This window comes from Nonomuraea sp. NPDC003709, assembly GCF_040610775.1.
GTDB classification, from domain to species: domain Bacteria; phylum Actinomycetota; class Actinomycetes; order Streptosporangiales; family Streptosporangiaceae; genus Nonomuraea; species Nonomuraea angiospora_A.
On sequence record NZ_JBEXMW010000011.1, the window covers coordinates 225,856 to 341,198 of the forward strand.

Annotated in this window: 88 protein-coding genes and 1 riboswitch (2 of these 89 only partly in view); of the genes, 43 read left to right on the plus strand and 45 right to left on the minus strand. The window is 71.7% G+C overall.

Going from position 1 to position 115,343, the window contains the following annotated elements; all coding sequences use genetic code 11:
* On the minus strand, nt 1-385 hold the 5' end (the start) of the coding sequence (gene modA, locus ABZX61_RS31770) for a molybdate ABC transporter substrate-binding protein (protein WP_355199813.1). The gene continues 425 nt to the left of window position 1, outside the view; the window shows 385 of its 810 coding nt (coding positions 1-385); it begins with the start codon at nt 383-385; the stop codon falls past the left edge of the window.
* A gap of 10 nt (nt 386-395) precedes the next feature.
* Nucleotides 396-809 (minus strand): helix-turn-helix transcriptional regulator, encoded by a 414-nt coding sequence (locus ABZX61_RS31775; protein WP_350735488.1) that lies wholly within the window; start codon nt 807-809, stop codon nt 396-398.
* An 81-nt stretch (nt 810-890) separates the two neighbouring features.
* Here ABZX61_RS31775 and ABZX61_RS31780 point away from each other — a divergent pair, with 81 nt between their 5' ends.
* Together ABZX61_RS31780 and ABZX61_RS31785 are read left to right on the plus strand one after the other, a co-directional pair.
* Entirely contained in the window at nt 891-1,205 is a 315-nt protein-coding gene (locus ABZX61_RS31780; RefSeq protein ID WP_355199814.1) for a hypothetical protein, read from the plus strand.
* Nucleotides 1,206-1,239: 34 nt separating this feature from the next.
* Nucleotides 1,240-1,380, plus strand: coding sequence for a hypothetical protein (locus tag ABZX61_RS31785; protein WP_355199815.1), 141 nt, complete (start codon nt 1,240-1,242; stop codon nt 1,378-1,380).
* Nucleotides 1,381-1,395: 15 nt separating this feature from the next.
* Here the strand turns inward: ABZX61_RS31785 and ABZX61_RS31790 are convergent, their stop codons facing one another.
* Nucleotides 1,396-2,100 (minus strand): FCD domain-containing protein, encoded by a 705-nt coding sequence (locus tag ABZX61_RS31790; protein ID WP_355199816.1) that lies wholly within the window; start codon nt 2,098-2,100, stop codon nt 1,396-1,398.
* A gap of 194 nt (nt 2,101-2,294) precedes the next feature.
* Between ABZX61_RS31790 and ABZX61_RS31795 the strand changes: the two genes are divergently transcribed.
* Genes ABZX61_RS31795 through ABZX61_RS31820 form a run of 6 tightly spaced genes read left to right on the plus strand, consistent with a single transcriptional unit; the run spans nt 2,295 to nt 8,334 of the window.
* Nucleotides 2,295-3,581 carry a sugar ABC transporter substrate-binding protein gene (locus ABZX61_RS31795; RefSeq protein WP_355199817.1) on the plus strand — a complete coding sequence of 429 codons (1,287 nt, stop codon included), beginning with the start codon at nt 2,295-2,297 and terminating at the stop codon, nt 3,579-3,581.
* 28 nt (nt 3,582-3,609) lie between these two features.
* The gene (locus ABZX61_RS31800) at nt 3,610-4,560 is read left to right on the plus strand and encodes a sugar ABC transporter permease (protein WP_355199818.1); all 951 of its coding nucleotides are present in this window, start codon (nt 3,610-3,612) and stop codon (nt 4,558-4,560) included.
* Nucleotides 4,557-5,372 (plus strand): carbohydrate ABC transporter permease, encoded by an 816-nt coding sequence (locus ABZX61_RS31805; protein WP_350735505.1) that lies wholly within the window; start codon nt 4,557-4,559, stop codon nt 5,370-5,372. Before ABZX61_RS31800 ends, ABZX61_RS31805 begins: the two co-directional genes overlap by 4 nt.
* Before the next feature lie 5 nt (nt 5,373-5,377).
* The gene (gene dgoD / locus ABZX61_RS31810) at nt 5,378-6,526 is read left to right on the plus strand and encodes a galactonate dehydratase (protein WP_355199819.1); all 1,149 of its coding nucleotides are present in this window, start codon (nt 5,378-5,380) and stop codon (nt 6,524-6,526) included.
* A gap of 43 nt (nt 6,527-6,569) precedes the next feature.
* The gene (manD, locus tag ABZX61_RS31815; protein ID WP_355199820.1) at nt 6,570-7,799 is read left to right on the plus strand and encodes a D-mannonate dehydratase ManD; all 1,230 of its coding nucleotides are present in this window, start codon (nt 6,570-6,572) and stop codon (nt 7,797-7,799) included.
* Nucleotides 7,789-8,334, plus strand: coding sequence for a gluconokinase (locus tag ABZX61_RS31820; protein ID WP_355199821.1), 546 nt, complete (start codon nt 7,789-7,791; stop codon nt 8,332-8,334). Before manD ends, ABZX61_RS31820 begins: the two co-directional genes overlap by 11 nt.
* Before the next feature lie 399 nt (nt 8,335-8,733).
* Here ABZX61_RS31820 and ABZX61_RS31825 read toward each other — a convergent pair whose 3' ends face one another.
* The 6 genes from ABZX61_RS31825 to ABZX61_RS31850 all read right to left on the minus strand — a co-directional run bounded on the left by ABZX61_RS31825 (nt 8,734) and on the right by ABZX61_RS31850 (nt 15,852).
* Complete coding sequence (locus ABZX61_RS31825; RefSeq protein WP_355199822.1) at nt 8,734-10,038, minus strand: phosphatase PAP2 family protein; 1,305 nt, start codon at nt 10,036-10,038, stop codon at nt 8,734-8,736.
* 679 nt (nt 10,039-10,717) lie between these two features.
* Entirely contained in the window at nt 10,718-10,957 is a 240-nt protein-coding gene (locus ABZX61_RS31830; RefSeq protein WP_355199823.1) for a hypothetical protein, read from the minus strand.
* On the minus strand, nt 10,954-11,238 hold the full coding sequence (locus ABZX61_RS31835; protein ID WP_355199824.1) for a YrhB domain-containing protein: 285 nt from the start codon (nt 11,236-11,238) through the stop codon (nt 10,954-10,956). The genes ABZX61_RS31830 and ABZX61_RS31835 overlap by 4 nt, the downstream gene beginning before the upstream one ends.
* 19 nt (nt 11,239-11,257) lie before the next feature.
* A complete protein-coding gene (locus tag ABZX61_RS31840) occupies nt 11,258-15,184 on the minus strand; it encodes a toxin glutamine deamidase domain-containing protein (RefSeq protein ID WP_355199825.1) in 3,927 nt (1,308 codons plus the stop codon).
* Entirely contained in the window at nt 15,181-15,480 is a 300-nt protein-coding gene (locus ABZX61_RS31845) for a hypothetical protein (RefSeq protein ID WP_355199826.1), read from the minus strand. The genes ABZX61_RS31840 and ABZX61_RS31845 overlap by 4 nt, the downstream gene beginning before the upstream one ends.
* A gap of 21 nt (nt 15,481-15,501) precedes the next feature.
* Nucleotides 15,502-15,852, minus strand: a complete 351-nt coding sequence (locus tag ABZX61_RS31850; protein WP_355199827.1) for a YbaB/EbfC family nucleoid-associated protein — start codon at nt 15,850-15,852, stop codon at nt 15,502-15,504.
* A gap of 248 nt (nt 15,853-16,100) precedes the next feature.
* Between ABZX61_RS31850 and ABZX61_RS31855 the strand changes: the two genes are divergently transcribed.
* Together ABZX61_RS31855 and ABZX61_RS31860 are read left to right on the plus strand one after the other, a co-directional pair.
* Entirely contained in the window at nt 16,101-19,187 is a 3,087-nt protein-coding gene (locus tag ABZX61_RS31855) for a BTAD domain-containing putative transcriptional regulator (RefSeq protein WP_355199828.1), read from the plus strand.
* Between the two features lie 51 nt (nt 19,188-19,238).
* Complete coding sequence (locus tag ABZX61_RS31860) at nt 19,239-20,447, plus strand: FAD-dependent monooxygenase (RefSeq protein ID WP_355199829.1); 1,209 nt, start codon at nt 19,239-19,241, stop codon at nt 20,445-20,447.
* A gap of 17 nt (nt 20,448-20,464) precedes the next feature.
* Here the strand turns inward: ABZX61_RS31860 and ABZX61_RS31865 are convergent, their stop codons facing one another.
* Nucleotides 20,465-21,757, minus strand: a complete 1,293-nt coding sequence (locus ABZX61_RS31865; protein WP_355199830.1) for a condensation domain-containing protein — start codon at nt 21,755-21,757, stop codon at nt 20,465-20,467.
* Nucleotides 21,758-21,767: 10 nt separating this feature from the next.
* Nucleotides 21,768-23,183, minus strand: a complete 1,416-nt coding sequence (locus tag ABZX61_RS31870; RefSeq protein WP_355199831.1) for a condensation domain-containing protein — start codon at nt 23,181-23,183, stop codon at nt 21,768-21,770.
* Between the two features lie 259 nt (nt 23,184-23,442).
* On the opposite strand from ABZX61_RS31870, the gene ABZX61_RS31875 reads away from it, so the two are divergent.
* The 3 genes from ABZX61_RS31875 to ABZX61_RS31885 are packed head-to-tail and all read left to right on the plus strand — an operon-like array spanning nt 23,443 to nt 26,445.
* Nucleotides 23,443-24,354 carry a thiamine pyrophosphate-dependent dehydrogenase E1 component subunit alpha gene (locus ABZX61_RS31875; RefSeq protein ID WP_355199832.1) on the plus strand — a complete coding sequence of 304 codons (912 nt, stop codon included), beginning with the start codon at nt 23,443-23,445 and terminating at the stop codon, nt 24,352-24,354.
* 4 nt (nt 24,355-24,358) lie between these two features.
* Complete coding sequence (locus ABZX61_RS31880) at nt 24,359-25,360, plus strand: transketolase C-terminal domain-containing protein (protein WP_355199833.1); 1,002 nt, start codon at nt 24,359-24,361, stop codon at nt 25,358-25,360.
* The gene (locus ABZX61_RS31885) at nt 25,357-26,445 is read left to right on the plus strand and encodes a 2-oxo acid dehydrogenase subunit E2 (RefSeq protein ID WP_355199834.1); all 1,089 of its coding nucleotides are present in this window, start codon (nt 25,357-25,359) and stop codon (nt 26,443-26,445) included. The genes ABZX61_RS31880 and ABZX61_RS31885 overlap by 4 nt, the downstream gene beginning before the upstream one ends.
* Here the strand turns inward: ABZX61_RS31885 and ABZX61_RS31890 are convergent.
* The 8 genes from ABZX61_RS31890 to ABZX61_RS31925 all read right to left on the minus strand — a co-directional run bounded on the left by ABZX61_RS31890 (nt 26,435) and on the right by ABZX61_RS31925 (nt 41,521).
* Nucleotides 26,435-29,482 (minus strand): amino acid adenylation domain-containing protein, encoded by a 3,048-nt coding sequence (locus ABZX61_RS31890; protein ID WP_355199835.1) that lies wholly within the window; start codon nt 29,480-29,482, stop codon nt 26,435-26,437. The two genes, ABZX61_RS31885 and ABZX61_RS31890, sit on opposite strands and share 11 nt — an antisense overlap.
* On the minus strand, nt 29,479-31,350 hold the full coding sequence (locus tag ABZX61_RS31895; RefSeq protein ID WP_355199836.1) for a non-ribosomal peptide synthetase: 1,872 nt from the start codon (nt 31,348-31,350) through the stop codon (nt 29,479-29,481). Before ABZX61_RS31895 ends, ABZX61_RS31890 begins: the two co-directional genes overlap by 4 nt.
* A gap of 15 nt (nt 31,351-31,365) precedes the next feature.
* On the minus strand, nt 31,366-31,530 hold the full coding sequence (locus ABZX61_RS31900) for an MbtH family NRPS accessory protein (protein ID WP_350735841.1): 165 nt from the start codon (nt 31,528-31,530) through the stop codon (nt 31,366-31,368).
* 8 nt (nt 31,531-31,538) lie between these two features.
* A complete protein-coding gene (locus tag ABZX61_RS31905; RefSeq protein ID WP_355199837.1) occupies nt 31,539-32,822 on the minus strand; it encodes a condensation domain-containing protein in 1,284 nt (427 codons plus the stop codon).
* Nucleotides 32,823-32,842: 20 nt separating this feature from the next.
* Entirely contained in the window at nt 32,843-33,082 is a 240-nt protein-coding gene (locus ABZX61_RS31910) for a phosphopantetheine-binding protein (RefSeq protein WP_350735567.1), read from the minus strand.
* Entirely contained in the window at nt 33,076-34,575 is a 1,500-nt protein-coding gene (locus ABZX61_RS31915) for a condensation domain-containing protein (RefSeq protein WP_355199838.1), read from the minus strand. The genes ABZX61_RS31910 and ABZX61_RS31915 overlap by 7 nt, the downstream gene beginning before the upstream one ends.
* Entirely contained in the window at nt 34,572-36,092 is a 1,521-nt protein-coding gene (locus ABZX61_RS31920; RefSeq protein WP_355199839.1) for an AMP-binding protein, read from the minus strand. The genes ABZX61_RS31915 and ABZX61_RS31920 overlap by 4 nt, the downstream gene beginning before the upstream one ends.
* Nucleotides 36,093-36,211: 119 nt before the next feature.
* Nucleotides 36,212-41,521, minus strand: a complete 5,310-nt coding sequence (locus ABZX61_RS31925; protein WP_355199840.1) for an amino acid adenylation domain-containing protein — start codon at nt 41,519-41,521, stop codon at nt 36,212-36,214.
* 434 nt (nt 41,522-41,955) lie between these two features.
* Between ABZX61_RS31925 and ABZX61_RS31930 the strand changes: the two genes are divergently transcribed.
* Nucleotides 41,956-43,188 carry an alkyl sulfatase dimerization domain-containing protein gene (locus ABZX61_RS31930; protein WP_355199841.1) on the plus strand — a complete coding sequence of 411 codons (1,233 nt, stop codon included), beginning with the start codon at nt 41,956-41,958 and terminating at the stop codon, nt 43,186-43,188.
* Nucleotides 43,189-43,522: 334 nt separating this feature from the next.
* Here the strand turns inward: ABZX61_RS31930 and ABZX61_RS31935 are convergent, their stop codons facing one another.
* The 3 genes from ABZX61_RS31935 to ABZX61_RS31945 form a co-directional block, all read right to left on the minus strand.
* Entirely contained in the window at nt 43,523-44,209 is a 687-nt protein-coding gene (locus ABZX61_RS31935) for a TIGR00266 family protein (RefSeq protein ID WP_350735582.1), read from the minus strand.
* Nucleotides 44,210-44,608: 399 nt separating this feature from the next.
* On the minus strand, nt 44,609-46,054 hold the full coding sequence (locus ABZX61_RS31940; RefSeq protein ID WP_355199842.1) for a multicopper oxidase family protein: 1,446 nt from the start codon (nt 46,052-46,054) through the stop codon (nt 44,609-44,611).
* Nucleotides 46,055-46,209: 155 nt separating this feature from the next.
* Nucleotides 46,210-47,670, minus strand: a complete 1,461-nt coding sequence (locus tag ABZX61_RS31945; RefSeq protein WP_355199843.1) for a carboxylesterase family protein — start codon at nt 47,668-47,670, stop codon at nt 46,210-46,212.
* Between the two features lie 567 nt (nt 47,671-48,237).
* Between ABZX61_RS31945 and ABZX61_RS31950 the strand changes: the two genes are divergently transcribed.
* The 4 genes from ABZX61_RS31950 to ABZX61_RS31965 all read left to right on the plus strand — a co-directional run bounded on the left by ABZX61_RS31950 (nt 48,238) and on the right by ABZX61_RS31965 (nt 52,347).
* Complete coding sequence (locus tag ABZX61_RS31950) at nt 48,238-48,507, plus strand: metal-sensitive transcriptional regulator (protein WP_350735590.1); 270 nt, start codon at nt 48,238-48,240, stop codon at nt 48,505-48,507.
* Nucleotides 48,508-48,589: 82 nt separating this feature from the next.
* Nucleotides 48,590-50,005: an MBL fold metallo-hydrolase gene (locus ABZX61_RS31955; protein WP_355199844.1), complete on the plus strand. Its 1,416-nt coding sequence runs from the start codon at nt 48,590-48,592 to the stop codon at nt 50,003-50,005.
* 466 nt (nt 50,006-50,471) lie between these two features.
* Nucleotides 50,472-50,616, plus strand: a riboswitch (cyclic di-AMP (ydaO/yuaA leader).
* Between the two features lie 11 nt (nt 50,617-50,627).
* Complete coding sequence (locus ABZX61_RS31960) at nt 50,628-51,395, plus strand: GH25 family lysozyme (protein ID WP_355199845.1); 768 nt, start codon at nt 50,628-50,630, stop codon at nt 51,393-51,395.
* A 274-nt stretch (nt 51,396-51,669) separates the two neighbouring features.
* On the plus strand, nt 51,670-52,347 hold the full coding sequence (locus ABZX61_RS31965) for a DUF4142 domain-containing protein (protein WP_355199846.1): 678 nt from the start codon (nt 51,670-51,672) through the stop codon (nt 52,345-52,347).
* Between the two features lie 82 nt (nt 52,348-52,429).
* Here ABZX61_RS31965 and ABZX61_RS31970 read toward each other — a convergent pair whose 3' ends face one another.
* Entirely contained in the window at nt 52,430-52,930 is a 501-nt protein-coding gene (locus ABZX61_RS31970; RefSeq protein ID WP_355199847.1) for a MarR family transcriptional regulator, read from the minus strand.
* Between the two features lie 424 nt (nt 52,931-53,354).
* On the minus strand, nt 53,355-54,026 hold the full coding sequence (locus tag ABZX61_RS31975; protein ID WP_355199848.1) for a DUF6766 family protein: 672 nt from the start codon (nt 54,024-54,026) through the stop codon (nt 53,355-53,357).
* A gap of 128 nt (nt 54,027-54,154) precedes the next feature.
* On the opposite strand from ABZX61_RS31975, the gene ABZX61_RS31980 reads away from it, so the two are divergent.
* Nucleotides 54,155-55,111 carry a YihY/virulence factor BrkB family protein gene (locus ABZX61_RS31980; protein ID WP_355199849.1) on the plus strand — a complete coding sequence of 319 codons (957 nt, stop codon included), beginning with the start codon at nt 54,155-54,157 and terminating at the stop codon, nt 55,109-55,111.
* A 25-nt stretch (nt 55,112-55,136) separates the two neighbouring features.
* On the opposite strand, the gene ABZX61_RS31985 is transcribed toward ABZX61_RS31980, so the two are convergent.
* Together ABZX61_RS31985 and ABZX61_RS31990 are read right to left on the minus strand one after the other, a co-directional pair.
* Nucleotides 55,137-56,162, minus strand: coding sequence for a patatin-like phospholipase family protein (locus tag ABZX61_RS31985; protein WP_355199850.1), 1,026 nt, complete (start codon nt 56,160-56,162; stop codon nt 55,137-55,139).
* Between the two features lie 23 nt (nt 56,163-56,185).
* Nucleotides 56,186-56,572, minus strand: coding sequence for a hypothetical protein (locus tag ABZX61_RS31990; protein WP_355199851.1), 387 nt, complete (start codon nt 56,570-56,572; stop codon nt 56,186-56,188).
* 114 nt (nt 56,573-56,686) lie between these two features.
* Between ABZX61_RS31990 and ABZX61_RS31995 the strand changes: the two genes are divergently transcribed.
* Nucleotides 56,687-57,283 carry a TetR/AcrR family transcriptional regulator gene (locus tag ABZX61_RS31995; protein WP_355199852.1) on the plus strand — a complete coding sequence of 199 codons (597 nt, stop codon included), beginning with the start codon at nt 56,687-56,689 and terminating at the stop codon, nt 57,281-57,283.
* Between the two features lie 25 nt (nt 57,284-57,308).
* Here the strand turns inward: ABZX61_RS31995 and ABZX61_RS32000 are convergent, their stop codons facing one another.
* Complete coding sequence (locus ABZX61_RS32000; protein WP_355199853.1) at nt 57,309-58,253, minus strand: LysR family transcriptional regulator; 945 nt, start codon at nt 58,251-58,253, stop codon at nt 57,309-57,311.
* A gap of 109 nt (nt 58,254-58,362) precedes the next feature.
* Between ABZX61_RS32000 and ABZX61_RS32005 the strand changes: the two genes are divergently transcribed.
* Nucleotides 58,363-59,061, plus strand: coding sequence for an MBL fold metallo-hydrolase (locus ABZX61_RS32005; protein WP_355199854.1), 699 nt, complete (start codon nt 58,363-58,365; stop codon nt 59,059-59,061).
* Here ABZX61_RS32005 and dgoD (ABZX61_RS32010) read toward each other — a convergent pair whose 3' ends face one another.
* The 7 genes from dgoD (ABZX61_RS32010) to ABZX61_RS32040 form a co-directional block, all read right to left on the minus strand.
* Nucleotides 59,062-60,207 carry a galactonate dehydratase gene (gene dgoD, locus ABZX61_RS32010; protein WP_355199855.1) on the minus strand — a complete coding sequence of 382 codons (1,146 nt, stop codon included), beginning with the start codon at nt 60,205-60,207 and terminating at the stop codon, nt 59,062-59,064.
* Between the two features lie 11 nt (nt 60,208-60,218).
* Entirely contained in the window at nt 60,219-60,962 is a 744-nt protein-coding gene (locus ABZX61_RS32015; RefSeq protein WP_355199856.1) for an SDR family oxidoreductase, read from the minus strand.
* Nucleotides 60,959-62,200, minus strand: a complete 1,242-nt coding sequence (locus ABZX61_RS32020; protein WP_355199857.1) for a cellulase-like family protein — start codon at nt 62,198-62,200, stop codon at nt 60,959-60,961. Before ABZX61_RS32020 ends, ABZX61_RS32015 begins: the two co-directional genes overlap by 4 nt.
* Before the next feature lie 9 nt (nt 62,201-62,209).
* Complete coding sequence (locus ABZX61_RS32025) at nt 62,210-63,040, minus strand: carbohydrate ABC transporter permease (protein WP_355199858.1); 831 nt, start codon at nt 63,038-63,040, stop codon at nt 62,210-62,212.
* Complete coding sequence (locus ABZX61_RS32030) at nt 63,037-63,954, minus strand: sugar ABC transporter permease (protein ID WP_355199859.1); 918 nt, start codon at nt 63,952-63,954, stop codon at nt 63,037-63,039. Before ABZX61_RS32030 ends, ABZX61_RS32025 begins: the two co-directional genes overlap by 4 nt.
* Nucleotides 63,951-65,282 (minus strand): ABC transporter substrate-binding protein, encoded by a 1,332-nt coding sequence (locus ABZX61_RS32035; RefSeq protein ID WP_355199860.1) that lies wholly within the window; start codon nt 65,280-65,282, stop codon nt 63,951-63,953. Before ABZX61_RS32035 ends, ABZX61_RS32030 begins: the two co-directional genes overlap by 4 nt.
* Before the next feature lie 116 nt (nt 65,283-65,398).
* Complete coding sequence (locus ABZX61_RS32040) at nt 65,399-67,744, minus strand: beta-galactosidase (protein WP_355199861.1); 2,346 nt, start codon at nt 67,742-67,744, stop codon at nt 65,399-65,401.
* Nucleotides 67,745-67,821: 77 nt separating this feature from the next.
* Between ABZX61_RS32040 and ABZX61_RS32045 the strand changes: the two genes are divergently transcribed.
* Together ABZX61_RS32045 and ABZX61_RS32050 are read left to right on the plus strand one after the other, a co-directional pair.
* Nucleotides 67,822-68,694, plus strand: a complete 873-nt coding sequence (locus ABZX61_RS32045; RefSeq protein WP_355199862.1) for a helix-turn-helix domain-containing protein — start codon at nt 67,822-67,824, stop codon at nt 68,692-68,694.
* A gap of 143 nt (nt 68,695-68,837) precedes the next feature.
* Nucleotides 68,838-70,475: a glycosyl hydrolase 53 family protein gene (locus tag ABZX61_RS32050; RefSeq protein ID WP_355199863.1), complete on the plus strand. Its 1,638-nt coding sequence runs from the start codon at nt 68,838-68,840 to the stop codon at nt 70,473-70,475.
* A gap of 161 nt (nt 70,476-70,636) precedes the next feature.
* On the opposite strand, the gene ABZX61_RS32055 is transcribed toward ABZX61_RS32050, so the two are convergent.
* Complete coding sequence (locus tag ABZX61_RS32055) at nt 70,637-71,569, minus strand: U32 family peptidase (RefSeq protein WP_355199864.1); 933 nt, start codon at nt 71,567-71,569, stop codon at nt 70,637-70,639.
* Between the two features lie 137 nt (nt 71,570-71,706).
* Here ABZX61_RS32055 and ABZX61_RS32060 point away from each other — a divergent pair, with 137 nt between their 5' ends.
* Together ABZX61_RS32060 and ABZX61_RS32065 are read left to right on the plus strand one after the other, a co-directional pair.
* The gene (locus ABZX61_RS32060; protein ID WP_355199865.1) at nt 71,707-72,495 is read left to right on the plus strand and encodes an IclR family transcriptional regulator; all 789 of its coding nucleotides are present in this window, start codon (nt 71,707-71,709) and stop codon (nt 72,493-72,495) included.
* A 118-nt stretch (nt 72,496-72,613) separates the two neighbouring features.
* Entirely contained in the window at nt 72,614-73,252 is a 639-nt protein-coding gene (locus tag ABZX61_RS32065) for a DUF6461 domain-containing protein (protein ID WP_355199866.1), read from the plus strand.
* 198 nt (nt 73,253-73,450) lie between these two features.
* On the opposite strand, the gene ABZX61_RS32070 is transcribed toward ABZX61_RS32065, so the two are convergent.
* The 4 genes from ABZX61_RS32070 to ABZX61_RS32085 form a co-directional block, all read right to left on the minus strand.
* The gene (locus ABZX61_RS32070) at nt 73,451-74,167 is read right to left on the minus strand and encodes a transglutaminase domain-containing protein (RefSeq protein WP_355199867.1); all 717 of its coding nucleotides are present in this window, start codon (nt 74,165-74,167) and stop codon (nt 73,451-73,453) included.
* Nucleotides 74,168-74,383: 216 nt separating this feature from the next.
* Complete coding sequence (locus ABZX61_RS32075; RefSeq protein ID WP_355199868.1) at nt 74,384-75,841, minus strand: MDR family MFS transporter; 1,458 nt, start codon at nt 75,839-75,841, stop codon at nt 74,384-74,386.
* 400 nt (nt 75,842-76,241) lie between these two features.
* Nucleotides 76,242-77,300, minus strand: a complete 1,059-nt coding sequence (locus ABZX61_RS32080; RefSeq protein WP_355199869.1) for an ADP-ribosylglycohydrolase family protein — start codon at nt 77,298-77,300, stop codon at nt 76,242-76,244.
* Entirely contained in the window at nt 77,290-78,300 is a 1,011-nt protein-coding gene (locus ABZX61_RS32085) for an ADP-ribosylglycohydrolase family protein (RefSeq protein ID WP_355199870.1), read from the minus strand. The genes ABZX61_RS32080 and ABZX61_RS32085 overlap by 11 nt, the downstream gene beginning before the upstream one ends.
* A gap of 182 nt (nt 78,301-78,482) precedes the next feature.
* On the opposite strand from ABZX61_RS32085, the gene ABZX61_RS32090 reads away from it, so the two are divergent.
* From ABZX61_RS32090 to ABZX61_RS32105, 4 genes are read left to right on the plus strand one after another with little or no spacing between them, the layout of a single operon-like run.
* The gene (locus ABZX61_RS32090) at nt 78,483-79,493 is read left to right on the plus strand and encodes a LacI family DNA-binding transcriptional regulator (protein WP_350735648.1); all 1,011 of its coding nucleotides are present in this window, start codon (nt 78,483-78,485) and stop codon (nt 79,491-79,493) included.
* 21 nt (nt 79,494-79,514) lie between these two features.
* Nucleotides 79,515-80,867, plus strand: coding sequence for an extracellular solute-binding protein (locus tag ABZX61_RS32095; protein ID WP_355199871.1), 1,353 nt, complete (start codon nt 79,515-79,517; stop codon nt 80,865-80,867).
* On the plus strand, nt 80,864-81,748 hold the full coding sequence (locus ABZX61_RS32100; RefSeq protein ID WP_355199872.1) for a sugar ABC transporter permease: 885 nt from the start codon (nt 80,864-80,866) through the stop codon (nt 81,746-81,748). Before ABZX61_RS32095 ends, ABZX61_RS32100 begins: the two co-directional genes overlap by 4 nt.
* The gene (locus tag ABZX61_RS32105; protein ID WP_355199873.1) at nt 81,745-82,560 is read left to right on the plus strand and encodes a carbohydrate ABC transporter permease; all 816 of its coding nucleotides are present in this window, start codon (nt 81,745-81,747) and stop codon (nt 82,558-82,560) included. The genes ABZX61_RS32100 and ABZX61_RS32105 overlap by 4 nt, the downstream gene beginning before the upstream one ends.
* Here ABZX61_RS32105 and ABZX61_RS32110 read toward each other — a convergent pair.
* Entirely contained in the window at nt 82,533-83,150 is a 618-nt protein-coding gene (locus ABZX61_RS32110; RefSeq protein ID WP_355199874.1) for a TetR/AcrR family transcriptional regulator, read from the minus strand. The genes ABZX61_RS32105 and ABZX61_RS32110 overlap by 28 nt on opposite strands.
* A gap of 73 nt (nt 83,151-83,223) precedes the next feature.
* Between ABZX61_RS32110 and ABZX61_RS32115 the strand changes: the two genes are divergently transcribed.
* From ABZX61_RS32115 to ABZX61_RS32125, 3 genes are all read left to right on the plus strand, one after another.
* Nucleotides 83,224-83,640 (plus strand): VOC family protein, encoded by a 417-nt coding sequence (locus tag ABZX61_RS32115; protein ID WP_355199875.1) that lies wholly within the window; start codon nt 83,224-83,226, stop codon nt 83,638-83,640.
* A gap of 383 nt (nt 83,641-84,023) precedes the next feature.
* Nucleotides 84,024-85,067 carry a cellulose binding domain-containing protein gene (locus ABZX61_RS32120; protein WP_355199876.1) on the plus strand — a complete coding sequence of 348 codons (1,044 nt, stop codon included), beginning with the start codon at nt 84,024-84,026 and terminating at the stop codon, nt 85,065-85,067.
* 110 nt (nt 85,068-85,177) lie between these two features.
* On the plus strand, nt 85,178-85,912 hold the full coding sequence (locus tag ABZX61_RS32125) for an ABC transporter ATP-binding protein (RefSeq protein ID WP_355199877.1): 735 nt from the start codon (nt 85,178-85,180) through the stop codon (nt 85,910-85,912).
* Between the two features lie 4 nt (nt 85,913-85,916).
* Here the strand turns inward: ABZX61_RS32125 and ABZX61_RS32130 are convergent, their stop codons facing one another.
* Nucleotides 85,917-86,861 carry a methionyl-tRNA formyltransferase gene (locus tag ABZX61_RS32130; RefSeq protein ID WP_355199878.1) on the minus strand — a complete coding sequence of 315 codons (945 nt, stop codon included), beginning with the start codon at nt 86,859-86,861 and terminating at the stop codon, nt 85,917-85,919.
* Nucleotides 86,862-86,988: 127 nt separating this feature from the next.
* On the opposite strand from ABZX61_RS32130, the gene ABZX61_RS32135 reads away from it, so the two are divergent.
* On the plus strand, nt 86,989-88,287 hold the full coding sequence (locus ABZX61_RS32135) for a lysine N(6)-hydroxylase/L-ornithine N(5)-oxygenase family protein (protein WP_355199879.1): 1,299 nt from the start codon (nt 86,989-86,991) through the stop codon (nt 88,285-88,287).
* Between the two features lie 26 nt (nt 88,288-88,313).
* Here ABZX61_RS32135 and ABZX61_RS32140 read toward each other — a convergent pair whose 3' ends face one another.
* Nucleotides 88,314-89,390 carry an alpha/beta hydrolase-fold protein gene (locus ABZX61_RS32140; RefSeq protein ID WP_355199880.1) on the minus strand — a complete coding sequence of 359 codons (1,077 nt, stop codon included), beginning with the start codon at nt 89,388-89,390 and terminating at the stop codon, nt 88,314-88,316.
* A 94-nt stretch (nt 89,391-89,484) separates the two neighbouring features.
* Between ABZX61_RS32140 and ABZX61_RS32145 the strand changes: the two genes are divergently transcribed.
* From ABZX61_RS32145 to ABZX61_RS32175, 7 genes are all read left to right on the plus strand, one after another.
* Nucleotides 89,485-90,540, plus strand: a complete 1,056-nt coding sequence (locus ABZX61_RS32145) for an iron ABC transporter permease (RefSeq protein ID WP_355199881.1) — start codon at nt 89,485-89,487, stop codon at nt 90,538-90,540.
* Nucleotides 90,537-91,601: an iron chelate uptake ABC transporter family permease subunit gene (locus ABZX61_RS32150; protein ID WP_355199882.1), complete on the plus strand. Its 1,065-nt coding sequence runs from the start codon at nt 90,537-90,539 to the stop codon at nt 91,599-91,601. Before ABZX61_RS32145 ends, ABZX61_RS32150 begins: the two co-directional genes overlap by 4 nt.
* 87 nt (nt 91,602-91,688) lie before the next feature.
* Nucleotides 91,689-92,711 (plus strand): iron-siderophore ABC transporter substrate-binding protein, encoded by a 1,023-nt coding sequence (locus ABZX61_RS32155; RefSeq protein ID WP_355199883.1) that lies wholly within the window; start codon nt 91,689-91,691, stop codon nt 92,709-92,711.
* A gap of 46 nt (nt 92,712-92,757) precedes the next feature.
* Entirely contained in the window at nt 92,758-94,572 is a 1,815-nt protein-coding gene (locus tag ABZX61_RS32160; RefSeq protein WP_355199884.1) for an ABC transporter ATP-binding protein, read from the plus strand.
* A 7-nt stretch (nt 94,573-94,579) separates the two neighbouring features.
* The gene (locus tag ABZX61_RS32165) at nt 94,580-105,469 is read left to right on the plus strand and encodes an amino acid adenylation domain-containing protein (protein WP_355199885.1); all 10,890 of its coding nucleotides are present in this window, start codon (nt 94,580-94,582) and stop codon (nt 105,467-105,469) included.
* Entirely contained in the window at nt 105,456-107,144 is a 1,689-nt protein-coding gene (locus tag ABZX61_RS32170; RefSeq protein WP_355199886.1) for an ABC transporter ATP-binding protein, read from the plus strand. Before ABZX61_RS32165 ends, ABZX61_RS32170 begins: the two co-directional genes overlap by 14 nt.
* An 18-nt stretch (nt 107,145-107,162) precedes the next feature.
* Nucleotides 107,163-107,372: an MbtH family protein gene (locus ABZX61_RS32175; protein ID WP_355199887.1), complete on the plus strand. Its 210-nt coding sequence runs from the start codon at nt 107,163-107,165 to the stop codon at nt 107,370-107,372.
* Here ABZX61_RS32175 and ABZX61_RS32180 read toward each other — a convergent pair.
* Together ABZX61_RS32180 and ABZX61_RS32185 are read right to left on the minus strand one after the other, a co-directional pair.
* Nucleotides 107,365-108,459: a cellulose binding domain-containing protein gene (locus tag ABZX61_RS32180; RefSeq protein WP_355199888.1), complete on the minus strand. Its 1,095-nt coding sequence runs from the start codon at nt 108,457-108,459 to the stop codon at nt 107,365-107,367. The genes ABZX61_RS32175 and ABZX61_RS32180 overlap by 8 nt on opposite strands.
* Before the next feature lie 58 nt (nt 108,460-108,517).
* The gene (locus tag ABZX61_RS32185) at nt 108,518-110,302 is read right to left on the minus strand and encodes a cellulase family glycosylhydrolase (RefSeq protein ID WP_355199889.1); all 1,785 of its coding nucleotides are present in this window, start codon (nt 110,300-110,302) and stop codon (nt 108,518-108,520) included.
* A gap of 171 nt (nt 110,303-110,473) precedes the next feature.
* Here ABZX61_RS32185 and ABZX61_RS32190 point away from each other — a divergent pair, with 171 nt between their 5' ends.
* Entirely contained in the window at nt 110,474-112,138 is a 1,665-nt protein-coding gene (locus ABZX61_RS32190) for a hypothetical protein (RefSeq protein WP_355199890.1), read from the plus strand.
* A gap of 2 nt (nt 112,139-112,140) precedes the next feature.
* Here ABZX61_RS32190 and ABZX61_RS32195 read toward each other — a convergent pair whose 3' ends face one another.
* Nucleotides 112,141-114,258, minus strand: coding sequence for a tetratricopeptide repeat protein (locus tag ABZX61_RS32195; protein ID WP_355199891.1), 2,118 nt, complete (start codon nt 114,256-114,258; stop codon nt 112,141-112,143).
* A gap of 166 nt (nt 114,259-114,424) precedes the next feature.
* On the opposite strand from ABZX61_RS32195, the gene ABZX61_RS32200 reads away from it, so the two are divergent.
* Nucleotides 114,425-114,820 (plus strand): hypothetical protein, encoded by a 396-nt coding sequence (locus ABZX61_RS32200; RefSeq protein ID WP_350735705.1) that lies wholly within the window; start codon nt 114,425-114,427, stop codon nt 114,818-114,820.
* Nucleotides 114,821-115,033: 213 nt separating this feature from the next.
* Nucleotides 115,034-115,343 carry the 5' end (the start) of a family 16 glycosylhydrolase gene (locus tag ABZX61_RS32205; RefSeq protein WP_355199892.1) on the plus strand. 533 nt of this gene lie beyond the right edge of the window, so the window shows 310 of its 843 coding nt (coding positions 1-310); it begins with the start codon at nt 115,034-115,036; its stop codon lies off the right edge, out of view.

The window sequence follows — 115,343 nt, forward strand, 5'->3', positions numbered from 1 at the left end:
GCTTGTTGCGCACGAACGTGGTCGGCGAACTCGCCAGCGACGCGTCGGTCACCGTCTTCATCGTGGCCGGGCTCGCCGCGGCGAACACGTCCGCCGGAGCCCCTTGGGTGATCTGCTGGGCCAGCGTCGCGCTGGAGCCGAAGTTGAACTTCACCGTCGTACCCGGGTGCGCGGCCTCGAAGGTCTTGCCGAGCTCGGTGAACGTCCCGGTCAGCGACGCCGCCGCGAACACCGTCACCTCCTTGGCCCCGCCACCGGCGGCCGGGGCCGACGAGGCCCCGGCCGTGGACGTGGCCGGTCCGCCGGAGCCGCAGCCGGCCAGGCCCGCCAGCGCGAATGCGACGGGCAGGGCGATCGCCCATCGGGAAAGACGCCTGAACTCCACAGGGGGCTCCTCACAAGTAACTGGCCACGCGCTCGTGACCGGGAATCTCCACGACGACGTTGGTGGACTTGATCACGGCGACCGCCACCACCCCCACCTCCAGGCCCAGCTCGTCCGCGGCCTGGCGGCTCATCAGCGACACCACCCGGAACGGCCCGGCGGCGATCTCCACCTGCGCCATCACCGCATCGCGGATCACCTCGGTCACGATCCCGCGAAAGCGGTTACGCGCCGAGGAGCGGCTGCCGTCGCCGCTCTCCTCGATCTGCGAGCGGGCGAAGGCGGCCAGGTCGGCGCCGTTCACCTGCCGATGACCGTGCTCGTCCCGCTCGGCCCCCAGCCGACCCGCGTCCACCCACCGGCGGACCGTGTCGGAGCTGACCCCGAGCAGCGCCGCGGCCTCGCTGATCCGAAACGTCGTCACAAGCTCTCACGATACCTTCCGCACATTCGAGCCTGAATACCCGGCTTCCGCCGCATCAGCGGCATGATCTACGGTTCTGCCATGGCATCCACGAGATCGGAGAGCACCCTCGTGAGTATCGGTTCACCCCGCCGCCGGGCCGTCGCGTCCGGCAGGCCGCCGCCGGGACGGTCAAGGTGCGCGGCCAGGTCAACCGTCCGCGCTCGTTCACCATGGCGCGGCTGCGCGGCCTGCCGCAGCACACCGTCCACGTGGCTCGCCGTCGCCCAGGACGGCGCGAAACTGGACGAGGAAGGCCTGCGCCTGGTCGTGCCCGGCGACGTCAAGGGCGGCCGCTACGTCAGCGGCGTCGTACGCCTCCACGTCGGCGACACCGACGCCCTCGACCCCGCCTGACCGGCCCCTCGCCCGACCGGAGGGCGGAACACCCATGTCGCGGCGGCTGCTGCTGGCCGCCGGCTCCGCTATCGCCATGACCGGGTACCTGCTCACCGTGGACCGGGCCGACCCGCGCGTCAGCGCGCTTGGCGCCCTGCTGGGCCTGGCCGGACTCGCGCTCGCCGCGCGCTGACGCGAAGGCCGCCGGTCAGGCGCCGCCCGGCTCGGCGGTCCGCTCCCACAGCGACTTCATCTCGGCGAACCCCTGCTCCATGATCCCCACCATGGCCTTCCGGGCCCGCTCGCCGTCGCGCCGCTGGATCGCCTGGGCCACGTCGGTGTGCAGCTGCAGCGCCTCCTCGTCCGGGTAGTGAGGCATCAGGTGGTAGTGGTGCCGGCCGGCCAGCACCTCGGCCACGATCAGCTGCAGCTTCGCGAACATCTCGTTGCCGGAGGCGGCCAGCACCCGCCGGTGGAAGTCGATATCCAGGTCGAGGAAGCGGGCCTCGTCGCCGGCCTTCCCGGCGGCCCACATCTTGGCCGCGAGCCCGACCAGCTCGCTCGCCTCGTCGTGGTCGACCCGCCCGGCGGCCAGCCAGGCGGCGTACGGCTCGATCGCGGTCCGCAGCTCGGTGATCGAGCGCAGCTGCGCCATCCGCCCCTCCGAGGCGAGCCGCCAGCGGATCACCTGCGGATCGAAGACGCTCCACACCCCGGGAGGCTGGATCATGATCCCGACCCGGCGCCGGGTCTCGATGAGCCCCATGGACGCGAGCACCCGCAGCACCTCGCGGATCACCGAGCGGGAGACCTGGTAGCGGTCGACCAGGTCTTCGATGCTCAGGACCGAGCCGGCAGCCACGTCGCCGCTGCAGATGGCGGTGCCGAGGTGGTCGAGGACCCGTGCGTGCAACCCAGCCTCCGCAAGGGCGGGCCGAGTGGGGGCGGCCCCCGGGGAGGACTGATTCACGGCATAGAACATATCAGTTGAAGGCTGACTCTTGAATAAGTCAGCTTTTTTGTCCTAGCATCCCGGCATTAAGCAGATGTTACGAGCATGTGGCGCTCTTCCGGGGGCGGCGACCATGACAGGAAGGCGGGATTGACGTGCGACGTCGCGCGATATTCGGTACATCTCTGGCCGTGGTGGCCGCCATGGGGCTGTCCGCCTGCGGCGGTGGGGGTGACGGCGGCGGGTCCAAGACGGTCCGGATCACCCTGGCCAACCACGTGTGGACCGACAACATCAAGAAGGCCCTGCCCGAGTTCGAGAAGCAGACCGGGCTCAAGGCCGAGATCACCCAGCTCGGCGAGGACCAGCTCTCCGACCAGTACAACGTCAAGCTGAACGCGGGCTCGTCCGACATCGACGTGATGATGTACCGCCCCCTGCAGGAGGGCAGGCTCTTCGCCAAGAACAAGTACCTGGCCGACCTGTCGGAGCAGGTGAAGGCCAACAAGGACTGGGACTTCAGCGACTTCCAGGCCGGCCCGGTGGAGGCCACCACGTACGAGGGCAAGCCGGTCGGCGTCCCCATCATCACCGAGCAGGAGGTCCTCTACTACCGCAAGGACCTGCTGTCCAAGGCCGGCCTGAGCGCCCCGCCGAAGACCCTCGACGAGCTCAAGGCCGCCGCCGCCAAGATCAAGGCATCCGAGCCGGACATGGCCGGGTTCGTCGCCCGTACCGGCAAGTCGCCGGCGGTCACCCAGTTCTCCAGCTTCCTGTACAGCTTCGGCGGCGACTTCGTCGACGGCAGCGGCAAGGCCGCGGTCGGCAGCGAGGCGGCCAAGCTGGCGTACGCCTACTACGGCGGGCTGATCAAGGACTCCGGCCCGGCGAACGTCAGCACCGACATGGGCTGGCCCGAGGCGATGGCCATCTTCACCCAGGGCAAGGCCGCCTTCTACACCGAGGCCAACTCGCTCTACAAGAACGCCACCGACCCGGCCAAGTCCAAGGTCTCGGACAACGTCGGCTTCGCGCCGTTCCCGGCCGGCCCTGGCGGTTCGAAGCCGTACAACATCCCGTCGTGGGCGCTGGGCGTCAACTCCAGCTCGGAGAACACCGCCAACGCCTGGAAGTTCATCGAGTGGGCCACCGGCAAGGCACAGACGCTCGCCCAGCAGAAGTCCGGCGTGCCCGGCGCCCGCACCTCCGTGTGGGCCAACCCGGAGGGCACCTCGACCTTCCCGAAGGACCTGGTGGAGGCCATCGCGGCCAGCACCAAGGACGGGGTGGGTCATGACCGGCCGCTGGTCGTGAAGGTCGCCGAGTCCCGCGAGATCGTGGGCCAGCCGATCGTCGACGCGATCACCGGCAAGGACACCGCGGCGGCCGCCGACACGGCCAACGCCGCGTTCCAGAAGTTCCTGGACGACGAGGCCAAGTAAGCGGCACCCGCCGACCCCTGGAGTCCCCATGGCAACGATCACCACACCGACCACCAAGGCGCCGCGCGGCGCCCCCGCCGCCCCCGGCACGCCCGGCTGGCTGCGCTGGGTGGACGCCCACCGCAAATGGCTCTTCGCCGCGCCCGCGATGGTCTTCGTCGCCGCGCTGCTCGTGTTCCCCCTGGCCTGGACCGGCTACCTCAGCCTGACCGACGCCGAGGGATCCGTCCGCGCGGAGAGCGAGTTCGTGGGCCTGCGGAACTACCTCGACGTCCTGTCGGATACCGAGCGGTTCTGGCCCGCGGTCGGGCGGACCGCCACGTTCACCGTCGTCGCGCTGCTGTTCGAGGTGGTCCTCGGGATGGCGATCGCGCTGCTGCTCTGGCGGCCGTTCAAGGGGCAGCGGTGGGTCCGGCTCGCCATCCTCATGCCGCTCGTGGCCACTCCGGTCGCGGTCGGCATGATGTGGCGGCTCATCTTCGACCCGAACATCGGCATGGCCAACCAGCTCCTCGGCTGGTTCGGTATCGGGCCGCAGCCGTGGCTGGCCGGCCAGCACACGGCCCTGGCCACCACGATCTTCATCGACGTGTGGCAGTGGACGCCGATGGTGGTGCTGATCCTGCTCGCCGGGCTCACCTCGCTGTCGGACGAGCCGCAGGAGGCGGCGCACATCGACGGCGCCAGCACCTGGCAGCGGTTCCGGCACGTCACCCTGCCGCTGCTGATGCCCACGCTGACGGTGGCGGTCCTGCTGCGCGGCATCGACGCGCTCAAGACCTTCGACGTCCTCTACGCCACGAAGGGCCGCGGCGGCGGTTCGTTCCATGAGGTCGAGACGCTGAACGTGTACGCCTACGGCCTCAGCTTCGACTACAACGAGTACGGCGTCTCCTCCACCGTCCTCATCCTCTTCTTCCTGATCATCATCGGGGCCATGTGGGCCCTGACCGCCCGGCGCAAGGAGGCGCAGCGATGAAGGCCCGGCCCGCGTACCAGGTGTTCCGGGTGGTGGCGCTCACCATCGTGGTGCTCTCCCTGGTCGCGCCGCTGCTCTGGATGGTCTCCGCGTCGTTCAAGACCAACGTCGACATCTACGACCCGGGCAAGGCGCTGGCCTTCTCGCCCACGATGGACAACTACGCCAAGGTGCTCCAGCAGGCGAACTACGTCGAGTTCATCGTCAACAGCCTCTGGGTGGCCTTCGCCGCCACGGTGGCCTCGCTGATCCTCGGCGTGCCGGCCGCGTACTCGATGAGCCGGTTCAACATGAAGAAGTCCGCGCTGGTGGTTTTGATGGCCCGGGTCATCCCCGGCGTCTCGCTGCTGGTGCCCTGGTACTACGTCTTCTCCAACCTGAAGATGGTCGGCGGCTTCGGGGTGCTGATCATCAGCCACATGTTCGTCGCGCTGCCGCTGGTGGTCTACATCATGATGGGCTACTTCGACAGCCTGCCCGAGGAGCTGGAGGAGGCGGCGCTGGTGGACGGGCTGACCCACGTCGGCGCGTTCCGGCGCATCACCCTGCCGCTGGCGGTGCCGGGCATCGCCACCGCCGGGATCCTGTCCTTCATCTTCTCCTGGAACAACTTCATGTTCGCGCTCGTGCTCTCCGACGCCGACACCAAGACCCTGCCCGTGGCGATCTTCGACTTCGTCGGGTACGCCAGCATCGACTGGGGCGGCCTGATGGCCGCGGCCACCGTGGTCACCGTGCCGATCATGGTGATCGCTCTGTTCGTGCAGAAGTACGTGGTCTCCGGCCTCACCGCCGGCGCGACGAAGGGCTGACCGGCATGACGACCATCGCGCGCGTGGAGACCTTCCTCGTCGCCCCCCGCTGGCTCTTCGTCCGGGTGGAGACCGACTCCGGGATCGTCGGCTGGGGCGAGGCCACCTGCGAGGGGCGCTCCGAGACCGTCCGCACCGCCGTCGACCAGCTCGCGGAGCTGCTGATCGGCCGGGACGCGCTACGCATCGAGGACCACTGGCAGGTGCTGACCAAGGGCTCGTTCTACCGGGGCGGCCCGATCCTGGCCAGCGCCGTGGCGGGCCTCGACCAGGCCCTCTGGGACATCGCCGGCAAGCACTTCGGCGCTCCCGTGCACCAGCTGCTCGGCGGTCCGGTCCGGGACCGGATCCGGGTGTACGGCTGGGTCGGCGGCGACGAGCCCAGCGAGGTCCGCGATCACATCACCGCCCAGCTCGAGGCCGGGCTCACCGCGGTGAAGATGAACGCCTCCGGCGCGATGAGCCCGGTCGCCTCGGTCGCCGAGCTGGACGGCGTGGTCGCCCGGGTGGCGGCCGCCCGCGAGGTGCTCGGCGACCACCGCGACGTGGCCGTCGACTTCCACGGGCGCTTCACCCTGGCCAACGCCCGCCGGGTGGCGCCGTTGCTGGAGCCGTACCGGCCGCTGTTCCTGGAGGAGCCGGTCGTACCGGAGAACTCGCACCTCATCGGCGAGTTCGTCCGCTCGACGACCACCCCGGTCTCGACCGGGGAGCGGCTCTACAGCCGGCAGGAGTTCCTGCCGGTCTTCCAGGCCGGCATCGCGGTCGCCCAGCCGGACCTCTCGCACGCCGGCGGCATCACCGAGGTCCGCAAGATCGCCACCCTCGCCGAGGTGTACGACGTGCAGCTCGCCCCGCACTGCCCGCTCGGCCCGATCGCCCTCGCGGCCTGCCTCCAGGTCGGCTTCGCCACCCCGAACTACCTGATCCAGGAGCAGAGCATCGGCATCCACTACAACCGTGGTGCCGAGGTGCTCGACTACTGCCTCGACAAGACCCCGCTGACCTTCGTGAACGGATACGTCGAGCGGCTCACCGCACCCGGCCTGGGCATCGAGATCGACGATCAGGCGGTCCGCGCCGCCGACAAGAAGGGACACGCCTGGCGCAGCCCTGTCTGGCGGCACCGGGACGGTTCGTACGCGGAATGGTGACCATGACCCCCGACCGCACCGCCGACGTGAGAAAGGCACCCGCGTGAAGATCATCGCAGCGGACGTCATCGTGACCAGTCCCGACCGCAACTTCGTCACCCTCAAGATCACGACGGACGAGGGGATCACCGGGCTGGGCGACGGCACCCTCAACGGGCGTGAGCTGGCGGTCGCGTCGTACCTGGCCGACCACATCGTCCCGTTGCTGATCGGGCGGGACCCGCATCGCATCGAGGACACCTGGCAGTTCCTCTACCGCTCGGCGTACTGGCGGCGCGGGCCCGTCACCATGGCCGCCATCGCGGCCGTGGACGTGGCGCTGTGGGACATCAAGGCCAAGGCCGCCGGGATGCCGCTCTACCAGCTGCTCGGCGGCGCCTCCCGGACCGGGATCATGGCGTACGGGCACGCGTCGGGCCGGGACCTGCCGGAGCTGTTCGACTCGATCCGGCGGCACCTGGAGATGGGGTACCGGTCGCTGCGGGTGCAGACGTCCGTACCGGGCATCAACGCCGTGTACGGAGTGGCCGCCCAGCCGAGCGTCGAGGGCACGCGCTACGACTACGAGCCGGCCCAGCGCACCGCGCTGCCCGCGGAAGAGGACTGGGACACCCGCGCCTACCTGCGTCACCTGCCCGGCGTCTTCGAGGCGGTGCGCAACGAGTTCGGCCCCGAGCTGCCGCTGCTGCACGACGGGCACCACCGGATGACCCCCATCCAGGCCGCCAAGCTCGGCAAGGCCCTCGAGCCGTACGACCTGTTCTGGCTGGAGGACTGCACCCCGGCGGAGAACCAGGAGGCGCTGCGCCTGGTCCGTCAGCACACGACCACCCCGCTGGCCATCGGGGAGGTCTTCAACACCGTGTGGGACTACCAGACCCTGATCCGCGAGCAGCTCATCGACTACGTCCGCTCCGCCGTCACCCACACCGGCGGGATCACGGCCATGCGCAAGCTGCTCGACTACGCCGCCCAGTACCAGATCAAGTCCGGCATCCACGGCCCGACCGACATCTCGCCGGTCGGCATGGCCGCCGCCCTGCACCTGGACCTGGCGATCCACAACTTCGGCATCCAGGAGTACATGCAGCACGGCCAGGCGACCAACGAGGTGTTCCGGCAGTCGTTCAGCTTCAGCGACGGCTACCTGCACCCCGGCGAGCTGCCGGGGCTCGGCGTGGATCTCGACGAGGAGGCCGCGGCGCGCTTCCCGTACCAACCGGCGTACCTGCCGTTCAACCGGCTCAAGGACGGCACCGTCCATGACTGGTGAGCAGCGGCGCACCCGGCACATCGTGGTCATGGGCGTGTCGGGCGCGGGCAAGACGACCGTGGCCCGCAGGATCAGCGAGCTGACCGGGTTGCGGTTCGCCGAGGCGGACGAGTTCCACCCGGAGGCCAACGTGGCGCGGATGCGCTCCGGCATCCCGCTGGACGACGCGGACCGCTGGCCGTGGCTGCGGGACCTGGCCGCCTGGATGGCCGCCCGGCACGCCGAGGGCGTCTCCACGGTGCTGGCGTGCTCGGCGCTCAAGCGCTCCTACCGGGACGTGCTGCGGCAGGGCCCGCCGGAGGTGGAGTTCGTCCTCCTGGACGGGCCCGCGACGCTGATCCGGGACCGGTTGACCCGCCGTACCGACCACTACATGTCGCCCGGCCTGTTCGACTCGCAGCGGGCGATCCTGGAGCACCTCGGCCCTGAGGAGTCCGGGATGGTGCTGGAGGTGGCGCTGTCGCCGGACGAGCTGGCGGCGGCGGTGGCGACCCGGCTCGGCCTGCCGACGGCCACCCACCCGACGGTCCCCTGATCGGCCCCTGATCGGCCCCTGATCAGGCCTCTGATCAGGCCTCTGATCAGGCGGGCCCCAGTCGCAGCAGGCCGGGCTGCCGGAAGGTCGCCGACGAGACCGGCGTGCCCGGCCGGATCCGGGAGGTCCCCTGACCAGGCCTGCCGGCCTCACCCACGCGATGCGGTTCGGCGAAGACGCACACGCGCATGCCCACTGTCCCCTCTCCCGGACCACCGCCGACGGCACGCCGAGCCCGGGAGGTCAGGATCCGAATACAGGGCAGCTCCAGTCGATCGCTTTCACGGCCGGCGGGAGGATCCCTCACCACCGCCGAATGGAAGGCCTGCATCCCAGCCCTGCCCTACCGCAAGAGCTGCCCCTGAAGCCCGCCACTTCAGGGTGAAGAGCAGCAGGTCATTACTCCTTCGGTTTGAAGTAGTGCGCGACCATGTAAGCGGTGACCTTCTTGCCGATTTTCGCGCCTTCGACATCGGCCGTTCGCGTATGGATTCCGCCCCAGATGCGTGCTTCGATGACCTCGGCGAGCGCCTGCGAGAAACTGCGGAAATACCTGGTGGTACCCGAGGCGGCGCTGTATCCGCTGAAGGGGATGTCGTTGCGGCCGAAGAAATACGCCAACGCCGACATGCTGGCCGCTGTGAAGCAGGTATGTCCGGATGTGTAGTCGGGGTGCGGTGGTGTAACGAGCAATGGCGTCCAGTCGGGATCGGCCGCCGTTCCCGGATTTCCGTCGGTGTCGGCCAGGCGGATCGCGGTGACCGGCCGCCAGAAATTCCACGCTGCCTTCTCGTTGTAGCAGGCGATCGTGGCGTCGGCTTCGGCCAGGTCGACCATCGCGAACATCCGCGCCGTCTGCAACGTGTTCAGTTGCCGCTTCGTCGCCAGCTGGCGCTTGATCTCCCATTCGGCCAGGTGCCGGTCGTGCCACCAGATCGCGGCTTGCGTCTGGTCGGACGTCCTGACCGTGCTGGTCGCCGAGCCGATGGTCTTCACCTCGTTGAAGTCCCGGGCGTACCGGTGACTGGTGAGCGATGTCGGGCCGGACGTGCGGAACATGGAGGCGCTGCGGATGAGGAACGGTTTGAGGTCACCGACCCAGGCTCCGTCGGAGGCGAACGTGGGTGGCGCCGGCCGCCATTGACCGGGCTGGGTGCCCACAGCCCAGGTCTGGTTTCCGAACGCTCCGTCGTTCTCCCGTGCGGCGTTCATCGCAGCGGCCGCCTGAGTGCCCACGGTGATTCCGCGCTGCTTGGCGGTACCGTCGGGGATCACGGCCAGCGCCTCGTCGTACTGCGTCTTCAGCCTCGCTTGCTGTTCTGGGAACAGCGCGTTCAGCACAAGGAAGCCCGCGGTCGCGACGGCCGCGTCCGTCGACTCCGTCCCGTCGGCAGGCGGCGCGATCAGATACGGCTGATAGGGAGTGCCGGCGATCGCGTTCACGGCGTCGTAAACGGCTCCGTGCACCATTGCGAAGCTGCGCGCCTGGACCTGTGGTTGCTGGCCGGCGATGTCCCATATCGCCGTCTGGGCGTTTCTGTCCCAGGTGATGACGGCATTGGGAGGCGCGTTCGAAGTCGACGCGTTCGCGAACGACGAGCCGAGTCCGATCGGCGACCCGACAGCGATGACTCCGGCGACGGATAAGCTGACGGCCTTGCGCGGGAGGGCGCCTGCCCATCCGGCGGAACGTAATTTGACCATGATGGGAAATTACTCCGACCGCCACCGATCGAGCCAGCGCGCAACAACTGCCACGTCGGCAACCAGGCCGACGACGCTGAGGCCCGTTCGGCGAAAGCGGCAGCGCGAGGTACAACAACGGATACAAGCCAGCCGCTGCCATTTCCTCATAAGCGGCGCGTTTCTCGGCGCCCGACCAGATGCTCCCGCTGGGCGGCGTCGCGGGTCAGGAGATCGCATTGTCGTAGGCGGCGGCTTCTCGAACCCGTCCCCACCTGCCAGTCCTTCCCGTGGGCGGTGCACGTCTCGCCCACGTTCCTGACCGTGATGCACGCGGCCCAAGGGCACCCCAGTCGCCGACGGTTGGAGTGTCCTCGTTCCCACCGGTCATTGCTCGGCGTGTTGCACGGATCCGACGCCATGCCCTTCGACCACGCCGGCGCGCGGCACGTGGCCGCCCGTCCCGCCCAGGCTCGGCGCGAGGCCGGACAGGGAGCCGGTGAGCCGCTCGGCGAACAGCGCGCCGACCGCTGCTGTGGCGACGGTCGCGCCGATCTCACGGAAGAAGTCGCCGGCGGAGGCGCAGCAGGGCGACCCCCATCCCGGTGCGGAGCACTTCTCTTCGACTCGGCCTCACAGAAGACCCTCCCGTGGACGCAGCTGATGTGTAGACAGCCTCGGGCCGCACAGCCCTCGCCTTTCAGGTGCGGCGTAGCTCGAACGCCCGCACCGCCCCCTCGGCCGTCGGCCGCAGCGCGAACCGGACACCGCCGTCGCCGGGGTATTCGTGCCGGTGGTCGAAGCCGCCCTCATAGATCTCCACCGGGACGCCTGCGGGGAAGGCCTCGCAGTAGGGGACGTACCGGCCGGCCGCCTGCGAATCAACCCGTTGCCGGAGCCTGGCGCACGCGTCGCAGATCGCGGGCCGCCGCCGCGTCACAGCGCCGCCTCGTAGTCCTCGGCCGCCGACTCGCCGGTGTACATGGAGTCGTACTCGACGAGCCCGCCGTCGGCCCGCCGCACCAGGACCGGTCCCAGCCCGGCGTACGTGGTGCCGGGGTCGCCCGTCTCGACGAACTCCACCGTGGTGATCGTGAAGAACCACCCGTACGGCCGCTCCACCGTCACCGCGTCGTGCACGACCAGCCCCTCCCCCACCGCGCTCAGTTCCTCCGCGATGTACGCGCGCACGATCTGCTCGGCCTCCTCCTTGCCGATCATGATGGTGATCCGTCCTTTCTCAGCGGGTCTGGAAGAAGTCGTACTCGCGGTACTTGCCCTCCATGGGGTGCCGGTCCATGTACACCCGCTGGTGCTGGCCGTCCGCGTAGTAGATGTGGCCGTTGACGTTGAGGACGTTGCACACGTGCCCGATGCCGGAGCCGCTGTAGCCGATCACCACGCCGCGTGATCCCGGCCCCTCGTTCTGCAGGATCTTCGCTACCTTCTTGAGATTGCTGAGCCGCAGGTGCTTCTCGATCGCCCGCCTGCCCATCGTGGTGCGGATGACCGGGACCGGCGCGGCGTTCAGTGGCCCGGCCACGGCCGGCTTGCCGCGCAGGATGTCATCGATGGCCAGGCTGGTCTCCGGGCAGTTCCTGTTGTGCCCGGTCGGGTTGACCTTGTTGATGATCGCGAGCAGGTCACCGAACCTGATCTCCCTGGAGCCGAGGTCGTCGATGAACTTCCGCAACTCCCCGTACGCCTTCCGCATGACCTCCTTGTGCTCCTCGCTGAGCGGCTGGGAGGCTTTGTCGTAGTCCTCCACCCGTTGCGGGCGCAGTCCGGCGAGGGGCACCTTGGTCCGGCGCTCGACATTGACCTTGCCGAAGTCGTCGTGGTCGGAGATCGGCGGCTCGTACCCCTTCGTCCCACTCTGACCGGCGGCACCGGTGCCCTTGAGGTCGTCCGGCTCCAGGTCGAAGTCATAGAGCAGGATCTCGCTGATGAAGCCGATGCCGGTGCTGGTGTCCTCCCTCTCGCGGAAGGCCATCCAGTTGTCCATCTCCGCCGCGCCCTTGAACTTGTACCAAGGCGTCCGGCTGGCGTCGGCCAGGCCGTGACGGCGGACGAACGCCTGGGCGTTGTCGATGGCGTCCTGGAACGCGTCCGCGTCCTGGTTGCGGTCGGCGGCCGTGTACTGGTGGGCGAGATGGTCGGCCTCCCGCATGACGTCTTTCCAGTGGCTCCGGTCGGCCTGGGAGTCGTACAGGTTCTCGGCCTGGTAGGCCGCCTCCTGCTGCTGGCCGCTCTGGCCCAGGGGCCGAGACGTCTGTGCCATTGACTGCTGCTCGCCACTCGGGCCGGCCAGGCCGTTCTGGCGGGCGGCCCAGAGGATGCCGTCGCGTACGTACGGGGAACGCGCCTGGAACGTATCCAGCAGCCACTGGGTCCCGTCGCGGCCCCAGGTGTTCGCCATGCGCTGGAGGATCTTGCCTGCCTGGCGTTCGGCGTCCTCGTCCCGATAGCGGGATTCGCTCATCCGCCCGTCCATGGCCCGCAGCGCCCACAGGTCCGGATCCGCTTCCGGGTCGTCGGAGGGACCGCGCCTGCGGGCATAGACCTCTTCGCGGGAGCGCGTCGTCGGCGCGGTGTCCTGTGTCCGGTGTGCCTGCGTGGTGTGCAGCCGATCGATCAGCTCACCGACCGCCCTGGCCAGGGGACGCGGGGTCGCCGAGGCCCTGTACTCGGTGAACGCCTCCGCGATCAGGTCGCGTGGGGTGGTGGCGCCGTACGTGGACAGGCGGGACTCGACGGCGGTTACGGTCTCTTGGTCGTGCACGCCTGTGACGTCGTACGGGCGGCCCAGCGCGGCCGAGACGGTGGCGTTCAGGGCGGTGCGCGCATCGGGGTCGCTGATGATGCGGTCGGCGATGTGCTCGCCCACCTCGTGGTAGAGCACACCGCGCACCGACCCACCGCCCGGCACCGTCCACCCGGTCGCCTCCTCCACCCGCCCGGCCTCCACCTGGTCGGCCATGGCGACAGGGTTCAGGTGGATGCCCCGCTCACCGCCGTCCATGACCGCGTAGGCCACCAGGTCCGGCTGGGTGACGAAGTTCCCGTGCGGGTCCGTGGTGCTGACGGCGCCGAGGGCGCGCGTCAGGTCGGGGTAGTCACGGGCCAGCTCACGTAACGCCTGATCAATGTCACTCGCCGCCTCCGGCCCGATCCCCTCGAGCCTCGCTACGGACGGGGTGCCCGCCCCACTGAGCGCCAGAGCCAACGCCTCTTTGGACGGCACCAACCCCCCGCCCTCGACATCCACCCCAGGCCCTGTCGGGTTCGGGGCGCCAGAGGCCGTCGGCACAGAGGCGGCAGCGGCCGGGGCGGTCGGCCCGGCCCCCGCCGTGGCCGGGGTGGTGGGCCCACCCGTCCCGGCGACCGGGGTGCCGGCAGCCGCGCCGATCGGGCTGGTCTGTGCCGATGAGCCACCTGGCGCACCAACGGCCGCCGACTGGCCGCTCGATCCCGCCCCTTGCGACGCCGCACCCGCCTGCCCCGTCCCGCCGGACGAGGTGCCCGGTGCCGATCCTTGCGGTGCCGTACCCGCCTGCGCCGTCCCCCCGGGCGCGGTGCCCGATGGCGCGCCCTGCGACGCCGCGCCGGCCTGCGCGGTCCCGCCGGACGCGGTGCTCTGTGCTGATCCTTGTGGTGTCGCGCCTGCCTGGGTGGCGCCGCTGGAGGTGGTGCTCGGTGGCGCTCCGGTAGGCGCGCTTCCGGTCTGGGCCGACGCGGTGGGGGCCCACGCGGTGGGGGCGCCGGCCGGCGTTGGGGTGAGGCTGCTGCGCTGGGGGGTGCCTGTCGAACCGGTCCCGTGTGCGTCGCCGGCCGGGGTGGGCGGGGTGGTGGTCATCGGGGTGACCCCGCCGGCCCCGCGGGTGGCGGTGTTCTGGGTGCTCCCGACCTGGCCGGAACCGGCGGTGGGTGCCGAGGGCGAGGGGGCGGGGTCTTGGGCGTGGACGGTGGATTCCGCGCGGGCGAGGGCCGTTGACGGGTTGGCGAGGGCGGAGAGGACGTCGGTGCTGAGAGGGCTGACGGTGCCCACTCGGCCGGCGCCGGCCGCCATACTGCCCACCAGCCCCTCCATCGTGGGGAGTTGCCAGGTGCCGTACACGACGCCGTTGGAGATCATCCCGGCCGGGGCCGAGACGAGCGCGTTGGTGGCGGCCGCGCTGGCGGCCTTGGTGGGGTACCGCATGAGGACGTTCGCCAGCCCACCGGCGTCCCCGGCCGCGGTGTCGAGGTGGCGCAGGCCGGGGAGGCCGGAGACGTACTTGGAGACCGCGGGCGCGACCCGGGACGCCAGCAAGGCGCCGGTCGCGTCGCCGAGGACGTTCGCGGCCGTCATGCGGGTGTCCCAGCTCGTACGCGTCCCGAGGTCCATCTGCCGGCGCTGGGCGAGCCCGTCCATGAGCAGGCCCTCGCCCACCTCCTCCGGCAGTTCGCGCAGCATGTGGCTGGTGACCGCCCTGGCCAGCAGCCCCTGGCCGAGTTTTCGCCCGCCGAACTGGGCCGTCTGGACGGCGGCGAGCTTCGGCGCGACGGTCGTGAGCCCGCGCCCGGCCCCCGCCGCCCGTTCCAGCGAGCCGAACACCTGGTTGAGGAAGGTACGCAGCCGCTGCGCGTACGCGGCGAGCAGCGGTGTGGTCGCGCCCGCGGTGAGGAAACTCGCCGTGACCCCGACGGCGGCCGCGCTGACCGTGATCCAGTAGCCGACGTTGATGGACAGCTTGCCGTACTGCGTGGCGCGCGCGAAGGAGTCCTGCTGCAGCGCGTACGCCCGAGCGGCCTGCGCCATCCCCGCCAGTCCCGTCTCCCCCGACGCGAGCTCGTCGGTGTGCTCGCGGAAGGCGTCGGCCGACGCGCCCGACCACCCGTCCAGCATCGTGGCCCGCGAACTCACGTCCTGCCCGGCCAGCGCCGCCCGCGACAGGTCGTCGAAGGCCACCGCCAGCTCCGCCAGGCCTTTCTCGCTGCCCTCCGGCCACATCTGCCCGGCCGCCACCAGCGAGATCAGGACGTCCACCCACTCGGGCGCGCCCTCTCCCCAGGCCGGCGTGACGTCGGTCGCGTAGCCGCCGCTGCCGATCGTGTCGTCGCCACCGCCCGGCGGGCTGGTGACCGGTGTGCTGCGGTTGTGCTCCGCCCCCGCGTGGACGCTCACACCCGATCGCCCCTCGGCGTGGAGGCGGCCTCGCTCGTGGTCTCCACGGTCTGCCGTACACCCTCGCCGGTGGCCTCGTGGTCTCTCATGAGCTGCCCGGCCCAGGCGATGAGCGTGTCGGGCCCTCCTTCGGCCGAGTAAGCCCGGTAGAACTCCTGCCCGGCCGAGTCGCCACCCCAGGGGGCGGCGGCGTTCAGCCGTTCGATGCGGGCGGTGGCGTCGCGCAGAGCGTCACCGAGTCCGGCGGCGTGGCCCTGCCAGCCCTTGAGTCCGGCCTCGACCTGAGACCGCTCCATGCGTACGTGCTCGGCCATCCGCTACCCGATCTCGCGCAGCCGGTCGTCCAGGTGCCCCAGCACGCTGTCGAGGTCGCCATCCAGGTGGGCCCGCATCTGCTCCGGCGGGACGAGGGGCGTGAACATCCGCACGATCTCCTCCTGGGCCATCGCCGCGGCCTGCTGCACGGTGGCGGTGATGAGGCCGGCCAGCCTGCCGCTGTCGCGCAGGCGGGAGACCCGGGGGTCGAGCTCGAGCCGGATCAGGTCACCGCGGGCGCCCACGGTGGCGGTGACGAGGCCGTCGGGCGAGCTGTGGGTGACCTGCAGAGCTCGGGCGCGTTGGTGCAGTTCCAGGGATTGATCCTGCAGTCGCAAGAAATTGTCACGCAATTGGTTCGCGTATTCATGCAACTGGTCAGCGTTCATTTCTCGCACCGTAATGGGGGAAAGTCGGCTCTTAGCCCCATTTCAGGATTCGTCGAAGTGACCCGGCCCGCGCGGTCAGAGAACTTCGGCCACGGTCTCCGTCCTGCTGTGCGCTGCCCCGGGTACGGGAGACCACCTCGGAGCGCTGAGCGGCCCGCGGCTGGGATAATTGCCGGCATGTGCGAAGCCGGGGGCTTTTGATGCGGTTCGGCGTGTTGGGTCCGGTTGAGGCGCGCCTGCCCGACGGGGGCCCGGTGGCGGTGGGCGGCCCGCAGGTGCGGTCGCTGCTGGCGATGCTGGTGCTGGAGGCCGGTCGCCCGGTGAGCGTCGGGCGGCTGGCCGCCGGCCTGTACGGCGAGGACGCGCCCGCCGACGCGGCGCACGCGCTGCAGTCGCAGGTCTCCCGGCTCCGGCGAGGACTGCGTGACGGGGCGGCCGTGGAGTTCGGACCGGCGGGCTACCGGCTCGCGGTCGACCTCGACGCGGTGGACGCGCACCGGTTCGCCCGGCTCGCCGGGCAGGGCAGGCAGGCGCTGGCCGGCGGGGACCCGGCGGGCGCCGCGATGGTGCTGGGTCAGGCGCTGGACCTGTGGCGCGGGCCGGCGCTCGCCGACGTGCTGGACGCGCCGTTCGCCGAGGCGGCGGCCGCCCGGCTGCTGGAGGAGCGGCTGGCGGCGGTGGAGGACCGGGCCGAGGCCGCGCTCGCGCTGGGCGAGCACCACGCGGTGGCCGCGGAGCTGACGGAGCTGGTGGAGGCGCACCCGTTGCGGGAGCGGGCGCGGGCGCTGCTGATGCGGGCCCTGTACGCCGGTGGCCGGCAGGCGGAGGCGCTCGCCGCGTACGAGCAGGCCCGCCGGTTCCTGGGCGACGAGCTGGGGGTGGACCCGTCCGCCGAGCTGGCCGAGGCGCACCTGGCCATCCTGCGCGCCGAACCCGCGGCAGCCCCCGCGCTCCGGCGGCTGCCGGCCCAGCTCACCAGCTTCGTCGGAAGGGCGGAGGAGCTGCGCGAGCTCGCGGCGCTGCCGGCCGGATCACGGCTGGTCACGCTGACCGGTCCGGGTGGCACCGGCAAGACGCGGCTGGCGGTGGAGGCGAGCGGCCGGGTGTCCGGGGAGGTGTGCTTCGTCGATCTGTCCGCGTTGAGCGACGGGGCGCAGGTGGCGCCGGCCGTGGCCGCCGCGCTGGGCCTGCGCGAGTCGGGACCGCCGGAGGATCGGCTCGTCGCGGCGCTGGCCGACCGGCCGGTGCTGGTGATTCTGGACAACTGCGAGCAGGTCGTCGCGAGCGCGGCCGGGCTCGCGCACCGGCTCCTGGCCGCCTGCCCCGCGCTGCGGATCCTGGCCACCAGCCGGGAGGCGCTCGGCATCACCGGTGAGGTCCTGTTCCCGGTCGGGCAGCTGGCCGTGCCCGCACCCGATGCCGCGCTCGCCGAGGCGCTGGCCTGCCCGGCGGTGCGGCTGTTCGCCGACCGGGCCGCCGCCGTACGGCACGGGTTCGTCGTGGATGCCGCCACGATCGGCGCGGTGCGGCGGATCTGCGCCGCCCTGGACGGGCTGCCGCTGGCCATCGAACTGGCGGCGGCCCGGCTGCGCTCGTTCACCCTGGACGAGGTGGACGCGCGGCTGGCCGACCGGTTCCGGCTGCTGTCGCGCGGCGAGCGCACCGCGGCGCCGCGGCATCAGACGCTGCGCGCGGTGGTCGACTGGAGCTGGGGGCTGCTCGACCCGGATGAGCAGGCGCTCGCGCGCCGGCTCACCGTGTTCGCGGGCGGCGTCACCCTGGCGGACGCGGAGCGGGTCTGCGGCCTGGACGGGCCGGCCGGGTCCGACGATGTGGCGGCCGTGCTGGCCGGCCTGGTGGACAAGTCGCTCGTCGAGGCACACGACGGCCGCTACCGGATGCTGGAGACGGTGCGCGAGTACTGCGCGGAGCGGCTCGCCGAGACCGGGGAGCGGGAGGAATGCCTGCGGGCGCACGCGGAGTGCTTCACCGCGCTGGCCGAAGCCGCCGACCACCACCTGCGGGGGCCCGGCCAGCTGGATCGGCTCGCGCGGCTGGACGCCGAGCACGGCAACCTGCTGGCCGCACTGGGCTGGGCCGTCGCCGCCGACCCGCCGCTGGCCGCGCGGCTGATCGCGGCCCTGTCCTGGTTCTGGTGGCTGCGCGGCCTGCGCGGCGAGGCCGCCCCGCTCGCCGCCCGGCTGCTGGGCGAACATGCTCCGGGTGCGGAGAAGGCCGAGGAGTACGCGTGCTGCGTCGTGACCGCCGCCGCGACCGGCACCTCCATCGATGCCGGCCTGCGCGACCACCTGGACCGCGCCGCCGCCGGCCTCGCCGCGCACGACCGGCCACTGCGCCGACCCCACGTCGTGTTCCTGCTCTCAATGGCCGGACGCCTGCTCGACGTCGACCCCGCGCTTCAGCACCGGCTGTTCGACACCGACCCCTGGTCGCAGGCGTTCCTGCGCATGGGCGACGGACTGCGGCTGCTGCTCGGCGGTCGGACCTCCGCCGCCGAGGACGCGCTCACCGCCGCGCTGGCCGGTTTCCGCACGTCGGGCGACCGCTGGGCGATCGCGAACTCGCTGGACAAGCTCGCCGGGATCGCGGCCTGGCGCGGTGAACGGGCCCGAGCGGTGGCCTGGATGGACGAGGCCATCACGCTCATCGAGGAGCTGGGCCGTACGGAGGACGCCGCGGACCTCCTCACCCGCCGCGCCGACCTGCTGGCCCAGGACGGTGACCTCGCCGCCGCCGGGACCGGCTACGAGCGCGCCGCCGAGGTCGCCCGCGCCGTCGGCGCGCCGGACCTGCTCGCCGACGCCCGCCGTGGCCTCGCCGACCTCGCCCGCCGATCCGGCGAACCCGACCAGGCCCGGCAGCTGTACGAGGCGGCGCTGGCCGGCTGCGGAGACGCCTCGATCACCGGGAGCCGGATCCGTGCCCGCATCCTCACCGGACTCGGCTGGACCGCCGCCATGGACGGGGACGCCGCGCAGGCCCGCGCCCACCACCGCGCCGCGCTCGAGACGGCCGTGCGCAGCGGCAACCTGCCCGCCGCCGCGGACGCGGTGGACGGCCTCGCCGGGGCCGCGCTGCTGACTGGTGACGCGGAGCGGGCCGCGACGCTCATCGGCGCAGCGGCGTCCCTGCGCGGGGCGGAGCTGGTCGCCGACCGCGACGTGGACGAGACGGCCGCCGAGGCCGAACGCGCGCTCGGCCCCGGCCGGTACGCCGAAGCACGTCACCGGGGCCGCAGGCTGAGCGCCGAGGAGGTGCTCGACCTGGCCGGTGAGTGACGGTGAGCGCTTGGTGAGCGCCTGGCGAGCGGGACCGGCGACGCTGTCGCCATGACACAGCACCTCGTGAACAAGACGGTCCTGATCTCCGGCGCCAGCGTGGCCGGCCCCGCCCTCGCGTACTGGTTGCAGCGGTACGGGTTCACCCCGACCGTCGTGGAGCTGGCCCCGGCGCTGCGGGAAGGCGGCTACAAGGTCGACCTGCGCGGCGTGGCGATGGACGTCGTCGACCGGATGGGCCTCACCCCGGCCGTCAAGCGGTACAGCACTCAGATGCGCGGGGGCGCCTGGGTGAACGCGGCCGGCAAGCCGCTCGCCACCCTGGGCCCCGACCTCATCGGCCTGCGGGCCCCCGGCGACGACGAGGTGCTGCGCGGCGACCTGGCCCGCATCATGTACGACGCGACCAAGCAGGGCGTGGAGTACCTGTTCGGCGACAGCATCACCGGCCTCACCCAGGGCCACGACGGCGTCATGGTGACCTTCGCGCGCTCCGCGCCGCGCATGTTCGACCTCGTGATCGGCGCCGACGGGCTGCACTCGAACCTGCGGGCCCAGGTCTTCGGCGAAGAGGCGACGTTCGTGCGCCCGCTCGGCATGCACGCGTGCGTGTTCACCGTGCCCAACCACCTCGGCCTCGACCGCTGGGAGCTGATCTACCCGACGCCGGGCAAGGTCGTGAACCTCTACAGCACCCGGCAGTCCGCCGCCAAGGCCCAGTTCATCTTCCCCACCCCCGCCGTGCTGCCCGACCGCCGCGACGTCGCGGCACAGCAGCGCCTGGTCGCCGAGACCTTCGCCGGCGCCGGTTGGGAGAGCGCCACGCTGCTGGCCGCCATGCCGCACTCCCCCGACTTCTACTTCGACTCCGCCAGCCAGGTCCGGCTGGACCGCTGGTCGGCCGGGCGGATCGCGCTGGTCGGCGACGCCGCGCACAGCCCGTCGCCGCTGTCGGGGCAGGGCACCAGCCTCGCCCTCGTGGGGGCGTACGTGCTGGCCGGCGAGCTGAAGGCCGCCGGGGGCGACCACCGGGTGGCGTTCGCCCGCTACCAGGAGGAGATGAGCGGGTACGTCGACGTGAACCTCAGCCTCGGCGAGAGCAACGCCAAGCAGATGGTGGCCGGCAGCGCCCGCCAGATCCGCATGCAGACCACCATGATGCGGATGGTCAGCCACCTGCCCTGGAAGGACCTGGCCCTGCGTCCGATCCTGAAGCCGCTCAACGCCGCCGCGAACGCCATCACCCTCAAGGACTACTGAGCGGGACTCGGCCCCCGTCAGGAGTGAGCCGCGCCGATCACGAAGCACTCCAGCCGGTGCAGAAGGGCGGCCATCTCTCCCTCGGGCAGGCGGGTCGTGTCGGCGCTCAGTTCCACACCGAGCGTGCCCTTCCAGCGCATCAGGGCCACGCAGAAGTCGCAGCTGCGCCGGTCCATGCCGGGCAGCCATTCCAGCTCGGACTCCCTGTCCGCGCGGTCGGCGCCACCCGAATCCTCGCCGGGGCGCAGGTCGTTGAAGCAACACAACGGGAACATGGGGACGCCTCGGTCAGCGCTCATCCGGTCGACCATCGCGTGCAGGGCCAGCGAGTCGAAGCGGGCGCGCCGGTAAGACGCGAGAACCGCCGAATACGCGCTCACGAGGGTCTCGGCCAGGCTTCCGCACGGGCCCAGGGTGAACAGTCCCAGCTGATTCAGGCTGGTGACCAGGCCCCGGGTCCGGCTGTTGAAGCGGTTGTGCACGATCGGGGTGATCGCGGACACCTCGTGCCCGGTCAGCTCGCGCAGCAGCATGGAGACCGCCACCAGCAGGACTGTGGCGGTGCTGACGCCGGTGCGGCGGGCGAGCACCTGTGCGGCGTGGTCGAGCCGGGGCGACGACAGCACGGCCCGCGCGAACCTCGGCGTCGCACCGCTGCTGACCACGGTGGGGAACATGGCGGACGGTACAGTCCGCAGCAGCGCCTCCCACTGGGCGATCGACCGGTCCGAACGGGCCGAGGCCGCCTCCTCCTCCCGTACCAGGTCGAGCAACTGCGACGACGGCGGTCGCGTGATCACTCCGCGGAGCAGCAGCATCCGCAGATCGCGTACCACGACGTCGGCCGCGCGCCAGTCCGCGACGACATGATTCATCACGAGCGCCACGTGGGTGGCGACGCCGTCGCAGACCACGATCCCGGCGCGCAGCGGCTGCTCGCCGTCGCCGAAGGGTCGCCCGGCCAGACGGGCGACAAGTCCGGCCGCGGCATCGTCCACGTCGCCGCGTGCGGCCTCGACCAGCTCGATCGCCAGGGTCCCGGCCGCCGCCACCTCCTGGTACGGCCCGGTCGCGCCGAGCCGTACCACGGATCTCAGAGCGTCGTGCCGACCCATCACCTCGGCCAGAGCGGCCGCCACGGCCCCGGGATGGCGCGGGCCTCCCGCGCCCGGGACGGTCAGCAGCCGGGGCACGTTGAAGTAGCGTGCGTCCGGCCCCACCCCGTCGATAGCCGTCCAGACGTCCCGCTGTCCCCATGCGAGCTCAGCCGTGCCGGAACGGCCGGAGGCGAAGTCCACCGAAAGCCGCATGGCGCTCTCCTTAGTTCCGGACCGCTGCTCCGAGCTCGGACAGCCGCAGGCTCGGGTCGCCGCCCGCGCGCGTCACCACGCGGGCGAACGCCTCCACCAGACGGTGCGCGGTGGCGGCGTCGAACAGGTCGGTCGAGTACTCCAGCCAGCCGCCGATCCCCTCGGGCCCCCGGTACACGTCGAGGGACACCTCCACCCGGGCCCGGCCCAGGTCGGGCTGCGGACACACCTCGACGGCCAGGTCCCCCAGCTCGGTGCGGAGCAGGTCGCCGGTGGGCAGGTTGTGGGTGAGGTTGAACATCGCCTGGCACAGCGGCGGACGGCTCAGGTCGCGCGGCACCCGAAGCGCGCCGAGGATGCGGTCCAAGGAGGTTCCGGCGTGGGCGAGGGCCTTCATGGTGCTGATCCGCGTACGCCGCAGCAGCTCGCCGAAGGTCAGGTCCCCCGACAGGTCGGCCCGCGCGACGAGCGTGGTGGAGAAGTAGCCGATCAGCGGGGCCAGCTCGGGCCGGTCCCGGCCGGCCACGGGCACGCCCACGCAGAAGTCGTCCTGCCCGGCGGCCGCGCCCAGCGTGACCTGCCACGCGGCGAGCAGGGCCATGAACGGGGTGGCCCGGTGGGCGCGCGCGAGGAGCTCCAGGCGGGTGACGTCCGCGTCCGGCACGGCCACGGCCGCCTTCGCGCCGCGGCCGGTCCAGCGGGCCGGGCGGGGGTGGTCGAGGGGCAGGTCGAGCGCGGGCGCCCCGGCGAGCCGTTCGGTCCAGTAGTCCAGGTGGTCCCGGCCCTCCTCGGCCCGCCGCCGTTCGGCCGCGGCGAAGTCGCGGTACTGCGCGGGCAGCTCGTCCAGCAGGGGCGCACGGCCCTCCCGGTGGGCGCGGTAGCACTCGCCGAGCTCGCGCATGAGCACGTCCAGCGACCAGTGGTCGACCACGATGTGGTGCAGCACGATGCACAGGACGGCGTCGTCGGCGGCCAGGCGCAGCAGGCCCGCCCGCCACGCGGGGGCCGCCGCGAGGTCGAACGGCCGCCCCGCGTAGCCGGCGACCGCCTGTCCGAGGTCGGCGGAGGCGGGATCCAGGCGGTCCAGCCGTACCTCGCCGGTCTCGTCCACGACCTGCGCGGGCAGGTCCCCGTCCAGGACGAAGCGGGTGCGCAGCACCTCGTGCCGGGCGGCGATCGCGGTGAACGCCGCGGCGAGTGCGGTCTCGTCGACGGGGCCGCGCAGCCGTACCGGCCAGGTGATGTGATAGGCGCAGTCGTCAGGATCGAAGCGCTGCAGGAACCACAGTCGCTCCTGCCCGGTGGACAGCGGCCAGGTGCGCTGGTCCCGGCCGCCGAGCAGCGCCCTGCGCAGGGCCGCACGGCGTTCGGGGGGCAGCGTGGCCAGGCGGCGCCGCAGCTTCTCGCGCTCGAGGTCGGGGCTCACGTGGGGGTCACCTCGAAGGTTGGGAACGCTCCCACCGAAGCCTAGGTTTCACGCCGGAGGCCGGTCAAGATCCCCCATCGCGACGCCCTGTGACAGGAAGCGGACGGTGGGCGATCGGCACACGTGGCACCGGCCCTTCATTCTCGGCATTTGACAGTCTGGAAAGCTCTCCGTCCGACCATTGCCGCTCCTCACGGTGATCGATAGAATTTGTGGGAGCGCTCCCAAAACCACCATTCCCCCTCAAGGAGTGCCGATCGTGCCGGAACGCCTGCTGGAAGAGATCACGGAGGACCTGCCCGACGACGACCTCGGGCTGCTCCTGCTGATCAGGCACTTCGAACGCAAGCTGCTCGACCTGTTCGGCCAAGGGCTCGTGCAGGGCACCACCCACACCTGCCTGGGGCAGGAGTACGTGCCGGTCGCGCTGACGCCGCTACTGGGTGAGCGGGACCACATCTTCAGCAATCATCGCGGACACGGCCACTACCTGGCACGATTCCGGGATCCGTACGGACTGCTCGCGGAGATCACCGGGCGGGAGGGCGCGGTCTGCGGGGGCGTGGGCGGCAGCCAGCACATCCTGTCCGGCCGCTACCTGTCCACCGGGGTCCAGGGCGAGAGCCTGCCGGTCGCCGCAGGCGTGGCGCTGCACCTGCGGGACGCCGAGCCGGGCGCGCTGGCGCTGGCGTACATCGGCGACGGGACGTGGGGCGAGGGCGCCGTGTACGAGGCGCTCAACATGGCCGCGCTCTGGCGGCTGCCGCTGGTCGTGGTGACCGAGAACAACGGGATCGCGCAGACCACGCCGACGTCGGCGCAGCTGGCGGGCACGATCGGGGATCGGGCGCGGGCGTTCGGGTGCCGGTTCCTGCACGTGGACTCGCGGCATCCGCACGAGATCCGGGACGCGCTGCGGCCGCTGTTCGAGCGGACCAGGCAGGGCGCGGGACCGCTGGTGGTGGAGTTCGCCACGCACCGGATCGGGCCGCACAGCAAGGGCGACGACACCCGCTCCGCCGAGGAGCTCCGGCACGCCCGCGACCACGACTGGTACCCGCGCCAGGGCGGCTCCCCCCGCTTCGCCCGCATGGACGCGGAGGCGCGCGCGTTCGTCGAGGTGGTGGCCGGTGAAGTGCTCGGGCGGCCGCTGTCGGCGCGGGAGGGCTGAGGCGATGCGGGTCGCGGAGAGCCTCAACCGGGCGCTGCACGAGGTGCTGGCCGAGGATCCGTCCGTGCGGGTGCTCGGCGAGGACGTGCTCGACCCGTACGGCGGGGCGTTCAAGATCACGAAAGGGCTGTCCAGCCGTTTCCCTGGCCGGGTGCTGGCCACCCCGATCAGCGAGAACGGCATCGTCGGCGTGGCCGGTGGCCTGGCCCTCGCGGGCGGCAAGGCCATCGTCGAGATCATGTTCTCCGACTTCGTGGCCCTGGCCTTCGACCAGATCGTGAATTTCGCCAGCAAGTCGGTCTCCATGTACGGCAGGCCGCTGCGGCTGCCGCTGATCGTGCGCTGCCCGTCCGGGGGCGGTCGCGGCTACGGCCCCACGCACAGCCAGAGCCTGCAGAAGCACTTCATCGGCGTCCCTGGTCTCGCGGTGTACGAGGTGTCCCCCTTCGACGACCATCGCGAGCTGTTCGGCGAGATGCTCGCGCGCGGCGAGCCGTGCCTGCTGTTCGAGGACAAGATCCTCTACACCCGGCAGCTCTTCGGCGGCGGGGTCGCGGACGATCTGTTCCAGTACGACGTGCTGCCCGGGGCCGGCGGGGTGGCCAGGGTGTACGTGGACGATCCCGAGCAGGCCGACTGCGTGATCATCGCGCCGGGCGGGCTGGCGCACCGGGCCCTGGCCGCGATGCGCACGCTGCTGCTGGAGCGGGAGATCTCCTGCCTGCTACTCGTGCCACGGCGCCTGTACCCCTTCGACGTGGCCCCGCTGTCGCCGCTGCTGGAGCGGGCCGGCGCCGTGGTCGTCGCCGAGGAGAGCACCGCGGGCGGCACCTGGGGGGCCGAGGTGGCGCACCAGGTGCACAGCCGGCTCTGGGGGCGCCTGCGGCGTCCCGTGTCCCTCGTCCACTCGGCGGCAAGCGTGATCCCGGCGGCCGCCCATCTCGAGCGTGACGTGCTGGTGCAGGACACCGCCATCGTCCGCGCCGTACAGGAGCTCCTGCCTTGACCGAGCTGCGCGTGCCCAAGCTCAACAACAACGACACCGAGTACCTGCTGGTCGAGTGGCTGGCCGAGGACGGCGCCGGGGTGGTGAAGGGCGATCCGGTGGTGGTCCTGGAGACCTCCAAGGCGGCCGAGGAGCTGATGGCCGAGGCCGACGGCGTACTGCGGCGGACGGCGGAGACCGGCGCCACCTGCCGGCCCGGGGACGTGATCGCGCACATCTCCGACGCCTCGGCACCCCCGCCGCCGGCCGCTGATCCCGGTGCGGCGGCCGAGGGGCCGATCGTCACCGCGCCCGCCCAGGCGCTGATCGACGAGCACGGCGTGGACCCGGCACGGATCCGCGCGCTGGGCAAGAAGCTGATCAAGCGAGCCGACGTGCTGGCCCTGCTGGAAACCGGCACACTGGAAACCGGCACAGGCGACGCGCAGCCGCTGCCGGCCGTTCAGCGGGCCGTGGCCGCCGCGGTCACCCGTTCCCACCAGACGATCCCGGCCGCCTTCACCGCCGTGAAGCTGGACGCCGGCCCCGCCATCGCCCGGGCCCGCGCCCTCAGCAAGGAGGCCAGGGCGCTGATCGGGCTGCCGGAGCTGCTGGTCGCGGCGGTCGCGGCGCTGCACGGGCGGTTCCCGATGTGCTTCGCCGAGCCGGTGGCAGCCGACCCCTTGGCCGTACGCCCCTCGACGGCGCCGAACGTCGGCGTCACCGTGGACGTCGGCAACGGCCTGTACGTCCCGGTGCTGCGCGACGCCGACCGCCTGTCCGTCAAGGAGATCGCGGAGCGGCTCACGGCGTACCGGACGAAGGCGGCACAGGCGGCGTTCCGCGAGGACGACCTGGCGGGCGGGAACATCGTCGTCACCCTGCACACCGACACGGCCGTGCTCCTCGCCGTGCCGATCGTGTTCCCCGGGCAGACGTGCGCGCTGTCGCTGTGCGCGCCGCAGCACGAGTTCGCCCTCGACTCGGCCGGGAACGTCGTGAAACGCACCACGGTCACCCTCGGGCTCGCGTTCGATCACCGCCTCGTCAACGGGCGCGAGGCGGCGATGTTCCTGAACGCCATCCGGAAGACGATCACTCCCTGAGCCCGGACGGCCCGGTCAGGGCGCGCCGCGCGTCCTCCTCGCTCATCGCGTCGATCTCCTCGATCAGCAGGTCCTCGACGGCCTCGGCGAGCTCGGCCACGGTGCCGCAGCCGAACACCACCCGGATCGGCACCTCCACCTCCAGCATCGCCCGCAGCCGCGCCGCGACCCGGGTGGTCATCAGCGAGTGCCCGCCCAGCTCCAGCAGGTCGTCCAGCACGCCGACCCGTTCGAGACCCAGAACCTCGGCCCAGATCTCGGCGACCAGCGCCTCGCTGTCGGTGCGCGGCGCCGTGTAGTCCGTCCCGGTGACCCGGTCCGGCTCGGGCAGCGCGGCCCGGTCGAGCTTGCCCCGGGAGGTGAGCGGCAGCTCCGCCAGCCGTGACCACCGGGTCGGCACGAAGCCCCTCGGCAGCCGGCCCGCGGCGTGCGCGCGCAGCTCGGCCGGGGCGGCGGGGCCGGTGAAGTACGCCACCAGGTCCTCGCCGCGCGCGGCCACGGCCACCTGCCCGGCGCCGGGGTGCTCGCGCAGGGCGGCCTCCACGTCGCCGGGCTCGATGCGCACGCCGCGCACCTTGACCTGGTCGTCCAGGCGGCCCAGGAACTCCAGCTGCCCGTCCGAGCGCCACCGCGCCCGGTCACCGGTGCGCAGGCGCCGGGCCCCGGGCTCGCCGTACGGGTCGGGCTCGAAGGCGGCGGCGGTGCGGCGGGGCAGCCCGGCATATCCGCGGGCCACCCCGGCGCCGCCGATCGCCAGCTCGCCCGCCGCGCCCGGCGGCACCGGCTCCCCCCGGGCGTCCAGCACCCGCACCGACGTGGCCGACAGCGGCCGGCCGATCGGCGGGCGCCCGCCGGGGTCGGTCCCGTCCAGCTCGGCCCAGGTAGCGATGACCGTGGCCTCGGTGGGCCCATACGTGTTGACCAGCCGGGCCCCGGGCCCCTCACGATGCCATCGGGTGATGGCCGCCCCGTCGGCCTGCTCGCCGCCGAGGATCACCAGCCGCAGCGCGGGCGGCCAGGCCACCTCCGAGGGTGACTCGACGAGCCGGTGCCAGTACGCGGTCGGCAGGTCCAGCACGGTGATCCGGTGCCCGTCCGGCCCGGCCAGCAGGTCGGGCAGGCTCGCGGGGCCGTCCGGCAGCGGCATCACCGTCGCCCCGGACGCGAGCGCCGGGAAGATCTCCTCGACGTGGGTGTCGAAGCTCAGCGACGCGAACTGCACCACATGGTCCCCGGGCCCCAGGCCGTACTCCCGCCGCATCCATCCGACCCTGGCCGCCACCGAACGATGCTCGACGAGCACCGCCTTGGGCAGCCCGGCGGACCCCGAGGTCGTCATCACGTAGGCGATTCCCTTCACCGGCCCCCTGGCCGCGCTCCCGTCGGCCACGGCGCGCACCCGGTCCTCGCCGATCAGCCAGGCGGCGCCCGCGGCGGCCATGGCGTCGGCGTGCCGGGCGGGCGGGTCGGCGGGGTCCAGCGGCAGGTACGCGGCGCCCGCCCGCCACACGCCCAGCAGCGCCGCGATCACCTCGGCGGACGGGGCCAGCCGCACGGCCACCACGTCGCCCTCCCGGACGCCGCTCTCCCGCAGGGTGCCGGCGAGCGCGCCGGCCTGGTCCCAGAGGGCCGCGTACGAGACCACCTGATCGCCGCAGCGCACGGCCACGGCCTCCGGCGTCCGGCGCACCACGTCCGCCACCAGCTCCAGCACCCCGTCCGCGACCGGCTCGGCGGGACCGTCGGCCAGCTCGGCCATCGCCTTCTCGTCCCGCTCGGTCCACGCGGGCAGCCGCGAGATCGGCGTGTCCGGCCTGGCCACGGCCCCGGCCAGCAGCGTCAGGTAGCGCTCGGCGATCGTCGCCACCTCGCCGGCCTCGAACACCGCGCCGTCGTAGCCGAAGCAGATGGCCAGCTCCTCCCCCGCCGGCCAGACCTCCACCAGCAGGTCCACCACGATCTGCTCGTGGCGTCCCTCGAAGTCAGACACCCGGACCCCGCCGTACGCCCGGTCCTGCCCGGCGGCGTAGTCCTGCATGATGAACACGGTCGGCAGCAGCGTCTCGACGCCGCGCGCCAGCCGCTCCAGCAGCGGCGCGGGCCGGCCCATCGCGTCCAGCACCACCCCTTTGACCCGCCCGAGCAGCTCGGCGAACGTCGGATCGCCCGCCAGGTCGCCGCGCAGCGGGAGGGTCTGGGTGAGGTAGCCGACCATCCGCTCCAGCTCGACCCGGTCCCGCCCGGCGACCACGGTGCCGACCACCAGGTCGTGCTGCCCGCTGTGCCGGAACAGCAGCGCCTGGTAGGCCGCCATGAGCACCATGAACGGGGTCGCCCGGTGGGCCACGGCCAGCCGCTCCACCTCCGCGAGGTGCCGCGCGCCCAGCCGTACCCAGTGATGGCCGCCCTCCCGGACGGCCGCGCGCGCTCCCGGGCGGGCGAAGGGCAGCTCGGTGACCGGCGGCGCGGCCAGCGCCCCGGTCCAGTACGGCATGGCCTTGTCCGCCCTGCGCCGCTGCCAGCGGGCGTAGTCGCTGGACCGGATGGGCAGATCGGGCAGGCGGGCGGGGCGGCCCTCCACGGCGGCGGCGTAGTGCTCGCCCAGGTCGTCGAGCATGATCTCCAGGGAGTGCCCGTCGGCCAGGATGTGGTGCAGCGTCACGCACAGCACGTGATCGTCCGGGGCGACCTCGATGACGGCGACCCGCAGCGGGACGCCCGCGGCCAGGTCGAAGGCGGCGTTGGTGCGCTCGGCGACCAGCGCGCCCACCTGCTCGCCAGCCGCCGCCAGCCACTCGATCGGCGGCGCCCAGCCGGCCGGCCCGGCCACCGCCCAGGGCGTGCCGTCCTCCTCGGCGAAGGCGGTGCGCAGGCTCTCGTGCCTGGCCACGAGCGCGCCGACGGCGACGGTGAACGCGTCGCGGTCGAGGGGGCCGCGCAGGCGTCGTACCAGGTACATCGTGTACGAGGCGTCGCCGGGCTCCAGCCGCTGGAGCATCCAGAGCCGTTCCTGCGCGGGCGACAGCGGCGCCCTCATGACCCGGCCGCCAGGTCGTCGAACAGCCCCTGGAGCTCCTCGGCGCTCAGGCCGTCGAGCTGGTCGCGCAGCGCGGCGACGTCGGCCAGGCTGAGCTCGGCGTCGTCCAGGTCGTCGAGCCGGGCGGCGAACCCGGCGATCGTCGGACGCTCGAACAGCACGACGATCGGCACCTCGAGGCCGTACCTGGCCTGGACCCTGGCGATGATCTGCGTGGCGGCCAGGGAGTGGCCGCCGAGCTCGAAGAAGTCGTCGTCGGCGCCGATGGGCTCGGTGGCGCCGAGCACCCCCGCCCAGATCTCGGCGAGGTCGGACTCGACCCCGGCGGCCGGGGCGCGGAAGGCGGCGGTGCCGGGGCGCGTCCAGGACGGGGTGGGCAGGGCGGCGCGGTCGAGCTTGCCGTTGGGGGTGAGCGGCAGGGACGTCAGGGTCGTGTGCCGGACCGGGATCATGTAGTCGGGGAGCGAGGCGCGCAGTCGTTCGCGCAGCGCGGCCCAGTCCACGGCCTGCTCCCGCGGGACCAGGTAGGCCACCAGCCGCCCGTCGCGGACGGCGGCCGCGGCGTCCCTGACCTCGGCGGCCGATCGCAGGGCGGCCTCGATCTCGCCCAGTTCGATGCGGAATCCGTGGACCTTGACCTGCTGGTCGGCGCGGCCGAGGTACTCCAGCCGGCCGGCGGGCGTGATCCTGGCCAGGTCGCCGGTGGCGTACATGCGGGCGCCGGGGACGCCGGCGTACGGGTCGGGCAGGAAACGCGCGGCCGTCTGACCGGGCAGCCCGTGGTATCCCCGGGCGACCCCCGCGCCGCCGATGTGCAGCTCGCCGGCCTCCCCGTCGGCGACCGGCGTCCCGTTCCCGTCCAGCAGGTGGAGCGAGGTCCGCCCGATGGGCGAGCCGAGATCCACGGCCTCGGGTCCCGGCCGCACCCGGCCGGCCGTGGACCACACGGTGGTCTCGGTGGGGCCGTACACGTTCCACAGCTCGGCGCCGTCGGCCGCCAGCGCGTCCGCGAGATCGCGGGGCAGCGCCTCCCCGCCGCACAACCGGGTCCTGATCGTCGCGGGGACCCCGCCGGACTCCAGCAGGATCCGCCAGCCCGCCGGCGTCGCCTGCATGATCGTGACCCCCTCGGCGACGGCCCGTTCGCGCAGCGCCCACCCGTCGGAGACCTCCCCGGTGGCCGCGATCACCACCCGGCCGCCCGTGAACAGGGGCAGCAGCAGCTCCAGGACCGAGATGTCGAACGACAGCGTGGTGACGGCCAGCCACCGGTCCTCCGGCCCGATCGGCAGCAGCTCGGCGAACGACTCCAGCAGGTTCGCCACGGCCCGGTGCGGCACCGCCACCCCCTTCGGGCGGCCGGTGGAGCCCGAGGTGAACATCAGGTACGCCAGCCGGTCCCCATCGGCCGCGACCCCGCCGGACGGGGCGGGAGCGCCGGTCAACGGCCTGCCCCCGGGCGAGAGCGTGACGACGGCGGGAACGCCGTCCAGCAGTGCGGGATCGACGCCCGCCTGGGTCAGCACCAGGCCGATGCCGGCGTCCTGGCGCATCATGCGCAGCCGTCCGGCGGGGAAGGCCGGATCCAGCGGCACGTACGCACCGCCCGCCGTCCACACGGCGAGCATCGCCACGAGCATCCCGGTGGTCCGCTCCATGCACAGCCCCACGGGCGTCTCGGGGCCGACGCCGTGCCCGCGCAGCACGGCGGCCAGGTCCTCGACGCGCCGGTGCAGCTCCCGGTAGGTCACCTGGCCGTCGGAGCCGGTCACGGCCACCGCGTCGGGCGCCTTGTCCAGCCACCGCCATATCGTGCCCACCGTCCCGTTCGCGGCACTGCGCGAGGGCGGCGTCGTGTCGTCACTCAACGTCGGTATCGCCTTTCAGTTTCGCAGGCTGAGCGGGCGCATGTCCGTCCAGACGGTCTCGATGTGGCCCAGGCACTCCTCCTGGGTGCCCGCGAACCCCGCGTCGGACCAGCCGGGCGGCAGTTCGCGATCCGCGGCCCAGACGGAGTACTGCTCCTCGTGGTTGACGACCACGCGCATCTCGGCACTCACGTGTTCTCCTCGCTGACCAGTAGCGTCTCGACCTCGCGCAGCGTCGCCTCGATCGCCTCCCGGGGCAGGAGGGCGGTGTCGGCGAGCAGGTCCAGCCGGCAGGTGTGGGTGGCGGGCCCGGCGGTGCAGAACACCTCGGCGTCCACCTCCGGCCAGGCCCCCACCGGGAAGATCCGGCCGGGGGTCGCGGGCGGGTTCGGCGGCAGGTTGGGCCAGCCCCCGGCGACCCGTACGTCGTTGAAGTAGGCAGTGGGCGGCGGCCCGGTCTCCTCGATCAGCGCCCGCTGGCCGGCCGGGTCGTAGCGGGCGTGCCGGTACGCCGCCAGCACCCCCCGGTGCGCGGCCCGCACCACCTCGGCGAGCGGCTGGCCCGGGACCACGTCCAGGACGAAGATCCCGTCCTGGACGAGGGTGGCCACCATGGGCGCCAGCCGGGGATCGTGCCGGTTGCCCACGATGAGCTGCAGCGCGACCGTGCCGCGGCCGGTCAGCCGGGACAGCAGCGTCGCGTACGCCCCGAGCAGCACGCTGCTCGTGCTCACCCCCCAGCGCGCGGCCAGCCCGGTGGCCGCCGCGCCGAGCGCCGCCGACTCCATGCCGAGCTTGACGAACCTGGGCTCCTCGGGCCTGCCCGGCGGCGTGGCGAACAGCGGGCGCGGCATCCGTTCCAGCGCCGCCCGCCAGTACCTGAGCGCCCGCTCGCCGCGCGCCGCGCCCTCGGGCGAGCGTTCCTCCGCGGCCAGGTCGAGCGGCTGCGGGACGTCCTGGGGCAGCGGCTCCCCGGACAGCAGCCGCGGCCACTCGCCGGCGATGACGTCGAGCGCCCGCCCGTCCACCGCCATGTGCGTGAACGCGAACGCCACCGCGCGCGGCCTGCCGCCGTCCATGACGACGGCGCAGCGCACCGGCAGCTCGTCGGCGTAGTCGAAGCCCTTGACCGCGAGCTCGGCGGCGATCTCCCCGGCCAGCACCCTGGGCCGGGAACCGGCGGCGTCGACCAGCTCGACCGTCAGCCGGCCCTGCCCGGCGACCCGCTGCACCATGCCGGTCTGCTCCGCGTCGGGGAGCCAGTTCGTCCGCAGGCTCTCATGCCGTCCGAGCAGCCGCGCGAGGCCGGCGAGCACCGCCGGCAGGTCGGGCTTGCCGTGCACCGGCAGGGCCCACGGCATGTTGAAGTACGGGTCGCCAGGGGGCAGCCACTCCGTGAGCCGCCAGATCGCCCGCTGGCCCCAGGTGAGCGGCCCCTGGCCGGACCTGGCGCCGGTGAACTCGACCGTCACGGGTCCGATCCCGGGGCCGATCATGACGGGCGGCCCGCGAACCGGGACAGGTGGTCGACCAGCCCGTCGAGCGTGTCGAGGCTGCCGTCGAACTCGATGTCGAAGCCGAACGCCTCCTCGATCGCGTCGATCAGCCGGATGTAGCCCAGCGAGGTGAGGCCGAGCGCCGTCAGCGAGCAGTCGGCCGCCAGCACCTCCGCCGCGGTGAGCTCGCCGTCGCTGGCCTGGGCCACCAGCGCGGCCACGCGCTCCCTCAACATGCCTGCTCCCGAAGGCGGGCGACCTCCGCCGCGATGCTCGTCGCGGTGGCGTCGTCGATGAACACCTCGAAGGAGAGCTCCACGCCGTACCGCTCCCGGGCCCTGGCCATGATCTGGGTGATCGTGAGGGAATGGCCGCCGAGATCGAACAGGTCGTCGTCGGGTTCCACGTCGTCCAGTTCGAGCTCCTTGGCGAAGATGGCCTGAATCTCCCGTACGAGCTCGGCGGCCACCGGCCCGCCCGCTCCCTTGTCGGCAGTGATCACGGACGCCGCCGGCACGGGGGCGGGCAGCGGCAGCCGGTCCAGCGGCGCGTCCGGGTCCGCGGCGACCGCCGCCAGCAGCGCGGCGAAATCCTCGCGGATCCGCTCGGCCCCCGCCGGGTCGAGGAGCGCCGGGTTGTACTGCAGCCGCGCCGCCGTGCCCGCCGGGTCGTCGACGATCTGCAGGTGGAGGGTGTTGCGCACCCAGCCGTTGAACATCATCCACTCCACCGACGCGCCCAGCCCGGGGAACAGCGGGCCCGTCTCGGGCCGCCGGCGGTAGCTGAGCGACACGGGGGTGAGCGCGGCGCGCGGGCCGATCCCGTCCACGGCCCTGGCCAGCGGAACCTCGCGGTGCCGGTACAACCGCCGCAGCTCGACCCGCAGGCTCCGCGCGAACTCGCCGAACGTGCCCGCCTCCGGCGCCCCGATCACGGGCAGCTCGTTGACGAAGGCGCCCACGTGGTCCCGGCTCCGCTCGGTCCGCGTGGACAGATCCACGCCGACCGCGGGCCGCGCGTTGCCGTACGCGCGCAGCAGCGCGACGAACGCGGCCAGCACCGCCTCGAAACGGGTGACCTCGAGTCGCCCGGCGAGCCCGCCGAGGTCCTCGACGACGAAGTCGAGGGCGCAGCCGGGCGCCGCGGCCACGGACACGCCGGTCAGGCCGGGCAGGTGCAGCTCCCGCTGGTCCTGCCACCGGTCCTGCCAGTAGCGCCGCGCGTCCGGCAGCGCGTCCGCCAGCCTGACCTGCTGCTGGACCGTGACCTCCGGGTGCGTCAGCACCAGCGGCGCCGGCGCCGCGCCCCCGTACCAGGAGGCCAGGTCCCGCAGCAGGATGTCCTTGGACTCCCCGTCGAACACCGCGTGATGGGCCTGGAACAGCAGCACGTGCCGCTTGGCGTCCTCCCGGATCAGCGTGAACCGCGCCGCGGGGGCTTCCCCCGGATCGACCGGCCCGGCCAACTCCTCCTCAAGGTCGCCGCCTTCGCGCATCGGCGGCACCCCGTGGGGGACCACCCGCAGCTCACCGCCGTCCTCGGCGAGCACGCCGCCCAGCACGGGGTGCCTGCGCGCCACCTCCTCACACGCCTCCCGCAGGGCCAGCACGTCGAGCGGCCCGTCCAGCCACACGGCCAGCGGCATGTGAAAGGCCCGCCCGGCGACCCCGGCCCGCTCGGTGAGCCACATCCCCTGCTGCGCAGGGGAGGCCGGCCACGATCCGGTCATCTCCCGCCTTCTTTCTCCACAGCGCCTGTTTCCATAGAGCCTGTTTCCATCACGGAGTCCGCCTGCTTCAGCAGATCGCGCAGGCCGGACTTGACGACCTTGCCCGAGTGGTTCCGGGGCAGGTGGTCCACGAAGATCACTCGTGTCGGCAGTTCGTGCGCGGCCAGCCGGGTCATGAGAAAGGCCCGCAGCTCCGTCACGCGCGGCGCCCGCGAACGGGGCACGACGGCCGCGGCCAGCACGGTGCCCAGCACGGGGTGCGGCACGCCGGTGACCGCCGCCTCGGCCACGTCCGGGTGTTCGTGCAGCGCCGCCTCCACCTGCAGGGTCGACGCCTTGTACGCCCCGGACTTGACGACGTCGCTCTCCCGGTCGACGAGATACAGGTAGCCGTCCGCGTCGAGATAGCCCAGATCGCCCATCCGCACCCACCCGTCGCGGAAGGTGTGCGCGCTGGCCTGCCGGTCCCGGTAGTACGAGCGCGCGGCGGCGGGAGAGCGCAGCCAGATCTCCCCCGTCTCCCCGGCCGCCAGCGGCGTGCCGTCGGGGCCGGTGATCCTCAGCCCGCTGCCGAGCGCCGGCCGGCCCAGGGCGGCGGGCCGCGACGGGTCGTAGATCATGACGGTCTGGGCGGGCGCCGCCTCGGTCGAGGTGTAGTAGTTCGTCACTGTCGCCTTGGGGAAGGCCGCCGCCAGCCGCGCGCACAGCGCCGCCGGCAGCGCCGAGGCCGCCGACCCGAGCAGGACCACGCCGGAGAAGTCGTGCCGCTCGTGCAGCCCGGCGTTGAGCAGTTCCAGGGCCATCGCCGGCACCAGGAACACCGTCCCCACCCGCCGCGACTCGATCAGCCTGGCGAACCTGCCCGGGGTGAACCGCGCCGGCGTCAGCACCGACGGCCGCGCGTCCAGCGCGTTGATCAGCATGGCCTGGCCGGCGTTGGTGCCGATCGGAAAGGCGTGCAGCAGCAGCCGCGAATGCCCGAACCTGCGGCGATTGGCCCGGGTGGCGCTGCCGTAGGTGAGGTTGGCGTGGGTGGCCGCCACCGCCTTGGGCCTGCCCGTGGTGCCGGAGGTGTAGAGGATCTGCGCCAGATCCGCCGGCCCCGGCGGCTCGGGTTCGCGCGAGCCGGGCTCCAGCTCGGCCGGCACGGCGCTCCAGTACCCGCCGTCCGGCGGCGCGGCCGGCCCTTTGCCGGCATGCAGCACGCCGGTCGCCGAGCAGTGCTCCAGCATGTACGCCACCTCGGCCGGCGCGAACCGGTCGGAGATCGGCACGGCCACCCCGCCGGCCAGCTGTACGGCGCAGTAGGTCACGGCGAAGCCGGTCCAGTTCTCGGCCCCGAACAGCAACCCCACGCGGTCGCCCCGCCGCACGCCACGCCGGACCAGCCCGCGCGCCAGCGAGTCCACCTGCGCGTGCCAGTCCGCGAAGGTCAGCGTGCCGCCCCCGGCGACCTCCAGCGCGACCCGCTCGGGCTCCTCCGCGGCCCGCCTGGCGAGCAGCTCCGGAACGATCACCACTCGCCTCCCGCACACCGCCGCAGCTCCCGTACGATCACCACTCGCCTCCCGCACGCCGCCGCAGCTCCCGCACGATCACGACTCGCCTCCCGCACACCGCCGCAGCTCCCGCACGATCACGACTCGCCTCCCGCACGCCGCCGCAGCTCCTCGATGCCGACGAGATCGTCGGGCAGCGCGTCGGGCACCTCGCGATCGAAGCGCGCGAGCACCCGCACGCGCATCGCGCACACCGCGATCAGCGCGATGGCCAGCCCGAAGACCACGTACATCAGCCCGATCCCGCGCCCCTCCCCCGTCCCGAGCAACGCTCCCGCCGTCGCGGCCAGCGGCCCGTCCGGCGCCATCAGCGGCTCCAGCACCGTCGCCCCGTACGGCGCCACCAGCCCGAACCCGATCGGCAGCGTGGACCAGGCGACGAGCGTGTTGAGCGCGATGACCCGCCCGTGGAACCGCTGCGGCACCTTGACCTGGATGATCGTCGCGTACACGCCGTTGAGCAGCGTCAGGCACAGCGACATCCCGAACGCCCCCGCGGCGATCGCCACGAGATCCGCCCGTACGCCGACGACCACGCAGAACCCCGCCAGCGCGAGCGTGAACAGCAGCACCCCGCGCAGCCGCCCCCGGCGCGGCCCGCCCCACACGGCCATCAGCAGCCCGCCGGCCAGCACGCCGATCCCGCCCGCCAGCGACACCCGCCCGACGTCCTGCAGCGTCGCGAACGACAACACCAGCGGCGAGATCATCAGGAACAGCGGCGACAGGAACACGTTCAGGACGGCGAAGAACACCAGCATCCCGCGGAAGCCCCGGTTCCCCCAGGTCAGCCGCCAGCCGCCGGCGATCTCCGCCATGACCGTCTCGCGCCGCCGCCAGGCCATGCTCCGGGGGAACCGGACCGTCAGCACGACCGCGGCCGCGAACACGTACGACAGCACGTCGACGACGAGGATGCCCTCCAGCCCGATGACCGCCATCAGCCCGACCGCCACCAGCGGCACCGCCACCTGGGCCGTGCCGGTGACGAGCTGCACCACCCCGTTGGCGTGGCCCAGGAAGCGTTTGGGGACGAGTTGCGGGATCGCCGAGGCGTACCCGAACCGCTGGAAGGTCAGCGCGACCGACAGCAGCGCGAGCAGCGGGTAGACGTGCCAGATCTCCAGGTTGCCGGTCCACAGCAGCACCCCGAGGACCAGCTGCACGCCGCCCGCGGTGACGTCGCCGGCGAGCATCACGGCGCGCCGGTCGTGCCGGTCCACGATGGCCCCGGCCAGCGGCGCGACCAGCATGCCGGGCAGCAGCCCGAGCACCGCGAACAGCGCGAAGTTCGCCAGCGATCCGGTGGTCGTGTAGATCCACAGCGGCACGGCGAACTCGGTCAGCGCCGACCCCAGGATCGACACCAGCTGCCCGGCCGCGACCAGCGCGAACCGCCCCATGCCCGGCCGGGCCCGGCGTTCCTCCGCGGGGGCCGGGGAGTCTCCGGAGGACACGCCGTCCAGCCACCACGTGGATCGCGGGGTGCGTGCCAGCGGCTCGGTCCGCCCCTCGGCGATGGCGCGGTGCGTGCCGGTCACGATGGCCGCCAGTTCCTCCGCCCGATATTTCAGGAAGAAGTGGCCGGCCTCGTCCAGCACGACCAGGGCCGTCAGCTCCGACAGCACGTGCCATTCGCGGTAGCGCTCCTGGTAGAACTCCATCGCCGGGTCACGCTCGCCGGCCAGCGCGATCACCGGCGCCCGCAGCGGGGCCGCAGCCTCTTCGAACATGTGGGTGAAGTACCGCTCCGCCTGCCGGGTGCCGCGCCGCCGGTTGCGGACCATGAGGTCGAGCTGGTCGCGCCCGACCTCCTCCACGTCCAGGCCGGCGGAACGCAGGTCGTTGATCCAGGCCTGGTCGCCGCGGATGCGCTCCATGAGCTCGGTCAGGCCCGAGAGGCGGCCGCGGGGGCGGGCGAAGGGGAAGACACCGCCGAGGTAGACCGCCTCGACCTCGCGGCCGGCGTCCTCCAGCCTGCGGGCGATCTCCGCGGCCAGCATCACACCGAGGCCGCAGTGGCCGTACAGGGTGACGGGGCCCTCGATGCCGTCGAGGATCTCCTGTACGCACCCGTCGGCGACCTCGTCCAGCGGCCGGGACTCCTCGCCCAGCTCGTGCCCGGGCACGGCGATCGAGTAGAGCGCCCAGTCGGCCGGCAGCGCGTCGGCCAGCGGCTGGTAGATGACCGCGCTGCCGCCCCCGTACGGCGCGCAGACCAACGTCGAGGTGGCCGTCCTGGCGGGGGTGAGCCGGTGCAGCAGGTGGCGCGGGCCGTCGCCGTCCGACTCCAGCAGCGCGGCCAGCTCGCGTACGGTGCGATGCTTGAACAGGTCGAGCACGGTGACGGTACGCTCCGGCAGCTCCTGCCTGAGCCGGGCCACCACCCGCATGGCCAGCAGGGAGTGGCCGCCGAGCTCGAAGAAGTCGTCCGTGGCGCCGACCTCGGCGGCACCGAGGAGTTCGGCCCACACGGCGGCGACCGTCCGTTCCGCAGCAGATTGCGGTGGCTCGAACCGGCCGGTCGTCTCCGGCGCCGGGTCGGGCAGGGCGGCCCGGTCCACCTTGCCGTGCGACTTCAGCGGCGGCGGCTCGTCCAGCCACACGTACCGGGCGGGGATCATGTAGTCGGGCAGCCGCTCGGCCAGCCACGTCCGCATCTCGGCGGCCTCCGGCCGGGCCTCGCCGCACTCGGCGAGGAGGTAGGCCACGAGGAGACCGCCGCGCATGTCGGCGATCGCCGACGTCACGCCGGGATGCCGGCCGAGCACCGACTCGACCTCGGCCAGCTCCACCCGGTAGCCGCGGATCTTCACCTGCAGGTCGCGGCGGCCGAGGAACTCCAGGTTCCCGTCGGGAAGGTGGCGGGCCAGGTCGCCGGTGCGGTACATGCGAGCGCCGGGCGGCCCGTACGGGTCGGGCAGGAACCGTTCCGCGGTCAGGGCGGGGCGGTCGAGATAGCCTCTGGCCAGCCGATCCCCGCCGAGGTACAGCTCCCCCGCGACGCCGATCGGCACCGGCTCCAGATGCTCGTCCAGCACGTACGCCCGAGCCCCCGGCAGCGGCCTGCCGATGGGCAGCGTGGTGGTCGTGCCGCCGGTGCCCTCGACCGGATAGGTGGTGACGCCGACCGTCGCCTCGGTCGGGCCGTAGTGGTTGACGACCCGGCAGCGTCCGGACGCGGCCAGCTCCTCCGCCCAGTCGCGGGGCGCCGCCTCGCCGCCGAGGATCAGCAGCTTGCGCGGCAGCACGTCGGCCTGCAACGCGGCCAGATGGGACGGGGTGATCTTGAGATAGTCGATGCCGGCGTCCCGGACGTACTCGGCCAGCTCGTGCCCCGCCGTGCGCGGCGGGATGATGTGCAGCGTGCCGCCGGTCATCAGGCACGCGTAGAAGACCGTCACCCCGAAGTCGAAGGCCAGCGACTGCAGCAGCCCGTACGAACCGCCGGGTTCGATCCCCAGCCGCTCCCGCAGGCCCGCGAGATAGGCCAGCGCCTGCCGGTGCTGGATCGCGACGCCCTTGGGCCTCCCGGTCGTGCCCGAGGTGTAGATGACATAGGCCAGGTCGTCGGGGGTCACGTCCTGAGGGACCGGCGCCTCGTCACCGTCGGGCTCGTCGAGGCCCACCGTGAGCAGGCCGTCGGGCAACCGCTCCCTGGAGGACGAATCGGTCACCGCGATCCGTACCCCGGCGTCCTGGACCACGTACGCCAGCCGCTCGGGCGGATGCTCCGGATCCAGCGGCAGGTACGCGGCCCCCGCCTTGAGCACGCCGAGCACCGCCACGGCCAGTCCGGCCGACTGCTCCAGGCACAGCGCCACCCGTTCCCCGGGCCCGGCGCCGAGGGCCCGCAGCCGCCGGGCCAGCCGGTCGGCGCGGATGCCGAGCTCGCCGTACGTGAGCGAGGCCTCCCCCGCGACCACCGCGACCGCCGCGGGATCCTGCCCGGCGACGACCTCCTGCAGCAGCCCGATCCCGGCGGGCGGCGCCGGCTCGGCGGCCCCGAGGGCCAGCACGCGCCGCCGCTCGTCCGGGCTCAGCAGCGGCAGCCGGGAGATCGGCAGCCCGTAGTCGGCGACCGCCGCCCGCAGGAGCGTCTCCAGGCATTCCGCCAGCCGCCGCGCCGTGTCCTCCCGGAACAGCGCGGTGCTGTACGTGAGCTGCCCGTGCAGCCCGCCGCCGCCCTCGAAGAGGTAGAGCGCCAGGTCGAACCGGCTGGCCACGGTCGGGATCGGATACGGCTCCGCGCCCAGCCCGGAGGTGTCCAGGGTCCGGCCGCGGTAGTTCTGCAGCGCGAACATGGTCTGGTAGACCGGCGTGCGGCTGACGTCCCGCTCCACGGCCAGCTCGGTGACGAGCCGGTCGAACGGCAGCGCCTGATGCGCGAAGGCGTCCAGGGTGGAGTCGCGGACCCGGCCGAGCAACTCGCCGAAGGTCGGGTCGCCGCGCAGGTCGGCCCGGAGGGCCAGGGTGTTGATGAACGGCCCGACGACCGTCTCCAGCTCGGGCAGCTCCCGCCCGGACACCGGCGACCCCACCGCGAAGTCGTCCTGCCCGGCGAACCGGCCGAGCAGCACCTGGAAGGCGGCGAGCAGCGTCATGTACGGCGTGGCCCGGTGCGCCTTGCCCAGCTCCGCGATCGACGCGGTGAGGGCGGGGTCCACGACGACGTCCACGGCGGCGCCGTCCCAGCGCTGCTCGGCGGGCCGGGGCAGGTCGGTCGGCAGCTCCAGGGCGGGCACCCCGTCCAGCTTGGACACCCAGTAGCGCACGTCGTCGTCGAAGGTCCGGCCGCGCTGCCAATGCGCGTAGTCGCCGAACTGCAGCGGCACCGGCGCCGGTTCCCGGCCCGCGTGCAGCGCCAGCAGCTCCTGGAACAGGATGTCGCACGACCAGCCGTCGGTGATCGCGTGGTGCATGGTGAGCAGCAGCACGTGCTCGCCGGGAGCCGAGCGCACCAGCAGGGCGCGCAGCAGCGGCGGGCGGGCCAGGTCGAACGGCCGGACCAGCTCCCGGTCGATCTCGCCGGGGTCGTCGGTGACGCGGAACTCCACGACCGGCTCCTCGGCGACCACCGCCTCCGGGCGGCCGTCCGGGGTGGTGACCAGGCTGGTACGCAGGCTCTCGTGCCGCCGGGTGAGCTCTGTCAGGGCCCTGGCCAGGGCGTTCTCGTCGAGGTCGCCGGTGAGCCGGACCGCGAACGGCACGGTGTAGGCGGCCGTGCCTGGGGCGTACTGCTCAAGGAACCACAAGCGCTCCTGCATGGCCGACGGCGGCGGCGCGGTGCCGGGGTCACGGCGGGGAACACTGACCTTGGTGCCGCGCGCCCGAAGGCGACGCTCCAGCAGGGCCTGCTTGGCCGGTGAAAGGGAGCTCCTGGTCACGCGTCTTTCTCCTCGGAACACGCGGTGGTGCACGTACACGTACGGAGGTCCGCGGCGATGACGCGGATGTGCTGCAGCCGGAACGGCGAAGCCTGATGAGGCCGTGGGAACGCTCCCACGAGGGAGGCTAGGTTTCGGCTCCTTCGAGGTCAAGGGCTAGATCCGCATTTCCGAATGCCCAGCGTGGTCTAACAAGAACAATTCGCGATGTGCGCACGTCGCACCCATGTTTCCGTTAGCTCTGTCTTTCGGGTCCTTGACAGCTCGGAAACATTTTCGTCATATATCTGGGAGCGCTCCCACAGCGTGTCATCATCTCTGACCTGCGCCTGCAAGGAAGCCGAGCGCCTCCGCCCTTTGACCGCGCGTCAAAGGCGGAGATCCTGCCGTGAACCCCTTGCCCAGAATGAGGTTCTGGAAGCAGGGTTGGGCCCATGATTATCGAGTACGCCGAGCGCGTGTGGCGCGGCGAATCGGACGACAGCGTCGTGGACGCGGGCCTGCAGGGCAAGGGTGTTCAGCCGATCGCCGACGGTGTCGGCTGGTGGCCGGGGTTCGGCAATGCGACCGCGTTCGAGACCGAGGGCGAGCTGGTGCTGTTCGACACGAGCAGCGCGTTCTCGGCGGCGAAATTGCACGAGGACGTACGGGCCTGGACACGGGCGCCATTGACCACGGCGTTCTACTCGCACGGGCACGTCGACCATGTCTTCGGGACGGGGCCGTTCGAGGAATCGGGGCCTCGGGCCGCGATTTATGCCCATAAAGCGGTTGTTGACCGGTTCGAGCGTTATGTGTTGACAAATGGCTATAACTCGGTGATCAACCAGCGGCAGTTCCAGGCCGCCGGGCTCCACTGGCCCGTCGACTACCGCCGTCCGGACGTGACCTACACCGACGCGCTGACCGTGCGGCGCGGCGGGCTCACGTTCGACCTCGTGCACGCCAAGGGCGAGACCGACGACGGGACCATCGGCTACGTGCGCGAGCACAAGCTGCTGTTGCCCGGCGACCTGTTCCTCTGGGTGACGCCCAATTGCGGCAACCCGCAGAAGGCGCAGCGCTATCCCCGGGAATGGGTGCACGCGTTGCACCGGATGGCCGCCATGGACGCCGAGATCATGCTCCCCGGCCACGGCGCCCCCATCTTCGGCCGCGACCGCATCCGGCAGGCGTTGCTGGAAACGGCCGAATGGCTGGAGTCGCTCATCACGCAGACCCTGCAACTGCTCAACGCGGGCGCCCGGCTCGACGAGATCGTCCACTCCGTGAAGGCGCCGGAGCATCTCGCCGACCGGCCCTATCTGCGGGCGCGTTACGACGAGCCGGAATTCGTCGTACGCAATCTGTGGCGCCTTTACGGCGGCTGGTACGACGGCAATCCGGCCCACCTGAAGCCCGCTCCCGAGGCGATGCTGGCGAAATCGGTCGCGGAACTGGCGGGCGGGGCGCAGGCCCTCGCGGACGCGGCGCTCAAGGCCCTTTCCGAAGGCGATGAGCGGCTGGCCGGGCATCTGGCGGAAATGGCCGCCCTGGCGGCTCCGGACGACGCGGGAGTGCATCGCGTACGCGCGGAGGTCTTTTCCACCAGGGCGGCCGGCGAACTGTCCCTCATGGCAAAGGGCATTTTCGCCTGGGCCGCCGCCGAGTCCCGGAAACGCTCGTAACGGCCTGCCTCCACTCCGGCGGCAGCGGGCCTTTCCTGGGGGCGGCGGACATAGTCCCGTCCCATCGCCCCGGCCGTCGATCCCGTCGTCACGGCCGAGAAACCCACGGCGTGCGCGGCGGTGGCGCGGGCGTGCGGTGGTGGCCGCCGGCCCCGGGGCCGCGCGGGCACCGTCACCCCTCCTGCCCGGCACACCGTCCGGCGGATCAGGAACCCGTCACGACGCGCCACCGGCGGGCCGCATCAACGCCTTCCTCCTGCTCGGCGCCGACCGCTGAGACCTCGCCGCGTCGATCCCCATCGCCCAAGAGGCATGCCGGGCCGCCGGCGCGGGGTCAGGCGCGCTCGAAGGGGAGCACTTCCGTCAGGTGGAGGATCAAGGCCCCGGGGTTCCTGGTCTGCGTCATGATCCTGCCCGGCCCGGTGAACTCGAAGACCAGACCTTCGCCCGACTTGAGCGATTGGACCGTCTTCCCTTCGACCGCCCGGCGCAGATTGCTCTTGACCGTCTCGTCGTAGGCGACCAGATGCCCCGAGTCGACCACGACCTGCTGCCCGGCCGCCAGGTCGATCACGTCCATCGCGCCGTAGCAGCCGAGCACGACGACGCCGTCGCCCTGCGCCTTGATGAGGAAGCCGCCCTCGCTGCCGATGAGGTTGGACATGCCGCCCCACTTGGTGGCGATCTCCACGCCGTCGCTGGACGCGATCCACGATCCCCTGGTCAGCAGGAGCGCGTTGTCGCTTCGTACCTCGGCGGCCTGGACATCGCCGGGCAGGTGATGCGCCACGTCCACCCAGCCGCCGCCTTCCGGAGCGGTGTAGCGCGTGGTGAACAGCGACTCGCCGCCCAGCGCCGAACGGGCCAGCCCACGCAGCAGACCACCCTCCACCTTGGCCCGGAGCTGGACCCCCGCGCTCGTCGCGTACATCGCGCCCGCCTCGACGCGCAGGGTCTCCCCGCCGTCCAGGTGACAGCGCGCGACCGCGAACGAACCAGGGTGACGGATCTCGGTCTTCATGTACCCCTCCATCCCGATCATCTTGTCCGGAGCGACTCTGCTGTACGGCCGTACACGATTCGTTGACAACACGTAAACGCCCCCGACGCTGCGAGAACGCCACCCGGGCGTTCCCGGAGCCTCCAACGGCTCGGCCCACGTGGAAGGGACCCGCGAGCGCATCGGGGCACGGCCTGTTCCCGCCGCGGTCGACCCCGTGGGCGGCACGCCGGCCGGAGACCTCCTGCGGTTGCTCTCGCCCGGCGGAACCCTGATCACCTATCGCGTCCCAGCCCAGGAGGCGTCTCTCGCCGCGCCCGAGGGAGTCCCGGCATGGCGGCCGGTCGGGTGGGCCTCCTGGTCGCGTGCCGCAGATCTACCGCCGCCTGGGCCTACCCGATCAACACCCGGTAACCGCTGTCAGCGGACGACCTCGATGTTGGCCATCATGCCGCGGTCCTCGTGGTTGAGGATGTGGCAGTGCAGCGGGTACTTCCCGACGAAATCCCTGAACCTCGTCCTCATCACCACTTCGCCGCGCGCGGGGAGCTGCACCGTGTCCTGCCAGTTACGGGCGTCGTACGGCCTGCCATTCACGCTGATCACCTGGAAATCGTTGACATGCACGTGGAAGGTGTGCTCCTCGTCGGCGAGGTTGCGCACCCGCCACTCCTCGGTGGTGTTCAGCCTCGCCCGCACGTCGATCCGGTTCGGATCGAACGACCTGCCGTTGATGAAGAACTGGTCGGCGCGGGTGTTTTCCGAGAACGTGACGACCCGCCTCTGGGCGATGGGATCCTTCCTCAGGTCGTCGAAGTACCGGGCGGCGAACGTCGTGGGCAGGCGTGCGGGCGTCACGGCGCGCCCCGCGGACACCAGGGTGGCCAGGGTCGCCTCAGGGTAGGAGTCGCCGTCCTTGCCAGTGCTGTAGGGCCGGGTCACCAGGCGGGTACGGCCGGCCGGCGGCCCTTGCACGAGCACGTCCCACCGGCTGCCCGGAGGCATGAGCAGCGTGTCGGTGCTCCAGACCCTGGCAACGGGGTTGGCGTCCTGGGCGATGACGTGGAAGCGCACGCCCTGGAGCTGGACGCTGTAGGCGATGTCGGCACCGATGTTGGCCAGCCGCCACATCTGCGTCTCGCCGGGCCGGATGTGGATGATCGGGTTGATGAGCCCGTTCACGGTCCGGGTGGTCGGGGCGTTGCTGTCGATGTTCGCCGTTGGTATGGCGCCCGCGCGCACCTGAAAGTCCTTGAGCGCGATGAGCAGTTCGGCCGTGTCATGGAGGTCGGACGGCAGGTACCGGTTCAGCCCCTCGATCACGATCGCGCCCGACAGTCCGGCGAACACCTGCCCCTCCGAGAGCGGGTGCGCGTGGGAGTGGTACCAGTACGTGCCCGGTGCCAGGTCCTCGGGCAGCCGGTAGGTGTAGCGGTAGGTCTGGCCCGGCCTGATGTGCAGGTAGATGTTGTCGGAGCTGTCCTTCGGTGAGACGTGCCAGCCGTGCGTGTGCAGGTTGGTGTGCTCGCCCAGCCGGTTCACCAACTCCAGGTCGACCCGGTCGCCGGGAAACAGGCGCAGGGTCGGCGGCATGAAGTCGCCGTTGTAGGTCAACGCGCGGACGTCTTGGCCCGCGAGCCGTACCACGCGTTGCTCCACGACCAGCCGCACGTGCAGGCGGCCGTTGTGGCTCGACAATTCGCGCGGCTGGCGGAAGGCCGGCTGCTGCGCCTGCGCGGTCGGGGTGGCCGGACTCGCGGGGCCGGCAGGGCCGCCTGGGGCGGCCTCCATTGTGGCGGTGGTGCCGCAGCCGGTCGCCATCAGCAGGGCCGGCCCCAGCAGGAGGACGGCTCTGGACAGAGGCATGGCGCTCCTCGCAACGACGCGGTCGGCTACGTGGATGCCCGGCGTCGACTCGCCCACGCCGGAGCTGGCCCGCATTTTCACAAAGCTTGGCCGATCCCGTCCGGCCGTTGGAGCGGCTGTGCCACAAGGCGCGCGGACCAGGAGGCGGCGGAATGTCAGGCGAAGTGCCGGATGGTCGCAGGGTTGGCGGCCTCGTACGGGTGCCACTGATCTGCGGCGGGCCGGCCAGAGGCCACGAAGGCCGCTACCGCGTGAGAGAACGTGTGGCCGAGCGAGCGGGCCGCGACGGTGGCCTCGCCGAGCATGGGACTGTCGGGGTAGGCGTCGATGGTGTCGAAAAAGAAGGGGAGTTCCACGCAGTGTGCGGCGCCCAGGTGTGCGGGGTCCTGAGCCGGGGCGTAGTCGAACTGGTAGACGTAGGTGGGGTTGCCGGCCGCAGCGTGGTGATCGGCGATGGCGAGGGCCCCGTCGCGGAAAATGATCTCGGTCTCGACCTCGGTGAAGACGTCGCTCGGTGTCGCGCGCGGAAGCTGGGCGGCGGCGCGGTCGAACCGCTCGGCGCCGCCGTCGATCTGGCCGGCCACGATCGAGCTCGCCTGGGCGGCGGTGACGGCCTGGATGCGCGGGTCGAACGCGAAGAACGCCGCCATCTCGTTCCTGGTGGTCCCCGTCAGCAGCTGCTTGCCGTCGAGGCGTCCGTAGGCCAGCGCCTGTTCCCACGCCTCGGGCATTCCGAAGGCGCCGAGGACGGGATACATCGGCGGAGCGACGCTGCCCGGGCGGAAGACGTCCTGGGCGAGCTGCTGGTAGGCGGCGAGGAGCTGCTCGGCTGGGACAGCGCGCAGGGTGGTGATGGGATCCGGGCCCCGCTCCAGGCCGAGGATCTTGAGGAAGCGTCGGGCATGGCCGGCCGCCTCCCCGGGGTCTTGCGGGGGGAGCCCCCAGGGACCGCTCTGGGTGATGACCCGCTTGATCTCCGGGCCGGTGACCGGCGAGAGGGCGAGGTAGAGGGCGGAGAAGGCTCCGGCGGACTGGCCGCCGACGGTGAGGTTGCCGGGATCTCCCCCGAAGGCGGTGATGTTGCGCTTCACCCAGGTGAGGACGGCGGCCTGGTCCTGCACGCCGAGGTTCTCGATGCCGAGTTCCGGGAGGTAGAGGTAGCCAAGGGGACCGACGCGGTAGTTGGCGGTGACGACGATGATGTCGCCGGCAGCTGCCAGGTTCCGGCCGTCGTACCAGTCCCAGCCACCGGATCCGCTGGTGAATCCGCCGCCGTGGAACCACACCAGGACCGGGAGAGCGTGCGGGGTGGGTCCGCCGGCCGGCAGGCGGGGGGTCCACACGTTGAGGGTGAGAGAGCCGTCCTCGTTCCAGTCGGGGGTGCGGCGTCCCATGACCGCTTCGAGACGGGAGGGGGCCTGGGGGACGGACGGGCCGGGGCAGGCGGCATCCCACCGGCCCGACCAGTCGGGGTGCTGCGCGGGGGCGGCGAAGCGCCGGTCCCCCAGCGGGGAAGCCGCGTAGGGGATGCCGCGGAACGCGGCGACGCCGTCCTCGACGGTGCCCTGCACGCTCCCCGACTCGGTGTCCACGACGGGGCGTTCCCTCACGATCATTGATGTCACCTTCCTTGCCGGAGTGGTACGCCTCCGTTCTACGGTCGTTCGGCGGAAAAGAGCGAGCAGCCGCCCCGTGGCTTCGTGATATGCGTCATGGATCCCCATGGTGTTGCGGATCCGGTGCCGGCCCAGCCGCATCCAGGCGATCGCCGCGGGACTGGCGCGGCGCGCCGACACGGTGTGGGTCGCCCGCGGGGTTCGCCTGGAGCGCGGGACTGCTCCGGTCCGGGCAGCCTGGAAGCGACCGGGCAAGAGCTGAGCCGGCCTCCTTCGCCGATCCGAGATCTGAGTTCCTCAACCTGTCGCCGCCCACGACCCCCGCGCGTCATGACGTATCGTTCGCCAGACCTCCTCGCCGCCGCCCGAAGGAGCACGTCGGGTCCCGAGATCACGGATCGGCCCACGTTCTCGTTCCCTTGCTCCCGTCGGAGATACGCGCGGCTCCAGCACGTCATCCGGTACATCGCCGCACCCTGATCAAGGTGGACCAGCGCTCTCAGCGCAGGAGCCCTTTACCGATGGAGATTTACCCCCGGGGGTATATTGGGCGCGGAGGTGGTGCGGATGGAGATGGACGCGACCGTCCTGAGGGACGCGCTGACGCGGCTGAAGCGGGCCCACGGCCAGCTCGGCGGGGTGATCGCGATGATCGAGAACGCCGAGGACTGCGAGAAGGTGCTGACGCAGCTGGCTGCGGTGTCGAAGGCGTTGGACCGGGCCGGATTCAAGATTATCTCGACCGGGTTGCAGCAGTGCCAGGTGGCGCGCGAGCAGGGCGAGGAGCCACCGATCAGCGTTGAGCGGCTGGAGAAGCTGTTCCTCGCTCTTTCGTGACCGTGTGATCGGGCGAGCCGGGGCACCCATATGTTCTCTTGATACCCCCGGGGGTATTTGACGATCGAAAGGAGACAAGGAGATGACGATCCAGATCGAGGTGATCGAGACCTCTTCCCTGGGGGACCGCAGTTATCTCGCCCATGACGGGCGCGTCGCGGTAGTGGTCGATCCGCAGCGCGACATCGACCACGTCCTCGCCCTGACCGGTCGCCTGGGGGTGCGGATCACCCACGTGGTGGAGACCCATCTGCACAACGACTACGTCTCCGGCGGTCTGGCGCTGGCACGGGTGAGCGGGGCGGCGTACCTGGTGGGCGGGGCCGAGGAGGTCGGCTTCGACCGTGTGCCGGTGCACGACGGAGATCGGATCGCCGTCTCCGAGCGGATGTGGCTGGACGTGGTGACCACGCCGGGACACACCTTCCACCACCTGTCCTACGTGCTGGCCGGTCCGGGAGGGCCGGAGGGGGTGTTCACCGGAGGATCGCTGTTGTTCGGCGGCACCGGGCGTACCGACCTGCTGGGCGCCGAGCATGCCCGCACCCTGGCCCGCCACCAGCACGCCTCCGCGCGGCGGCTGTCCGGCCTGCTGCCCGACGGCGCGCGGCTCTGGCCGACGCACGGGTTCGGCAGCTTCTGCGCGGTCACGCAGTCCGGCGCGTCCGCCTCGACCATCGGCCGGGAGAAGGACGTCAACCCGGTGCTGCGGATGGAGGCCGACGACTTCGTCACCCACATCCTGGAAGGGCTGGACGCCTACCCCGCCTATTACGCCCACATGGGCGCGCGCAACGCCGCCGGCGCGGAGCCGATCGACCTGACCCCGGCGCGGCCGGCCGACAGCGCTGAGCTGCTGGCTCGCCTGCGGGCGGGCGAATGGGTGGTGGACCTGCGCTCACGCAAGGCGTTCGCGGACCGGCACCTGGCCGGCACGCTCAGCTTCGGCCTGGACGGGCCGATGGCGACCTGGCTGGGCTGGCTGGCCCCGTGGGACATGCCGCTCACGCTGCTCGGCGAGTCGGCCGAACAGGTCGCCGCCGCCCAGCGCGAACTGGCCCGCATCGGCATAGACCGCCCGGCCGCCGCCTCGACCGGCACCGTCGAACAGTGGGCCGGACACGACCCGGGCCTGATCGCCGAGCTGACCACCGCGACCTTCGCCGACCTGGCCGCCGCCCGCGCGAGCGAACCGGCCATCTCCCGCGCGGGGGAACCGGTCGGCGGCCCGACCGTCCTGGACGTGCGGATGGGCAACGAATGGCGGGCCGGTCACGTGGCCGGCGCCGTGCACATCCCGCTGCCGGAGCTGCCGGAGCGCCTGGCCGAGGTGCCGGCGGGAACGGTGTGGGTGCACTGCGGCACCGGCTACCGGGCCGCGGCGGCCGCGAGCCTGCTGGCCCGCAGCGGCCGTCAGGTGGTCCACATCGACGACGCCTACTCCCGGGCCGCCGACGCCGGCCTGCCCATCACCACCCCCGACGAGACCCCCTCTTGACCACCCTCGGCCCCGGCGACACCGGGACGCCTGCCCGGATCCGGTGACCCGCCGGGGCCGATCGACGTGCGGACTCCCGGAGAGTTGGAGTCCGCCCGCCTGCCCGGCTCCCGCGTGCCCGACGGCGCCGCGGACGTCAAAGGACAGGGCTGGAGTCACGATTACCCGCAGAACGGCGTTTGGTCACAATGGCAACGCATGAATGGTCTGTCCCACCCGTGCCGAGATCATAAAGGCCCGCAAGCGACCCCCCCGATTTTTTGCCAAGCACCAGAATCCCTACAGGCACGGCATTTCAGCGCCGCCCAGTCGCCGACACCCGCGAATCAGATTTGCACTACTTGCACCATCTATGGATATATGTCTATCTTTTGCCTAGTTGCGGCACGGATGTGGCGCCCTTTCGCCGCATCGTTGCCGCTTCGTTGACCGGACCGCGCGCTGCCCGAAGAAGCCCTTCGGGGACAGCGTCCGGCCGCCGAATCCGCACCTCGCGGAACCGGGGACCCACGTTCTTGGGGTGAATCGGACGCCAGCCCAGGCTGCGCCATGTAGGGCACTTCCAGGCCCGAACCCGTCAGCTAACCCGGTAGGCGGTATGGAAGCAAGGAGTCAATGCCTCATGTCCAAGCCCCGGCTTGCCACCATCGCCTGCATCCTCAAGAATCACCGCGATCTCCTCACCAAATACCTCAGCTTCGCCGTCGCCGTCGCGATCCTCGCCGCAACCGCCGCCATCACCACCTTCGCATTCGCATCGCCCACCGAGCAGAGCCCGGCGCAGGCGACTCGCCATGGAGCCGGACCCCTCATCTACGGCCTGGACATCTCCAATTACGAGCCCCTGTACGACTGGAATGCCAGCCCGGCCAAGTTCGGCATCATCAAAGCCACAGAAGGCACGTCCTTCCGCGACGCCTCATTCGCCAGGCACTGGCGCGAGCTGGGCAAGAAGGGCATCGTGCGCGGGGCGTACCACTACGGCCATCCCCGCAACAATCCCATCGCGGAGGCCGAGCACTTCCTGTCCGTGGTGAACTCGCAGCCCGCCAAGGCCGGCGACCTGCTGGTCCTTGACCTGGAGACCGCGAACGGCAGATCCGTCGCCGAGGTCAACGCCTGGGCCAAGACGTGGCTGTCGTACGTGAAGGACCAGACGGGGATCACCCCGATGTTCTACAGCGGCTGGAACTTCGCCAACAAGTACGGCAAGGGCCTGTCCGAGTACCCGCTGTGGGTCGCCCACTACAGCAAGGCCAAGGGGGCCATCACCCCGCCCGCCGACTGGAAGTCCTGGGCCATCCACCAGTACTCCGAGTCCCCTGTCGACCAGAACGTCTCCGCGCTGACCGCCGACCAGTTGCGCGGCCTGGGCCGCCCCACGGCCTGAGCCCACCCGGCGGGTCCGCACCGCGATCGGGTTGCTCCCAGGTGAACGCCGCCCCGCGTGCTCCTCTCGGCCCGGAGGAGCACGCGGTGGACGCCGGTCACGGATGGCACCGGTGAAGGCCGCCTCGGACAACGGCTCAGCGGACCCCGGCAGTCTTGCCCAATGCAAATCTTGCACAATGCCATGAACACTCCCGCACCCTCCCGCGTATCCCTCAGTGACCGGCGCCACTCACGAAGGCCGCGTCCAAGGGACCGGAAGGGGATGACGGCGTATGCGACTCCTCGACAGCCGTCGCGCTCTCATCAGTTGCGGCATTGCCGCCCTCTGCACTCTGACCGCCTGCGCCGGCTACACGCCGACGCCCGTCTCTGACACCGCCGGCCTGAGCACCGAGCCGACCGCCGTCGAGACAGGACCGACCGACGCACCCACCGTCCAACCCGTGGAGGACGAGCCGGAGGCCCGCACCCGGCAGACCAAGTGGGGACCGCTGTCCGAGGCCGACCAGGAGCTCATCAAGAAGGTCCGGCTCGCCAGCCTGTGGGAGATGCCCATGGCCCAGGACGCGATACAGCGCGCCAACAGCGCCCGCGTCCGCCAGGTCAGCAAGGAGATCGCGGCTCAGCACGACATGCTCGACGGGCAGGTTCGCGACGTGGCCGCCAAGCTGAAGGTCAAACTGCCGGTGAAGCCCACGCCTCAGCAGCAGGACTGGATGACAGATATTTCCGGCAGGTCCGGATCCGCCTATGACAAGACGTACGTCAAATGGCTGCGGCTGGCGCACGGACAGATCTTCACCCTGATCGGCACGGTACGCGGCACCACGCAGAACACCCTGGTCCGGCGCTTCTCCGAACAGGCCAACGCCGCGGTGCTCAACCACCAGCGCCTCCTGGAGAGCACCGGCCTGACCACACCCGAGAGCTTCCCCACCCCGTCCATCTGACGGCCGAGGAGGGAGCCCGCACGGCTTCCGGCCGCCGCGAGGTGCCGGCATTTGGTCGGCGGCTCAGCGCCGCGTGAGCGATTCAGACAGCGGACCAGCCCAGCGGGTTCGGCACGTTCAGAGGTGGCTCGCCGCCCGCCTCGTTGAAGGCGTTCATGGCCGAGATGAGCGCCCGGCGCTGCCTGGCCGACATCCGCGCCACGATCGCGCCGATCTCCTCCCTGCGGCGCGCGGTCACCTCGTCCACGATGCGGCGTCCCTCGTCCGTCAGCCGCATCAGGCTCTCGCGCCGGTTGTGCGGATTGACCTCCCGTACGATCAACCCGGCAGCCACCAGCCGATCGGCCATCCGCATCGCCGTGGAGGAGTTGACCCCCAGCAGCTCCGCCATCGTGACCAGCTTGGTCTCACCATGGCCGGCCAGCACGACGAGCATCCTGAACTGCGGCAACGTGACCCTGTCCCCGACCGCCCCCAATGACCTCACCGCGACCGCCACCAACAGCCGCGACCCGGTCAGCACCGCCGTGACGACAGCCGAAAGATCCTCTCCCTGCGCCTGGAGGTCATCGTCTTCCTTCATAGGCACTGTTGTATATGCGCGGGGCGGATCACGGGCACGAGATCCCCATCGTCCGCACCACCCCGTCGATCCCATCCCGGCCGACCCGTCTCGCTGAGCCTGGGTCCAGGTGGGCCACCCTCGTTGCGTTGAGCTGGGGAATTTCCTCCGCTCCCGCCGGGCCCGCCTGCGGCCCGAGGGGTTGGTGTGGCCCTCGGCGGCGGCTCCCGCAGGGTGCCGGGGCACTCGGCCCGCCGCCGTCCCGAACCTCCGCAGCGGGTACGGCCGGAGGCCCACCGCATGCTGGAGGTCCTCAACGACGTCTCACCAGCTCTCATCCTCAACCACCCCGCTGCCGGCCACCTTCCCGCCCGAGCGGGTGGTGCTGGCGACCAGGTACGGCGCATCGTCGCCGACATCGACGGCGCCGCCGAAGCAGCGGTCGTCAGTTCTCGACGCCCGTGGCCGCGTGGGACGTCCCGACCGGCTTGGACTCGGGCGAGCCCCGCTGCCGTAGATAGATCGACAGCACCACCATCGACAGCACGGCCAGGAGCTCGGACTGCCAGTTCTGCAGGCTCCGGCTCCAGAACTCCGGCGAGGTGACGTACGCTCCCCACCCAACGGGATCACGCAGGTCGGCCAGCCGCCCGCTGTTGTAGGCGGCCAGTCCCGCCACCGACTGCGCCAGCCACGACAACGCGAAGATCGCCCCCATGACCAGCGCCAGCGAGTTGCCGAACAACTCCAGTCGCAATCCTCCGGTCCTGGCCCAGGCCGGGGAGCGGTCGTGGGCATACCGCCCGACCTGCTGCTCCTCGTCCGATTCCGGCCCTGCCTGATCCACCTTCTTCGACTCGGGCGACCCCTTCTGCACCAGCCAGACGGTGAGCACGATGAACAGGAAGAACTGCAGATACTCCGACTGCCAATTCTCCGCCACATCGACCGCGAACGTCGAGGAGGTCACGTACTGCAGGATCGAGACCGGCTCGCCACCCTGGGCCAGCTCCTGGTCGTTGTAGTCCAGCATCCCCGCCACGGCCTGTCCGGCGATCGCGAGCACGAAGAGGATCAGGAACGCCAGCGCCAGCGAGTTCTCCTTGAGCCATCTCACGGCAAAATCCTCATGAGGCGCCCGCTACCCGAAGGTCAAGTGGGCATGCGGCCCAACGGTGAATAGCTCCGGAAGGGCGGGGTAGCGAAACGCGGTCTCATGATGCGCAGCCCGGGGAAGGCAGTCCGATGAAAGGCCACGATGCCGCGGTACGGCGGGCGGCGCCGGAAAGCCCGGCCGAGCTGAGCAAGCGCTCGTGGTGGGGGATCCTCAGGCGCACGGCCAGGGAGTTCCGGGACGACCAGCTCACCGACTGGGCCGCCGCCCTCACCTACTACGCGGTCCTGTCCATCTTCCCCGCGCTGCTCGCGGCGGTTTCCCTGCTGGGCGTGTTCGGCCGGTCGGCGACCCGGCCGCTCGCCGACAACCTGGCGGCCATGGCGCCCGGCCCCGCGCGGGAGGTCATCGACCACGTGCTCCAGGCCCTGCAGAGCAGCCCGCAGGCCGCGAGCATCGCCACCGTCATCGGTGTCGCCGTCGCCTTATGGTCGGCGTCCGGCTATGTGGGGGCGTTCATGCGTGCGGCCAATGTGATGTACGAAATGCCGGAAGGCCGGCCGATCTGGAAGATCCTCCCCCTGCGCCTCGCCATCACCACCGTCCTGGTGATCCTGATGGCCGTCGGGGCGGTCGTGGTGACGTTCACCGGAGAGCTCGCCGGCCAGGCGGGCCGGCTGATCGGGATCGGCCAGGGCGCGCTGACCGTGTGGAGCGTCGCCAAGTGGCCGGCCCTGGTGGTCATCGTGACGCTGGTGCTGGCGCTGCTGTACTGGGCCGCCCCCAACGTCGTACAGCCCGGATTCCGCTGGATCACGCCGGGCAGCATCCTGGCGGTCGCGGTGTGGATCGCCGCCTCCGCCGCCTTCGGCTTCTACGTCACCAACTTCGGCTCCTACAGCAAGACCTACGCGGCGCTGGCCGGCGTCGTCGTCTTCCTGATCTGGTTGTGGATCACCAACGTGGCTGTCCTGCTCGGTGTGGAATTCGACGCCGAACTCGCCCGCGGCCGCGCCATCGCGGCCGGCCGGCCACCCGAACGGGAGCCCTACGCGGAGCCGCGCGACGCCCCGGAGGGACATCGGTGACATCCGACCGCAGGGCGGGTCGCGTCTATGGTGCGGCGGTCGGCCGGCCGAGCGGTTGCAGCAGCAGGTTGACGGCTGCGCGGCCGGCTTCGAGCGCGGCTTTGAGGGGCTTGCCGTCGCGGGTGAGGCGGCCGATGCGCGGGGAGTCAAGTGCGGGCCGCACGGACAGCACCGCAGGATCGGGCGCGGCCTGACCGTCGGCGGGTGGAGGGGTCGTCGGGGGCTCGGGCCGGTCGTACCGGGCGAGCAGCGTGTCGTCGTGCAGCAAGCGGTGGTCGCGCGCGAAGAAACTCCGGTGCAGTGCCTCCGGATAGCTCCGCAGAACGGTCGCGGCGATCAGGCGCGTCCCGTTGGACGGTCGCGCGGCCGGTGCTCCGGTCGCGGCTGCGGGCGCGGGACGGGACCGCAGCACGAGGACGTGGCTGGCGCCCTGCGCCAGGGCGGTGCGGTACGGGATGGACTCGGCGAGTCCCGCGTCGTAGAAGAGCCGCCCGGCCAGCTCGACCGGCGGACCGGCGAGGAACGGCAGTGCCGCACTGGCCCGCAGGGCCAGCCGCAGCTCGACGGGACCGGTCAGGTGCGGGCGCAGATCGGTGGATTGCCCGGTCTGTACGTCGGTGGCCAGCGGGTGGTACTCGATGGGGTTGGTCAGGACCGCGTCGAAGTCCATCCGGGTCACTTCGCAGTACAGGTACTCGACCAGGTTCCGCACGTCGACCATCGGACGGCCGCGCAGGAGGTTGGACGGGCGGATCATCGCTCGCGCGTAGACGGGCTCGGCCCAACCGGTCAGGTTCTCGGGGGTTCCGCTCAGCAGCCAGGCCCTGGTGATGGCCCCGGCCGATGCCCCATAGACCGCGTCGAAGGCGTGCGCCGCTCCGGCCTCGTGCAGGGCCAGGGCCATGCCGGCGGAGACCGTGCCGCGCATGCCGCCGCCCTCGATGGCCAGGGCCACCCGGTGGCCGTCCTGGCGGGCGCCGGGACGGCTGCCGCTACGGACCCGGTCGGCTATGACGCGCAGCACTTCGTGTTCGCCGGTCTCGGGTGGCATATGTCCTTCTTTGTGTTGTGTGGCTAGTCACGGTCGCCGGACAGGTACGAGCGGGCCCGGGCCCAGACGCCAGGGTCGGGTTGCGTGGTCGTCCATGCGGTGGACCTGAGCTTTCCCCGGCCGCGGTAGCGCCGCACGATGGCGACGTGGTCCGGCCAGGCGACGAACTTGCGCAGGGCCTGCTCATCCTGCCAGATCGACACCGAGCCGCACCTGCCCTCCAGCGGCTCCGTCCACAGCCACATGCCGACCGCGCCGGGCAGGTCGGGCCACGCGCGACGCAGGGTGAGCCCGGCGTGGTAGACGCCGGGCAGGTCGATCAGCCGGCTGATCCGGAAGTCGGTGACGCTGACCAGCACCGAGCCGGTGGCGTCGGCCGCCGGTCCGGGAGTCCATCGGGATCTCAGCATGCCGCTGCTCCAGTCCTTTCATTGTACGAACGTTCGTGCCGAGAATAGGAACATACCGAAGACGACGTCAAGCCGCTATCCTGGGCCGAACGTTCGTACGCAGAAGGGGTAAAGATGGCGGGACGGCCGCGGGACGAGCGGGCCCGCAACGTGATCCTGCGCCGGGCGGCGGACATCGCCTCGCAGGACGGGCTGGAGGGGCTGTCGATCGGCCGGCTGGCCACGGAGCTCGGCGTGAGCAAGAGCGGCCTGTTCGGTTACTTCGGTTCCAAGGAGGAGCTACAGCTCGCCACGATCCGCACCGCGATGAGCGTGTATGTCGAGGAGGTCGTCCAGCCCGCGCTGACCGTGCCGCCGGGTCTGGGGAGGGTGCGGCGGCTGTGCGAGAGCTGGTTGAGCTACTCGCAGCGGCGGGTCTTCCCCGGCGGCTGCTTCTTCTTCGCCGTCACCGCGGAGTTCGACGCCCGCCCGGGCCGGGTGCGGGATGCCGTCGCCGCGGCCGGCCTCGACTGGATCCGCTTCGTGACGCGTACCGTCGACGATGCCCGCCAGCTCGGCGAGCTCGCCGACGACACGGACGCCGACCAGCTCGCGTTCGAGCTGATCGCTTTCATGGAGAACGCCAACGCCGTCTCCTTGCTGCACGACGACCCGAACGCCTACGAGCGCGCCAGGACCGCCATCCGCAACCACGTGAACGCCTACACCTGACGACGAGCCGGGCGCTCCAATCGCCTCAGCCGGAGAGACCCAAAGGGGTCAGGTCGATCTCGGGCACCCACACCTCAGGGTCGGACGGGGCGGGAAGCGGTCGCAACTGCCGCAGGAGCGCCCGCAGCAGCGGCCGGGGATTACGCCGGTGCCAGACGACCGACCAGGGCATCAGCGGCGTCGGCTCGACGATCGGGATGCGGCGCAGGCCGCTCCCTGCCGGGTCGATGCTCATCTCGCCCAGGCCCACCGCGCTCTTCTCCACCAGGAACTGCTCCACGAGATGCCGCTGCCCGATGGCCGGAGCGTTGAAGCGCAACGGCACGCCGAACCGGTCGGCCAGCCGCACGAGATAACCGCGCCATTCCGCCGCGCCCGCCGGGTCGGGCATCGCGATGCCCGCCTCGCGCAGGTCAGCCGGCCGCAGCACGTCCCTGGCGGCCAGGCGGTGGTCCTCGGGCACGAACGCGTGCAGCGGCTCCAGACGCACGAGCCGGTACGCCAGCTCGGCGGGCCAGGGTGCCGGCGTGTCGTGCACGCGCCCGAACGCGGCGTCGAGCTCCAGCCGCCGCAGGGCCGGCAACGCCACGGACAACCCTTGCCGCATGCTCAGCTCGATCCGTACGCGAGAGTCGCGCTCACTCGCCTGACGTACCATCCGCAGCGGCGTGAACCGCTCGTCGTATACGTCCACCCGCAAAGGCTCGTTGCCCGGGCGGACCGCCTGGATCGCCCGGTCGAACGCGGAGACCGCCTCACGTGCGCGGGGCAGCAGCCGCTCCCCCGCCTCGGTCAGCTCCACAGCACGAGTCGTCCGCTCGAACAGCGGCACCGTCAGCGCCTCTTCCAATCGGCGAATCCGCTTCGACAGCGCCTGCTGGCTGATGAACAGCAGCGCGCCGGCCCGGCCGAAGTGCAGCTCCTCCGCGGTGACCACGAACGCGCGCAGGCCCTCGATGTCCGCCTCCACGCCTCGAGGGTGGATTGAAAACCGTTGGTTGTCAATCGGCCGCAGAGAGCTGTTGGACACTACCGGCCGCCTGCGAGTTTGCTGGTCTCTCCACCGAAGGGGGCACGAGATGAAGATCGTGGAAATCCGTCCGGAGTTGCACCTGATCCTGCTGGAGTTCGGCCAGGCGTACCTCTGGAACGACGCGGGCGCGCTCACGCTGGTCGACACCGGTGTCGCCACCTCCGGCACGGACATCGCGGCCGCGATCGAGCAACTGGGCCACCGCAGGAGCGACGTCAAGCAGGTCGTGCTCACCCATTTCCACGAGGACCACTGCGGCGGGGCCGCCGAGATCAGCGGGTGGGGAGACGTCACCGTGCTGGCCCACCGGCTGGAGGCGCCGATGATCCGCGGTGACAAGCCCGCTCCGCCGCCCCGCTTCACCGACGAGGAGCGCGTCCTGCACCGCGACCTCGGGGCCCATCTGCTGCCCGCCGCGCCCGCGTGCCGCGTGGATCGCGAGCTGGAGGACGGCGACACGATCGATTTCGGCGGTGGCGCACGGGTGATCCACACTCCCGGCCACACCGACGGCGGCATCGCGGTTCACCTGCCGCGCTCTGGGGTGCTCTTCACCGGGGACACGGTCGCGCACGTCAACGGACAGGTCATGCCCGGGGTGTTCAATCTGGACCGCTCAGAGCTGCTCCGTTCCTTCCGCAGGCTCGCGGAGATCGACGCGCGGCTGGCCTGCGTCGGTCATGGCGAACCGCTCCCCGACGCCCGCACGGCCCTCAACGCGGTCGCGGCGACCCTGCCCGCCTGATCACCATTCGGCGAAGGAACCGTCCGGGTGCCGCCAGACCGGGTTGCGCCAGCGGTGCCCGCGCTCGGCCGCGCGCTCCACCGCCGCCGCGTCGACCTCGATGCCCAGGCCCGGTACGGCGGTGCGTTCGGCGAAACCTCCGGCGAACCGGAACGGGGTGCGGTCGACCAGGTAGTCGAGCACGTCATTGCCCTGGTTGTAGTGGATGCCCACGCTCTGCTCCTGGATCAGGAAGTTCGGGATCGCGAACGCCAGTTGCAGGCTCGCCGCCAGCGCGATCGGGCCGAGCGGGCAGTGCGGGGCCATCGTGACGTCGTACGCCTCGGCCATGGCGGCGATGCGGCGCACCTCCGAGATGCCGCCGGCGTGGCTGACGTCCGGCTGGGCCACCGCGATGCCGTCGCGCAGCACCTCGCGGAAGTCCCAGCGGGAGTAGAGGCGCTCGCCGGTGGCCAGCGGGATCGAGGTCGACCGGGCCAGGGCGGCCAGGTTGGGGGTGTGCTCGGGCAGCACCGCCTCCTCGACGAACAGCGGGAGGAGCGGCTCGATGAGCGGCAGCACCCGCCGGGCCATCGCCGTCGACATGCGCCCGTGGAAGTCGATGACGACGTCGTTCTCCTCGCCGACGGCCTCGCGGACCACCGTCACCCGTTCGACGACCTCGCGGATGCGGGCCGGGGTGTCGATGGGGGTCAGCGCGGCCGAGCCGTTCATCTTGACGGCGGTGAAGCCCGCCTCGATCTGGGCTCGGGCCTCGGCGGCGACGTCGGCGGGGCGGTCGCCGCCGATCCACGCGTACATGCGGACCCGGTCGCGGACCGGGCCGCCGAGCAGGGCGTGCACGGGCAGCCCGGCGGCCTTGCCGGCGATGTCCCAGAGGGCCTGGTCGATGCCGGCGACGGCGCTGGACAGCACCGGGCCGCCCCGGTAGAAGCCGCCCTTGGTCAGGACCTGCCAGTGGTCCTCGATGCGCAGGGGGTCCTCACCGACGAGATATTCGCTCAGCTCCGCGACGGCGGCCCGGACGGTCTCGGCGCGGCCCTCGACGACCGGCTCGCCCCAGCCCGTGATGCCTTCGTCGGTACGGACACGCAGGAACAACCAGCGGGGCGGGACGAGGAAGGTGTCCATGGACACGATCTTCATGGGGGTCCGTTCTAGGAGGAGGTGGTGGAGATGCTCCAGCCGCCGTCGACCTTGAGGCAGGCGCCGGTGATGAAGGAGGCCTCGGCCGAGGCGAGGAAGGCGACCGCGGCGGCCACCTCTTCGGGGCGGCCGAACCGGCCCGCGGGGGTCTCGGTGATCGTCGCGGCCCGGCCCTGCTCACCGATGCCGTCCCAGGCCGCAGTCATGATCGGCCCGGGGACGACGACGTTGACCCGCACGTCGGGGGCGTACTCGACGGCGAGCTGGACGGCCAGTGACTGCAGGCCGCCCTTGGCCGCGGCGTAGGGGCCGCAGCCGGGGATGCCGGTCCGAGCGTGTACGGAGGAGGTGATGACGATCGCGCCCCGGTTCTCGGCCAGGAGGGGGCAGAAGACGTGGGCGGCCAGGTAGGCGGCCTTGAGCGAGACCGCGATCTGCCGGTCCCAGTCGTCCTCGGGCAGCTCGTGGACGGGGGCCGACGGCACCACCCGGCCGGGGCCGTTGACGTGCAGGACGTCCAGGCGGCCGTACCGTTCGGCGACGAGGTCGCGGGCGGCGGCCCAGGCGGCCGCGGAGGCGACGTCGCCGTGCAGGTAGTGGCCGCCGATCTCGGCGGCGAGCTCGGCCCCCGCGTCGTCGGCCACGTCCATGACGACGACGGAGGCGCCCCGCTGGGCCAGCAGCCGGGCGGTCGCCGCGCCGATCCCCGACGCGGCGGCGGTGACCAGGGCGACCTTCCCTGCGAAACGGATCATCGTGCGGCTCCCGTGAACAGTGCGTTGGCCTCTTCCTGGAGGGCGCGGTCCTGCCACATCGGGTGATGGGGCGCGGCGTTGGAGCACACCACCGTGCCCCACGCGCCGACCCTGGCGGCGTGGGCGACGGCCTCCAGGCAGATCGCGCGGCCGACCGGACCTTCCTCGAAGGTCCCGTGGAGAGGGGTGTACCCGACCCAGCCCTCGCCGAGCACGAGCGGCACCTCCGCCTGGGCGGCCCAGTCGGCGGCGGCGTCGATCCAGATGCGCAGCCGTTCGGACATGCCGTAGCGGTAGGTCGAGTAGCGGTCGTACAACCACCGGTCGAACCGGACAGGGTCGCACCAGTCGTGGACGTAGACCTCCCGGGCGGGCACCACCGTCGCCGCGCGCCGCCACTCCTGGTCGGGGCCCCACTCCTCCAGCGGCGGGGCGTCCGGCCGCAGCAGCTCCCGGTAGGCCCGCTCCTGCGGGAACGGCCGCGCGGCGTCCCGCAGGGCGAAGGTGTCGATCAGCTCGTCGAGCACGCCGTAGACATAGGGGTGGAACACCCCGACGTCGGCGTTGCGCGGCAGGCCGCGCATCTCGCCGACCGGCACCCGGGCGTAGTTGGCGGTGACCGGCTCGGGGCGGCGGGCCTTGAAGGCGTCGATCGCCGCCTCCAGGTAGGGCCGCAGCCCGAGCACCTTCGGCTGATCCGGCTCGACCACCTCGTTGAGCCAGGTCGACTGGATCTCGTTGTGCAGCTCGACGAACGCGATCCGGTCGGCCAGGCCGTGCGCGTCGAGGAAGTCCACCAGGTCGGCCAGCGCCGTGGCCAGCGCCGACGCCCGGTCGGCGGGCGGTACGGCACGCAGCGCCTCGTACCAGGAGGGATCGTCCAGGAAGACCGAGCTCTGCTGGAACTCCCAGCTGGAGACGATCACGTGGCAGTCGTGCCGCCGGGCCGCCTCGAACAGGGCCAGCAGGTGGCGGCGCCCGTCGAGCGTGGTGCGCTCGCGGACGTCGTACCAGCGGGTGCGCCCGCCGTAGCCGCCGAAGGGGCCGAAGGTCAGCGCCGTGGTGTCCAGGCCGGAGCCGAACAGCAGGTACGGCATCGCGCAGATCCGCACCGTGTTGTACCCGCGCGCCACGGCCTCGGCGAAGGCCGCGTCCAGGTCGGCGAACGGCTCGCCGGGCCCGGTGCGCGTGTACCAGGTGAAGTCCCAGAGGGTGATGGTCAGGTGGGAAGGGGTCACAGGGATCTCCTAGGACTTGACGGCCCCCGCCGTCAGTCCGTCGAGCAGCTGCTTGCGCAGCAGCAGGAACATGATCAGGCTCGGGATGGCCGCCAGGACCGAGCCGGCGAGCACCATGTCGACCTGGCGGCTCTCGGCGCCGTAGAGCGCCTGGATGCCGAGGGGCAGGGTGTACTGGGCCGGGTCGGAGACCACGATGAGCGGCCAGAAGAAGCTGTTGTAGCTGTTCAGGAAGCTCCACACGGCCAGCGCGCCGAGCGCCGGGCGCAGCAGCGGGAGCACGATCCGCAGGAACAGGCCGAATTCGGAGGCACCGTCGAGGCGGCCGGACTCCAGGATCGAGTCGGGCACCGACTGCTCGACGTACTGCCGCATCATGAAGATGCCGAACGCCGGGGCCAGCCAGGGCACGATCAGGGTGAAGTAGACGTTCGTGACCCCGGCCTTGATCAGCATGATGAACAGCGGCACCACGATCACCGCGAACGGCACCGCCAATGAGCTGAACATGACGTTGAACAGGAGCTTCTTGCCCGGGAAGCGGTACTTCGCGAAGGCGAACCCGGCCAGCGCGCAGACGAACACCGACACCGCCGTGGAGACCACCGCGACAACCGTGCTGGTCAGGAACCAGCCCCAGAACGGCTGGGTCTCCAGCAGCCGGGTGTAGTTCTCCCAGGTGAACGGGATCGGCAGCGGCTGCGGCGGATAAGCGAAGATGTCGCCGCGCGGCTTGAACGACGAGCTCAGCGCCCACAGCAGCGGCACCGCGAACAGCACCACCAGCATGGCCAGGAAGACGTAGACCAGGCCGCGGCGGGAGCGCGGGACGGCCTTCATCGCTCCCTCCCCACGCCGTACACCGCGTTGGCGGCCCGCCCGAGCACGAAGACGAGCAGGAACATGACCACCCCGGCCGCCGCGGCGTAGCCGAGCTGCTGGCGGGTGAACGCCTCGCGGTAGATGAACATCGCCACCGACAGCGTCGCCTCGCCGGGGCCGCCCTTGGTGAGCAGCATGGGTTCCTCCAGGATCTGCGCCGTGCCGACCAGCACCGTCACCGCGACGAACGCGGTGACCGGCTTGAGCATCGGCACGGTGACGCTGAAGAAGGTGCGCACCCGTCCGGCGCCGTCGATCTCGGCGGCCTCGTAGAAGTCGCGCGGGATGTTCTTCAGCCCGGCCAGGAAGAAGATCGTCAGGTAGCCGGTCCAGCGCCACAGGACCAGCAGCATCACGCTGACCCTGGCCCAGCTCGGCTCGCCCAGCCAGTCGATGCCGCCCCAGCCGAAGAACCCGCGCAGGGCGGCGTTGAGCAGGCCGTACTCGCGGTCGTAGAGCAGGGTGAAGACCAGCGCGATGATGATCGGCGACAGCACCACTGGCATGAAGAACGTCAGCCGGAAGAAGTCCCGGCCCTTCAGCCCCCGGGTGTTGAGCGCCTGGGCGACCAGCAGCGCGGCCGGGACGACCACGCCCACCGAGAAGGCCACGTAGATCACGGTGTTGCCCACGGCGGTGCGGAAGCTGCCGTCCGACAGCAGCCGCTCGTAGTTGGCCGGCCCGACCCACTGGGGTGTGCCGAGGCCCGCCCACTCGGTGAGGCTGAGGTAGCCGCCGATCCCGATCGGCACGACCAGGAACAGGCCGTACAGGACGTAGAACGGCAGGACGAAGACGTAGGGTGCGGCGCCGGGCCCCCGGAGGCGGGCGGTGAGCGGCCGCCGGGGCACACCGACCTCGGTCACGCTCATCCGCCGTTCTTCTTGTACGCGGCCGCCGCCTCCTTGATCGTCTGGGCGGCGGGTTTCTTGCCCTGAAGGGTCTCCAGCATCGGCCCGCCCAGTGCCTCGATCAGCGTGTTGAGCTTCTCGTTCTGGTAGAAGGTCGGGCTGTCGGCGGCGGCGGGGGTGTAGACGTCGAACACGCGCTGGCCGAGGTAGGCGTCCTCGGTGCTCAGCAGCTTCTGGTCCTCGTAGAGCGACTTGAGGGTGGGCAGGAAGCCGCCCATCTGGAAGCGGAGGAGCTGGCCCTCGGGGGTGAGGTAGGTCTGCTTCAGCAGCTCCAGCGCGGCGGCGGTGCCCGGCTTGTCCTTGAGGACGGCGAAGCCGGTGCCGCCCATGGCCGAGGCGATGTGGCCGCCGCCCGCGAACTTCGGCAGGTTGCGGATCTTCCACTTGCCCTTCTGCTCGGGCACGTTCGCCTGGAGGCCGTAGACGTTGTACCAGTTGGGCATGACGGTCGCGATGAGCTTGCCGTTCTTCAGCGCCGCGGTGTTCGGGGCGCCGTACGGGTCGGGCAACGCGATCAGGAAGCCGCTCCGCACGCCCTTGGCCATGAACTCCAGCACCTCGACGGCCTCGGGCGAGTCGAGGACGAGGTTGCCGCCCTCGTCGTAGTAGCCGCCGCCCCGCTGGAGCAGGAGCTGGAGGAACTGGTTGGTGATGGAGGTGTTGTCGCCGGTGGAGACCATGCCGAGCGACTGGCCGGTCTTCTCGTGCAGCTTCGCGCCGACCTCGGCGAGCTCCTCCCAGGTGGCGATGTCCGCGGGGATCTTGTTCTTCTTCCACTCGTCCTCGCGGTAGTACAGGACGCTGAGGCAGGTGTCGGACTCCAGCGCGTACAGGGTGCCGTCGATCGAGTAGGGGGCGGTGCGCAGCAGGTCGTCCTTGACCGGCGCGGCCAGGTCGTCCAGCGGGGCGAAGAGCTGCTTGCCGATGCCGCCGGACATGACGCGCGGGAAGACGCTGATCACGATGCCGATCATGTCGGGCGTCCCCCGGCCCGCCGCACCGGTCGAGATCATGCGGGTCACCAGCGCCTCGCTGTCGGCGTTGGTGAACTTCATCGTGTAGTCGTACCGGCCGCCCGGGGCCTCCGTGAGGCGCTTGGCCTGCTCGGTGAAGGTCTTCACGTAGCCCGGGTCGTGCGTCCACAGGTTGAGCTCGACCTTGCCCGACGACACGGGCGCCGAGCCGCCGCCGCTCTCACCGCCGCAGGCGGCCAGCACGCCCGCCGCCAGCAGGCCGCCACCGACCGCTCCGCTCCGACGTAGGAACACGCGACGCGATACGTCGGTCATCTGGAACTCCTTCGAGGATGGGGGATTCGCCTCAGGGGGCGTGTCGAGCAGCATGCTCGGCGGCCGGCGCCGGTGTCAATGAATCAGTACTACTATTTTCTGCATTGATACGATTTTTAGAGGTGCAGGGTGACGCGGCCCACCCGCACGACCTCCGCGGAGGCGACGGCGATGCCGTCGGGAACGTTCCGTACGGCCGGGTCCACCCACACGCCGGTGTCGCGACGCCACGGCAGCAGTTCGAGCCGCACCCCCTGTCCGGCGACGTCGTCACGCCACGGCGTGAGGTCGATGTCCCAGGTGCGCCCGTGCCAGAAGTGGTCGCTGACGAACCGGTCGCCCACGTAAGCGCGGCCGGCGTCGCCGGTCCAGGTCACCCGCAACAGCACGCGGTCGACGCCGTCGAGCACGTCACGCGGCACGTCCAGGCGCACGTGCGCCGCGCCGGAGTAGTCGGCCGGCGCGCTGAGCCGGTCCATCGGCCCGCCGCGCACCGGGTCGGGGGGTGCGGGGGCGTTCGGGTGCAGGCCGGCGGCGACCGTTCGTGCCCCTGCGCCGGAGACGTTCACCGACCAGGTGCGCCACAGCCCCTCTCCACGTGGGCCGTCGAGCTCGCCGCCGTCGGCCGTCAGCCGGGCGGGCGCGGGCAGCAGGGCCACGGTGCACCGCTCGGCCTCCGACTGGATCACCAGGGCGCCGTCGAGGGCGTACACCGGCGCGTCGGACAGCACCAGCCGCTCGCGGCCCGCGACCTCCAGCCGGTACAGGCGGTTCGCGCTCGCCTCGTCGAGGACGAGGACGCGCGCGCCGGGCAGGTCGACGACGCACTCCGTCCCGGGCTCGGCGACGTCCACCACCGTCGTGCCGCCGACGGACCGAGCCCCCTCGACCCGGACATCGCCGTCGAGGACGAGCTCCACCGGCACGCCGTCGGTGGCGCACAGGACGACCAGGTCGCCGTCCTCGTCGGTGATCCGGGTGACGAGCTGCGCGGTGGCGCTGCGCAAGACGAGCCCCGGGGCGAGCGGGTAACGCAGCGGCCACACCAGGGACACCCCGGCGGGAAGGTCGAGCGGCCTGGTCGGAACGGTGACGTCGGCGTCCTCGAACGACACCGTGACCTGGACGTCCTTCTGCGCGTCGAGCGGCCGCTTGGGCGGCTGGTACGTGGTCAGGAAGAGGTAGCCGCTGTGCCCGTCCGAACGGACGGCCCATCGCAGCTCGCCCGGGTCGTCGCCGCCGCCGCCGACGGCGACGCTCATCGGCGCGAGCCGGGCGCCTTCTCCGGCCAGCCAGAGGTGCAGGCGGCGCAGCAGGTGGTGGTGCGGGCGGATCTGGCCGTGCTCCCCGATCGGGGCGTAGAAGTCGTAGCTCAGGGTCGGCACGTCGTTGGGGTAGCCCGTGGCGTGGGACTCCTGCTCGGTGCCGTGCGGTCCGACCCGCTGGGTGCCGCCGGCGTACATGTAGTAGCCCTGCCAGATCGACCCGCTCCCGATCTTGGCCAGGGCGAGCGCGGCGACGTCCTGAGCCGTGACCAGGGGGCGCCGGTGGTAGGCGACGTGCATGCCGCCCCCGATCTCGCAGGTGGCGAAGGGGGTCGCGGCGTCGTCCTTGAGCGGGACCGCGTTGGGGTCGAGCACGATGCCATCGAGCGCCTCGCGCAGGTCCGCGCCCACCGTCAGATCGTCGCGGACCTCGCTGTAGCGGAAATGGTGGGCCGCGAACCGGGGCCACTCCGTCCGGGAGTCCTCCCAGAATCCGTCGGAGTAGGCGCTGTAGAGCGGGAGCAGCGTCTCGGGCACCAGGGCACCGCCCCAGCCCGTCGCGGTCCACAGGGGCACCCGCAGTCCCAGGTCCTCGGCGATGCGTCTGAGCATGGCGAGATGCTGCGGCTGGTCGTACAGCTCGTTGTCCATCTGGGCGCCCACCACGGGCCCGCCCTCGGCGTGGGTGAGGCCGGCCAACTGGCTTATCGTCCGGGCGTAGAGCGCGCGGACCAGCTCCAGGTAGGCGGGGTCGTTGGTGCGGGTCTTGAGCCCGCGTTCGACGATCCAGTCCGGGAATCCGCCGCGGCGCGCCTCGCCGTGTGCCCACGGGCCCATGCGGACGACGACGTCCAGGCCGTGGCGTGCGGCGAGCTCGATGAACGCCCGCAGATCGAGGTTGCCGTCCCACCGGAACCGGCCGGGCTCGGGCTCGTGCGCCTGCCAGAGCACGTACGTCGCCACCGTGTCCAGTCCGCCGGCGCGCGCGTGCCCGAGGACCTCGTTCCACCGCTCGCGCGGGATGCGGGAGTAGTGGATCTCCCCGGTCACCGGGAACCAGGGCTTGCCGCCGCGTTCGAGCCACCGGCTCGTGACCTCGATCCGGTCCGACGTCCTCGTGTCGTCCCCCAGCGGGAGGTGTCCCCGGCGGGGCGGGGGCTGCGGGGAGACGCGCACGGTGCGGGCCTTGCTGTTCATTGTTCTCCTTCGAGAGGGGCGTGGGCGATCGTATGGCCGGTTGACCCGATGAGCCGATGGGCGTTTCACTGCCTCATATGGACGAAACGACGCTGCCTGAGGGGTTCGCCGGCGGACGGATGCTGGTCGTCCCCCGGCCCACGGTGCGCAGGGCGCTCGGCCGGCCCGTGACGAACCGGCTCCTTGTCACCGATACCGGGATCTTTCTCCGCGCCGCACGGCATGGAGCGGCCCGGCCCGGCGGCGCCGGACAGCACATCCTGCTGGTCTGCACCGACGGTTCGGGATGGGTCGAGACAGGCGATGGACGTTTCGCCGTTCAGCGGGGCGACGCGGTCCTCCTGCCCGCCGGAATGGCCCACGAGTACGGGGCCTCGGACACCGACCCCTGGACCCTGTGGTGGTTCCACGCCGTGGGCGCCGACGCCGCCGACCTCGTCAGCGCCGGGCTGGTGGCAGCCGGTGGGATCGTCACGCATCTCCGGGATCCCGCGCCCGTCGCCAGTCTCATCTCCCAGGTGATCGACGGTCTCGACGCCGGGACCACGGGCGGCCTCGTACGGGCCGCCGGCGCGGCGTGGAACGCGCTCGCCCAGGTCGTCGCCACCGGCCGCCGTCCCCTCGGAACCTCGCTCAGCCCGGTCGAACGCGCCGTCGAGCACCTGCGCGCGACCACGCCCCAGCGCACCTCCGTGGACTCGCTGGCGGCGATGGTCGGGCTGAGCACGTCCCAGCTCGGCGCGCTCTTCCGGGAGCAGCTCGGGGTCTCTCCGCTGAAGTACCAGACGCAGCTCCGCATGGCGCGCGCACGGGAGCTGCTGGACCACTCCGGCCTCGCGGTCAAGGCCGTCGCCCGCGAGGCCGGGTACGACGACGCCCTGTACTTCTCCCGGAAGTTCGCGAGCGTCCACGGGCTCGCGCCTACCGCGTACCGGAACCGCCCGCGCTGAGCCCGCGCCGCTCCGCGTCGTGCGGTCTACGACCATATCTTCAACAAGCATACTTTTGTATTGAAAAATATTATTAATCCGTTGACACTCCTGAAACACGGGAGCCACACTGGGCCCTCACCCCCCGTTCCGAAGGAGCGCTGATGCCCATGGCCAGTTGGAGTGTTCGCGCAGGCCTGGCGGCCGGACTGGTCCTCAGCCTGCTCGGGCCCGTGGCGCCGGCCGTCGCCCAGGCGGCGCCCTCCCCCGAGATCCGCAACTCCGGCTTCGAGACCCCTCCCACCGGGCCGGCCGAGTTACCGGGCTGGCGCGCGGCGGGCACCCGCGGCGCGGCGACGATCGCCGGGCCCGCCCGGACCGGCGCGTTCGCGTTGCAGCACAACGGCACGCGGGCGTACACGGTCACCACCACCCAGACCGTGCGCGTGCCCGACGGGCACTACACCCTCACCGCCTACGCCCAGAGCGGCGGCGGGCAGCGCGCCGATTACCTGTTCGCCGAGCCGGCCGGTGGACGCCAGGCCCGCACCGCGGTGCCGGTGTCGTCCGCCTGGACGGTCGTCACCGTCCGCGGCGTCGAGGTCCGGCACGGCAGGCTCACCATCGGCCTGCGCACCGAGGCTCCCCAGGGCGGCTGGACCCGGCTCGACGACGTGCGACTGACCGCCGGAGCGCCGTACGACTTCCTCGCCGGCGGCGACATCACGATGCTCAACTGGGTGGAGGACAGCGGCGGCCGGTACTACGACGAGCGCGGCCGCCGCGAGGACCCGCTGAAGATCATGGCGGAGAACGGGACGGACATCGTCCGCCTGCGCCTCTACAACGACACCGGCCCCGATCACCCGCGGGTCGGGTATCCCGGCCACTATCTACCCGAGGGCTACCAGGACGAGGAGGACATCCTCGACCTCGCCCGGCGCGCCACGCGGTACGGGATGCGGATCCAGCTGACGTTCCACTACAGCGACTACTGGACGAACGGCGAGATCCAGGACATCCCCAAGGACTGGCGCGACGTCACGGACCTGCCCCGCGACCAGGCCGTCGACAAGCTGGAGAGCCACGTCTACAACTACACCAGGTACTTCCTCCAGCGCATGGCCGCCCAGGGGACGCCACCGGCCTTCGTCTCGCTCGGCAACGAGATGCAGGGCGGGCTGCTCTTCCCCTACGGCTACTCCTACACCGCCGACGGGGCGCCGGCGCTGGCCCGGTTCCTCAAGGCGGGCTACCGCGCCACCAAGGAGGTGTCGCCGGACACGCAGGTCATCATCCACATCACCGATGCCGGCGACTACGACGAGTACCGCTGGTTCTTCGGCCTGCTCAACCGGCTCGGCGTCCCGTACGACCTCATCGGCTCGTCCTACTACCCGTTCTGGACCCGCCGCGACATCCCCACCGTCGTCCAGTTCTTCGACACCATCAGCCGGGAGTTCAACAAGAAGATCATGGTGATGGAGACCGGCGTCAACTGGAACCCGGTCACCCACGAAGGCCTCGAAGGACAACTCCACGACAACGGTCCCGTGCCCTACGGGGAGACTCTCGCCGGGCAACGCGACTTCCTTTATGAGCTGTTCGCCGCGCTCAAGAGCGTGCCCGACGGCGCCGTGATCGGCGATCTCTACTGGGACCCGGTCATGATCCCGGCGCCCGGGGTCGGCTGGGAGGTCGGCGAGCCGAACTTCGTCAGCAACACGACCCTGTTCGACTTCACCGGCAGGGCGCTGCCCGCGCTGGACGCGTACCGCCACAACGTCGACGGCGGACGCTGACCGATCCGGGTGGGGCACGACCTCCCAGGTCCGCCCCACCCGGCATCAGCCGCTGACCGAACGGGGGCGGCCGGGCATGGCCCGCCCGACGTGGCCCGCCCGACGTGGCCCGCCCGACGTGGCCCGCCCGACGTGGCCCGCCCGACGTGGCCCGCCCGACGTCAGCCGGTGACCGGCAGGGCCAGTCCGGCCGCGCCGGCGACGGAGCACACGGCCTCAGAACCGGCCCGCGCCAGCAGGTCCAGTCCCAGCCTGGCGCGGCGGACCCGCTCGATCGACAGCGCCACCGACGTGGACTCCAGGTGGCTGCCCGACGGGTAGATGTCCGGGGCATTGCGCAGGCCGAACTTCGCATACACCGGCGCCGCCAGCTCCACCAGCCGGGGCAGCTCGTAGTGTCGGACGAAACCGCCCAGGTTGTCCGGCGACTCGACATAGATGTCCAGCGGCTGGGTGACCGCACCGCGGATGGCGCGGATCTGCGCGAGTGTCAGGTCGGTCGGCAGATTGAGCGTGTCCGCCCCGAGCCAGGCGATCACCTTGGCGGTGGCCGGGTTCGCGATCGGGAGCATCACCGAAATCTTGGCCTGCATCTCCGCGGGCAGCTCCCCGCTGTCACGCAGCCGGCCGAACACCGAGAGCACACCCACGTCGGCGATCAGAACGCTGCGCACGCCCAGCTCAGCGGCCCGGCGGATCTCGTCCACCACCGCGACCAGCTGGTCCTGCCCGCGCACCGCCGGCGCCAGGCCACCCCCGGCGGGCGCGCGGCTCATCGCGGAGGTGTCCCAGCCGGCACACGGCCGGGCGAACAACGACAGCTCCACCCCGGCGTCGGCGGCCATGCCGACCATGTCGGTGATCTCGCCGTCCGTGAGCAGGCCCACCCCGCTGCCCTGCGAGACCCGGGTGACCGGGACGTCCAGCCGTTGTGCCTCGCGCAGCACGGCGGCGAGGCTGGCCGGCCCCTCCACGCTGGGGATCTCGACGCGGTATTGGGCCCCGTCGGGGAACCGGCCGGGAGACGGCGGAGGCGTGGACCCGTCGTCAGCGGGCAGCCCAAGACGAACGAGCAGCTCATTGGTGGTGGACATCGCGCTCCCAGTCCCGTATTGTTCGAAATCTCGAACAAGGTTCGGTATATCGACATGCGGAGGCTAACGATTCCGGCTCGCGGTCGTCAATGCCGGCCGATGGACATGCCGCTCCCCCCGACCAGCAGGAGACAGCGATGGCCCGGACGGTTCCGGCGGTCAACCGCGCGCTCGACATCCTCGAGCTGTTCCTCGCCGAGGACGCGCTGGCCGCCTCCGACATCACCGCCCGGCTCGACCTCCCCCGGACCACCGTCCACGAGCTGGTCAACACCCTGGTCGACCGCGGCTACCTGGTCGCCGAGCCGAGCGCACCGATCCGGTACCAGCTGGGCATGAGGCTCTTCGAGCTCGGCGGGCTCTTCGCCGACCGCCTCGACCTGGCCAGACAGGCGCAGGCGGCGGCCACCGAGGTGGCCGCCGCCTGCGACGAGAGCGTGCACGTGGCGATACTGGACGGAGCCGAGGTGGTGTACATCGCCAAGGTGGACAGCACCCATTCGGTACGGATGGTCTCCGCGGTCGGCCGCCGGCTCCCGGCGCACTGCACCGCGGTCGGAAAGATGCTGCTGTCCGCCCTGGCCCCGGACGCACTCGATACGCGTTACCCGCCCGACCGGCCCCTCCAGTCGATGACCCCGAACAGCATCACCACGCCCGCCGGGCTCCGCACACAACTGGCGGAGATCCGGCAGGCAGGCGTGGCCTACGACAACTGCGAGTCCAACGAAGCGGTCGCCTGCGTCGCCATCGGTGTGCTCGATCACTCTGACCGCATGGTGGCCGCGATGAGCGTCTCGGTGCCCACCGTCCGCTGGACCGACGAGCGCCGAGACCAGTGGACCGACCTCATCCGCACCGGCGCCGCCACACTCTCCCACCGCCTCGGCCACCACGACGGCCCGCACGCCCGCCAACGCTCATGATCGTGGGTGACAGCCGGCCGCTCAAAGCGCCCCGCTGTTCCTTCAGCTCAACTACCGGTTCCACGCGGTCCCTGCGAGGATCTCGAAGATCAGTTCCGAGCGAGCGAAGGGATCATGCGTGGACACTGGAAAGCCGCCGACCGCCGGCCTACGCGCGCACTACCGGCGACTCCGCTCCAGCCACCCCTGGCTGGACGTGGCCATGTGCTGGACAGTGGTGGTGCCGGACAGCGGGGAAGCATTCACCCTGGACGAGATCGCCGTCCGGCTCGGCGGGACCACGCCGTACCGGCTTCATGAGTCGGCCCCATTCAGCGCCGTCGTTCCTCCCACCGGGGACGCCTATCCCCTGCTCGTCGATTGGTGCGGTCCCGCTGCCGTTCTCTTCGAGTCCGACTACCTCGGAGCAAGCCCCGCCGTACTGCAGCGGCTCAGTCAGGGAGCCCGGGTCTACAGCGCCTGGTGGAACGTCAACAGCCACAATCGGCTGAGCTTCGCCGCCGGAGGCGAGATCATGCTGATGATCGACGCGTTCTTCCCCGGACGTCCGGAAGACTACCCCGGCATCGGCCAATGGCCTGAGCTGCAGGCGATGACGGACTTCTTCGTCGAGTTCGACGAACGTGACGAGGACTACGACTGGAGCGCCGCCTGGCTCGCGGTCATCGACCAGACCACAGGAGCCAGGCTGACCAGCGAGTGGCTGGAACAGGCACACCCGTACGTAACGGTCCACATGCCCGACGCAGCGCGCTGACCCCCGGATGCCCGGCTGGACGCACCTTGGGATCGCCCGCCGGCGCCAGGACACCGGCCGCACCCTGCGGGCGACCGGCTGGCGTGGGTGCGTAATGGTGCGTGGCGTTCGCAGCCAGAGGTCGATCGTGGCGTTGGCGACCCATGCCTCGCCGCCTCCGTTGACGCCGGTGCGCAGGGATTGCCGTACGGGCTCGTCTCAGGCCGTCCGACGTCTCATGAGGAGATCCGCGGGAATGCGTGCCGGCCGGCACAAGGTCTGCCCATGCTGGTCGAACAGGTCGTCGCGGGCGGCGAAATAGCCCAGATCGGCCAGGACGTGACCTGACAGATCACATGTGGAGCAGGTGCCGCCGTCCCAGTCCACGGCAGTGCGCGCGATCGCGTCGAAGAGTGTTTCGCCACCTGTGTTGGCGAATCGGCCTCCCGCTCGCAGCGCGCCCAGATCGCCATAGAGTTCGGAAACGGCCACCCACTGCCCCTCGAGGAGGAATTCCGGCCAGGCGAGCACCACCTGCCTGGGGATCAACGGACGCAACCGCGGGAATCGAGGATGCCAGAAGCGCCCATCGAGCAGCAGTCCTCTGACTCGGGTGGCGATGCCGTGGCCGCGTGCCACGGCCTCCAGCAGCGCCAGTCGCTGACTGCACGAGCCGCGTCCCAGACCCAGGGTCGTGGAGACAGGCTGCCTTTCGTTCAGGGCGTATACCGGGCGCACGCGGGCTGCGATGAGTTGGTGGGCCGTGATCAGGAATGCTCGGTCCGTGCACGCATCGACGTCCCGGACCTCGGCCGCGAACCCCAGCACCCGAGGATGCCTCCAGTCGAGGATGGGCGTGGCCGCCACGCTTCCCGCCGCCGCTTTACGTGGGGAAACGGCCGTACCACGGCCGCGTCGCAAGAGCACCGGTTTCACGCGTTGATCATATCTTCGGCCCCCGACATCGCCTGCGATGGGGACCTCGGACCGGTCGGCTCATGGCGGTACTTCGCCCGCCCGCGGCGGCGGCCGCCCGAGCGTCACGTCATATGAGCACGAACCCGGCCCTGAGCCGGGTCGGGTTCGTGCTCATATGACGTCGGTCGCGGTCAGGCGCCGCCTGACCAGGTCATGCCGGGCCGGGTTGCGGCGTCATCGACCGGCTTCCTCCAGCTCGACGGCGTGTTCCGCCCGGGCGGGAAGGAGCAGGGCGGTGATGACCACGGCCACGGACAGCACCGCGCCGAGGATGAAGGCCAGTCGCATGCCGTCGAGGTTGGCGAGCGCCTCGGCGACCCCCTCGGCTTTCAGGGCGTCGGCGCGCGCGCTCATCACGGTGATGACGAGCGCGGTGCCGAGGGCCGCCGAGACCTGCTGGAGGGTGCTCAGGATCGAGCTGCCGTGGGAGTAGAGGTGCGGGGGAACCGCGCCGAGCCCGAGGGTGAACACCGGGGTGAAGGTCGCGGCCAGGCTCACCATCAGCAGCGCGTGCAGGCCGAGGATCTGCCAGTACGGCATGGTCATCGTGACCTGGGTGAAGCCGGCGAGCGAGAGCATGATGCCGATCGCGCCGGGGATGACCAGCACCCGGCCGCCGAACTGGTCGAACAGGCGGCCGACGGTCGGACCAAGCAGGCCCATCGCCAGGCCGCCCGGCATCACGAGGAGCCCGGTCTCCAGGGCGCTGAGCCCGCGGACGCTCTGCAGGTAGAGCGGCAGCAGGATCATCGAGCCGAGCATCGCCATGAAGGACACCGACATCAGGATCAGCGCGACGGTGTAGGTGCGGTGGCGCAGGGTGCGCAGGTCCATCAGCGGCACGTCGCGCTTCTGCAACGACAACTGGCGGAAGACGAAGACGGCGATGGTGACCAGCCCGGCCGCCACGATCCCGGCGGCAAGCCGGACGTCACCACCCTCGAACTGGCTGAGCCCGTAGACCAGGCTGCCGAAGCCCGCCGCCGCGGTCACCACGCTGAACCAGTCGATGGTGCTGAACTTGGGCTCGCCGATGTTCTTGAGCCGCTTCAGGCCGCTCCAGGCGATCAGGGCGGCGATGGGGAACACCACGGCGAACAGCAGGCGCCAGGACCCGAACTGCAGGATCACCCCCGAGATCGCCGGGCCCATCGCGGGCGCGACCGAGATGGCCAGGGTGACGTTGCCCATGACCTTGCCCCGGTCTTCCTCGGGCACCACCTGCATCAGCGTGGTCATCAGCAGCGGCATCATCACGGCCGTCCCGGACGCCTGGATGATGCGCGCGCCCAGCAGCACCTCGAACGTCGGCGCGACGGCGGCCAACGCCGTGCCGATCAGGAACAACGCCATCGCCACCGTGTAGGCGCTGCGGGTGGACACCCGCTGCAGGAACCAGCCGGTGATCGGGATGACCGCGGCCATGGTCAGCATGAAGGCGGTCGAGAGCCACTGCGCGGTCTGCTCGGTGATGCGCAGCGCCTCCATCAACCGCGGGATCGCGTTGATCATGATCGTCTCATTGAGGATGACCACGAACGTGGCGAGCACAAGCAGCCGGATCACGGCCGGGGTGCGGCCCGAACCGGCGGCCGCGGACTTGGCGGGTGAGTCGAGCTGTGGGCTGGGCACGGTACCTCTATCAGAGTTGTCGGAAATAGCGTCGTCACGGCCGGTATTCCAGCCTTGGGTCTCACGAGTAGTCGTGGTCATACACAGACTGACCTACACCACCGACAAAACTCATCGCCCCCGTCCAACATTCCGGCACGTGATGCGAAATGTCACCCGCTTTTAACCCGGGTCCCGTGTCGCCCCATGACCTGCGGCGAACGCCGTGCGCCCCGTCGATCCCGGCGCCGAAGCCGGGGCGCGGTCGGTCTGCCGCCGTCAGGACGACGAGGGGGATGTTCCCGCCCCTCGTCGTCCACCTGCGGTCCGCGGCCGGACTGCGCGCCATGCCGACGACGGTGCTCATGCCGGGCGTCATGGGCCATGCCTCATCGCCCCGGACGACGACCGGCCGTTCGGCTCAGCCGGGCCCGTTGACGTCCGACTCGGACGCGGCCAGCAGGCGACCCGCAAGAGCCGTGAGGCTGAGCCCCTTCAGGTCGGGGATAAGGACCCCCGCGATCTCGTCGACATGCCGGCGCCAGGCGTCGGGGACGGCGGCGGCCCCCGACGCCGCGCCGCACAGTGCGCCCACCATGGCCGGCATGCTGTCGGACTGCCGGGCGACCAGCGCGGCCGAGCCGAGGGCCGTGGCGAGGTCGCCGTCGGCCAGCTCGGCCAGGACGAAGGCCGTGGGCAGGGTCTCGGCGGCCACTCCCCCATGGCTGTACACGGCCGGGCTGAGCCGCTCGACCAGGCCGGGGACGGCGTCGAAGGCCGTACGCGCCGACTCCCGGACGTCAGCCGCCCTGGCGAGGTTGCGGGCGGTCCAGCTGTTCTCGGGGAAGGCGCCCGCCGCCTCCCGCAGCGCGTCGCGGAGGGAGGCGCCGCCGACCAGCGACGCGATGGCGACGGCCATCGCCTGAGCGGCCCAGACCCCGTCCTCGGCGTGGGTGATCTCGGCATAGCGTCGCGCGACCTCGGCGGCCCCGGCGGGGTCGCCGGCGTAGTAGAGGCCGATCGACACTCCGGCGGGAACGGCGCTGTCGGAGTAGTGCATCGGGTTGTCGTTGCCGGTGGCGGGCGGCGTCAGGCCCCTGGCGCTGTTGATGATCGCGGAGCGCTCCGCGACGCCGGTCCAGACGTCGGACGACATCCGCTTGCGCCATTCGGCGAAGAGCGCGGCCGAATCGTGGACCGGCGCTTCGAGGAGCACCAGCGCGGCTATGGCCGCGGTCTCGGCGTCGTCCGTGGGAGACAGCGGGATGTCGTCCCCGATGCCGAGGGTGAACGGCAGCAACGGGCGCGAGACCCGCTGTTCGTCCAGCGCGGCCGAGAGCCGCCAACCGGCGGCCCGTGCCCAGGCCGAGCCGGCCCTGCGGTGGAACTGGGCGGGAAGGCCCGCGGCGTCGCCGGCGGCCAGCCCCAGCAGGGCGCCGGCCGCACGATTGTCCCGCGCGGCGGTGGCGTCAACGCCCATCGACGGCCACCTCCCTGAGCGCCGAGCTCTGCCGGCCGGCGTCGTGCAGCCGGTCGGCCAGGTCGACGAGGTCCGTGCCAGCGGTGGCGGTGATGCATCGTCCGCTCACGCGTGCCACCTGGGCCCGCCACCGGTCGGGGATGGCCTGGGCGCCGTGCAGGGCGCCCGCCATGGCGCCGGCGATGGCGGCGATGGTGTCGGAGTCGCGGCCGATGTTGACGCCCGCCAGCACCACCTGGGTGAAGTCCCCCCGGTGGGCGGCGAACAGGCCGAAGGCCAGCGCGATCGCCTCCGGGGCGGCGTCGGCCCAGGGGTAGTGGAAGAGCGGGATCTCCGCGTACAGCGCTTCCTCCGCGGCGGCGGGTGAGCCCGCCGCCGCGGCCACGTCGAGCGCCCGGCCCACCAGCCGCGCCGACCAGGAGTCCCGTGGCAGCGCGCGCACGCCCGCGTCGATCACGTCGCGGTGGTCGTGCGCGGTCGTCGCGACGGCGACGGCCGCGGCGACCGCCTGGGCGCCGAAGACGCCGTCGCGGGCGTGGCTGACCGAGGCGTCCACGGCCGCGATCCTGGCGGCCTCGTCGGGGTCGCCCATGCAGAGGATGCCGACGGGAGCGATCCGCATCGCGGCGCCGTCGCTCCACATCTCGTAGCTGTCGCTCCCGCTCTGCGGCGGTCGCAGCCCCGAACGCAGGTTGGCGAGGGCGACCATCTCGCTGAAGCCGGCGCCGTGGAAGCCGCCCCGCTGCGCCGCAACCGCGTCCAGCCAGACGTCGGCCACGTCTTCGGCGGTGATGCTCCTGCCGTGGGCGAGCAGGCCCCGGGCGCAGAGGACCGCGTACTCGGTGTCGTCGGTGCCGGCCGCGTCCTCGGTGAGGAAGTCGGTGACCCTGCCGTAGCGTGCGTGGATCTCAGCAGGTGTCATGCCTTCGGTGGGTGCGCCGAGGGCATCGCCGACCGCGAGGCCGAGCAGCGCGCCTCGGCACCGGTCCAGAGTGGTCACTCGCTCTCCAGAGTCGCATCGTTTTGCATGATGCCGCACACGCTAGCAGCGCACGCTCCCCCACGAACAGCGAGCTGCCTGGGATGACTTCTGGAAACAGGATCGTTACGCTGACCCCTTGACCGGAGCCGGGGCCGCACTCCATGCTACGACCCAAATCGATTTGCATTTGTGGGAGCGAGATGAAGGAAGCAGGCCGGCGCCCGGACATCGCCGCCGTCGCCGCAGCCGCCGGAGTCAGCGTGACGACCGTGTCGCACGTGCTGAGCGGCCGCAGACCGGTCAGCGCCCGTACCCGGGCCAAGGTGGAGGCGGTCATCGAAGAGCTCGGCTACCGGCCGAACCCGTCGGCCCGCAGCCTGCGGACGGACCGCAGCGAGTCGATCGCGCTGATCGTCCCCGATCTGACCAACCCGTTCTACCCGCTGGTCGCGGCGGGGCTGCAGGACGTGCTGATGTCGAGCGGCTACCTGCTGTCCGTCACCGACGCGGCGCTGCCCAGCCGGGCCCTGCCCGAGGTCGTACGGCACGTGCTGGCCCGCAGGGTCGACGGCATCGTGCTGGCCACCTACGGCGCCACCGATCAGGACATCGACAAGATCGCGAAATCCGGCACCAAACTCGTACGGCTGGGCGGCCGGTTCCGCGCCGAGTTCGGCGACATCGTCAGGGCCGACGACACCAGCGGCGTGCACGACATCGTCAGCCACCTGATCGACCGGGGATACCAGCGCATCGCGTTCCTCAACGGCGAGCCGCACGCGCACCCGAGCCAGATCAGGCTTGAGGGCTACGAGCGGGCGCTGCGCGAGGCCGGTCGGCCGATCCTGCCCGAGCTGATCCACTCGGGCACGTTCACCCGGGCGGGCGGCGTGGAGGGGGCCAGAGTCCTGCTCTCCCGCTCGCCCCGCCCCGACGCCCTGGTCTGCGCCAACGACCTCATCGCCGTCGGAGCGCTCGACGTGACCAGGCAGCTCGGTCTGTCCGTCCCCGGCGACGTGGCCGTCACCGGCTACGACGACATCGAGGCCGCCTCCCTCATCACCCCCGCCCTGACCACAGTGCTCAACCCGGCCCGCGAGATCGGCAGGACCTGCGCACGTCTTCTGCTCGACCGGCTGGCCGGCGAGTACGACGACACGGCCCGCGAGATCGTCCTCGCCCACCGGCTCATCGTCCGCGACTCGTCATAGCCGTCCGTAAGGAGAACCACCTTGTCCGTCAACCTCGCCCGCCGTGACTTCCTCAAGCTGAGCGGCACCACCGTGGCCGCCGGTCTGGCGCTCGCCGCGTGCGGCAGCTCGTCCTCCGGCTCCGGCAGCAACAGCGTCACCTACTGGGCCGCCTTCGCCACTCCCGACAGCGAGAAGTACTTCCGCCAGAACCTCGTCGACGCCTTCAACACGAGCGCCAAGGACGTCCGCGTCAAGATGGACGTCAAGCAGCTCATGACGCTGGGCAACCTGACCAACACCGCGGTGGCGGCGGGCAAGGGCCCCGACGTCGTCTACGCCGACGGCCCCTCGGCCGCACTGTCCTTCGCCAAGAGCGCCAAGACCGTGACGCTCGACGAGTACGCCACGAAGTACGGCTGGCAGGACAAGCTGCTGCCCTGGGCGTACGAAGTCAGCAAGATCGACGGCAAGCTCCACTCCGTGCCCGTCGGCTACGGCTCGCTGGTGCTCTACTACAACCCCGACACCTTCGCCCAGCACGGCTGGAAGGTGCCGACCACGCTGGCCGAGTTCGAGACCGTGTGCGCCGCCGCCAAGAGCGCGGGCCTGATCCCCGTAGGGGCGGGCAACAGCGGCTACAAGGCGCAGAGCGAGTGGTACCTGACCTGCGTGCTCAACGCCGCCGCCGGCCCGAAGGCGATCCACGAGGCGCTCACCGGCGCCCGCAAGTGGGACGACAAGGTCTTCGTCGACGCCATCACCCTGTTCAAGGCGCAGATCGACAAGGGCTGGTGGGGCGGCGGGGCCGACCGCTGGTTCACCAACACCGACACCGACATGTTCACCGGCCTCGCCGCCGGCAAGGTCGCGATGTACATGACGGGAACGTGGAGCTTCGACTCGGCCGGCACGTTCTTCACCGGCGGCAAGAAGTGGGACTGGGCGCCGCTGCCCTCGCTCGGTGACGGCGTGCCCGCCGGGGTCTATCCGCTGGCGATCGGCACCACGCTGTCGATCAACGCGCGTTCGGAGAACCCGGCGGGGGCGGCCGAGTTCATCGACTACCTCATCGCCGATCCCAAGCGCATGCTCGATTTCCTCGCCACGACCGGCACCAACCCCCCGCCGCTCAAGGTCTCCGCCGACGCCTACCCGGCCGGCATGGACGAGCGGGTGGCGCGGCTGTACAAGGCCATCCCCGAAACCACGAACTTGGGCTACGCGAGCTGGAGCTTCGTCCCGCCGAAGACGGACACCTATCTCTACACGGAGTTCGACAAGGTCATCACGGGTGCGATGTCGCCCGCCGACTTCTGCGCCGGACTGCAGAAGACCTTCGCCGCAGAGCTCGCGGCGGGCGCGGTGGCCAAGCCGTTCGCCCCCGAGTCGTGAGCGCGCCCCGTGCCCGCGCCCGGCTGACGGCCTGGCTGTTCATCGCTCCGCTGCTGCTCGTGAACCTGCTCGTCGTCGCCGGGCCCGGCCTGATGTCGGTGTACTACTCCTTCACGGACTGGGACGGCCTCGACGAGGCGCACTTCGTCGGGCTCGCCAACTACGCGACGCTGTTCGGCAGCCCCGACTTCCGCGGGGCCCTGCTGCACAACCTGCTCTGGACGGCCTTCTTCCTGGTCGTGCCGATGTCGATGGGGCTGCTCGGCGCCTTCCTGCTGTCCCGGATCAAGCGCGGCCAGCTGCTGTTCCGGCTGCTCTACTTCATCCCGTACGTGATCGCGACCGTCGTCTCGGCCGCCATCTGGCGGCAGATCCTCAGCCCGACCAGCGGCCTGGCACCCGCCCTCGGCAGCCTGGGCCTCCCCTGGCTCAACGACGTGAACTTCCTGGGTGACGGGCGGATCGCGCTCGGCGCGGTCGCCTTCATCAACAACTGGCAGTGGTGGGGCTTCCTGGTCGTGATCTTCCTGGCGGCCATGCAGTCGATCGAGCCGTCGCTCTACGAGGCGGCGAGGATGGACGGCGCCGGCAGCTGGCGCGAGTTCTGGCACATCACCCTGCCGTCGATCCGCCCGACCTTCATGTTCCTGTCGCTGATGACCGTCATCTGGTCGTTCCTCGTCTTCGACTACATCTACATCCTGACCCAGGGAGGTCCCGCCGGCTCGACCGACGTGCTCAGCACCGTGATGTACCGCGCCGCGTTCAGCGAGCAGCAGGCCGGCTACGCCTCGGCGATCGGCGTCATCCTGGCCCTGATCAGCGCGGTCACCGTCGGCGGCTACCTCTACCTGCGCCGCCGCCTGAGGTGGGAGATATGACCCGGCGCCCGTTCGTCTACCTGACCCTGACCGTCCTGGCCGTCTACGCCCTCGGCCCGATGCTGGTCTTCGTCCTGGCCTCGCTGAAGACTCCGAGCGAGATCAGCGCCAACCCCCTGGGCCTTCCCGGCGAGTTCCGCTGGGAGAACTTCGCGACGGCCTGGACCGACGCGAACATGGGCGCGGGCCTGGTCAACAGCGCCATCATCGCCGTGTCGACCGCGGCGGGAGTCTGCGTCATCTCCGGCTGCGCCGCCTACGCGCTCGGCCGGCTGGACCTGCCCAAACCCGGACTGTTCATCCTCTATCTGCTGGTCGCCAGCTCGCTGCCCATCCAGCTGTTCCTGGTGCCGCTGCTGTCCCTGTGGACGAAGATCGGGCTGTACGACAGCAGGTTCGGGCTGATCGTCATCTACTGGGCCATCTACAGTCCGTTCGCCACGTTGCTGATCCGTTCGTTCCTGCTCGCCGTCCCCAGGGAGTACGAAGCGGCGGCGCGTCTCGACGGCGCGGGAGAGGTGCGGCTGTTCACCCGGATCGTCTTCCCGCTGATCTGGCCGGGCGTCCTCACCGCGGGCCTGATCGCGGGGCTGCAGGCGTACAACGAGTTCCTGCTGGCCGTGACGTTCATCCAGGACAGCGAGAAACTGCCGGTCTCCCTGTCGCTCTACTCCTTCCAGCAGGGCTTCTCCCCCGACTGGGCGCTCGTCAGCGCGGCCGGTCTGATCATGGCCCTGCCGCCTCTGGTGCTGTTCCTGTCTCTGCAGCGCCGCTTCGTCGAGGGTTACACCTCCTCGGGGATGTCGGGCTGAGCGTGCCGTAGCGCCTCCAGCAGCCGCGCGAGGGCGGCCTGGGTGGCCGGCAGGTCCGCGGGGTCGTCCGAGCCGGCCAGCCACAGCGCCGCCTCGTTCATCGCGCCGGACAGCAGGTGGGTCAGCGGCGCGACCGGCTGGGGCGCGATCGTGCCCTCCTCGATCAGGTCGGTGAGTGCTTCGGCCAGGTGGCGGGCCGAGGCGGCCTCGTCCATCGCGCGCCATTCGGTCCAGCCGAGCACGGCGGGGCCGTCGACGAGCATGATCCGCTGAACGCCCGGGGCCGTGCTGGCCGTCAGGAACGCCTGGCAGCCGACGGTCAGGCGGGTCCAGAGGTCGTCGTGGACGTCGGCGGTCCGCGCCACCGTCTCGGCCACCTCCTGCTGCACCTGCTCCAGGACGGCCCTGAACAACTCGGCCTTGCTCTCGAAGAGATGGTAGAGCGCGCCCTTGGTCACCCCGGCCTCGGCGACGATCTCCGACAGGCTCACCGCGCCGTAACCCCGGTCCGCGAACAGGCGCCTGCTCTCCCGCAGCAGGGCCTGCCTGGTCTGCTCCCGTTGCTGCGCCCGGACGCCGTGCGTCTTCATACTTCCTCCCTTGACATACCGATGGTACGTCAAATACACATTCACGTACCGATGGTATGTGAAAGAGGTTCGTATGAAACTGACCAGCTTCTATCCCGTGATCTGCACCGCCCGGCTTCAGGAGTCCCGCGACTTCTACACCGGGCTCCTGGGGTTCGAGACGACGTTCGAGGCCGACTGGTACGTCAGCCTGCGGCGCCCCGGGACGCCGTCCTATGAGCTCGCGCTGCTCGACCACACCCACCCGACGCTGCCCGAGGCGTATCGCGCCCCGGTTCGCGGGCTGCTGCTCAACTTCGAGGTGGCGGACGTGGACGCCGAATGGGAACGGCTCGTCGTCGGCGCGGGGCTGACCGCCGAGCTGGCGCTGCGCAGCGAGGACTTCGGGCAGCGGCACTTCATCGTGGCCGATCCCAACGGGGTCCTCATCGACGTCATCACCCCGATCGAGCCCTCGGCTGAGTACGCCGGGCAGTACGCCGGCTCATGACGCCCGGTCGGCGAAGCGGGTGGTGCCGGGGTGGCGGCGGTCCCGGCAGCGGTGAAGCCAAAGATGGTGGTGGCGAAGGTGTCAATAGCGATCCGACATATTTCGGCCACTTAACCTGGCCATCCGAGCTCTGCATGGATCGCGTCCAGGGCTTCCTTCAGGCCGGATACCCGAAACGTTTCACGGAGCCGGTGGCGTGAAATATTCATTCTCCGTCCGGGGCGGGCCGCGCTGCGCGACCAGGGAAGACGGCGGGCGGCAGGACGGGATCGGCGGGGCGGCGCATTGACGGGTCCACGCCCGGCGGGGTTCGCTCCACGTGCAAGGAGCCGACCGTTCAGGGACCGCGGTCTCTGTTAGCGCTCGCAGAAACGGAGACATCCATGGTGAGGATGACGCGCCTGCTGAGCGGCCTGGTCGCCGTGCTGGCGCTGCTCGCGGCCACGGTCTACGCCACGTCGGCCGGCGCGGAGTCGAACGGCGGCGTACGGGTGATGCCGCTCGGCGACTCGATCACCGACGGGTTCAACGTGCCAGGGGGTTACCGCGTCGACCTGTGGCAGAAGCTGGTGGCGGCCGGCTACTGGGTCGACTTCGTCGGATCCCAGTTCAACGGGCCGTCGAACCTGGGCGACCACGACCACGAAGGCCACTCCGGATGGCGGATCGACCAGATCGACGCCAACATCGTGACCTGGCTGCGCACCTACCAGCCGCGTACGATCCTGCTGCACATCGGCACCAACGACATGTACCAGAACCCGACCGGCGCGTCCTCCAGGCTGGCCACGCTCATCGACCGCATCACCGGCACCGCGCCCGACGCCGAGGTGTTCGTGGCGACGATCATCCCCCTCAACGGCGCCGACCCGACCGTCAGGGGCTTCAACTCGGCGATCCCCGGCATCGTGCAGTCCAGGGCCGCGGCCGGCAAACACGTCCACCTGGTGGACATGTACAGCGCCCTGACCACCGCGGACCTGGCCGACGGCGTCCACCCCAACGCCGGCGGCTACAGCAAGATGGCGACCGTCTGGTACAACGCCCTGCGCTCGGTCCCCGGCAGCCTGGAGGGAACCCCGACCCCCACGCCGACCCCGACGCCCACGCCTCCCGGGCAGGGCGGCGCCTGCACCGCGACCTACCGGACGGTCAACACCTGGAGCGGCGGCTTCCAGGCGGAGGTGACCGTACGCAACAACGGGTCGGCGCCGCTGAACGGGTGGACCGTGGGCATGACCCTGGCCGCCGGACAGGCCGTCACCAACCTGTGGGGCGGCGTAAACACCGGCGCCAGCGGTGCGATCAGCGTCTGCAACGCCTCCTACAACGGCACCCTCGCGGGCGGCGGCACCACGACGTTCGGCTACGTCGCCGGCGGCAACGGCGCGAACGCGCCCACCGGCATCGGCTGCTCCAGCCCCTGAGTGGTCCCCGGCGCCGGCCGCTACCTCTGCTGCGCGACCTGCACGAGGCGAGCACCATCGGCACGCTCGTCCCGCCCGACCGGCTGCGCGACGGCATCGCCCTGTCCGGCGTGGACTTCTCCTACGGCGGCCCGCCCGTGCTGCGCGGCATCGACCTGCGGCTCCCGGCCGGGGCCACGGTGGCGCTCGTTGGCGACCACGGCAGTGGGAAGACGACGCTGGTCAAGCTGCTGTGCGGGTTCTGCCGGCCGACCGGCGGCACCGTCACCGTGGACGGGACACCCCTCGCCGAGCTGGATCCCGCGGCCTGGCGGGACCGCGTGACCTCGGCCTTCCAGGACTTCAGCCGCTTCCCGTTCCTGGCCCGCGAGGCCGTCGGCGTGGGCGACCTGCCCAGGATGCACCACATCGCGCGGGCCGCCGAGAAGGGCGGCGCCGCCCGGGTCTTCGCCCGCCTGCCGGAGGGCGAGGAGACCAGGCTCGGCAAGGCCCTCGGCGACGGCGTCGAGCTGTCCGGCGGCCAGTGGCAGAAGGTCGCCCTGTCACGGGCGTTCATGCGGTCGACGCCGCTGCTCGCCGTGCTCGACGAGCCGACGGCCGCGCTGGACGCGGCCAGCGAGTACGAGGTCTACCAGCGGTACGCGGAGGCGGCCCAGGAGTGGCAGCACGCCACCGGCGGGATCACCCTGCTGGTCTCGCACCGGTTCGCCACCATCCGGATGGCCGACCTGATCGTCGTGCTCGACGGCGGCCGCATCACCGAGTGCGGCACGCACGCCGAGCTCATCGAACTCTCAGGCCGGTATGCCCGCCTGTACGACCTCCAGGCGTCCGCCTACCAGTGATCGCTCACGGGTGGCGGGAGAGGTAGCCGCCCATCGTCCGGAACACCTCGCCGGCCGGCAGGTCGGTGCCGTCCTCGGTGCGCACCCGTTCGATCACCAGGCCGTGGTTGCCGCCCCGGCGGGCCTCGGCGCCCGCGACGATGACGATGCCGTCGCCCTCGCGGATGAACACCCGGCCCGGCGTGCCGCCGTAGACGCCCTGGGAGACCGAGGCCTTCAGGACGCGGACGCGCTCGCCCCTGTAGTGGGTGAAAGCGTTGGGGTAGGGGTCGGACTGGGCGCGTACCAGCCGTTCGATGTCCTCGGCGGGCCAGTTCCAGTCGATGTTGCTGTCCTCGATCGAACGCTTGTGGAAGAAGCTGGCCTTGGTGCGGTCCTGGGGCGTCCACTCGGTACGGCCGGAGGCGATGAGGTCCAGGGCCTCCGCGACGATGGGGCCGATGAGGTCGACCGTGCGGTGGAACAGGTCGGTGGCGGTGTCGGCCGGGCCGACCGGGACCGCGCGCTGCACGACGATGTCCCCGGCGTCCAGTTCGGCGTTCATCATGTGGGCGGTGACGCCGACCTCCTTCTCGCCGTTGATGAGCGCCCAGATGAGCGGGGAGAAGCCGGCGTAGGCCGGAAGCAGCGAGTCGTGCACGTTGAGGATGCCGTGCCGGGGCAGGGTGAAGATCTCCGGCGGTATCCAGGTGCGCCAGTTGTTGGCGACGATGAGGTCAGGCTCGACTTCCTTGAGGGTGAGCAGGAGCTCGTCGTCGGGCCGGTTGCGGAGCACGACGGGGACGCCGTTGGCCTCGGCCAGCTCGGCCACCGAATCGCTCCAGATCTTCTCGTAGGCGTGGTCGCTCTGAGGGTGAGTGACCGCCAGCACCACGTCATGCCCGGAGTCCAGCAGGGCTTGGAGGGTGCGATGCCCCCAGGTCTGGTAGCCGAACATCACGACCCGCATCAGCGCTCTCCTTGTGAGGTGAGGGGAATAAAGGTTAGGCTCGCCTAATTAGGCGAGCCTAACCTAAGTTGGTTCTTGATTCCACCCACGGCTCCCCATCTCGGACCGCTCTCTCGAAAGGCTTTTCATGCCCACTGCCGAGCAGCCCGTCCACGACCTCGTCGGCATCGGTTTCGGACCGTCCAACCTCGCCCTGGCCATCGCGCTGCGCGAGCGGCAGGCGCGCACCGGCGAGCGGATCGACGCGGTGTTCCTGGAGAAGCAACTCTCGTTCGGATGGCACCGCGGCATGCTCCTCGAAGGCACCACGATGCAGGTCTCCTTCCTCAAGGACCTGGTCACCATGCGCAACCCCACCAGCGAGTTCGGCTTTCTGTCCTACCTGAAGGCACGCGGCCGGATGCTGGACTTCATCAACCACAAGACGATGTTCCCCTCCCGCATGGAGTTCCACGACTACCTGGAGTGGGCCGCGGCGCCGTTCGCCGACCAGGTCGAGTACGGCTCGGAGGTCGTCGCGGTCACCCCCGTAACCGTCGACGGCGCGGTGGAGTATCTCGACGTGGTGGTCCGCCAGGGCGACGGGGAGCTCAGCACCCGCCGCACCCGCAACCTGGTCGTCGCCGTCGGCCTGGTCCCGGTGCTGCCCGACGGGATGGTCGGCGACGACCGCGTCTGGCACAGCGAGGAGCTCCTGGACAGGCTCCCCACGCTGACGGACCCGCGCCGGTTGGTGGTGGTCGGCGCCGGCCAGAGCGCCGCCGAGGTGACCGACCACCTGCACGGCCGTTTCCCCCGCGCCGAGGTGTGCGCGGTCTTCTCCAAGTACGGCTACACCCCCGCCGACGACAGCTCCTTCGCCAACCGCATCTTCGACTCCGGCGCGGTCGACCACTACTTCGACGCGCCCGAGGCGGTCAAGGACAGCCTGCGCGCCTACCACGCCTCCGCCAACTACTCGGTGGTCGACCTCGACCTCATCGACGAGCTGTACCGCAGGCACTACCAGGAGAAGGTGCGGGGCAGCCAGCGGCTGCGCATCCTCAACGCCTCCAGGCTCGTCGAGGTCGCCCGGGACGCCGAGGGCGTGCGCGCCACCGTCGAGTTCCTGCCCACCGGGGAGCGGACCGTCCTGGACGCCGACGCGCTCGTCTACGCCACCGGCTACCGGCCCGGCGACCCGCTGACCCTGCTGGGCGCCGTCGGCGAGCACTGCGAGCGGCTGCCCTCGGGCGCCCTGCGCATCGAGCGCGACTACCGGATCGCCACCTCCACGCACCTGCGCTGCGGCATCTACGTGCAGGGAGCCACCGAACACACCCACGGCCTGACCTCGACGCTGCTGTCGAACACCGCCGTGCGGGCCGGGGAGATCATCGACGCGGTGGCCGGGCGGCTGCGCACCCCCTACGCGTTCTCGCGCTGACGGACGCCGCGGTGATGGCCCGGCCGTCACCGCAGCGCCCAGGCCACATCCCTAAGCAGGGCGTGCCGCCAGCCCGCCCGATCGTGGCCCGAGGCCGACCGGGAGACCCGCACGGTCGCACCGGCCTGTTCGGCCAGGGTCTCGACCAGCTCGCAGTGCGGCAGCATCCGCGCCTCGTGTTCCCCCACGTCGAACGCGACCCGCAGTCCGGACAGGTCGGGGCGCTCCCGCAGGCGCGCGGCGATGGCGCCGCCGACCGGGCCACCCATGGGGTCGGCCAGGCCGGCGGCGCCGGGCATCCACCAGAACGACCCCGACTGGCAGGCGACGGCCGACACCAGCTCCGGGAACTCCAGGGCCGCGTACATCGCGCTCAGCCCGCCGAGGCTCTGCCCGGCGACCACCAGCCGGTCCAGGTCGGCGGGCACGCCGCTCTCGGCGACCAGCGGCAGCAGCTCGTCCCGGACCGCCTCCCACAGCTCGGCCACGCACCCGAACTCGGCCTCCCTGGCCTGGGCGGGCAGGAAGACGAGCGTGACGGCGGGCATCTCGCCGTGGGCGACGGCCGAGTCGAACGCAGTCATGGCCGGGTGCAGGTACAGCCAGTCGTCCCCGTCGAGCAGCAGGACCACCGGCCCGCCGCCGCCCGCCGGGTGGACCCGCACGGTGCGCCGCCCACCGAGCCGTTCGCTGCTCCAGCGGATCCGGGTGCGCGGGAGGGGCAGGACGTCTTCGGCGCCGATGGCGGGCCAGTGCGGCTGGGCGGGGGCGTCCGGGGTCGCGGCGATGGACCGGTCACCTCCCGCACCGGCCGGGTTGAACGGGTCGGCGCAGGCCCCGTCGTCCGTGACGAACCGGTACGTCACCCGCAGCCGCGCGGGCATGGCCACCTCGGCGTACCAGCAGTCCGTGTTGCCCCACCGGCGCAGGGGCACCGGCTCCGACCAGCTCTCGAAGCCGACGCTCGCCGGGGACCCGCGCCACAGGAACAGGGTCGCCCAGCCGTCGCCGGCGGGCACCGACGCGGGCGCTCCCGCCGCCGCCCAGAACTCGTCGGAACCAGGTTCACCGGGGAACCCGAACGTGGCGAAAGTGTGCTCCATGCGCGGTCGTACTCCGTCCCTACCGTCGGCCAGAAACTAAGGATAGACTTACCTAAGTTTCATGATCGAGACGTGCCCCGTGGATTGTAGGTCGATGAGTACGACTCTGGAGAAACGTCCCGCGTCCGAGGTCACAGGGGTCCGCCGGCGGCGGGTGGTGGGCTTGGGCGCGCTCGCGGTGGTTCTCCTGGTCGCGGCGGCGGTGTCGCTGGCCGTCGGCGCGCGCGGGCTGAGCCTCGCGGAGGTGTGGCAGGGGTTGTTCCCGGAGCCGGGCTCCGACCAGCGGCTCACCGAGATCGCGCTGATCGTGCAGACCGTACGGGTGCCCAGGACCGTGCTCGCGATCGTGGCAGGCGTCGCTCTGGGGGTCAGCGGGGCGTTGATCCAGGGGTACACGCGCAACCCGATCGCCGACACGGGGTTGCTGGGCGTGAACTCCGGCGCCTCGTTCGCCGTCGTGTCGGTGATCCTCCTGTTCGGGCTCGCCAATCCGTACCAGTACGTCTGGTTCGCCTTCCTGGGGGCGGCGGCCGCCGGCGCCGTCGTGTTCGGGCTGGCCAGCATCGGCCGGGGCGCGGGCAGCCCGCTGACGCTCGCGCTGGCCGGGCAGGGGGTCGCGGTGTTCCTGGCGGCGATGACCACGGCGGTCGCGTTATCGGACCAGGCGTCGCTGAACGCCCTGCGGTTCTGGAACGCGGGCACCGTCGCCGGGGTCGGATTCGACGTCATCCGGCCGGTGGCCGCGTTCGTCGTGGCCGGGCTGGTGCTGGGGCTCACCACGCTGCCCGCCGTCAACCTGCTCAACCTGGGTGACGACGTCGCGCGCGGGCTGGGCGTGAACATCACGCGCACCCGGACCGTCGGCATCGTCGCCATCACCCTGCTGGCGGGCGCGACGACGGCGGCGTGCGGCCCCATCGCGTTCCTCGGGCTCATGGTGGCCCACGTGGCCCGGTATCTCACCGGGCCGGACTATCGCTGGCTGGTGCCGTGCGCGGGTCTGCTCGGCGCCGTCATCCTGCTGACCTGCGACATCGTGGGGCGCGTGGTGACCCGGCCGGGCGAGTTGCAGGCAGGCGTCGTCGTCGCCGTGGTCGGCGCCCCGTTCTTCGCGGCGCTGGTCTGGCGCGGAAAGTTCAAGACGGTATGAACGAGACGGCGGTCAAGCGGCCGGTGACACCGGGCGTGCGGCTCGGCCACGCGTCGTTCGTGTGGCGGCCCTGGATGGTGCTGGTCGCGCTGCTGCTGGCGGCGGCGGCCTTCCTGGTGTTCTGCCTGTCCATCGGCACCGGGGACTTCCCCATCGGCCTGCCCCAGGTGATCGCCACGCTCTTCGGCCGGGGCGAGCGGGTCGACGAGTTCGTGATCATGGATCTGCGCCTGCCGCGCGCCCTGGCCGGGCTCGTCGTGGGGATCGCGCTCGGGGTGTCCGGGGCGATCACGCAGTCCATCGCGCGCAACCCCCTGGCCAGCCCGGACGTGCTGGGCATCACCGCAGGCGCGAGCGCGGTCGCGGTGTTCCTGGTGACGGTGTCGGGCGGGGTCGCCGCGGCCGTCGTCGACTCCGTGGGCCTGTCCGCGGCGGCGCTCGCGGGCGGTCTTGGCACCGGACTACTGGTGTACTTCCTGGCGTGGCGGCGCGGGATCGACGGCCTCCGGCTCATCCTCATCGGCATCTCGGTGAGCGCCGTGGCGGAGGCGATCACGATCTGGCTGCTGGTCACGGCCGATATCCGGGACGTGGCCCGGGCCCAGGCGTGGCTGGTCGGCTCGCTGGACAACCGGACGTGGGGCGAGGTCTGGGTGGCGCTGTGGTGCGCGCTCGCTCTCATGGCCGTCGTGTCGTGTGTGGCGTTCCAGCTCAGGCCGCTGCACTTCGGTGACGAGGTCGCGGCGGGCCTGGGTGTCCGGTACTCGATGGTGCGGGCGGTCCTGCTGCTGTGCGCGGTGCTGCTGGCCGGCGTGGCGGTGAGCGCGGCGGGCCCGGTCCCGTTCGTCGCGCTGGTGGCGCCGCAGGTGGCGATGCGCCTGTCACGGTGTCCGACGCCGCCGCTGGTGGCATCCGGGCTGGTGGGCGCGCTGCTGCTGATCGGCGCGGACCTGGTGGCGCGTACGGCGCTGCCGGTCAGCCTCCCGGTCGGCGTGGTCACCGCCGCGATCGGCGGCCCTTTCCTCGTCTACCTGCTGGTGCGGGCGAACCTGAAGAAGTAAGGTTAGGCTAACCTAATCTGCGCATGTTACGGTTCCAGTGGATCGCACGAAAGCAAGGGATTCCGGATGCTCCTCCAGCGAAGAACAGTGACGAAGACCTTGCGGGGCATCGCAGTGGTGTTGTCCGCTGCGACATTGATCGCGGGATGCGGTTCCGGCTCGGCGGAGCAGCCGAGCGGCGACACCACCGCGGCCGCCACGGGTGGTGGCGTGTTCCCGTTGACCGTGGAGCACGCGTTCGGGTCCACGCAGATCACCAAGGCCCCCCAGCGGGTCGTCTCCGTCGGCTACACCGACGACCAGGCCATCCTGGCCTTCGGCATCAAGCCGGTCGGCATGGTCGACCAGTACCCGAACCCGCCGGGCAAGACCCCCGACGTCAACACCCAGTGGCCCTGGGTGAAGGACCGGTGGGGCGACACCCGCCCCGAGGTCATCATGAACAACGGGGACTCCGGCCCCAACTACGAGAAGATCGCCGCCCTGCGGCCCGACCTGATCATCGCGGTCTACTCCGAGATCGACCAGGCCGCCTATGACCGGCTCTCCAAGATCGCTCCTACGGTGGGCCGCACCAGGACCGAGAAGGAGCCGTTCAGCGCGCCGTGGCAGGACAACGCGCTGCACATCGCCAAGGCGCTCGGCAAGGCCGACGAGGGCGCCAAGCTGGTGCAGGACATCCAGGACAAGCTCGACACCGCCCGCAAGACGCACCCGGAGTTCGCGGAGCGCACCGCCGTCGCGGTGTCCTGGTACAAGAACTCGGTCGCCCCGTTCACCACCACCGACGTGCGCGGACGGCTGGTGTCGGGCATCGGCTTCAAGGGCGCGACGGAGATCGACAAGATCGCAGGCGGCAGCTTCTACACCGTGCTGTCCCCCGAGCGCATCGACCTGATCGACGTCGACCACATCTTCGTCATCGCCGACCAGGCGGACCAGAACGCGCTGAAGAACTTCAAGCTGTTCGCCAACCTGCCCGCGGTCAAGGGCGGCAAGGTGTCGTACCTGCTGGACAGCGAGGGACCGGCGATCGGCGCGGCCATGTCGCAGGGCACCCTGCTGTCCCTGCCGTACGCGATCGACGAGCTCGTCAAGTCGGCCGCCTAGTGATGCCGGTGAACGTGTCCTGTCCCCGGCCTGCCGTGGCCCGGGTGTGAGCACCACCGGCACCCGCGTCGCCCCGGCGATCCTGCGCACGGCGACCGGAGGCGAGGCCACCCGATGGGTCGCGGCGTACTGCCGCGAGGTGCGCTGGCTGACGGGCGCCACCGTGCTCACCGCGGTGGCCGCGGCGGCGCTCCAGGTGCTGCCGTTGCTCCTGCTCGGCCGGGTGGTCGACGGGGTGGTCGAAGGTCAGTCGCGGTCGGTCCTGGTCACCGTCGGGGTGCTGATGGTGACCGCCGCGCTGCTCGGCTCGGCGGCCACCACGGCGTCCACGTACCTGATCGGGCGGCTGGGCGCGGACCTGCTCGCGCGGCTGCGGGAAGGCGCCGTACGGGCGGTGCTGGGCATGCCGGGCGCGCGGATCGAGCAGGTCGGCCGGGGCGACGTGCTGTCCAGGGTCGGCGATGACGTGGCCGTGGTGTCCAAGGGCATCCGGACGGCGGTCCCCACGGTGTTCTCGTCGGGGGTGCTGGTCGTCATCGCCACGGCGGGCATGTTCGGGCTGGACTGGCGGCTCGGCCTGGCGGGCGCCGGCGCGCTGCCCGCGTACGCGCTGGCGCTGCGCTGGTATCTCCCCCGGTCCGCGCCGCTCTACCAGCAGCAGCGGGAGGCCCAGGCCGATCGCGCGCAGGCGCTGATCAGCGGCCTGAACGGGATCGACACCGTCCGGGCGTACCGCCTGGAGGAGGCCTTCCGCGAGCAGGTCACCCGCGAGTCGTGGCGGGTGCGCGATCTCGGTGTCGAGGTGTTCCGGTTCTTCGGCCGGTTCGTCGGCAGGGAGAACCGCGCCGAGTTCATCGGGCTGGTCCTGATCCTCGTGGTGGGGTACGTCCTGCTGGAGGCCGGCGCCGTCACCCTGGGCGAGGCGTCGGTGGCGCCGCTGCTGTTCCACCGGCTGTTCAACCCGCTGGGCGCCATCCTGTTCACCTTCGACGAGGCGCAGAAGTCGGGCGCGAGCCTGACCCGGCTGGTCGGCGTGCTGGGCGAGGCCACGGAGGAGCGGCTGGTGGGCGGGGTGGCCGCCCCCGCGGACGCCGGGCCGTACCCGGTGGTGGTCGAGGGGCTGACGTTCAGCTATCCGGGCAGCTATCCGGGCTCGGAGCGGCCGGTCCTGTGGGACGTCGACCTGGTGATCCCGGCCGGCGGGTCGCTGGCGCTGGTGGGGGCGACGGGCGCGGGCAAGTCGACCCTGGCGGCGCTGATCGCGGGGATCGGGACCCCGCAGGCCGGGTCGGTGCGCATCGGATCGACCGATCTCGCCGGGCTGGACGAGGCCGGCGCGCGGGCCCTGGTGAGCATCCTGACGCAGGAGACGCACGTGTTCTCCGGGCCGCTCTCCGGCGACCTGCGGCTGGCTGCGCCGGAGGCGGCCGACGCCGAGCTGATGGACGCGTTGCGCAGGGTCGGCGCCGACACGTGGGTCGCGGCGCTGCCCGACGGGCTGGACACCGTGGTCGGCGAGGGCGGTGAGCGGCTGGACGGCACCAAGGTCGCCCAGATCGCCCTGGCCCGGCTCGTATTGGGCCGGTCGCCGGTGGTGGTGCTGGACGAGTCGACCGCGGAGGCGGGCAGCCAGGGCGCCGCCGAGCTGGAGCGGGCCGTGGCCGCCGCGTGCCTGGGCCGTACGACGCTGTTCGTGGCGCACCGGCTGACCCAGGCGATGGCGGCCGACCGCATCGCCGTGCTGGACGCGGGACGCGTCGTGGAGCAGGGAACCCACGAGGAGCTGGTGGCTCTGGGCGGCAGGTACGCGCGGCTGTGGCGCGCGTGGCAAGAACCTTCATCCTTCGAAAGGGACGGCTGAGTCTTCGATGACGGAACCGAGCACTCGTCTCGCACTGCTCTCTCCCGCGCGCCTGGCCGACGTGCGCCGGCGGACCGGCGGCTACTCCGACAGGACCATCGCCAAGGCGTGCGCCATCGGGCTGGCCTACTGGGCGACCGGCCAGAGCCCCGGCAGTCTCGACCTCACCTCCGCCACCCTGTTCGCCGACGTCCTCGGATGGGCCGACAACGGCGGGGACGGGGTCGCCGGCTGGGAGGTCGGCGCGGACGGCCGGAGCATCACCGTCCCCGAGGGGGTCGCGCCGGCCGACGCGCAGCTCGCGCTGGACGACCTGGCCGACTTCCCGGATCGGCCCATCGGCACCATCGGCCCGTCCAGCGTGCCGGCCCGGCTCGCGGCCCTGGCCGAGTGGAACGACAACGACGTGGACCGGGTCCGCCCGACCATCGTGGAGATGTTCCGCGAGCAGGCTCGGACCAGGCCGGACGCCGTCGCCATCGTGGACGGGCACCGGTCGCTGACCTACCGCGAGGCGGCCGAGCTGTCCAACCAGCTCGCCCACCACCTGATCGACCGCGGGCTCACCGCCGAACAGATCGTCGGCGTCTCGCTGGGCCGCTCCGCCGAGATGGTGATCGGCCTGCTGGGCGTGCTCCAGGCGGGGGGCGCGTTCGTGCCGCTCGATCCGCAGTGGCCCGCCGCGCGCCGGGCGGTCGTCATCGAGGACGCCGGGGTCGTGGCGCAGCTCAACGACTCCGGCGAGCGCGGCGCGGGCGAGCCGGAGGCCGTGGCCGTCGATCTCGGCGACTGGCGGTTCGGCTCGTATCCCACCGAGGACACCGACATCGCCGTCCCCGGTCCCGCGCTGGCGTACGTGATCTTCACGTCCGGTTCGACCGGGCGGCCCAAGGGCGCGATGATCCGGCACGAGGCGATCAGCGAGCGCCTGCTGTGGCAGTCCCGCGAGATCCTGGGGTTCGGCCACGACGACGCGTCGCTGTTCAAGGCGCCGCTGTCGTTCGACATCTCCATCAACGAGATCTTCCTGCCGCTGGTGTGCGGCGGCCGGCTGGTGGTCCTGCGGCCCGGCGGCGAGCGCGACCCGCACCACCTGCTGAGCGTGATCGCCGAGCAGCGCGTCACCTTCACGTACCTGGTGTCGTCCATGCTGGACGTGCTGCTGGAGATCGCGGGCGGCTCCGGGCGGCTGGACAGCCTGCGGCACGTGTGGTGCGGCGGCGAGGTGCTGACCCCGGAGCTGTACGAGCGCTTCCGCACCCGGCTCGACATCCCCATGTACCACGGTTACGGCCCCGCCGAGACGACGATCGGCGTCTCGCACGTCATCTACCGGGGCGCGGCCGAGCGCCTGTCGACGTCGATCGGCAAGGCCAACCCCAACACCGAGCTGTACGTGCTGGACGAGGAGCTGCGCCCGGTCCCGGTCGGCGTCGGCGGCGAGCTGTACGTGGGCGGCTTCCTCCTGGGCCGCGGGTACGTCAACGCGCCCGGCCTGACGGCGTCCCGGTTCGTGGCGAACCCCTTCGCCGGGGACGGTTCCCGGCTGTACCGCACCGGCGACCTGGCGCGCTTCGCCCCCGACGGGTCGCTGGACTTCCTCGGCCGGGCCGACAACCAGATCAAGATCCGCGGCATGCGGCTGGAGATCGAGGACGTCGAGGTCGGCCTCGCGGAGCACCCCGGGGTCCGGCACACCTGCGTCGTCGCCAAGAAGAACGCGGCGGGCGGCACCTACCTGGTCGGGTACGTGATCCCGGCGGCCGGGCGCGGCGACCTGCGGGCGGACGAGGTCAAGGCGTGGGCCGCCGAGCACATGGTCGAGTACATGGTGCCCGCGCACGTCGTCGTGATGAAGGAGTTCCCGCTCACCGCCAACGGCAAGCTGGACCGGGGCGCGTTGCCGGAGCCGGCGATCGGGACGGGCGCGATCGTCGCGCCGGCCACCGAGAACGAGCGCCTGGTGTGCGCGGCGGTCGCGTCGGTGCTGCGGCTGGACGAGGTCGGTGTCGACCAGAACTTCTTCAGGCTCGGCGGCGACAGCATCCTGGCGATCTCGCTGCTGAGCGCGCTGCGAGACGCGGGCCTCCACCTCACGGCGACGCAGATCTTCGCGAGCCGCAACGTCGGAACGCTCGCCGCGGCGGCCACCCGTGACGACGTCTCCACCGTGGATCGCGGGGACGTCGCGACCGGCCTCGTCGCGGGGGCGCCCATCGTGCAGTGGCTCGGCGAGCACACGGACGCGATCGACGGCTTCGTGCAGTCGGTGGTGCTGAACACCCCGGCCCACCTGACCGCCGGCGCCCTCGGCGAGGTGCTCGCCGCCCTGGTCAGGCGGCACGACATGCTGCGCGCCAGGCTGGTGCGCGGCGAACGCTGGGGCTTCGACATCCCGGAGGCGGACGGGGCCGTCGCCGGGTGGGAGGAGAGCGACCGGCCGCTCGACGAGTGCGTCCGGCTAGCCACCGCCGGGCTGGCCCCCGACGACGGCGTGATGCTCCGTGCCGTCTGGCGGCGCGAGGCGCGGCAGCTCGTCCTGGTCGCGCATCACGTGGTGATCGACGGCGTGTCCTGGCGGATCCTGATGGAGGACCTGGCCACGGCGTGGCGGCAGCTCACCTCGGGCACGCCGATCCAGCTGCCCCCGGTGGGCACGTCGTTCCGGCGCTGGACGCAACTGCTGGAGCAGGCGGCGTTCGACGCGGACCGCGACCACTTCCAGCGGCCCCTGCCGGGAGCGGACGGGCCGCTGGGCAGGCGTCCGCTGTCCGCGTCCGACGTCGTCGCGCGCGAGCGGACCCAGGTCGTCCCGGTCGGCCCCGAGGTCACCGCCGCGCTGCTGGGCGAGATCCCGGCGAGGTTCCACGCGGGCGTCAACGACGTGCTGCTGACCGCACTCGCCGTCGCCCTCGCCAGGTGGCGGCGCGACCTCGGGCAGGACCAGACGTACGCGCACATCGAACTCGAGGGCCACGGCCGCGAGGGACGGTTCGTGGCGGGCGCGGCCGGCTACGAGCCGGACCTGTCGCGAACGGTGGGCTGGTTCACCACGCTGTTCCCGGTGACCGTGGACCCCGGCGCGGCGGCCGATCTCACCGCCCCGGACTATTTGTCCGCGGCGCTCAAGGCGGTCAAGGAGGACCTCGCCCGGGTGCCGAGCAACGGCGTCTCCTACGGCGCCCTGCGCTACCTGACCGGCACCGGGTTCACCGCGCCCACCCCGCAGGTGCTGTTCAACTACCTGGGCCGCTACGACGCGGGCGTGTCCGGGGACTGGCGGCTCGCGGGCGCCACGGGACAGCTGGGCGAGAAGCGCGACCCGGGGATGCGGCTGCCACGCGCCCTGGAGTTCAACGCGATCGCCGAGCCCGGCGCGAGCGGCGCGTACGAGCTGCTCACCACCATCTCCTGGCCGGACGGGATGTTCGCCGAGGAGGACATCGCGACGATCGGCGGGTACTTCCGGGCGGCCCTGACCGGGCTGGCCGCGCTCGACCAGGGCGGCCACTCCCCCAGCGACTTCGGCGCGGTGGCTCTCACGCAGGCCGACGTCGACGCCCTGGACGGCCCGGCGCTGCGGGACATCCTGCCGCTGACCCCGTTGCAGGAGGGCCTGTACTTCCACTCGGTCTTCGACGACGACTCGGCGGGCAGCTACGTCGAGCAGCAGATCATGACGCTGGACGGCGATGTCGACGCCGACCGGCTCGCGGCGGCGGCCACCCGGCTGTTCGACCTGTTCCCGAACCTGGCCGCGCGCTTCGTGGCCCTCGCCGACGGCCGCGTGGTCTCGGTGCTGGAGAGCGGGGTGGAGGCGCCGTTCACCACGCTGGAGCGCCCCGGCATCACCGAGGACGAGATCCGCGACCACGCCGAACGGGACCGCCGCGCCGGGTTCGACCTGGCCACCGGTCCGCTGATGCGCTTCACCCTCATCCGTACGGGTTCCGGGGGAAACGTGCTGGTGCAGACCGTGCACCACATCCTCGCCGACGGCTGGTCGGTGCCCCCGATGCTGCGCGCGCTGCTGGCCGAGTATCACGCGCCGTGGACCGCGTACCCGCAGGGCGGCTTCGCCGACCACGTGCGCGCGCTGGCCGCGCGCGACGACGACGAGAGCGACCGGGTGTGGCGCGATCAGCTCGCCGGCCTGCCCGGCCCCTCGCTGGTCGCCGAGGGGCACACCCCGTCCGGCCGGTACGCCGAGACCGCGGTGGAGCCGGACGACGACGTCGACGCGGCCGCCCGGTCGGCGGGTGTGCCGCTGAGCGTCGCCGTGCACAGCGCGTGGGCGGTGACGCTGGGCGGCATCCTGCCGGGCAAGGATGTGGTGTTCGGCTCCACGGTGTCCGGGCGCGACGCGGACGTGCCGGGCATCAAGGACATGGTGGGCCTGCTCATCAACACGATCCCCGTACGCGTCCGGTGGGACGCCGCCACCACGGCGGGCGAGCTGCTCGCCTCGGTGCGGGACCACCAGAGCGCGGTGCTGCCGCACCAGCACGTCTCCCTGACCAGGATCGGCCGTCAGGCCGGCGGCGGGCCCCTGTTCGACACCCTGGTGGTGTTCGACGTCGCGGCCGACGTGGACGCTCTGCGCAGGCCCGGCGACGAGTTCGCCATCACCGGCATCGTGAACGAGGGGGCCCCGCACTACCCGCTGACGCTGGTGGTGGAGCGCGCACGCGACGGCCGCCCGCGCTTCAACCTGATCTACGACGGGGAGCTGCTGCGGGAGGCGCGCGCTCAGACGATCCTGCGCGCGTTCACCCGGGCGCTGACCGGCCTGCTCACCCGGCCGGACGACCTGGTCCCGGGCGGCGCCGGGCGGCCCGCGCGGGTCACCCCGGCGACCTTGGGCGAGCTGTTCGACGCCGCCGCCGAGCGCGACCCGGCCGCCACCGCCGTCACCCAGTGCGGTCTCGACGGCGGCACCCGGTCGCTGACCTACGGCGAGCTGGCGGAGGCGAAGACCGAGCTGGCCGCGGCGCTGCGGGCGGCCGGGGTCGGGCCGGGCAAACGGGTCGCCGTCGCCGTCCCGCGCTCCGTCGAGCAGGTCGTCGCCCTGGTCGCGATCGTCAGCGCGGGCGGCGCGTACGTGCCGCTGGATCTGGCGTACCCGGACGAACGGCTGGAGTACGTCCTCGCCGACGCCGCCCCGCAGGTCGTGCTCGTGGACCGGGACCAGCGGGACCGCTTCACGGAGCTGGCGGCCAGGGCGGGCGTGCCGGCCCGCGTGCTCGTCCAGGGAGACGAGCTGCCGCTGGACACCACCGCGGCCGAGGTGAGCCGGCACGACCCGGCGTACGTGATCTACACGTCGGGATCGACCGGCAGGCCCAAGGGGGTCGTCGTCCCGCACTCCAGCGTGGTGACGCTGCTCGCGAACACCCGGCCCGACATGGACTTCGGCCCGGACGACGTGTGGGTGCAGTTCCACTCCTACTCCTTCGACTTCGCGGTGTGGGAGCTGTGGGGCGCGCTGGCGCACGGCGGTGAGCTGCTGGTGCCGGAGTACGGGCTGACCCGCTCCCCGGTCGACTTCCACCGGCTGGTCCGCGAGCGCGGAGTGACCGTGCTCAACCAGACCCCGTCGGCCTTCTACCAGTTCATGGAGGCCGACCGGCACGCCGGCGAGCCGGTCACCGCGCTGCGCCGGATCGTCTTCGGCGGCGAGGCGCTGGACCTCGGGCGGCTGCGCGGCTGGGTCGAGCGGCACGGCACCGGCTCGCCCGAGCTGGTCAACATGTACGGCATCACCGAGACCACCGTCCACGTCACCCACCGGGTGCTGACCGACGCGGACTTCGCCGCCGGCGACGGCGCCAGCCCGATCGGCGGCCCGATCCCCGGCCTGGTCACCTACCTGCTCGACGACCGGCTCCGGCCGGTGCCGCCGGGCCGGGTGGGCGCCATCTACGTCGCCGGCGACCAGGTGTCGCTCGGCTACCTGGGCAGGCCGGGGCTCACCGCGAGCCGGTTCGTGGCCGACCCGTTCGCGGGCGACGGCTCCCGCATGTACCACACGGGCGACCTCGCCCGCCGCACGCTCGACGGCGAGCTGGAGTTCGCCGGCCGTGCCGACGACCAGGTGCAGCTCAAGGGCTTCCGCATCGAGCTCGGCGAGGTGGAGTCCGCGATCAGGGAGCTCGACGGCGTGGTCGACGTGGCCGTCACCGTAGCGGGCAGCGGGGACCACCTGGTCGCGCACGTCGTGGGCCGGGTGCCCGGCGACGTCACCGGGCTGCTGTCGGCGAAGCTGCCCGCGCACATGGTGCCGCGCCGGGTGCTTCGCATCGAGGCGCTGCCGCTGACCGTCAACGGCAAGCTGGACCGCAAGGCCCTGAGCGCGCACGCCGGGCGGGACGACGCTCCGGTGCCCGCGGGCGATTCCGAGCACACCGCGCAGGACGACACCCCGATGCTCGCCGCGCTGGTCGGCATCTTCGCCGACGCGCTGCCCGGCTGCGAGGTGGACGCCGACACCGACTTCTTCAGGGCCGGCGGCGACAGCATCGTCATCATCACCGTGGTCAACCGGGCCAGGGCGCTCGGCCTGCCGATCACCCCACGGGACGTGTTCCTGCTCAGGACGCCACGCGCGCTCGCCGGACACCTGGGAGCGCCCCAGGCCACGGAGCCGGTGCCCGCCTCTCATGAGGACGGTCCGCTGACGCCGACGCCGATCATCCTGCGGCAGCGGGGGCTGGGCGGCTCCCTCGCCCGGTTCGCCCAGGCCAGGACGCTGGTGGCGCCCGAGGGGACCGGGTTCGCGGACGTCGGACGCGCCGCCGAGGCCGTCGTGGCCGCGCACCCCGCCCTCCGGCTGCGGCTGCGCGTCGAGCACGGGGTGTGGGCGCTGCGCACCGAACCCGCCCGGCAGGTCACCGTCGCCCGCACGGACGCGACCGACGCCACGGCCGTCGCGAACGAGGCCGCCGGACGGCTCGATCCCGAGGCCGGGGAGATGATCGCGTTCTCCTGGCTGGCGGCGAGCCGGACTCTCGTGGTCACCGTGCACCACCTCGCCGTCGACGCGGTGTCCTGGCTGGTCCTGCTGGACGACCTGGCCGCCGCCCTGCGCGGGGCGGCCCTGGCACCGCCGACCACGTCCTACGCCGAGTACGCCGGCGCGCTGGCGGCGGGGTCCGCCCAGGCGATCGACGACCTCGGGCACTGGGTCGGCACGCTCGAAGCGCCCCCGCTGCTGCCCGTGGTCGAGCGGCTGCGCGAGACCGTGGTGGAGGTCGCGCCCGAGGTGACCGCCCGCGTGACGCGTACCGCGCCCGCCACGCTCGGCGTCGGTGTCACCGAGCTGCTGTGCGGCGCGCTGCGGACCGCGCTGACGCACGTCCAGCCCTCGCCCACCGACCTCGCGATCGAGCTGGAGCGGCACGGCCGGGTCCCGGCGCTCGAACACCACGACTACACCCGCACGGTCGGCTGGTTCACCTCCATCGCCCCCGTACGGCTCACCGCGCACACCGACCCCGTCGCGGCGGCGCGCGAGCTCGCCGAACGCCAGCCGGACGAGCGCGGGCACGTCGCCTACGGCCAGCTCAGATACCTCAACCCGCAGACGGCGCCGCTGCTGAAGGCGCGCCCGCAGGTGCTGTTCAACTACCTCGGCCGGGGCAGCGAGTCCCAGGCTCTGCAGATCACCGGCGGCGATCCGGGCAGCCCGTACGCCGTCGAGGTCAACACGTGGATCGACGCGGCCACCGGAAGCCTGCGCGCGGTCTTCACCCTCGCCGAAGGCGTCCCCGACGAGCTCACCGAGCACTGGCGGCGCGCCGTGGAGCGGATCGCGGACGCCGCCGCGACCGTCGAGTGGACGGCGCCGGTCACCCCGCTCCAGAGGGGCCTGTTCTTCCAGGCCCAGCTGGCGGGCCCGGCCGGGCACTACGTCGCCCAGAACTACTTCACCTTCGACCGGCGGCTGGACACCGCCGCCCTGGCCGAGGCGATGGCGTACGTGATCGCGCGGCATCCGGTCGTGGGCGCCGGCTTCACCACCGACGCCGGCGGCGACCCGGTCCAGGTCCTGGCGGCCGGTCGGCGGGTCGACGTCCGCATGGTCGCGCTGTCGACGGACGCGGAGGTCGAGGCCCTGCGCGCCCGGGACCGCGACACGGGCTTCGACCCGGGTGAGCCGCCGCTGATCCGGCTGACCGTGGTGCGCCTGCCCGGCGACCGCGACGGCCTGCTGCTGAGCTACCACCTGCTGCTGTGGGACGGCTGGTCCCGCGAGATCGTGCTCCGGGACCTGTTCGACGCCTATGAGGCCGTCCTCGCGGGACAGCTACTGGACCCGGTCCCGGCCACGCCGAGCTTCGAGCGCCACGCCCGGGCGCTCGCCGCCAGGGACCTCGCCGCGTCGGAACGCTTCTGGGCCGGTCACCTGACCGGCCTCCCCGGCCCGACGCTGCTCGCCGGGCCGTCGCCGTCGCTGCCGGACGAGCTGCCGAGCGCCCTCGTACGCACGCTCTCCCCCGGGCAGTCGGACCTGCTGCGGGAGGCGGCAAGGACCCACGGCGTCACGCTGAACTCGGTGCTGACCGGCGCGTTCGGCCTGCTGCTGGGCGCGCACACGGGCCGCGGCGACGCCGTCTTCGGCGTGACCGTCTCCGGCCGGGAGGGCGAGGGCCTGTCCGACATCGTCGGCGTGCTGCTCAACACCGTCCCCATGTGGACGCGGGCCCGGCCGGACGACACGGTACGGGAGTATCTGTCCGCCGTGCAGGCGGCCAGGGTCGCGGCGATGGAGCACGAGCACCTGGGACTCGGCGAGATCCAGCGGGCCAGCGGGCACGACACGCTGTTCGACAACCTGTTCGTGCTGCAGAACTTCCTGGACCTGGACGCGCTCGCCACGATGAACGCCCGGCACGGTATCACCGAGGTGCGCGCCGAGGACTCCACGCACTACCCGTTCACCTGGGTCGTCACGCCGGGCGACCGGCTCACGATCAAGCTGGAGCACCGCGACGACGACGGGGAGCGCGCCCGCCGTCTCCTGGACGACTACGTGCGCGTGCTCGAGGAGCTGGCCCGCTCGACCGGGCCGGTGGGCGCGCTGCGAGGGCTGGGGCCGGAGCCCGAGCCGGCCGTACGCACGGACGTCGGCACGGACACCGTGGTCGACCGGTTCGACCAGGCGGCGGACGGCGGCCCGCAGCGCGTCGCGCTCGTCGCCCACGGCCGGACCATGACGTTCGCCCAGCTCAGGGACCGCAGCCGCGCGGTGGCGGGGGTGCTCGCCCGGCGCGGCATCGGCCCCGAGACGACCGTGGGCCTGGCGATCCCGCGCTCCCCCGACTCGATCGTGGCGCTGTTCGCCGTGCTGCGCGTCGGCGCCGCGTACGTGCCGCTGGAGCTGGACCACCCGGACGAGCGGATCGCCGCGATCGTCGCGGACGCCCGCCCGGACGTGATCCTCACCGTGAGCGCGGTCGCTCCCCGGCTGACCGGCGACCTGATCGAGCTGGACCGCCCCCTGCCCGGGGCCGAGCCGTTCACGACGTTCGCGCCGGACGACCCGGACCGCCTGCGGCACCCGGCGTACACCATCTACACTTCCGGATCGACCGGGAAGCCCAAGGGCGTGGTGACCGGGTACGCCGGGCTCACCAACATGCTGATCAACCACCAGCGCCGGATCTTCGAGCCGGTGCTGGCGCGGCACGGGCACCGGGTCTTCCGGATCGCGCACACCGTGTCGTTCGCGTTCGACATGTCGTGGGAGGAGCTCCTGTGGCTCGCCGACGGCCACGAGGTGCACATCTGCGACGAGGAGCTGCGGCGCGACGCGCCCCGCCTGGTCGAGTACTGCCTCGAGCACGGGATCGACGTCATCAACGTGACCCCCACCTACGCGCAGCAGCTGGTGGCCGAGGGGCTGCTCGACGACCCCGCGCGGCGGCCCGCGCTGGTGCTGCTGGGCGGCGAGGCGGTCACCCCGGCGCTGTGGCGCCGACTCGCCGAAACCGAGGGGACGGTCGGCTACAACCTGTACGGACCCACCGAGTACACCATCAACACCCTCGGCGTCGGCACCTTCGAGTGCCAGGACCCGGTGGTCGGCGTGGCGATCGACAACACCGACGTGTACGTGCTGGATCCGTGGCTACGGCCCGTGCCGGACGGCGTGCCCGGCGAGCTGTACGTGTCGGGCGTCGGCATCGCGCGCGGCTACCTCGGGCAGCCCGCCCAGACCGCGCACCGGTTCGTCGCCTGCCCGTACGGCGAGCCCGGCGAGCGCATGTACCGCACCGGCGACCTCGTGGTCCGGCGGCCCGACGGGAACCTGATGTACCTGGGCCGCACCGACCAGCAGGTCAAGATCCGCGGGCACCGGGTGGAGCCGGGCGAGGTCGAGGCCGCGTTCGAGGCGCACCCGGCGGTGCGGTTCGCCGCCGCGGTCGCCCAGCCGGACCCCCAGGTGGACGGCGCGTACCGGCTGGCCGCCTACCTCGTGCTGGGCGACTCGGACCTCGCGACCGTCGCCGCCGAGGTGGGCGCCGCGCTGCCGGACTTCCTGCGCCCCACGCACTACGCCCAGGTCGACGCCATCCCGCTGACCGTGAACGGGAAGGCCGACGCCAAGGCCCTGCCGGAGGCCAGGCCGCTGGGCGCGCTGACCACGGCGGGTGAGCGCGGCCCGGCGACCGGGACCGAGACCGTGGTGTGCGAGTTCTTCGCCGAGGCGCTGGACCTGGACGACGACGAGGTGAGCGCGGTGAGCGACTTCATGTCCCTGGGCGGGCACTCCATGCTGGCGGTGCGGCTGATCGGGCTGCTCCGCCGCGAGTACGGCCCCGTGATCACCATTCGTGACCTGTTCGCGCTGCGGACCCCCGAAGCGATTGCCCGGCACCTCGATGACAACTCCTGACCGTACGGGGTCCGGCATCCTGCGGACCGCACTGCGACGCAACGCGGGCGCCATGGCCTGGGGCACCGTCCTCATGGGCATGTACCAGGCCGGCGAGACCGCCTTCCCCATCGCGCTCGGCCTGATCGTCGAGCACACGATGCGCGAGCGCGGCCTAGGCTCGCTCGCGGTGTCGATCGCCGCGCTGGCCGTGATCATCACGACCGTGTCGCTGTCGTGGCGGTTCGGGATGCGCATCCTGCAGAAGGCCAACACGACCGAGGCGCACCGCTGGCGGGTGCGGGTCGCGGCCTGCGGGCTCCAGCCCGTGGCCAGGGACGTCGACCTCAAGTCCGGCGAGGTCCTGACCATCGCCACCGAGGACGCCGACCAGACCGCCGACATCATCGAGGTGGTGCCGCTGCTGGTCAGCTCGCTGGTCGCGGTGCTGATCACGGCGATCGCCCTGGGCACGGCCAACGTGTGGCTCGGCCTGCTCGTGATCGTGGGAACCGTCGCCATCCTGTCGATCCTGAGCGTGCTGTCCAGGCGGATCGGCGCCGGTACCCGCGAGCAGCAGGCCAGGGTGGCGCGGGCGGGCGCGAAGGTCGCCGACCTGATCACCGGCCTGCGCCCGCTGCACGGCTTCGGCGGTACCCACGCGGCGTTCCTGTCCTACCGGAAAGTCAGCACCGAGGCGAGGAGTCAGGCCGTCACCGTCGCCAAGGTGAACGGCGCGTACGCCGGCGCCGCGCAGATCCTCAACGCCATCCTCGCCACCGCGGTGACCCTGGCGGCGGGGTGGCTGGCGTTCGACGGCCGGATCACCATCGGGCAGCTTGTCATGGCCGTGGGGCTGGCGCAGTTCATCATGGAACCGCTCAAGCTGTTCTCGGAGATGCCCAAGTACGTGATGATCGCGCGCGCGTCGGCCGAGCGGATGGCGCTGGTGCTGGCCGCGCCCGCGGTGATGACCCCGGGGCCGGAGCGGCCGTCCGCGGGCGGGGACCTGGAGGTCGACGGCGTCCGGTACGGGGCGCTGCGCGAGCTGAAGTTCCACGTGTCGTCCGGGGAGTTCGTGGCGATCGCCGCCTACCAGGCGCGCGCGGCGGCCGATCTCGTGTCGATCCTGGCCGTGAACGTCCCGCCCGGCGCGTACGAGGGCGTGGTGCGGGTCAGCGGGCGGGAGGCGGCGGACCTGGCGATCGAGGCGGTCCGCGAGCGCATGCTGGTGAACCCGTACGACGGGGAGATCTTCGCGGGCACCCTCCGCACGAACATCGACCCGGCGGGCACCGGCCGCATGGTCCCCGAAGCCGTCGAGGCGTCCATGCTGGTCGACGTGGTCGCCCTTCACCCCGAAGGGCTCGACTATGGCGTCCGCGACCGCGGCGCCAACCTCTCCGGCGGGCAGCGCCAACGGCTGTCGCTGGCCCGCGCACTGGCCGCCGACGCCGACATCCTCGTCCTGCACGACCCGACGACGGCCGTCGACGCGGTCACCGAGCAGCTCATCGCGCGCAACGTCGCGGAGCTGCGCCGGGGCCGCACCACCGTCGTGATCACCAGCAGCCCGGCCCTCCTCGACGCCGCCGACCGGGTCCTCGTCCTGGACGACGGCGTCATCACCGCGGAGGACACCCATCGCAACCTGCTCACCACCGACGAGAACTACCGCCTGGCCGTGGCCCGGTGAACCCAGAAGGGATCAAGCATGACCACCAACCCGTTCGACGACGCCGACGGCCGCTTCCTGGTCCTGGTCAACGCCGAGAACCAGCACTCCCTGTGGCCCTCCTTCGCCGCGGTCCCCGCCGGCTGGACCGTCGTCCTCCCCGAGAGCAGCCGCGCCGCCTGCCTGGACTACATCGAGCGGCACTGGACCGACCTGCGCCCGCGTTCGCTGGCCGAGAGGCTCAGCTGAGCACGCAGCTCACCTGGGGCGGCGTGTTGGTGGCGTTGTTCCAGGTCGCGTTGAAGCCGAACGCGGTGGACGCGCCGACCGGCAGGCTGCCGTTGTAGGCGGCGTTCCGCGCCGTGACGGTGGCGCCGTTCTGCGTGATTGCGGTGTTCCACGATTCGCGGACCTGCTGCCCGTCGGCGAAGACGAGGGTCGTCGTCCAGGCGGAGGCCGCGCGCGTGGCGGTGTTCTTCACGGTGACCTCGGCCTGGAAGGCGCCGCCCCACTGGGAGATCACCCGGTAGGCGGCGGTGCACCGGCCGTCACCGGGCGTCGGGGTCGGCGTCGGGGTCGGGGTCGGAGTCGGGGTCGGGGTGGGCGTGGTCGGCGGGATCACGCCGTCGAGCACCCGCGCGAGCGCCGGGTACCAGCGGTCGGCCATCTTCTGGAAGCCGGCGTCGTTGGGGTGCACCCCGTCGCCGGTGTCCGTGGCCGTGTTGAAGCCGGTCCACTGGTCCACGACGACGATGGGCGACTGCGCGGTCGTGAGGCCGGCGGCCCAGCCCGGGATCGCGTTGTCGAGCGCCGTCACGCCGGCCGCGCAGGTGGGGCAGCCGGACGGGTTCATGGGGATGATCTGCGCCACGATGATCTTCATGGTGGGGTTGTTCGCGCGCATCTGACCGACCAGCTTCGTGTACGCGGCCAGAACGGTGCTGGTCGGGATGAAGCCGCCCCACATGTCGTTGGTGCCCAGGTGCATGAGGACGATGTCGGGCCTGGCCGCGGCCAGCCACGGCGGCAACTGGTTCTGGTCGGCGATGCCGGTGGCGGAGTAGCCGCCGTGGCCCTCGTGGTCGCCGTCGTAGGTGTAGCCGTAGTTGCAGCCGCCGTCGGGGTCGCTGCCGACGAAGTCGATGCCGGTGTACCCGGTCGTCTGCAGGCGGTGCCAGAGCATGGCGCGCCAGCAGCCGGGTCCGGCGGTGATGGAGTCGCCGAGCGGCATGATGCGCACGGGCGCCGCCGCCGACGTGGCGGGCAGGGCGGCCCCGAGGGTGACCGCCAGCAGGAGCGCGGTGAGCAGGGCGTACAGGTGGGATCGGCGAAGCATCGGTGACTCCCCGGGTGAGGCGGCCCGGCCCGCCCGGTGGCGAGCCGGGCCGGGGGTTCTACGAATAGGGGTTCTGGGTGAGCAGGTGTGCCTTGAAGCCCTCGCCGTACGTGCTGGTCGGGGTGCCGTTGTAGTCGGTGATGAGGACGTTGCCCTGGCTGCAGCCCCACGGGTTCCAGGTCCAGGCGGTGTATCCGACGCCGTGCGCGTCGGCCCAGGCCATCACCTGGTCGATGTAGTCGTGGGCGCAGGAGTTCTGCCCGATCTCGCCGGCGTGCACGGGCACCTGCGCGGCCACGGCGCCGACCTGGCTGTTCCAGCAGGAGACGTTGGAGCAGGTGTTGAAGTTGTACGTGTGCCAGGCGGCCATGAGGTTGCCGGCCGGGTCGGTCGGCTTGTAGGTCAGCCACTGGCTCAGGTCGTTGGACCAGGCCAGGCCGCCGAGCATGATCACGTTGGTGGCGCCGGTGGCGCGTACGGCGTTGACCAGCGACTGCATGCCGGCCACCTGGTAGCTGATGCCGGTGCAGGTGCCGCCGTCGCGCCAGCAGGTCCAGCCGGCGGTCGCGTTCCAGTTCGCGGCGGCGTCCGGGTAGGGCTCGTTGAACAGGTCGAAGACGACCGCGTTGTTGCCCTTGAACGCGTTGGCCACGCCGGTCCAGAACGTGGGCGCGTACTGCGCGTCCGGCATCGGCTTCTGGCAGGTCGCCGCGGTGTCGGAGCAGCCGGCGCCCTGACCGGTGTACTGGCCGTAGTTCCAGTGCATCTCCACGATCGGCGTGACGCCGTTGTTCACCAGCAGGTTCACGTAGTCCTTGACGTTCTGCTGGTACGCGGCGCCGCTGGGCGAGCCGTTGGTGCCGATCCAGCACTCCTCGTTCAGCGGGATCCGGACCGCGTGGATGTTCCACGCCTTCATGGCGTCGATCGAGGCCTTGTCCACCGGGCCGCTGTCCCACATGCCCTTGCCCTGCACGCAGGCGAACTCGCCGCTGGCCCGGTTGACGCCGAGCAGCCGGTAGGTGTTGCCGTTGTTGGCGACCAGCTTGTTCCCGGTGACGCGCAGGATCGGCGCCGGGAGGTTGGTGCCGTCGTCGTCATCGGCCTCGGTGGCGTTGACCGTGACGCTGGTCAGGCCGGAGGAGGCGACGCTGATGGGCCGGGTGCCGTTGAGCCGGTCGGTGTCCTGTGCCGCCCGGAGCGTCACCGTCTGCGGGGTGCTCCAGTTGGCCGTGGTGAAGGTCAGGGAGGCACCGGCGCTCACGGTGATGTCGCCGTCGCCGGTGCCCGCGGTGCTGGTGACCGTCACGTTGCCGGTCGGCTGGGACTGCAGGCGGACCGTGTAGCTCGCGGACCCGCCCTCGGGCACGCTCACGCTGGTCGAGGAGACCACCAGAGCCTGCTGCTGCGGGCCTCCGTTGCCGTTGCCGACGCACGAGACGCTGGGCGGCGGGTTGTTGGCGCCGGTGTAGGTGCCGTTGAAGCCGACGGTCCACGTCGCCCCGGTGGCCTTGGCGGCGTTGTAGGTGGTCGGGTTGACGGTGACGGCCGCACCCGCCGGGGTCGGCGCGGCCGGGGTCGGCACGCCTTCCCACATCTGGGTGATCACCTGGTTGTCGGGGAAGTCGAAGCTCAACGACCACTTGGTCAACGGGTCACCGGTGTTGGTGACGTTGATGTTGGCGCCGAAGGCGCTGCCGTTGTCCCAGACCTTGGAGTAGGTGGCCGAACACGACGCGGCGGCCTCGGCAGCGGTCTGCGCGGCGGCGAGACCGAATCCGGCGAGCAGCACGGCGGCCGCGGCCGACAAGGCTCTGCGCCACGAGTTCCGGTGAATGGACATGGGGGTTCTCCGTGACTTATCGATGGGAGCGCTCCCAAACGTTCTTCCCGACAAGTCCGCTTCGCAAGAACGCGCCCAATGCCGAGGGCTGGGCATCCGCGCCGACCTTGAATAAGGCGGCGAACGCTGCTGAAACTTTCATCCCGACCAGTGGGGATACAGTGTGATCTCATGAGCGGCGAGCGTTGGCTGCGCGTGCCGGTCGGGGACGAGGCCGCCCGGTGGCGCACGGTCGGCTCCAGCCGCACCGTCCTCGCGGTGGCGCGTACGGTGACCTCGGCCGGCCGGCTGCTGGAGATCCTGCCGTTGTTCCGGTCCGACCCTCGCGTGCAGGTGGTGTTCACGGTCGCGGCCGGCTCGGCCTTCGACGACGGCGTCGCTGACTACCTGCGCAGCGTCCAGGCGCGGACCGTGCCCTGGTCGCAGGCCGTGGAGACGCCGTTCCACCTCGCTGTGTCGGCCAGCGCCAACGGCGCGTTGCACCAGCTGAAGGCCCCGCTGCTGGTGGTGCCGCACGGTGCCGGGTACAACCGGCTCCTCAGCCCGGCGGACGGGCCCGAGAGCGGGGTCTCGGGGCTGGCGCGGCGCCAGCTCGTCCACGAGGGCAGGATCGTGCCGGCGGCCATCGCCCTGTCGCATCACGAGCAACTGGCGCGGCTGGAGCGGGACTGTCCCGAGGCGCTCCCGCGGGCCGTGGTGGTCGGCGACCTGGTGTTCGACCGGATCCGGGCCAACCTCGCCCGGCGTGACCGCTACCGGCGGGCTCTGGGGGTGGGCCCGCACCGCAAGCTGGTGCTGGTCAGCTCGACGTGGGGCGCGCATTCCCTGCTCGGCGCGAACGGCGACCTCGTGGCCCGGCTGGTGGCCGAGCTCCCCGTCGACGAATACCAGGTCGTGCTGGCGGCACACCCCAACGCCTGGTACGGCCACGGCGGCCTGCAGGTACGCCTGTGGCTGGCCGACGCCCGCGACGGCGGCCTGCTGGTGCTCCCGCCGCAGCAGGGCTGGCAGGCCGCGCTCGTGGCGTCGGACGTCATCGTGGGCGATCACGGCTCCGTCACCTTCTACGGTGCCGCCCTGGGCCGCCCGGTGCTCCTGGCCTCCTCCGGACGCGAAGCCGAGGAGCTCGATCCCGGCTCCCCCACGGCCCTGCTGTCCGGGACCCTGCCCCGGCTGGACCCGGCCGGCGCCGTCCTGCCGCAGATCGAGCAGGTCATGGCGGCCCACGGTCCGCACGACGACGTGACCGGACGTACCCTCGGCATGCCCGGTCAGGCGGAGGGCCTGCTGCGGCGCCTGGCGTACCGGCTGATGGAGCTGCCCGAGCCCGCCGTGCCCGCGACCGCCCGGCCACTCGCCGAGCCGCTGCCCGAGCGCGGCGAGGTGCTCTCCTTCGAGGTGGAGGCGGTGGTCGGCGGCGACTGCGTGACCGTCCGCCGGTACCCCGCCGTCCTGGAGCGCCCACCCGGAAGCCAGGTGCGTGACCCGCATCTGGTCGTGGACGCCGAGGAGGTGAACCCGCGGCTGCTGGAGAACGCCGCGATCGTGGTCGGCCGGGAAACGCGGCCGGGCTGGGCTCAGGAGACGCTGCGACGGTATCCCGGCTGCTTCATGGCGGCCGAGATCGTCGGTGGCAGGTCGGTCGACCTGACGTTGAGGGACGGAGAACGGCTGCGGGTCGGCATTACGCCGGCCCCCGGCGGCGATCCTGACCCCCGCTGCCTGCCGTCCGCGGTGTACAGCTGGCTCGTGCGGGGCCGGAGCCGGGAGGATCTCCGCTCCGGGATCACCGTCCGGGTGGGCGACCGGCAGGTGGTCGTCAACTGTGACGCCTGAGATCAGGGTCGGTCCACGTCGGCCAGGCGGGCACGCAGCGTCTCGGCCCTGGGCAGGTTGCCCGAGGCCAGGCAGACCGTCAGGGCCCGCCGCAGACAGTCCGCCGCCTCCTCGCGGTCGCCGCCGTCCTCGGCCAGCTCCGCCAGAAACTCCCACGCCTGGGTCTCCTTCACCGGCACCCGGCACTCGCGCGTGATCTCCGCGGCGGTCCGCGCCGACCGGATCGCTTCGGCACGGCGTCCGAGCCCGCGTTGGGCCCTGGCCAGCTCCAGGTGGATCCGCCCCTGGCTGAGCGCGTCTCCGGCGGCGACCATGAGGGGCAGGGCGCGGCCGAGGGCGGCCGCCGCTTCCCCGTGCCGGCCGGCGTCCAGGTGGGCGAGGCCGAGGTGGTACTGCTGCATGCCGACCCCTCGGCCGTTGCCCGCCCGCTCGTGGATGGCCGAGGCCGCGGCGAAGCTCTCGGCGGCGGTGTCGGGCTCCGCCTGGACGAGGGCGGTCCGGCCCAGCGACTCCAGGACCACCGCCTCCATCCTCGGGTCGCCGGACGCGCGGGCCGCCTGCCGGGCCCGTACGAGCTGATCCCGAGCCTGGTCGAGCTCACCGAGCATCAGCTGGGCACGCGCCAACTGGTTGCGCATTCTGGCCTCCACGGCGGGAGCCTCCAGGCGGAGCGCGGCTTCCACCCCCAGAGCGTTGGCCTCGGCGCAGTCGGCGTGATAGCCGCGATCGTGGTGCAGCGGCCAGAGCGCTTCGGCCAGTTGCCAGACAATCTCGTCCCACTCGCGCGCGGCGGCGGCGCGCACCACCGCCAGCAGGTCGGCGCGTTCGGCGTCCAGCCAGTCGAGGGCTTCACCGCGCGAGGCGAACGGCCACCCCGCGCGCTCACCGTGGTCGGCCAGCCGCAACCGCCTGCCCATCGCGGCGTCGGCGGCGGCCGCCCCGGTCAGATACCACTCCGCCGCCCGCCGCAGCGCCGACTCCCGCGCCTCGGGCGGCTCCGCGCTGCGCGCACGACGGGCCGCGTGCAGGCGGACGAGGTCATGCATCCGGTAGCGGTCCTCCGCGAACTCCTCCACCAGATGCGCGTCGAGCAGCAGGTCCAGCGCCTGATCCGGCTCGTCGTCCAGCACGGCGGCGGCCAGCCCCGGGCTGAACGCGCTGCCCGGCAGCACGCCGAGCAGCCGGTAGAGCCGGGCGGCGCCTTCCGGCAAGCCCTCATAGACAGCCTCGAAGAACGCGTCCACGAACACCCCGCCCTCCGTGGCCGCCCGGTCGAGACGCCGTCCGGCCTCGGCCAGGTCCCGGATCAGCCGCTCGACCGACCACGCCGGGTGCCGCATCAGCTGCGCGCCGGCCATCCGCAGGGCGATCGGCAGCCCGCCGCACAGCCGCACCAGCTCGGCGGCGTGCGTACGCTGCCCGTCGACTCGTTCCTCCCCGAGCATCCCGGTCAGCAGCCGCAGCCCCTGCTCGGTATCCAGCGGGCCGACCGTGACGGGCACCGCGCCCTCGGCGAGCAGCCCGCGCAGCTGGCGGTGGCTGGTCACCACCACGGCGCTGCCGGGCGAGGCCGGGCACAGCGGCGTCACCTCCGCGGCGTGCTCCGCTCCGTCCACCAGCACGAGCAGCCGCGACCCCGCCGTCATCGAGCGGAACATCGCCGCCCGCTCCGGCAACTCCTCCGGGATCCAGCTCTCGTGGACGCCGAGCGCCCGCAGGAAGGCGGCGAGGACGTCGCTCACCCCGGTCGCCCCGCCGTGCCGCAACGCCCCGAGGTCCACGTAGAGCTGGCCGTCGCCGAAGCGCTCCCGCGCCTGGTGGGCCCAGCGCCGCCCGACGGCGCTCGTACCGACTCCCTTCAAGCCGCAGACGACCGCCACGGCGGGACCGTCGGCGAGGTGCCGGTCGAGCAGCGACAGCTCGAGCGTCCTGTTGACGAAGCCGGGCGGCTCCGCGGGCACCTGCCGGGGGACCCGGACGGGAGCGGCGGGCATGGCGGGCGCGGCGATGTTGATGACACCGACGTCCGCGGCCTGCACCACCGTGCCGGTCACCTGCCCGGAGAGCTCATTGCGGACAATTCCGCCCCCTTCGGCGCTCACCACGCCTGCCTCGCCCATGAACGCTCTTCGCCGGTCACGATTCAGGAGTGTTCCCCTTCGGCCGGGACTCTCGGATACGCAAAGGGAAGCCATAACCGATCGGCATGAGTGCCCGTGCAATGCGCGCTCGGCCCCGGTGTGGATCTACGCTCGAAGGACACCTCTCACACGCGAAAGAGGAGCGATGGATCCGAGTGTCATCGCCACCCTGACGGCGGTGGTCTCCGCCATCGTCGGAGGCGCCGCGGGCGAGGCCGGCAAGAGCGCGTGGGGCTCGCTGACGGCCCTCGTGCGGCGGCGGTTCGGCACGGATGCCGCCGTCACGGCCGCCTTGGAGCAGGCCGACACGAGGTCACCGGAGGAGACGACGCGGGTGCTGGTGGACCACGCGCACGCGGACGCCGAGTTCCAGCGATCGCTGGCTGACTGGGCCGGCGAGACGGCCCGGCTCCTTCAGTACAAGCACGACGTCAGCAACACCATCGGCGGCGACGCGCGCATCACCGGCACGGTCATCCAGGCCGGTGACATCTCCGGCTCCATCAACATCGGCACGCCAGGTCCGCCCGACCGGCGGTGAGGACGTAGGGGCAGAGGCGAGGCCTCAGGCCCGCGGGGCGGTGGCGGACGTGGCAGCCCTTGGGGCATACTGAGTCCGCCTGACCATGATCATTAACCCGATTAAGGGCCGATCCGGCATTCCCGCACTTCTCATCCCCCGCGTAAGGAAGAAATGTCCGATCAGGAAATCAATCGGCGTACATTCTTGACCTCGGCGGCGGCAGCCGGCGGCATGGGTCTGGAGCTTTCACTCATCCCCGCCGACGCCCAGGCAGCCGCCACCCGCGCCGGCCGTAGTGCGGCCACCTGGGAGAATCTCGTCGAGAAAACCTCCTTCAACAGTCAAACGGCCTTCAACGCGGCGTGGAATTACCTTTATCCCTGGGACAGCGACCCCGACACCCACAATGGCGCCGCGCGCATGGAGGCCGCCCAGGTCTCCCTCAGCCAAGGCGTGCTGACCTTGAAGGCGACCAGGCTGTCCACCTCGCCCGGGACCAGCCCGCAGCCCCCGCACGCCCCCCTGTGGTACCGCTCCGGGG

Excerpts from the sequence above, each read along its gene's own strand:
- ABZX61_RS32175 (WP_355199887.1), top strand. The coding sequence starts at position 107,163 with ATGACCACCAACCCGTTCGACGACGCCGACGGCCGCTTCCTGGTCCTG.
- ABZX61_RS32180 (WP_355199888.1), bottom strand. The coding sequence starts at position 108,459 with ATGCTTCGCCGATCCCACCTGTACGCCCTGCTCACCGCGCTCCTGCTG.
- ABZX61_RS31950 (WP_350735590.1), top strand. The coding sequence starts at position 48,238 with ATGGAGATGGACGCGACCGTCCTGAGGGACGCGCTGACGCGGCTGAAG.
- ABZX61_RS32150 (WP_355199882.1), top strand. The coding sequence starts at position 90,537 with ATGAACGAGACGGCGGTCAAGCGGCCGGTGACACCGGGCGTGCGGCTC.
- ABZX61_RS31970 (WP_355199847.1), bottom strand. The coding sequence starts at position 52,930 with ATGAAGGAAGACGATGACCTCCAGGCGCAGGGAGAGGATCTTTCGGCT.
- ABZX61_RS31960 (WP_355199845.1), top strand. The coding sequence starts at position 50,628 with ATGTCCAAGCCCCGGCTTGCCACCATCGCCTGCATCCTCAAGAATCAC.
- ABZX61_RS31880 (WP_355199833.1), top strand. The coding sequence starts at position 24,359 with ATGCGGGTCGCGGAGAGCCTCAACCGGGCGCTGCACGAGGTGCTGGCC.
- ABZX61_RS32110 (WP_355199874.1), bottom strand. The coding sequence starts at position 83,150 with ATGAAGACGCACGGCGTCCGGGCGCAGCAACGGGAGCAGACCAGGCAG.
- ABZX61_RS32080 (WP_355199869.1), bottom strand. The coding sequence starts at position 77,300 with ATGGGCGTTGACGCCACCGCCGCGCGGGACAATCGTGCGGCCGGCGCC.
- ABZX61_RS32165 (WP_355199885.1), top strand. The coding sequence starts at position 94,580 with ATGACGGAACCGAGCACTCGTCTCGCACTGCTCTCTCCCGCGCGCCTG.
- ABZX61_RS31800 (WP_355199818.1), top strand. The coding sequence starts at position 3,610 with ATGGCAACGATCACCACACCGACCACCAAGGCGCCGCGCGGCGCCCCC.
- ABZX61_RS32030 (WP_355199859.1), bottom strand. The coding sequence starts at position 63,954 with ATGAGCGTGACCGAGGTCGGTGTGCCCCGGCGGCCGCTCACCGCCCGC.
- ABZX61_RS31980 (WP_355199849.1), top strand. The coding sequence starts at position 54,155 with ATGAAAGGCCACGATGCCGCGGTACGGCGGGCGGCGCCGGAAAGCCCG.
- ABZX61_RS32105 (WP_355199873.1), top strand. The coding sequence starts at position 81,745 with ATGACCCGGCGCCCGTTCGTCTACCTGACCCTGACCGTCCTGGCCGTC.
- ABZX61_RS31805 (WP_350735505.1), top strand. The coding sequence starts at position 4,557 with ATGAAGGCCCGGCCCGCGTACCAGGTGTTCCGGGTGGTGGCGCTCACC.
- ABZX61_RS31945 (WP_355199843.1), bottom strand. The coding sequence starts at position 47,670 with ATGATCGTGAGGGAACGCCCCGTCGTGGACACCGAGTCGGGGAGCGTG.
- ABZX61_RS31890 (WP_355199835.1), bottom strand. The coding sequence starts at position 29,482 with ATGAGGGCGCCGCTGTCGCCCGCGCAGGAACGGCTCTGGATGCTCCAG.
- ABZX61_RS31995 (WP_355199852.1), top strand. The coding sequence starts at position 56,687 with ATGGCGGGACGGCCGCGGGACGAGCGGGCCCGCAACGTGATCCTGCGC.
- dgoD (WP_355199855.1), bottom strand. The coding sequence starts at position 60,207 with ATGAAGATCGTGTCCATGGACACCTTCCTCGTCCCGCCCCGCTGGTTG.
- ABZX61_RS32045 (WP_355199862.1), top strand. The coding sequence starts at position 67,822 with ATGGACGAAACGACGCTGCCTGAGGGGTTCGCCGGCGGACGGATGCTG.
- ABZX61_RS31785 (WP_355199815.1), top strand. The coding sequence starts at position 1,240 with ATGTCGCGGCGGCTGCTGCTGGCCGCCGGCTCCGCTATCGCCATGACC.
- ABZX61_RS32190 (WP_355199890.1), top strand. The coding sequence starts at position 110,474 with ATGAGCGGCGAGCGTTGGCTGCGCGTGCCGGTCGGGGACGAGGCCGCC.
- ABZX61_RS32050 (WP_355199863.1), top strand. The coding sequence starts at position 68,838 with ATGCCCATGGCCAGTTGGAGTGTTCGCGCAGGCCTGGCGGCCGGACTG.
- ABZX61_RS31910 (WP_350735567.1), bottom strand. The coding sequence starts at position 33,082 with ATGTTGAGGGAGCGCGTGGCCGCGCTGGTGGCCCAGGCCAGCGACGGC.
- ABZX61_RS32040 (WP_355199861.1), bottom strand. The coding sequence starts at position 67,744 with ATGAACAGCAAGGCCCGCACCGTGCGCGTCTCCCCGCAGCCCCCGCCC.
- ABZX61_RS31965 (WP_355199846.1), top strand. The coding sequence starts at position 51,670 with ATGCGACTCCTCGACAGCCGTCGCGCTCTCATCAGTTGCGGCATTGCC.
- ABZX61_RS32115 (WP_355199875.1), top strand. The coding sequence starts at position 83,224 with ATGAAACTGACCAGCTTCTATCCCGTGATCTGCACCGCCCGGCTTCAG.
- ABZX61_RS32015 (WP_355199856.1), bottom strand. The coding sequence starts at position 60,962 with ATGATCCGTTTCGCAGGGAAGGTCGCCCTGGTCACCGCCGCCGCGTCG.
- ABZX61_RS31835 (WP_355199824.1), bottom strand. The coding sequence starts at position 11,238 with ATGATCGGCAAGGAGGAGGCCGAGCAGATCGTGCGCGCGTACATCGCG.
- ABZX61_RS31930 (WP_355199841.1), top strand. The coding sequence starts at position 41,956 with ATGATTATCGAGTACGCCGAGCGCGTGTGGCGCGGCGAATCGGACGAC.
- ABZX61_RS32200 (WP_350735705.1), top strand. The coding sequence starts at position 114,425 with ATGGATCCGAGTGTCATCGCCACCCTGACGGCGGTGGTCTCCGCCATC.
- ABZX61_RS31780 (WP_355199814.1), top strand. The coding sequence starts at position 891 with ATGGCATCCACGAGATCGGAGAGCACCCTCGTGAGTATCGGTTCACCC.
- ABZX61_RS32140 (WP_355199880.1), bottom strand. The coding sequence starts at position 89,390 with ATGGAGCACACTTTCGCCACGTTCGGGTTCCCCGGTGAACCTGGTTCC.
- ABZX61_RS32195 (WP_355199891.1), bottom strand. The coding sequence starts at position 114,258 with ATGGGCGAGGCAGGCGTGGTGAGCGCCGAAGGGGGCGGAATTGTCCGC.
- ABZX61_RS31990 (WP_355199851.1), bottom strand. The coding sequence starts at position 56,572 with ATGCTGAGATCCCGATGGACTCCCGGACCGGCGGCCGACGCCACCGGC.
- ABZX61_RS32130 (WP_355199878.1), bottom strand. The coding sequence starts at position 86,861 with ATGCGGGTCGTGATGTTCGGCTACCAGACCTGGGGGCATCGCACCCTC.
- ABZX61_RS32090 (WP_350735648.1), top strand. The coding sequence starts at position 78,483 with ATGAAGGAAGCAGGCCGGCGCCCGGACATCGCCGCCGTCGCCGCAGCC.
- ABZX61_RS31845 (WP_355199826.1), bottom strand. The coding sequence starts at position 15,480 with ATGGAGCGGTCTCAGGTCGAGGCCGGACTCAAGGGCTGGCAGGGCCAC.
- ABZX61_RS32135 (WP_355199879.1), top strand. The coding sequence starts at position 86,989 with ATGCCCACTGCCGAGCAGCCCGTCCACGACCTCGTCGGCATCGGTTTC.
- ABZX61_RS32005 (WP_355199854.1), top strand. The coding sequence starts at position 58,363 with ATGAAGATCGTGGAAATCCGTCCGGAGTTGCACCTGATCCTGCTGGAG.
- ABZX61_RS32145 (WP_355199881.1), top strand. The coding sequence starts at position 89,485 with ATGAGTACGACTCTGGAGAAACGTCCCGCGTCCGAGGTCACAGGGGTC.
- ABZX61_RS31820 (WP_355199821.1), top strand. The coding sequence starts at position 7,789 with ATGACTGGTGAGCAGCGGCGCACCCGGCACATCGTGGTCATGGGCGTG.
- ABZX61_RS31900 (WP_350735841.1), bottom strand. The coding sequence starts at position 31,530 with ATGCGCGTGGTCGTCAACCACGAGGAGCAGTACTCCGTCTGGGCCGCG.
- ABZX61_RS31865 (WP_355199830.1), bottom strand. The coding sequence starts at position 21,757 with ATGCGGCTTTCGGTGGACTTCGCCTCCGGCCGTTCCGGCACGGCTGAG.
- ABZX61_RS31860 (WP_355199829.1), top strand. The coding sequence starts at position 19,239 with ATGACACAGCACCTCGTGAACAAGACGGTCCTGATCTCCGGCGCCAGC.
- ABZX61_RS31935 (WP_350735582.1), bottom strand. The coding sequence starts at position 44,209 with ATGAAGACCGAGATCCGTCACCCTGGTTCGTTCGCGGTCGCGCGCTGT.
- ABZX61_RS32170 (WP_355199886.1), top strand. The coding sequence starts at position 105,456 with ATGACAACTCCTGACCGTACGGGGTCCGGCATCCTGCGGACCGCACTG.
- ABZX61_RS32055 (WP_355199864.1), bottom strand. The coding sequence starts at position 71,569 with ATGTCCACCACCAATGAGCTGCTCGTTCGTCTTGGGCTGCCCGCTGAC.
- ABZX61_RS31825 (WP_355199822.1), bottom strand. The coding sequence starts at position 10,038 with ATGGTCAAATTACGTTCCGCCGGATGGGCAGGCGCCCTCCCGCGCAAG.
- ABZX61_RS31940 (WP_355199842.1), bottom strand. The coding sequence starts at position 46,054 with ATGCCTCTGTCCAGAGCCGTCCTCCTGCTGGGGCCGGCCCTGCTGATG.
- ABZX61_RS32025 (WP_355199858.1), bottom strand. The coding sequence starts at position 63,040 with ATGAAGGCCGTCCCGCGCTCCCGCCGCGGCCTGGTCTACGTCTTCCTG.
- ABZX61_RS32120 (WP_355199876.1), top strand. The coding sequence starts at position 84,024 with ATGGTGAGGATGACGCGCCTGCTGAGCGGCCTGGTCGCCGTGCTGGCG.
- ABZX61_RS31915 (WP_355199838.1), bottom strand. The coding sequence starts at position 34,575 with ATGACCGGATCGTGGCCGGCCTCCCCTGCGCAGCAGGGGATGTGGCTC.
- ABZX61_RS32035 (WP_355199860.1), bottom strand. The coding sequence starts at position 65,282 with ATGACCGACGTATCGCGTCGCGTGTTCCTACGTCGGAGCGGAGCGGTC.
- ABZX61_RS31985 (WP_355199850.1), bottom strand. The coding sequence starts at position 56,162 with ATGCCACCCGAGACCGGCGAACACGAAGTGCTGCGCGTCATAGCCGAC.
- ABZX61_RS32185 (WP_355199889.1), bottom strand. The coding sequence starts at position 110,302 with ATGTCCATTCACCGGAACTCGTGGCGCAGAGCCTTGTCGGCCGCGGCC.
- ABZX61_RS31955 (WP_355199844.1), top strand. The coding sequence starts at position 48,590 with ATGACGATCCAGATCGAGGTGATCGAGACCTCTTCCCTGGGGGACCGC.
- ABZX61_RS32060 (WP_355199865.1), top strand. The coding sequence starts at position 71,707 with ATGGCCCGGACGGTTCCGGCGGTCAACCGCGCGCTCGACATCCTCGAG.
- dgoD (WP_355199819.1), top strand. The coding sequence starts at position 5,378 with ATGACGACCATCGCGCGCGTGGAGACCTTCCTCGTCGCCCCCCGCTGG.